At 63.4% G+C, this 111,127-nt stretch carries 104 protein-coding genes and 6 pseudogenes (1 of these 110 cut by a window edge); 51 read left to right on the forward strand and 59 right to left on the reverse strand.

Going from position 1 to position 111,127, the window contains the following annotated elements:
- Positions 1-543, forward strand: partial view of an NADPH-dependent 7-cyano-7-deazaguanine reductase QueF gene (gene queF / locus D6Z43_RS03435; protein WP_120650451.1) — the 3' portion only. The gene continues 291 nt to the left of window position 1, outside the view; only the last 543 of its 834 coding nucleotides appear in the window; its start codon lies off the left edge, out of view; its stop codon occupies positions 541-543.
- A gap of 43 nt (positions 544-586) precedes the next feature.
- On the opposite strand, the gene D6Z43_RS03440 is transcribed toward queF, so the two are convergent.
- From D6Z43_RS03440 to D6Z43_RS03450, 3 genes are all read right to left on the reverse strand, one after another.
- Positions 587-850: a DUF4404 family protein gene (locus D6Z43_RS03440; protein ID WP_120650454.1), complete on the reverse strand. Its 264-nt coding sequence runs from the start codon at positions 848-850 to the stop codon at positions 587-589.
- A gap of 132 nt (positions 851-982) precedes the next feature.
- Positions 983-1,723, reverse strand: a complete 741-nt coding sequence (locus D6Z43_RS03445; protein WP_120650456.1) for an HAD family phosphatase — start codon at positions 1,721-1,723, stop codon at positions 983-985.
- Positions 1,724-1,778: 55 nt separating this feature from the next.
- Positions 1,779-2,183 (reverse strand): acyl-CoA thioesterase, encoded by a 405-nt coding sequence (locus D6Z43_RS03450; protein ID WP_371924321.1) that lies wholly within the window; start codon positions 2,181-2,183, stop codon positions 1,779-1,781.
- Between the two features lie 125 nt (positions 2,184-2,308).
- Between D6Z43_RS03450 and D6Z43_RS03455 the strand changes: the two genes are divergently transcribed.
- Positions 2,309-3,010 (forward strand): VacJ family lipoprotein, encoded by a 702-nt coding sequence (locus D6Z43_RS03455; protein ID WP_120650460.1) that lies wholly within the window; start codon positions 2,309-2,311, stop codon positions 3,008-3,010.
- A gap of 70 nt (positions 3,011-3,080) precedes the next feature.
- On the opposite strand, the gene D6Z43_RS03460 is transcribed toward D6Z43_RS03455, so the two are convergent.
- Positions 3,081-3,380 carry a PilZ domain-containing protein gene (locus D6Z43_RS03460; RefSeq protein WP_120650461.1) on the reverse strand — a complete coding sequence of 100 codons (300 nt, stop codon included), beginning with the start codon at positions 3,378-3,380 and terminating at the stop codon, positions 3,081-3,083.
- 216 nt (positions 3,381-3,596) lie between these two features.
- Here D6Z43_RS03460 and rssB point away from each other — a divergent pair, with 216 nt between their 5' ends.
- Both rssB and rssC read left to right on the forward strand, forming a co-directional pair.
- A complete protein-coding gene (gene rssB / locus D6Z43_RS03465) occupies positions 3,597-4,781 on the forward strand; it encodes a two-component system response regulator RssB (protein WP_120650463.1) in 1,185 nt (394 codons plus the stop codon).
- Positions 4,778-5,260, forward strand: coding sequence for an anti-sigma factor antagonist RssC (gene rssC, locus D6Z43_RS03470; RefSeq protein ID WP_077526154.1), 483 nt, complete (start codon positions 4,778-4,780; stop codon positions 5,258-5,260). Before rssB ends, rssC begins: the two co-directional genes overlap by 4 nt.
- 65 nt (positions 5,261-5,325) lie before the next feature.
- Here rssC and tal read toward each other — a convergent pair whose 3' ends face one another.
- Positions 5,326-6,252: a transaldolase gene (gene tal, locus D6Z43_RS03475; protein ID WP_120650465.1), complete on the reverse strand. Its 927-nt coding sequence runs from the start codon at positions 6,250-6,252 to the stop codon at positions 5,326-5,328.
- A 285-nt stretch (positions 6,253-6,537) separates the two neighbouring features.
- Here tal and D6Z43_RS03480 point away from each other — a divergent pair, with 285 nt between their 5' ends.
- On the forward strand, positions 6,538-6,924 hold the full coding sequence (locus D6Z43_RS03480) for a hypothetical protein (protein WP_120650467.1): 387 nt from the start codon (positions 6,538-6,540) through the stop codon (positions 6,922-6,924).
- Here D6Z43_RS03480 and dusA read toward each other — a convergent pair.
- Entirely contained in the window at positions 6,894-7,910 is a 1,017-nt protein-coding gene (dusA, locus tag D6Z43_RS03485; RefSeq protein ID WP_120650469.1) for a tRNA dihydrouridine(20/20a) synthase DusA, read from the reverse strand. The two genes, D6Z43_RS03480 and dusA, sit on opposite strands and share 31 nt — an antisense overlap.
- 102 nt (positions 7,911-8,012) lie before the next feature.
- On the opposite strand from dusA, the pseudogene D6Z43_RS28525 reads away from it, so the two are divergent.
- The 9 genes and pseudogenes from D6Z43_RS28525 to D6Z43_RS03525 all read left to right on the forward strand — a co-directional run.
- Positions 8,013-8,129 (forward strand): annotated as a pseudogene (locus D6Z43_RS28525) (site-specific integrase); the annotation flags it as partial.
- 265 nt (positions 8,130-8,394) lie between these two features.
- A complete protein-coding gene (locus tag D6Z43_RS03495) occupies positions 8,395-9,774 on the forward strand; it encodes a hypothetical protein (RefSeq protein ID WP_162945796.1) in 1,380 nt (459 codons plus the stop codon).
- 494 nt (positions 9,775-10,268) lie between these two features.
- Positions 10,269-10,484, forward strand: a pseudogene (locus D6Z43_RS03500) (TlpA disulfide reductase family protein); the annotation flags it as partial.
- A 39-nt stretch (positions 10,485-10,523) separates the two neighbouring features.
- On the forward strand, positions 10,524-11,168 hold the full coding sequence (locus D6Z43_RS28230; RefSeq protein ID WP_256660938.1) for a cytochrome c biogenesis CcdA family protein: 645 nt from the start codon (positions 10,524-10,526) through the stop codon (positions 11,166-11,168).
- A complete protein-coding gene (locus D6Z43_RS28530) occupies positions 11,165-11,362 on the forward strand; it encodes a cytochrome c biogenesis protein CcdA (protein ID WP_305955722.1) in 198 nt (65 codons plus the stop codon). The genes D6Z43_RS28230 and D6Z43_RS28530 overlap by 4 nt, the downstream gene beginning before the upstream one ends.
- A 238-nt stretch (positions 11,363-11,600) precedes the next feature.
- The gene (locus tag D6Z43_RS03510) at positions 11,601-12,623 is read left to right on the forward strand and encodes a beta-propeller fold lactonase family protein (protein WP_120650475.1); all 1,023 of its coding nucleotides are present in this window, start codon (positions 11,601-11,603) and stop codon (positions 12,621-12,623) included.
- Between the two features lie 146 nt (positions 12,624-12,769).
- The gene (locus tag D6Z43_RS03515; protein ID WP_120650477.1) at positions 12,770-13,231 is read left to right on the forward strand and encodes a hypothetical protein; all 462 of its coding nucleotides are present in this window, start codon (positions 12,770-12,772) and stop codon (positions 13,229-13,231) included.
- Between the two features lie 25 nt (positions 13,232-13,256).
- Positions 13,257-13,541 carry a DUF2933 domain-containing protein gene (locus tag D6Z43_RS03520; protein WP_120650479.1) on the forward strand — a complete coding sequence of 95 codons (285 nt, stop codon included), beginning with the start codon at positions 13,257-13,259 and terminating at the stop codon, positions 13,539-13,541.
- Positions 13,528-14,187 carry an isoprenylcysteine carboxylmethyltransferase family protein gene (locus D6Z43_RS03525; RefSeq protein WP_120650481.1) on the forward strand — a complete coding sequence of 220 codons (660 nt, stop codon included), beginning with the start codon at positions 13,528-13,530 and terminating at the stop codon, positions 14,185-14,187. Before D6Z43_RS03520 ends, D6Z43_RS03525 begins: the two co-directional genes overlap by 14 nt.
- Positions 14,188-14,318: 131 nt before the next feature.
- Here D6Z43_RS03525 and D6Z43_RS03530 read toward each other — a convergent pair whose 3' ends face one another.
- From D6Z43_RS03530 to D6Z43_RS03555, 6 genes are all read right to left on the reverse strand, one after another.
- Positions 14,319-14,777, reverse strand: a complete 459-nt coding sequence (locus tag D6Z43_RS03530; protein WP_256660939.1) for a DUF411 domain-containing protein — start codon at positions 14,775-14,777, stop codon at positions 14,319-14,321.
- On the reverse strand, positions 14,767-15,555 hold the full coding sequence (locus D6Z43_RS03535) for a cytochrome c (RefSeq protein ID WP_120650485.1): 789 nt from the start codon (positions 15,553-15,555) through the stop codon (positions 14,767-14,769). The genes D6Z43_RS03530 and D6Z43_RS03535 overlap by 11 nt, the downstream gene beginning before the upstream one ends.
- Before the next feature lie 9 nt (positions 15,556-15,564).
- Entirely contained in the window at positions 15,565-16,569 is a 1,005-nt protein-coding gene (locus D6Z43_RS03540; RefSeq protein ID WP_120650487.1) for a copper resistance protein B, read from the reverse strand.
- Positions 16,559-16,777 carry a hypothetical protein gene (locus tag D6Z43_RS03545; protein WP_120650489.1) on the reverse strand — a complete coding sequence of 73 codons (219 nt, stop codon included), beginning with the start codon at positions 16,775-16,777 and terminating at the stop codon, positions 16,559-16,561. The genes D6Z43_RS03540 and D6Z43_RS03545 overlap by 11 nt, the downstream gene beginning before the upstream one ends.
- Before the next feature lie 10 nt (positions 16,778-16,787).
- Positions 16,788-18,764 carry a copper resistance system multicopper oxidase gene (locus D6Z43_RS03550; RefSeq protein WP_120650490.1) on the reverse strand — a complete coding sequence of 659 codons (1,977 nt, stop codon included), beginning with the start codon at positions 18,762-18,764 and terminating at the stop codon, positions 16,788-16,790.
- A gap of 198 nt (positions 18,765-18,962) precedes the next feature.
- A complete protein-coding gene (locus D6Z43_RS03555) occupies positions 18,963-19,163 on the reverse strand; it encodes a co-regulatory protein PtrA N-terminal domain-containing protein (RefSeq protein ID WP_120650492.1) in 201 nt (66 codons plus the stop codon).
- A 292-nt stretch (positions 19,164-19,455) separates the two neighbouring features.
- Here D6Z43_RS03555 and D6Z43_RS03560 point away from each other — a divergent pair, with 292 nt between their 5' ends.
- From D6Z43_RS03560 to D6Z43_RS03570, 3 genes are read left to right on the forward strand one after another with little or no spacing between them, the layout of a single operon-like run.
- Positions 19,456-19,716: a DUF2282 domain-containing protein gene (locus D6Z43_RS03560; RefSeq protein WP_120650494.1), complete on the forward strand. Its 261-nt coding sequence runs from the start codon at positions 19,456-19,458 to the stop codon at positions 19,714-19,716.
- A 46-nt stretch (positions 19,717-19,762) separates the two neighbouring features.
- Positions 19,763-20,602: a DUF692 domain-containing protein gene (locus D6Z43_RS03565; protein ID WP_120650496.1), complete on the forward strand. Its 840-nt coding sequence runs from the start codon at positions 19,763-19,765 to the stop codon at positions 20,600-20,602.
- Complete coding sequence (locus D6Z43_RS03570) at positions 20,593-21,411, forward strand: DUF2063 domain-containing protein (protein ID WP_120650498.1); 819 nt, start codon at positions 20,593-20,595, stop codon at positions 21,409-21,411. Before D6Z43_RS03565 ends, D6Z43_RS03570 begins: the two co-directional genes overlap by 10 nt.
- A 40-nt stretch (positions 21,412-21,451) precedes the next feature.
- Here the strand turns inward: D6Z43_RS03570 and D6Z43_RS03575 are convergent, their stop codons facing one another.
- The 4 genes and pseudogenes from D6Z43_RS03575 to D6Z43_RS03590 form a co-directional block, all read right to left on the reverse strand.
- Positions 21,452-21,652: a heavy-metal-associated domain-containing protein gene (locus D6Z43_RS03575; RefSeq protein WP_120650500.1), complete on the reverse strand. Its 201-nt coding sequence runs from the start codon at positions 21,650-21,652 to the stop codon at positions 21,452-21,454.
- A gap of 89 nt (positions 21,653-21,741) precedes the next feature.
- Complete coding sequence (dsbG, locus tag D6Z43_RS03580; RefSeq protein ID WP_120650502.1) at positions 21,742-22,512, reverse strand: thiol:disulfide interchange protein DsbG; 771 nt, start codon at positions 22,510-22,512, stop codon at positions 21,742-21,744.
- A 38-nt stretch (positions 22,513-22,550) separates the two neighbouring features.
- On the reverse strand, positions 22,551-24,920 hold the full coding sequence (locus tag D6Z43_RS03585) for a heavy metal translocating P-type ATPase (protein ID WP_120650504.1): 2,370 nt from the start codon (positions 24,918-24,920) through the stop codon (positions 22,551-22,553).
- Positions 24,921-24,923: 3 nt separating this feature from the next.
- A pseudogene (locus D6Z43_RS03590) lies at positions 24,924-25,178 on the reverse strand (DUF2933 domain-containing protein).
- 269 nt (positions 25,179-25,447) lie between these two features.
- Between D6Z43_RS03590 and D6Z43_RS03595 the strand changes: the two are divergent.
- The 4 genes and pseudogenes from D6Z43_RS03595 to D6Z43_RS03610 all read left to right on the forward strand — a co-directional run bounded on the left by D6Z43_RS03595 (position 25,448) and on the right by D6Z43_RS03610 (position 29,249).
- Positions 25,448-26,131 (forward strand): heavy metal response regulator transcription factor, encoded by a 684-nt coding sequence (locus tag D6Z43_RS03595; protein WP_120650506.1) that lies wholly within the window; start codon positions 25,448-25,450, stop codon positions 26,129-26,131.
- Positions 26,128-27,286: pseudogene (locus D6Z43_RS03600) on the forward strand (heavy metal sensor histidine kinase); the annotation flags it as partial. The gene D6Z43_RS03595 and the pseudogene D6Z43_RS03600, both read left to right, overlap by 4 nt.
- A gap of 514 nt (positions 27,287-27,800) precedes the next feature.
- Entirely contained in the window at positions 27,801-28,541 is a 741-nt protein-coding gene (locus tag D6Z43_RS03605) for a tetratricopeptide repeat protein (protein WP_120650508.1), read from the forward strand.
- A gap of 99 nt (positions 28,542-28,640) precedes the next feature.
- Positions 28,641-29,249, forward strand: coding sequence for a flavin reductase family protein (locus tag D6Z43_RS03610; RefSeq protein ID WP_120650510.1), 609 nt, complete (start codon positions 28,641-28,643; stop codon positions 29,247-29,249).
- A gap of 15 nt (positions 29,250-29,264) precedes the next feature.
- On the opposite strand, the gene D6Z43_RS03615 is transcribed toward D6Z43_RS03610, so the two are convergent.
- Entirely contained in the window at positions 29,265-29,564 is a 300-nt protein-coding gene (locus tag D6Z43_RS03615; protein WP_153920716.1) for a hypothetical protein, read from the reverse strand.
- Positions 29,565-29,720: 156 nt separating this feature from the next.
- Entirely contained in the window at positions 29,721-32,408 is a 2,688-nt protein-coding gene (locus D6Z43_RS03620; protein ID WP_120650514.1) for a cation-transporting P-type ATPase, read from the reverse strand.
- A 1,140-nt stretch (positions 32,409-33,548) separates the two neighbouring features.
- On the opposite strand from D6Z43_RS03620, the pseudogene D6Z43_RS28640 reads away from it, so the two are divergent.
- The 7 genes and pseudogenes from D6Z43_RS28640 to D6Z43_RS03650 all read left to right on the forward strand — a co-directional run.
- Positions 33,549-33,779: pseudogene (locus D6Z43_RS28640) on the forward strand (HAMP domain-containing protein); the annotation flags it as partial.
- A 141-nt stretch (positions 33,780-33,920) separates the two neighbouring features.
- A complete protein-coding gene (locus D6Z43_RS28645; protein WP_371924400.1) occupies positions 33,921-34,634 on the forward strand; it encodes a methyl-accepting chemotaxis protein in 714 nt (237 codons plus the stop codon).
- A 90-nt stretch (positions 34,635-34,724) separates the two neighbouring features.
- Entirely contained in the window at positions 34,725-35,345 is a 621-nt protein-coding gene (locus D6Z43_RS03630) for a glutathione S-transferase family protein (protein ID WP_120650518.1), read from the forward strand.
- A 114-nt stretch (positions 35,346-35,459) separates the two neighbouring features.
- Entirely contained in the window at positions 35,460-36,392 is a 933-nt protein-coding gene (locus D6Z43_RS03635) for an ABC transporter ATP-binding protein (RefSeq protein ID WP_120650520.1), read from the forward strand.
- Positions 36,389-37,168, forward strand: a complete 780-nt coding sequence (locus D6Z43_RS03640; protein ID WP_120650522.1) for an ABC transporter permease — start codon at positions 36,389-36,391, stop codon at positions 37,166-37,168. The genes D6Z43_RS03635 and D6Z43_RS03640 overlap by 4 nt, the downstream gene beginning before the upstream one ends.
- Positions 37,169-37,280: 112 nt before the next feature.
- Positions 37,281-38,297 carry an efflux RND transporter periplasmic adaptor subunit gene (locus D6Z43_RS03645; protein ID WP_120650524.1) on the forward strand — a complete coding sequence of 339 codons (1,017 nt, stop codon included), beginning with the start codon at positions 37,281-37,283 and terminating at the stop codon, positions 38,295-38,297.
- Positions 38,294-41,353: an efflux RND transporter permease subunit gene (locus D6Z43_RS03650; RefSeq protein WP_120650526.1), complete on the forward strand. Its 3,060-nt coding sequence runs from the start codon at positions 38,294-38,296 to the stop codon at positions 41,351-41,353. The genes D6Z43_RS03645 and D6Z43_RS03650 overlap by 4 nt, the downstream gene beginning before the upstream one ends.
- A gap of 123 nt (positions 41,354-41,476) precedes the next feature.
- Here the strand turns inward: D6Z43_RS03650 and D6Z43_RS03655 are convergent, their stop codons facing one another.
- The 5 genes from D6Z43_RS03655 to D6Z43_RS03675 all read right to left on the reverse strand — a co-directional run bounded on the left by D6Z43_RS03655 (position 41,477) and on the right by D6Z43_RS03675 (position 44,927).
- Positions 41,477-42,034 carry a putative glycolipid-binding domain-containing protein gene (locus D6Z43_RS03655; RefSeq protein ID WP_120650528.1) on the reverse strand — a complete coding sequence of 186 codons (558 nt, stop codon included), beginning with the start codon at positions 42,032-42,034 and terminating at the stop codon, positions 41,477-41,479.
- A gap of 4 nt (positions 42,035-42,038) precedes the next feature.
- The gene (locus D6Z43_RS03660; RefSeq protein WP_120650530.1) at positions 42,039-42,350 is read right to left on the reverse strand and encodes a DUF2834 domain-containing protein; all 312 of its coding nucleotides are present in this window, start codon (positions 42,348-42,350) and stop codon (positions 42,039-42,041) included.
- Between the two features lie 27 nt (positions 42,351-42,377).
- Positions 42,378-42,725: an MmcQ/YjbR family DNA-binding protein gene (locus D6Z43_RS03665; protein WP_120650532.1), complete on the reverse strand. Its 348-nt coding sequence runs from the start codon at positions 42,723-42,725 to the stop codon at positions 42,378-42,380.
- 14 nt (positions 42,726-42,739) lie between these two features.
- Positions 42,740-43,921: an MFS transporter gene (locus tag D6Z43_RS03670; protein WP_120650533.1), complete on the reverse strand. Its 1,182-nt coding sequence runs from the start codon at positions 43,919-43,921 to the stop codon at positions 42,740-42,742.
- Positions 43,922-44,018: 97 nt separating this feature from the next.
- On the reverse strand, positions 44,019-44,927 hold the full coding sequence (locus D6Z43_RS03675; protein ID WP_120650535.1) for a LysR substrate-binding domain-containing protein: 909 nt from the start codon (positions 44,925-44,927) through the stop codon (positions 44,019-44,021).
- Between the two features lie 208 nt (positions 44,928-45,135).
- Here D6Z43_RS03675 and D6Z43_RS03680 point away from each other — a divergent pair, with 208 nt between their 5' ends.
- Positions 45,136-45,642: a DUF1993 family protein gene (locus D6Z43_RS03680; RefSeq protein ID WP_120650537.1), complete on the forward strand. Its 507-nt coding sequence runs from the start codon at positions 45,136-45,138 to the stop codon at positions 45,640-45,642.
- Positions 45,643-45,840: 198 nt separating this feature from the next.
- Positions 45,841-46,449 (forward strand): FMN-dependent NADH-azoreductase, encoded by a 609-nt coding sequence (locus tag D6Z43_RS03685; protein ID WP_120650539.1) that lies wholly within the window; start codon positions 45,841-45,843, stop codon positions 46,447-46,449.
- A 192-nt stretch (positions 46,450-46,641) separates the two neighbouring features.
- Here D6Z43_RS03685 and D6Z43_RS03690 read toward each other — a convergent pair whose 3' ends face one another.
- Entirely contained in the window at positions 46,642-48,231 is a 1,590-nt protein-coding gene (locus D6Z43_RS03690) for an ABC-F family ATPase (RefSeq protein ID WP_120650541.1), read from the reverse strand.
- A 319-nt stretch (positions 48,232-48,550) separates the two neighbouring features.
- Here D6Z43_RS03690 and D6Z43_RS03695 point away from each other — a divergent pair, with 319 nt between their 5' ends.
- Entirely contained in the window at positions 48,551-48,736 is a 186-nt protein-coding gene (locus D6Z43_RS03695) for a hypothetical protein (RefSeq protein WP_120650543.1), read from the forward strand.
- Between the two features lie 86 nt (positions 48,737-48,822).
- Positions 48,823-49,122, forward strand: a complete 300-nt coding sequence (locus D6Z43_RS03700) for a hypothetical protein (protein ID WP_120650545.1) — start codon at positions 48,823-48,825, stop codon at positions 49,120-49,122.
- 77 nt (positions 49,123-49,199) lie between these two features.
- On the opposite strand, the gene D6Z43_RS03705 is transcribed toward D6Z43_RS03700, so the two are convergent.
- The gene (locus D6Z43_RS03705; RefSeq protein WP_028627186.1) at positions 49,200-49,478 is read right to left on the reverse strand and encodes a peptidylprolyl isomerase; all 279 of its coding nucleotides are present in this window, start codon (positions 49,476-49,478) and stop codon (positions 49,200-49,202) included.
- A 118-nt stretch (positions 49,479-49,596) separates the two neighbouring features.
- Between D6Z43_RS03705 and D6Z43_RS03710 the strand changes: the two genes are divergently transcribed.
- Together D6Z43_RS03710 and D6Z43_RS03715 are read left to right on the forward strand one after the other, a co-directional pair.
- Positions 49,597-50,802, forward strand: a complete 1,206-nt coding sequence (locus D6Z43_RS03710) for a PilT/PilU family type 4a pilus ATPase (RefSeq protein WP_174235570.1) — start codon at positions 49,597-49,599, stop codon at positions 50,800-50,802.
- Positions 50,803-51,100: 298 nt separating this feature from the next.
- Positions 51,101-51,697 (forward strand): DJ-1/PfpI family protein, encoded by a 597-nt coding sequence (locus D6Z43_RS03715; protein ID WP_120650547.1) that lies wholly within the window; start codon positions 51,101-51,103, stop codon positions 51,695-51,697.
- 123 nt (positions 51,698-51,820) lie between these two features.
- Here D6Z43_RS03715 and D6Z43_RS03720 read toward each other — a convergent pair whose 3' ends face one another.
- Both D6Z43_RS03720 and D6Z43_RS03725 read right to left on the reverse strand, forming a co-directional pair.
- Positions 51,821-53,776 carry an acetoacetate--CoA ligase gene (locus D6Z43_RS03720; protein ID WP_120650549.1) on the reverse strand — a complete coding sequence of 652 codons (1,956 nt, stop codon included), beginning with the start codon at positions 53,774-53,776 and terminating at the stop codon, positions 51,821-51,823.
- A 59-nt stretch (positions 53,777-53,835) separates the two neighbouring features.
- Positions 53,836-54,744, reverse strand: coding sequence for a LysR family transcriptional regulator (locus tag D6Z43_RS03725; RefSeq protein ID WP_120650550.1), 909 nt, complete (start codon positions 54,742-54,744; stop codon positions 53,836-53,838).
- Between the two features lie 125 nt (positions 54,745-54,869).
- On the opposite strand from D6Z43_RS03725, the gene D6Z43_RS03730 reads away from it, so the two are divergent.
- The 4 genes from D6Z43_RS03730 to D6Z43_RS03745 all read left to right on the forward strand — a co-directional run bounded on the left by D6Z43_RS03730 (position 54,870) and on the right by D6Z43_RS03745 (position 59,450).
- Complete coding sequence (locus tag D6Z43_RS03730; protein ID WP_120655174.1) at positions 54,870-55,568, forward strand: CoA transferase subunit A; 699 nt, start codon at positions 54,870-54,872, stop codon at positions 55,566-55,568.
- A gap of 36 nt (positions 55,569-55,604) precedes the next feature.
- The gene (locus D6Z43_RS03735; RefSeq protein WP_120650552.1) at positions 55,605-56,261 is read left to right on the forward strand and encodes a CoA transferase subunit B; all 657 of its coding nucleotides are present in this window, start codon (positions 55,605-55,607) and stop codon (positions 56,259-56,261) included.
- Between the two features lie 144 nt (positions 56,262-56,405).
- The gene (locus tag D6Z43_RS03740; protein WP_120650554.1) at positions 56,406-57,584 is read left to right on the forward strand and encodes an acetyl-CoA C-acetyltransferase; all 1,179 of its coding nucleotides are present in this window, start codon (positions 56,406-56,408) and stop codon (positions 57,582-57,584) included.
- Positions 57,585-58,031: 447 nt separating this feature from the next.
- Positions 58,032-59,450: a short-chain fatty acid transporter gene (locus tag D6Z43_RS03745; protein WP_120650556.1), complete on the forward strand. Its 1,419-nt coding sequence runs from the start codon at positions 58,032-58,034 to the stop codon at positions 59,448-59,450.
- Between the two features lie 205 nt (positions 59,451-59,655).
- On the opposite strand, the gene D6Z43_RS03750 is transcribed toward D6Z43_RS03745, so the two are convergent.
- The 6 genes from D6Z43_RS03750 to D6Z43_RS03775 form a co-directional block, all read right to left on the reverse strand.
- On the reverse strand, positions 59,656-60,561 hold the full coding sequence (locus tag D6Z43_RS03750; protein WP_120650557.1) for a hydroxymethylglutaryl-CoA lyase: 906 nt from the start codon (positions 60,559-60,561) through the stop codon (positions 59,656-59,658).
- A 136-nt stretch (positions 60,562-60,697) separates the two neighbouring features.
- The gene (locus tag D6Z43_RS03755) at positions 60,698-62,641 is read right to left on the reverse strand and encodes an acetyl/propionyl/methylcrotonyl-CoA carboxylase subunit alpha (protein ID WP_120650559.1); all 1,944 of its coding nucleotides are present in this window, start codon (positions 62,639-62,641) and stop codon (positions 60,698-60,700) included.
- A gap of 2 nt (positions 62,642-62,643) precedes the next feature.
- Complete coding sequence (locus D6Z43_RS03760) at positions 62,644-63,438, reverse strand: gamma-carboxygeranoyl-CoA hydratase (protein ID WP_120650561.1); 795 nt, start codon at positions 63,436-63,438, stop codon at positions 62,644-62,646.
- Between the two features lie 101 nt (positions 63,439-63,539).
- On the reverse strand, positions 63,540-65,147 hold the full coding sequence (locus D6Z43_RS03765) for a carboxyl transferase domain-containing protein (RefSeq protein WP_120650563.1): 1,608 nt from the start codon (positions 65,145-65,147) through the stop codon (positions 63,540-63,542).
- 109 nt (positions 65,148-65,256) lie between these two features.
- Positions 65,257-66,420, reverse strand: a complete 1,164-nt coding sequence (locus D6Z43_RS03770) for an isovaleryl-CoA dehydrogenase (protein ID WP_120650565.1) — start codon at positions 66,418-66,420, stop codon at positions 65,257-65,259.
- Between the two features lie 42 nt (positions 66,421-66,462).
- The gene (locus tag D6Z43_RS03775) at positions 66,463-66,861 is read right to left on the reverse strand and encodes a MerR family DNA-binding transcriptional regulator (RefSeq protein WP_028630063.1); all 399 of its coding nucleotides are present in this window, start codon (positions 66,859-66,861) and stop codon (positions 66,463-66,465) included.
- 217 nt (positions 66,862-67,078) lie between these two features.
- Here D6Z43_RS03775 and D6Z43_RS03780 point away from each other — a divergent pair, with 217 nt between their 5' ends.
- The 5 genes from D6Z43_RS03780 (at position 67,079) to D6Z43_RS03800 (ending at position 74,628) form a co-directional block, all read left to right on the forward strand.
- Positions 67,079-68,986: a sigma-54-dependent Fis family transcriptional regulator gene (locus D6Z43_RS03780; RefSeq protein WP_120650567.1), complete on the forward strand. Its 1,908-nt coding sequence runs from the start codon at positions 67,079-67,081 to the stop codon at positions 68,984-68,986.
- A 127-nt stretch (positions 68,987-69,113) separates the two neighbouring features.
- Positions 69,114-70,847, forward strand: coding sequence for an ABC transporter ATP-binding protein (locus tag D6Z43_RS03785; protein WP_120650569.1), 1,734 nt, complete (start codon positions 69,114-69,116; stop codon positions 70,845-70,847).
- Positions 70,837-71,511, forward strand: a complete 675-nt coding sequence (locus D6Z43_RS03790; RefSeq protein ID WP_120650571.1) for a peptidase S8 and S53 subtilisin kexin sedolisin — start codon at positions 70,837-70,839, stop codon at positions 71,509-71,511. The genes D6Z43_RS03785 and D6Z43_RS03790 overlap by 11 nt, the downstream gene beginning before the upstream one ends.
- Positions 71,504-72,793 (forward strand): NAD(P)/FAD-dependent oxidoreductase, encoded by a 1,290-nt coding sequence (locus D6Z43_RS03795; RefSeq protein WP_120650573.1) that lies wholly within the window; start codon positions 71,504-71,506, stop codon positions 72,791-72,793. Before D6Z43_RS03790 ends, D6Z43_RS03795 begins: the two co-directional genes overlap by 8 nt.
- A 206-nt stretch (positions 72,794-72,999) precedes the next feature.
- Positions 73,000-74,628 carry a BCCT family transporter gene (locus D6Z43_RS03800; RefSeq protein ID WP_218569234.1) on the forward strand — a complete coding sequence of 543 codons (1,629 nt, stop codon included), beginning with the start codon at positions 73,000-73,002 and terminating at the stop codon, positions 74,626-74,628.
- Between the two features lie 205 nt (positions 74,629-74,833).
- On the opposite strand, the gene D6Z43_RS03805 is transcribed toward D6Z43_RS03800, so the two are convergent.
- The gene (locus D6Z43_RS03805) at positions 74,834-75,760 is read right to left on the reverse strand and encodes a LysR family transcriptional regulator (RefSeq protein ID WP_120650577.1); all 927 of its coding nucleotides are present in this window, start codon (positions 75,758-75,760) and stop codon (positions 74,834-74,836) included.
- Positions 75,761-75,938: 178 nt separating this feature from the next.
- On the opposite strand from D6Z43_RS03805, the gene D6Z43_RS03810 reads away from it, so the two are divergent.
- From D6Z43_RS03810 to D6Z43_RS03825, 4 genes are all read left to right on the forward strand, one after another.
- Positions 75,939-77,279, forward strand: coding sequence for a dicarboxylate/amino acid:cation symporter (locus D6Z43_RS03810; RefSeq protein WP_120650579.1), 1,341 nt, complete (start codon positions 75,939-75,941; stop codon positions 77,277-77,279).
- 63 nt (positions 77,280-77,342) lie between these two features.
- Complete coding sequence (gene ttdA / locus D6Z43_RS03815) at positions 77,343-78,242, forward strand: L(+)-tartrate dehydratase subunit alpha (protein ID WP_120650580.1); 900 nt, start codon at positions 77,343-77,345, stop codon at positions 78,240-78,242.
- A complete protein-coding gene (gene ttdB, locus D6Z43_RS03820; protein ID WP_120650582.1) occupies positions 78,239-78,847 on the forward strand; it encodes a L(+)-tartrate dehydratase subunit beta in 609 nt (202 codons plus the stop codon). The genes ttdA and ttdB overlap by 4 nt, the downstream gene beginning before the upstream one ends.
- A gap of 263 nt (positions 78,848-79,110) precedes the next feature.
- Entirely contained in the window at positions 79,111-79,977 is an 867-nt protein-coding gene (locus D6Z43_RS03825) for an oxaloacetate decarboxylase (RefSeq protein WP_120650584.1), read from the forward strand.
- A 169-nt stretch (positions 79,978-80,146) separates the two neighbouring features.
- Here the strand turns inward: D6Z43_RS03825 and D6Z43_RS03830 are convergent, their stop codons facing one another.
- Both D6Z43_RS03830 and D6Z43_RS03835 read right to left on the reverse strand, forming a co-directional pair.
- Entirely contained in the window at positions 80,147-80,482 is a 336-nt protein-coding gene (locus tag D6Z43_RS03830; RefSeq protein WP_120650586.1) for a hypothetical protein, read from the reverse strand.
- Positions 80,483-80,533: 51 nt separating this feature from the next.
- Positions 80,534-80,779, reverse strand: coding sequence for a hypothetical protein (locus D6Z43_RS03835; protein WP_120650587.1), 246 nt, complete (start codon positions 80,777-80,779; stop codon positions 80,534-80,536).
- 202 nt (positions 80,780-80,981) lie between these two features.
- Between D6Z43_RS03835 and D6Z43_RS03840 the strand changes: the two genes are divergently transcribed.
- Both D6Z43_RS03840 and D6Z43_RS03845 read left to right on the forward strand, forming a co-directional pair.
- On the forward strand, positions 80,982-81,248 hold the full coding sequence (locus D6Z43_RS03840; RefSeq protein WP_120650589.1) for a hypothetical protein: 267 nt from the start codon (positions 80,982-80,984) through the stop codon (positions 81,246-81,248).
- A 69-nt stretch (positions 81,249-81,317) separates the two neighbouring features.
- On the forward strand, positions 81,318-81,710 hold the full coding sequence (locus D6Z43_RS03845; protein WP_120650591.1) for a GFA family protein: 393 nt from the start codon (positions 81,318-81,320) through the stop codon (positions 81,708-81,710).
- A 28-nt stretch (positions 81,711-81,738) separates the two neighbouring features.
- Here the strand turns inward: D6Z43_RS03845 and D6Z43_RS03850 are convergent, their stop codons facing one another.
- From D6Z43_RS03850 to D6Z43_RS03890, 9 genes are all read right to left on the reverse strand, one after another.
- The gene (locus D6Z43_RS03850) at positions 81,739-82,230 is read right to left on the reverse strand and encodes a GNAT family N-acetyltransferase (protein ID WP_120655175.1); all 492 of its coding nucleotides are present in this window, start codon (positions 82,228-82,230) and stop codon (positions 81,739-81,741) included.
- A 94-nt stretch (positions 82,231-82,324) separates the two neighbouring features.
- Positions 82,325-84,766: a pyrroloquinoline quinone biosynthesis protein PqqF gene (pqqF, locus tag D6Z43_RS03855; RefSeq protein WP_162945797.1), complete on the reverse strand. Its 2,442-nt coding sequence runs from the start codon at positions 84,764-84,766 to the stop codon at positions 82,325-82,327.
- 4 nt (positions 84,767-84,770) lie between these two features.
- Complete coding sequence (gene pqqE / locus D6Z43_RS03860; RefSeq protein ID WP_120650595.1) at positions 84,771-85,922, reverse strand: pyrroloquinoline quinone biosynthesis protein PqqE; 1,152 nt, start codon at positions 85,920-85,922, stop codon at positions 84,771-84,773.
- Positions 85,894-86,172 carry a pyrroloquinoline quinone biosynthesis peptide chaperone PqqD gene (pqqD, locus tag D6Z43_RS03865; protein WP_120650597.1) on the reverse strand — a complete coding sequence of 93 codons (279 nt, stop codon included), beginning with the start codon at positions 86,170-86,172 and terminating at the stop codon, positions 85,894-85,896. Before pqqD ends, pqqE begins: the two co-directional genes overlap by 29 nt.
- A complete protein-coding gene (pqqC, locus tag D6Z43_RS03870) occupies positions 86,169-86,921 on the reverse strand; it encodes a pyrroloquinoline-quinone synthase PqqC (RefSeq protein WP_120650599.1) in 753 nt (250 codons plus the stop codon). Before pqqC ends, pqqD begins: the two co-directional genes overlap by 4 nt.
- Positions 86,922-86,932: 11 nt before the next feature.
- Positions 86,933-87,847, reverse strand: a complete 915-nt coding sequence (gene pqqB / locus D6Z43_RS03875) for a pyrroloquinoline quinone biosynthesis protein PqqB (RefSeq protein ID WP_120650601.1) — start codon at positions 87,845-87,847, stop codon at positions 86,933-86,935.
- Positions 87,848-87,952: 105 nt separating this feature from the next.
- Positions 87,953-88,024, reverse strand: coding sequence for a pyrroloquinoline quinone precursor peptide PqqA (pqqA, locus tag D6Z43_RS03880; protein WP_120655176.1), 72 nt, complete (start codon positions 88,022-88,024; stop codon positions 87,953-87,955).
- A gap of 104 nt (positions 88,025-88,128) precedes the next feature.
- Positions 88,129-90,240 carry a PQQ-dependent dehydrogenase, methanol/ethanol family gene (locus tag D6Z43_RS03885; protein ID WP_256660941.1) on the reverse strand — a complete coding sequence of 704 codons (2,112 nt, stop codon included), beginning with the start codon at positions 90,238-90,240 and terminating at the stop codon, positions 88,129-88,131.
- Positions 90,241-90,324: 84 nt separating this feature from the next.
- On the reverse strand, positions 90,325-91,257 hold the full coding sequence (locus D6Z43_RS03890) for a transporter (RefSeq protein ID WP_120650603.1): 933 nt from the start codon (positions 91,255-91,257) through the stop codon (positions 90,325-90,327).
- Positions 91,258-91,527: 270 nt separating this feature from the next.
- Between D6Z43_RS03890 and D6Z43_RS03895 the strand changes: the two genes are divergently transcribed.
- The gene (locus tag D6Z43_RS03895; RefSeq protein ID WP_256660942.1) at positions 91,528-93,468 is read left to right on the forward strand and encodes a sigma-54-dependent Fis family transcriptional regulator; all 1,941 of its coding nucleotides are present in this window, start codon (positions 91,528-91,530) and stop codon (positions 93,466-93,468) included.
- A 57-nt stretch (positions 93,469-93,525) separates the two neighbouring features.
- On the opposite strand, the gene D6Z43_RS03900 is transcribed toward D6Z43_RS03895, so the two are convergent.
- The 13 genes and pseudogenes from D6Z43_RS03900 to D6Z43_RS03955 form a co-directional block, all read right to left on the reverse strand.
- Entirely contained in the window at positions 93,526-93,798 is a 273-nt protein-coding gene (locus tag D6Z43_RS03900) for a DUF4242 domain-containing protein (protein WP_120650606.1), read from the reverse strand.
- Between the two features lie 163 nt (positions 93,799-93,961).
- On the reverse strand, positions 93,962-95,452 hold the full coding sequence (locus tag D6Z43_RS03905) for an aldehyde dehydrogenase (protein ID WP_120650608.1): 1,491 nt from the start codon (positions 95,450-95,452) through the stop codon (positions 93,962-93,964).
- A gap of 228 nt (positions 95,453-95,680) precedes the next feature.
- Positions 95,681-96,415, reverse strand: a complete 735-nt coding sequence (locus D6Z43_RS28650; RefSeq protein WP_371924401.1) for a methyl-accepting chemotaxis protein — start codon at positions 96,413-96,415, stop codon at positions 95,681-95,683.
- Between the two features lie 123 nt (positions 96,416-96,538).
- Positions 96,539-97,312: pseudogene (locus tag D6Z43_RS28655) on the reverse strand (cache domain-containing protein); the annotation flags it as partial.
- 246 nt (positions 97,313-97,558) lie between these two features.
- Positions 97,559-98,710 carry an acyl-CoA dehydrogenase family protein gene (locus D6Z43_RS03915; RefSeq protein ID WP_120650613.1) on the reverse strand — a complete coding sequence of 384 codons (1,152 nt, stop codon included), beginning with the start codon at positions 98,708-98,710 and terminating at the stop codon, positions 97,559-97,561.
- 29 nt (positions 98,711-98,739) lie between these two features.
- A complete protein-coding gene (locus tag D6Z43_RS03920) occupies positions 98,740-99,825 on the reverse strand; it encodes an enoyl-CoA hydratase/isomerase family protein (protein ID WP_120650615.1) in 1,086 nt (361 codons plus the stop codon).
- Positions 99,826-99,827: 2 nt separating this feature from the next.
- The gene (gene mmsB / locus D6Z43_RS03925; RefSeq protein WP_120650617.1) at positions 99,828-100,718 is read right to left on the reverse strand and encodes a 3-hydroxyisobutyrate dehydrogenase; all 891 of its coding nucleotides are present in this window, start codon (positions 100,716-100,718) and stop codon (positions 99,828-99,830) included.
- Between the two features lie 35 nt (positions 100,719-100,753).
- The gene (locus D6Z43_RS03930; protein WP_120650619.1) at positions 100,754-101,527 is read right to left on the reverse strand and encodes an enoyl-CoA hydratase; all 774 of its coding nucleotides are present in this window, start codon (positions 101,525-101,527) and stop codon (positions 100,754-100,756) included.
- A gap of 45 nt (positions 101,528-101,572) precedes the next feature.
- A complete protein-coding gene (locus D6Z43_RS03935) occupies positions 101,573-103,081 on the reverse strand; it encodes a CoA-acylating methylmalonate-semialdehyde dehydrogenase (protein ID WP_120650621.1) in 1,509 nt (502 codons plus the stop codon).
- Positions 103,082-103,182: 101 nt separating this feature from the next.
- Positions 103,183-104,886 carry an AMP-binding protein gene (locus tag D6Z43_RS03940; RefSeq protein WP_120650623.1) on the reverse strand — a complete coding sequence of 568 codons (1,704 nt, stop codon included), beginning with the start codon at positions 104,884-104,886 and terminating at the stop codon, positions 103,183-103,185.
- Positions 104,887-105,365: 479 nt separating this feature from the next.
- Complete coding sequence (locus D6Z43_RS03945) at positions 105,366-106,628, reverse strand: OprD family porin (RefSeq protein ID WP_120650625.1); 1,263 nt, start codon at positions 106,626-106,628, stop codon at positions 105,366-105,368.
- 137 nt (positions 106,629-106,765) lie between these two features.
- Entirely contained in the window at positions 106,766-108,415 is a 1,650-nt protein-coding gene (locus D6Z43_RS03950) for a cation acetate symporter (RefSeq protein ID WP_120650627.1), read from the reverse strand.
- Entirely contained in the window at positions 108,412-108,741 is a 330-nt protein-coding gene (locus tag D6Z43_RS03955; protein WP_120649768.1) for a DUF485 domain-containing protein, read from the reverse strand. The genes D6Z43_RS03950 and D6Z43_RS03955 overlap by 4 nt, the downstream gene beginning before the upstream one ends.
- 324 nt (positions 108,742-109,065) lie before the next feature.
- Between D6Z43_RS03955 and D6Z43_RS03965 the strand changes: the two genes are divergently transcribed.
- The gene (locus tag D6Z43_RS03965) at positions 109,066-110,019 is read left to right on the forward strand and encodes a LysR family transcriptional regulator (protein WP_120655178.1); all 954 of its coding nucleotides are present in this window, start codon (positions 109,066-109,068) and stop codon (positions 110,017-110,019) included.
- A 121-nt stretch (positions 110,020-110,140) separates the two neighbouring features.
- Here the strand turns inward: D6Z43_RS03965 and D6Z43_RS03970 are convergent, their stop codons facing one another.
- The gene (locus D6Z43_RS03970) at positions 110,141-110,566 is read right to left on the reverse strand and encodes an N-acetyltransferase (RefSeq protein WP_120650631.1); all 426 of its coding nucleotides are present in this window, start codon (positions 110,564-110,566) and stop codon (positions 110,141-110,143) included.
- Positions 110,567-111,127: the final 561 nt, after the last annotated feature.

A 111,127-nucleotide genomic window follows, 5' to 3' on the forward strand; every position in this document is an offset into this window, starting at 1 on the left:
TCCGTCTTTGCCAATGCCTCCGAGCTTGAGCAGGTGCTGGCGCGGGACCTGAGCGCGGCAGCGGGTGCTCCGGTCGCCGTACGGGTGCGCAGCCTGGCCGAGGTCGAAGCCGAAGGTGTCGCGGCTTCGCCCGGCGTCTGCATCGACGAGCTGGATATCGCCATCGACCGTTACGAACACCCGCAGCCCGAACTGCTTCGTGCCGAAGGCGGCCGGCAGGTGGACGAGGCGATTCACAGTCATCTGCTGAAGTCCAATTGTCCGGTCACCGGCCAGCCGGACTGGGGCACGGTGGTGGTGGAATATCGTGGGTCCAGGCGCCTGGATCACGCGAGCTTCCTCGCCTACCTGGTGAGCTTCCGCCAGCATGCTGACTTCCATGAGCAGTGCGTTGAGCGCATCTTCCTTGACCTCAAGCGGCTGTTGGAGCCGGAAGTGCTGACCGTCCATGCGCGTTATGTGCGTCGCGGCGGACTGGATATCAATCCCTACCGCAGCACCCATCCGGTGCAGACTGACAATCGTCGTCTGGTTCGGCAGTGACAAAAACCCCGACTCGAAGTCGGGGTTTTGTTTTGTGGTGAGGCTAGATACCCATGTTCGCGAGGCTTTGCATGATGTTGCGCAAGGTCCCGGCAAGGGTAGGGTGACGGGTCTCGAAGCGCTCGACGGCCAGGTTGACCCCGTCCACCAGATTGGCGTCCGGCGCCATGGCGGCATCGTGCGCCAGACGCAGTTCGATTTCCTGCATCAACTCGATCAGCGATGCGCGCTCCTCCGCATCCAGCGGCGGTTCCTCGGCCAACTGGTCGCGCAGTTGTTGCAGTTGCTGCTGCAGGCGTTCAGGCATGTCTTTCTCCCTTTGCGAATGTCTCAGGAGTGGACCTTCTGAGGAATTCAAAGGTCCCTCATGCCTTAGAGATTAATCCAGGCAAGACGGACCTGCCTGATTCGGATCAAGCCTGAAACAAATGTTTGGGGGTCAGGGTTTTTCGCCCTTCTCGCGCCGGTAGGCGAGGTCTGCCAGGCAGGGCGCCAGCTCGCCAAGGTGGTCGATCACTGAATGGGCGCCCAGGCGATACAACTCCAGGGTGGCAGTGGCACGCAGGCGGTCGCGCTCTGTGCCATCCAGGGCTCGCCAGTCCGCCGGTGCCAGCCCGCATAGGGGGCCGCTGGCGGCGAGGCCAATGGTCCAGATTCCGGCGTTCAATCCCGATTCCAGCAGGCGCGGATTGGCGCTCACCAGCACACAGCCGTCGAGGTGCGGTACACCAAGGCCAGACAGCGCTTGCCAGCAGTTGTCTGGCGCTGGCCAGGGGCGTGTTCCATTGGATTCGCTGCCCTTCATCCAGGCGGGGAGGGGCGCAGCCAGACGCCAACACACCTGCGCGGGCAACTCGTCGAGCCAGGCACAGGGCACTCCGTAGCCATCGACGAGCGCCGCCAGCTCGTCCAGGCCAGGGACGGCTTCAGCGTGCTCGCTGGCGGCGTCCAGCAGCTGTTGCAGGAAGGCCTGGTGCAGCGCTTCGCTGGCAGGAGCTCCCAGCGCATGGTCGAGGGCGGCACGTGGAGGTAGGGCGGCGGCTTCGGCCAGACGCGGGGCCGGACAGTCTGGCAGCAGTCGGCCCAGGGCAAGGGGCAGGGTGCGGGCACCGAAGTCCACGAGACAGCCAGAGAGGCCGAAGAGGAAGGCGGTGAAGGCGGGCGATTGGCTTTGAGGCATCTGCGTCATCCTGACGAGGTCTGGCGCAGGCTAGCGGCTCGGGATGACAGCAACGTTACTGCCGCTTGCCGGCCCCCATGGCCAGGCGCAGGTCATCTGGCACCGGTACCGATCTGTCGGTTGCGTGATCGATCCAGACCAACTTGCAGTGCCCTTCGCCATAGAGCGTCGCCGGGGCTTCCAGAGTGCTCAGGCGGTGTTCCAGCACCAGGCTGCTTTTGCCCACGGCCCCAGCGTAGAGCTCTATGACAACAGTGGCGGGATGCACCACCGGCTTGAGGTAGGTATGCAGGGTCTGCAGAACGACGGGGCCTTGGGACACATTGTTCATGGCGATGCCCAGACTTTCGAACCAGGCGACCCGGGCTTCTTCCAGGTACTGGATGTAAAGGGTGTTGTTGACGTGTCCGTAGCTGTCCATGTCACCCCAGCGGACGGGAATGTGAGCAACATGAAGCAAGGTTTTTTCCGGCATGCTGGCTGTTCGCTATGCTGTCCAAATGGGGCGATGGCCTTATACTGCGCGCCTTTCTCATGGGTGGCGGCGGCGGGCCGCCACACTACTTTTCTCAAGGAGAGTCTGCAATGCAATTGATCGGCGCTCGGTGGCTCGATCGTCTGGGCCGTGCTCTAGCCTGTGTCACCCTGGCAGTGCTGCCCATCGCTGCGAATGCCGCGGAAGAGGACCCTTGGGAGGGTTTCAATCGCGTGATGTTCCGCTTCAATGACACCCTTGATACCTACGCCCTGAAACCCGTTGCCAAGGGCTATCAGACCGTGACCCCGCAGTTCCTTGAAGATGGGATCCACAACGTCTTCAACAACGTCGGTGACGTCGGCAATCTGGCCAACGACCTGTTCCAGGCCAAGTTCCACAATGCTGGTGTCGACACCAGCCGCCTGGTGTTCAACACCACCTTCGGCCTGTTGGGCTTCTTCGACGTGGCCACTACGATGGGCCTGCAGCGCAACGATGAAGACTTCGGCCAGACGCTCGGCTACTGGGGCGTGAGCAGCGGGCCGTACCTGGTCATCCCGTTCCTCGGCCCAAGCACCGTGCGCGATGCCGGCGGCAAGGTGCCGGATTCGTTCCTCGAACCCTATCCCTACATCGACCATGTGCCGACCCGCAACGTCACCCGTGCCGTGGACGTGGTGGATACCCGCGCCAGCCTGTTGTCAGCCGAGAAGCTGATTACCGGCGACAAGTACATCTTCATTCGCAATGCCTACCTGCAGAACCGCGAGTTCAAGGTCAAGGACGGCGAGGTCGAAGACGATTTCTGAGCCCCAGCCGGAATCAGCGGCATGAAAAAGGCGACCCCGAGGTCGCCTTTTTCGTTTCCAGCTATTGCACCTAGCGGAGAGCCAGAATGGCCAGGCCGAAGAAGCGACTGCCATCCGTGCCTTCGCCGATGCGAACCACTTCGGCATCGGCTTCCAGCCCCTTGAGCGAACTGTGCTCGGAAGGAATGAGCACCCGAACGCAATCTCCCACGCTGAGTTTGGCGCTCGCTTCGAGCTGCATGCCGCTGCTGGAAAGGTCCAGGCAAAGGGCAGGGTACTGCTGGCCGGCGTGCTCCAGGACGGCTTTGGTCTGCACCTGCATCCTTATAAAATCGCGCTTCTCGCTGTAGTTGCGGTCGTCCAGGCTCACGCGCTGATCCTCTTGTCGTCATGGAGTGGGGCCGAACCCCTTATAACTTCCAGCGATTTTGGGTGTAAAGGCAGAGTCCAACTCGCGGCGCAAGCTTGAATCGCCCTGCGGATGGGAGTACCGTCTGCGCCGTAAAGCGAACCCCCGTACTCGTGCTCGGGCCTTAGGTCGGGTGCTACAACAACCCATCCCTGGCGCCGTTTGCCTGGATACTCCATGCACAATCCCAGTGCCAAGCTGCTGATTATTGATGACGACGAGGTAGTGCGCGCGAGCCTCGCGGCCTATCTGGAAGACAGTGGATTCAGCGTTCGGCAGGCCAGTAACGGCCTGCAAGGGCTGCAGGTTTTCGAGCAGGAGCGCCCGGATCTGGTGATCTGCGACCTGCGCATGCCTCAGGTCGATGGCCTGGAGCTGATCCGTCGCATTTCCGAACTGGAAGCAGAAACCCCGGTTATCGTGGTCTCCGGTGCCGGCGTCATGAGCGACGCGGTCGAAGCCCTGCGTCTGGGGGCTGCGGATTACCTGATCAAGCCCCTGGAAGACCTGGCCGTTCTCGAGCACTCGGTGCGCCGCGCTCTCGATCGTGCGGCCCTGCGTCTGGAGAACCGCCGCTACCGCGAGAAGCTGGAGTCGGCCAACCGCGAATTGCAAGCCAGCTTGCACTTGCTGCAGGAAGACCAGAACGCCGGGCGCCAGGTGCAGATGAACATGCTGCCGGTGACGCCCTGGGAAGTGGACGGCCTGCGTTTTGCCCACCAGATCATTCCGTCGCTGTACCTTTCCGGGGACTTCGTCGACTACTTTCGAGTAGATGAGCGTCGGGTTGCCTTCTATCTGGCGGACGTTTCCGGCCATGGCGCTTCCTCGGCGTTCGTAACCGTACTGCTCAAGTTCATGACGACGCGCCTGCTCTACGAGTCCCGGCGCAATGGCATGCTGCCCGAATTTAAGCCTTCCGAGGTGTTGGGGCACATCAACCGTGGCCTGATCAACACCAAGCTGGGCAAGCACGTGACCATGCTGGGTGGCGTGATCGACGAAGAGAATGGCCAACTGACCTATAGCATTGGCGGGCACCTGCCGCTGCCGGTGCTCTACAGCGAGGGCAAGGCCACTTACCTGGCGGGCAAAGGTTTGCCGGTGGGGCTGTTTGAAGAGGCGAGCTATGATGACCGTGTCATCGACCTGCCGTCGTCTTTCAGCTTGACCTTGCTCTCCGATGGGATCCTGGACCTTTTGCCTGGGGATACCCTCAAAGATAAAGAAGCCGCGCTACCAGATATGGTCTGTGAGGCAGGTGGCAGTCTGGATGGCTTGCGACAAGTATTTGGGCTGGCCAGCCTGGGCGAGATGCCGGATGATATCGCCTTGCTGGTGTTGAGCAGGAACCTTGCATGAGTACCGGTAAAATCCAGTTTGCCGAGCAGGAAGGGACATTCGTCCTGAAGTTCGTCGGAGAAATACGACTGACCCTGTGTTCGGCCCTGGATGCGACCATTGAAAAGATCTTCTCGGCGCTGAATTTCTCGGCGATCGTGATCGACCTGACCGAAACCCAGAGTATCGACAGCACTACGCTTGGCCTGTTGGCCAAACTGTCGATTCTTTCGCGGCAGAAGGTTGGACTGTTGCCCACGGTAGTGACCACCCATCCCGACATCACACGGCTGCTGCAGTCGATGGGATTCGATCAGGTGTTCAATATCGTTGGGACGCCAGTGCCTTGCCCTGAGTGTCTTGAGGATCTGCCTCCGCAGGATCAAACCGAGGATGTGGTCCGCACCAAGGTGCTGGAGGCCCACCGCATTCTCATGGGGCTCAACGAATCCAATCGTGAAGCCTTCCACGACCTGGTCAGTGCCCTCGAACGCAGCTGATCCGTCGCGTATTCTTCCTTAAATGAGAACGCGCGCAGCCCACAAAGGCTGCGCGCGTTCTCGTTTCAGCGACGCGAGGCGAGGAGGGCTTCCAGTTTCTCCTGGTCGCGCGCGAACAGGCGGATGCCTTCGGCCAGCTTCTCGGTGCCCATGGCATCTTCGTTCAGCTGCCAACGGAAAGCTGTTTCGTCCAACACAACGCGGGCTTCTGCTACGTTGCCTGGCGCCAGGTTGCGTCCGAGCGCGCCCTGGTCGTCTGCCAGCTTCTGCAGCAGCTCGGGGCTGATGGTCAGGCGGTCGCACCCGGCGAGGGCTTCGATCTGCCCGAGGTTGCGGAAGCTCGCCCCCATTACCACGGTCCCGTAGCCATTGGCCTTGTAGTAGCGGTAGATGCGCGAGACGGACTGCACGCCCGGGTCTTCGTCACCAACGTAGTCGCGGCCCTCGGCTTTCTTGTACCAGTCGTAGATACGGCCGACGAAGGGGGAAATCAGGAACACCCCAGCATCGGCACAAGCCGCCGCCTGGGCGAAGGTGAACAGCAGGGTCAGGTTGGTCTGGATACCCATACGTTCCAGTTGTTCGGCGGCGCGAATGCCTTCCCAGGTGGAAGCGATCTTGATCAGCACGCGTTCGCGGCCAATGCCGGCTTCTTCGTACAGACCGATGAGACGCTCGGCTCGGCGCAGGGTGGCATCGGTGTCAAAGGAGAGGCGGGCATCCACCTCAGTGGAGATGCGGCCTGGAATTACCTTGAGTATTTCCTGGCCGACAGCTACGCCAAAGCAGTCGCAAGCCAGGCCCAGGTCAGCGCCGGCTACGGCAACCGCCTTGTCGAGTAGCTCGGCATAGCGTGGCATTGCGGCGGCTTTCAGCAGCAGGGAAGGGTTTGTGGTTGCGTCGACGGGCTTCAGGCGGGCGATTGCATCCAGGTCGCCGGTGTCGGCAACGACGGTGGTGTACTGCTTGAGTTGGTCCAGCTTGGAGGTCATGGCGAAACCTTGTCGTGGCGGATGGACTGACCTTACCCGAGCCGCAGGGGCTGCTCAACGGGGGCGTAAGGGCTTTTTTACAGGCCATTGGCCTGCCCATATCAAGAGACTCGGGAAAGGGGGGCTCAGGTTCCCGAGAGAAAAAGATTTCGCATTTTCATTGCGGTTTTTCCGCACTCGTCCGTCTACATCTGTGAGACCCCGAAAATTTCGAGAAACAGGCAGCAGGGAGATTCGGCCAGAGGCTCTGCAGTACGCAGGTCCTTGATCAATAAGGAGATATTAATGCGAGTACACGCCTTGCTCCGGGCCAAGCCTATCGTCCCGCAGCACATCAGCCTGAAGGTCGAAAGGAGCCCACCGAGCCTTGAACAACGTCAATTGCGGCAGATGCTGCAGCAGGAGGGGCTGAAGACCAGCATGCCGCGCCTCAAGGTGCTGGAGATCCTCTGCCAGGTCTTCCTGGAAGGCGATGACATCCCCAGTCGCTTTCTCCACGAACGCCTGGTTGACGCGGGCGAACCGCTGTCCCTGGTCAGCGTGCGCCTGGTGCTGGGAAGGATCGTGGACAGTGGCCTGGTGGCTGCCCGAGGCGGCAGCCGATATTGCCTGGCGCCGGCCTGGGAAGCCTCGATCTTGGCTCAGCGGCCGCGCAGCAGCCCGGCGGCCTGATCCAGTAGTGCCAGCGGGTCGGCGGTCTTGTGCACGTCGACTGACAACAACTGGCGGAAGCGCCGGGCTCCAGGGAACCCCTGGCCCAGACCGAGAACATGGCGGGTGATGTGGTGCATCACGCCGCCGTCCTGGATGTGGCGCTCGATATAAGGACGCATGGCCTCGAGGGCTTCGACTCGACTGATTTGCGGACCTGCGGCGCCGAACAGCGCGGCATCCACCTCGGCCAGCAGATAGGGGTTGTGGTAGGCCTCGCGGCCCAGCATCACGCCATCAAAGGTCTCAAGGTGGCCACGGCACTCATCCAGCGTCTTGATACCGCCGTTGAGGATGATTTCCAAATCCGGGAAATCTCGTTTCAGCTGTGCTGCCACGTCATAGCGCAGAGGTGGAATCTCCCGGTTTTCCTTGGGCGAGAGGCCTTCCAGGATGGCGATACGGGCATGCACGGTGAAACTACGGCAACCGGCGTCGCGCACCTTGCCGACGAAGTCGCAAAGCTCTTCGTAGCTGTCGCGGCCGTTGATGCCGATCCGGTGCTTTACCGTCACCGGGATCTCCACCGCATCCAGCATCGCCTTCACACAATCGGCCACCAGGGCAGGATGGCCCATCAGGCAGGCGCCGATCATGTTGTTCTGCACGCGGTCGCTGGGGCAGCCGACGTTCAGGTTCACTTCGTCATAGCCCGCGTCCTGGGCCATCTTCCCGCAGGCAGCCAACTCCGCTGGCACACTGCCACCCAGCTGCAGCGCCAGCGGGTGCTCCGTTTCGTCGTGACGCAGGAAGCGCTCATGGTCGCCATTAAGCAGGGCGCCAGTGGTCACCATCTCGGTGTAGAGCAGGGCATGCCGGGAGAGCTGGCGCAGGAAGAAACGACAGTGCCTATCTGTCCAGTCCATCATCGGCGCAACGGAGAAGCGGCGGGACAGGGCAGGGCGCGTGGATGCTAGCGCAGAGGCCGGTTTAGAAAGGCTGGTCATATGTCTCGTTTCCAGCCGTGAAGGCCCATTTCCGGCCTTTACTCAGATGTCGGCGCTACATTGTAGGACTGCGGGAGAGTCATGTAGCACCGAGAGAGAGGCATGGGGACTATCACGGCGAGGCCGCGGAAAAGCGGCGGTATTGGTTACACGGCGTAGATCAGGATCAAGCGCGAAGGGGCGGTAGTTTATCAGGAAAGCCAAACCTTCGACCGCAAGCATCGATAACACCCCGGATTCTCCGGCCAAAAGGCCGGATGGTTGCCCACCCAGGGGTGGAAACTATTGGACGCTGTTTACCCCGAATTTCTGGAATGTTCTGCACGCTGTCTTACACTTGAAGGTTGGCAACCTGGAAACCTTCGTGCTGCTCGTACTGCGCTGTCGTGGCGTGCAGCTGGTGGCCGACCACACGCTTCGAGCGGTTCAGCTATATCCCATCAGCGCCGTCCAGGTCATTTTCGCTCCTAACAGGAGAAACGCCATGACGCATACCTGCGTTCGTCCCTCGCCAGTACGACGGAATGGAATCGCGGTCGGGAAGGTGCTGTTTGCAAGCTTGGTTTTGGTCCTGCTGGCACTTGCAGAAAGGCCGGCGCACGGGCAGGTCTTGCTCACCGAGACGACATGGGGGGGGACTGGAGCCGAAGTCGCAACCGCTGTCGCCACGGCCGCCGATGGCAGCGCGTACCTCGTCGGCTCGACGGATAGCTTTGCCTTCGACCAGTTCGGCCAGCCCGCGACGCGAATGTTCATCGTCAAGCTCTCGAATGGAGCAGTTATCTGGCAGCGGATCTGGAACGGCCCGACCATCGTCGGGGTGACGGATGCGTCTGTGGCGGTCGCTGCCGACGGATCAGTTTACGTGGCCGGCATCACCGCAGACGGTGGCGGAGACGCCGTGCTAATGAAATTCGATCCGAACGGCAACCTGCTCTGGGTGCGGGCCTGGGGCGGTAACCAGTCCGATAGCGCCGGCGCGGTGGCGACGCACAGCGACGGCTCCGTCTACGTCGCGGGCCGGACAACCAGCTTCGGCCCGAGTTCCGCCGGGGTGTTCGTCCTGAAGTTCGATCCGACGGGCACTCTTGTCTGGCAACGGCTCTGGGACAATGCCGCCGGCTTCGAGGCGATGACTGTCTCGCCAGACGGCAGCATCTACGCGGCCAGTTCGAAACTGCGGGGAAACGATCTCTCCCAGTTCGATGTGATGGTGCTGAAGCTGACGTCAGCGGGCGCCCTGGTCTGGGCGCGGACGTACGGAGCAGGCGAGGTCGTGGATGCGCGCGGTGGAATGGCCGCCGCCGCGGATGGGTCCATTTACACGGCTGGCGCCATCCAGGCGGCGAAGGGCGGCGGCATCATCGGCATCAACGCGCTGGTCCTGAAGATCGGGTCCGATGGTAGCTTGTTGTTCGGCAAGGAATGCTGCACCAAGGGCGGCGACACCGGTGAAGGCATCGCGGTGGCGCCCGACGGCTCGATTCTTCTCGCCGGCACGACGACGGTGTTGGGCGTTGGATTCCAGGATGCATTCGTCGCGCGTCTGGAATCGACGGGCAAGAAGGTGACGGCCGCGGCAACCTGGGGTGGCACCGGCTTCGAGAGCGGCGGCGGGGTTGCGGCTGCGGCCGACAACACGGTGCGGCTTGCGGCGACGACGAGCCAGGGCCCGCCGTATTCGCTGCTGGACGCATCGCTGAAATTGTCCGCGCCGAAATTCACCGTCGCGACCCCTACGGGAGCGCTCGTGGATCCGGCAGGCACGGTTTCGATTCCGCCACACGGGGCGTCCGTACCGGCCGGCAGCACGACCTACAGCGGAAACTTCGAGTCGGCACTCATATCGCTCACGCTGCCGTAACCGGTCAGCGTCGCCAGAACGGTGAGGGCGGATGTAGCGCCTCCCGGTAAATCGCTCGGCCCAATGCCAACGAGACGCCCGGCACCGCCTTGATGGCCAATTCGATGCGCGTGGTCGACTTGTCGATGCTGACGGGGCCGGAGCCGGCCACGCCCACAGCCACCCTTCAGGGCCGGCGGAGCCGAGCCGGCCTGATTTAGATGCCCACGGCGGCCTTCTGAGGACCCTCTAGACGGCGCCGGACAACGGCGGTGACCAGTTAGCTGGTTCACAGCGATTACCGCTAAAGGTGTGAGATGGCCTGCCCAATTCAAAGCACCAGTCCCTGGGGCAGGGGGTATTTTGACCGTAGGGGTGTCGCTGGTCCCTCTGGTTGCTGCAGTGCCTGCTCCTGATGTCAGCCGGACAACCCGTTACCTTGGCCCAACAGTCATCCGAACCACGCACACAAGCCGGCATGCTCATCTGGCCCGAGCCCCGGGGCAGAGGACGTCCGCGTCGTTGATGGTGAGGGGAAGCCTCGCAGCCTGGCCGATTTCCGAGGGAAGGTGCTCCTGCTCAACCTCTGGGCCACTTGGTCCGCACCCTGCTATCAGGAAATGCCGACCCTGGATTGCCTACAGGCGAATCTCGGGGGCAACGATTCTCAAGTCGTAGCGCTCTCGCTCGAGCACGACGGCGTACCGGCCATACGGGACTTCTATCGGTAGATCAGTATTCAGCACCTCGAGATCTTCGTCGATGAGCGGATGCAATCCATTCAAATCCTCGGCGCCTTCGGTTTGCCGGTCACTCTGATGCTGGACCGCGAGGTGCGGGAAATCGGCCGCAAAGCAGGTAAGGCCGAGCGGGACAGCCCGGAGGTCATTGAGTATGTCCGGGCGTACCGGCCTCCACCCCGAGCGTCCGTGATGAGCCTTAGCGATATTGGCATTCTGAGCGCGCTTGCTGCGGGCATGATCTCGTTCCTATCGCCCTGCGTACTGCCCTTGGTATCCGATTACATGTGCTTCATTGTCGGCCGCTCGGTGTACAAACTGCAGGTCCTGGAAACCCGCCGGGAACGGTTGGTGGTGATCGGCATGAGCCTGTGCTTCGTGCTGGGCTTTTCCACCATCTTCATTGCGCTGGGCACCGGCACCACCGCCATGAGCCGGCTGCTGATCGCCTATCGACAGGAGACCAACCTGATTTGGCGGCGTCATCGTGATCGCTTTCGGCCTGTTCATTGCCGGCCTGATCACCCCCCCCGCTGGCTAAACAGAGACGTGCGCTTCGTCCATCAACTGCAGTCCCGTGGCGGTCCGCTAGCGGCCTACGTCTTGGGCATGGCGTCCGCCTTTGGCTGGACACCCTGCATTTTGGTCCGATCCTGGGCAGCATCCTGGCGCTGAGCGCCTCCACCGACCGAACCGGCACCAGTGGTGTTGAACTGCTGTCGATCTACTCGCTCGGCCTGGGACTTCCATTCCTGCTGACGGCCTGGTTCACCAATCTGTTTCTGGCCCACCTCAAACGCCTGCGGCGTTGGAGTGGGGCCATTCACATCGGCGCCGGCGTCATCCTGATCCTCATGGGGGCGCCATGATCATCGGGCAATTGACCGACTTCGCCTGGTGGTTGCTGGAGGTGTTCCCCATCCTCGGCAGGATCGGCTAGCGAGCATTACTCCCCAAGAAGTAGACCGCCTTCGATCACTCAATACCGAGTCAGCTAGTGAGCATTGACGGTGATCAAGAAACTACTTCGCGATTGGCGCTTAGCTTGAGAAGAGGCATAGGCCAGTCTGGCTCACGTACGCCGCCCCTCGCTGGAGCTGATTCACCATGATGAACGCTAAGCGGTTTACCTCTCTTGCGTTGGGTATATCCCTGGTTGCCCATCTGGGGCTGGCCATGGCAAACCCGACTGGCAGCGTCTACACGGCCAACGAACGGGCTACCTCCATCAGTCAGGTGGATCTTGCAACAGGCGAGGTGAAAACGGTTGCCTTGCCAATCGCACCGCACAACGTACAGGTATCGCCCGACGGCAGTTTGCTTCTCGTGGTTGGGATGTCCGGACATGCCGGGCATTCGAGTGGTGAAAACGCCGGTGGGCAATTGCTGGTATTTAGCACCACCGCACTGGATAAACCCCAGTTCAGTCTGCCGGCAGGCGAGCATCCAGCTCATGTGGTTACCGACCCAACTGGTCAGCGGGCTTTTGTGACCGATTCTGCCGCCAACCAGGTACAGGTCTTCGACCTCAAACAGCGAATCGAGCAGCCCGGCATTCCGACTGGGCGCTATCCCCATGGACTGCGTTTGAGCCCGGATGGCCGAACGCTCTACGTGGCTAACATGAAGAGCGACAGCGTATCGCTGATCGACGTGGCAACGCGCAAGGAGACTGCGCAAATTCCAGTCGGTAAAGGCCCGGTCCAGGTCGGTTTTTCCCCCGATGGCCGCCTCGCGTTCGTGTCGCTTAGTGCCGCGAACCAGCTTGGCCTAATCGATACAGCCGGACGCAAGGTGATCGGCAAGGTCGATGTAGGTCGCACGCCGATCCAGATGGTGGCCACCGTTGACGGCCGCCAGATCTATGTGGCGAATCAGGGCAGTGGTCAGAATCCGGACGATCGAGTCTCCATCGTCGATCCCCAAACGCGCAGCAGCATCGGCACCGTGACCACCGGCAAGGGCGCCCATGGTGTGGCCATCAGCACCGATGGCGCTTATGTGTTTGTCAGCAATATTGAAGCAGGCACCGTATCCGTCATCGATACGAACAGCCGCAAGGTCGTTGGCACACACAAGGTCGGCGCCGGGCCAAACGGAATCAGCTACAAGCCGTCGAGTGCCCAATAGCCCATCGATGCGCAGCGGGTAATGGGACCTGAGCACGAGACGGGGAATGAGCATTCACGCCGGCGTGGACAATTGAATGCGTCGCCAGGCGAGGCCTGGCGCCAAGACCAAGCCATCAGGCTTTGAGCATTGTTAAGGAGATGATGATGTCCAACGTTCGTAATGTACTGATCGGATTCTTTCTGGCGGCAGCGTCTGTGGGAGCCATGGCGCAAGACACCGATGAACACTCGGCACATCACCCGGCCGATGCTCCAGGAGCAGCGACCACCGAGAAGATGCCTGCTCAGCAAATGGACAAGGAACAGATGGCGGCGATGGACCAGCACATGAAGGCCATGCAAGCCATGCATGAAAAGATGGCTGCAGCAAAAACGCCAGAAGAGCGTCAGGCGCTGATGGCCGAGCATATGAAACTGATGAAGGGTGGCATGGCCATGATGAAGTCCATGGATGGTGGAATGCCGGGGATGGGGGGAATGCAAGGCGGCAAGGGCATGGGCGGGGACATGGCCGCCCGTCAGGAGATGATGGAAAAGCGCATGGACATGATGGAGTCGATGATGCAGATGATGATGGACCGCATGCCCCCTGCACCGTCGAAATAGTTCATCACCATTCCGAGGAGTCGCTATGAACCCTCATTTCGATGAACACGGCTCACCACCCAGCTTCTGGCGTTCACGGTACGCAATCGGCCTGGTGGTGATCGGCGGGGTCGCCGTCTACTTCCTGCTAACCGAGCACTTTGCCCATATCGTCGGGGCCCTGCCGTATCTGTTGTTGCTCGCCTGCCCGCTGATGCATGTCTTCATGCATCGAGGGCACCGGGGGGCCATCACCAGGGCCAGGGCAAGCCAGCCCCCTTCAGAAAGACCGATACCCGCAAACCGGGAGATCCATCATGAACCATGGTGAAACCGCGTATGGCCTCTGGTCGCTGGTTTTTATCAACTCAGCGATCTTCATCATGTTTGCATTCAGTTTCTTCAAACCAGCGACCGCCAGAGACTGGAGGAGCTTCGGCGCATTCTCAGCGTTCATCGTTGCCTTGTTTGTGGAAATGTATGGCTTCCCACTGACGATCTATCTGCTGTCAGGCTGGTTGCAATCCAGATTCCCCAACCTCGATCTGCTTTCCCACGACGCGGGTCATCTGTGGTCGACGTTGCTCGGTGGCCAGGGCAACCCACATTTCAGTGCATTGCACATTGCCAGTTACCTGTTCCTGGGCTTTGGCTTCTATCTGCTTTCAGCCGCGTGGAACGTGTTGTATCACGCGCAACGCCGGCATTCTCTGGCAACGGCAGGGCCCTATGCCTGGATCAGGCATCCGCAGTACGTGGCCTTTGTGCTGATTCTCCTGGGCTTTCTGCTTCAGTGGCCGACACTCCTGACGCTGGCGATGTTCCCAGTGTTGCTGGTGATGTACGGGCGCTTGGCGGTTTCCGAAGAGCGGGACATGCGCAAGGAGTTCGGCGCGGCTTATGACGCCTATTCCCTTACTACGCCCAGGTTCATTCCGCGCCTGCGCGAAAGGTTCGGTGCGGGTCAGAGAGGCTGAAATCACGACATGACAGGTGCGCTGCGCTTCAACCGTTAAGGCCGGTTGCAGCCTTGAGACCGCACGCAATCTGGAGAAAGGAACCCCGGCCAACCTGATGGCCGGCCGGGTGCGTGGATCGAACCGAGGGGTCAGTTACCGGGATATTCGGCAATGACTTGGTCGGTACCGGCTTGAGTCAGGCCTATGACCTGATAGGCATCTTGTTTCCCACCTACCTCCATTCCGGGCGAACCGGCCGGCATACCGGGCACAGCAATCCCCCGCAGATCGGAGCGCTTGCTGAGTTCAACTATTTGAGCGGCCGGGACATGACCTTCGATGAATTTGCCGTCAATCACAGCGGTATGGCAGGACGCCAAGCGAGGGGCGACACCCAGGCGCTGCTTGACCGAGGTCATATCCGCCTCTACATGGTCTATGACCTTGAAGCCATTGGCTTCCAAATGCTCGACCCATTTCTTGCAGCAACCGCAACTAGCGCTGCGGTGGACATCAACCGTCAGCGCTTCTGCTGCCTGGGCAGCGGAAACCAGGAACAGCGAGGCGAGCGCGACAAGTCGCAATGCTCGATGAGACTTAGCTTTCATGCACATGCTCTTTGCCATCGGCGTGAATGTGTTTTTTCGGAGCCGGTGCGGTGTCATCCTGAGCTTGCTCGGCCTCGTGATGGGAGGCCTTGCCTTCCTCGCCGGCATGGTGATCTTCACCGCCCTGTCCGACGCCATGGTGATCATCGCCTGCCTGGCCAGCATGGTGATCTTCACCCGTGCTGTCGTGATGGCTGCCACTGGAAACATTGTCACCGTGCTGGCCTTCGTGGTTATGCATCTTGGATTCGCCGCCACCGTGTTGGTGGCCACCGCTGCTGGCGACCAGAGCTCGATACTGCTCAGCGTCCAGCGATGGCAGCTGCTGCAGGAAGGCAACCATGCCCCAGATGTACTGGTCACCCATGCTCTTGCCCCAGGCCGGCATGCCGGTGGCCTTGATACCGTGCTTGATGATCCAGAAGGCGTTGGCCGGATTGCCATCCACACCAACCTTGGTCAGATTCGGTGGCGCTGGATAGAGACTCTGGCTTAGCTCGGTCTGAGCCACGCCGGGAGCGAGGTGACAGCCGATGCACATGGAGTTGTAGTTGCCGGCACCGGCGCGAATCAGCGCTTCATCCTTCAGGTTCGGCACTTCGAGATCCCGCGCACGCACAGCAATCGACCGTTCCCGTACCATCGTCAGAAATGCGTGAACCGGTGCCCAGTGCGGGTCGTCAGCGCCTACGTTAACGACGCCCACATAAGCAACTCCCATGATCCCGGCTGCAGCAACGGTGCTCGCAATGGCTAAAGTTTTAATTGTTCTTTTCATGTCAGGTTCTCAAAACCACATCCGGATACCGGCAACAAAGCGTGCCTCGTCGTTGTCCTCACCTTCCTCGCGGGCGAAGTCGGCGGTGTTGCCGTAGTTGCGGTTCCATGTCACGCCTATGTAGGGCGCGATCTCGCGGACGATCTCGTAGCGTAGGCGCAGGCCCACCTCGGTGTTGCCCAACCCCGATCCGATGCCGCGCTCGTGGTCGTTGCGGCCGTAGAAGTTGACTTCCGCCGTGGGCTGCAGGATCAGCCGGTTGGTCAGCAGGATGTCGTAGTCGCCTTCCAGCCTCAGGGCGCTCTGGCCGTTCTCGCCGAGGAAGGCCGTGGCCTCGGTCTCCAGGCCGTACAAGGGCATGCCCTGCACGCCGAAGGCCGCCCAGGTCTGCGGCGAGCCCGGCTTGAAGTCCTGGCGCACACCGGCCACCAGCTCCCACCAGGGGCTGACAGCTCGACCGTAGAGCGCCTGGATTTCGGCTTCCTCGGTCTTGCCGTTGGCGCGTTCGCCTTCCGAGCGGAACCAGAAACGGTTGATGTCGCGGCCTATCCAGCCCGAGGCATCCCAACTCAGCACGCTGGCGTCGTCGGCGTCCTGGTACTCCAGCTTATCCATCAGGAATAGGCTGTTGATGCTGCCAGTGTGCATGTGGTGGGGCGGCAGCTGCGGGAAGGCGGCGGCGCGATCGGCCTCGGTCGGCACCGGGATGGGCGTGCGGCTGCCGTAGCCGGACGGCTGGGCCTGGTTTTTTCCGCTTTGCCCCATCTGGCCATGGTTCATCTGGCTGTGATCCATGGAACCGTGGTCCATCTGGCCATGGTTCATCTGACTGTGGTCCATGGAGCCGTGGTCCATCTGGCCATGGTTCATCTGGCGTTGATCCATGGAACCGCGGTCCATCTGGCTATGGTCCATGGCGCCATGATCCATGGTTTCCGCAGCCTTTGCGTTACCGGCTGCGGCAAGGGCCACGGCCAGGGCGATCAAGGCAGGGCGTTTGAGGCTACTGGTCATCGTTACGATCCGTCTTGGGCTTGGCGTCTTTGTCCCGGTGCATGGCGCCGTGGTCCATGTTCTGCATCTGGCCATGGTTCGTCGGCTGACCAGAGGTGGCCTGCGTCTTCTGGTGCTCGTCATGGGCGTTCTGGCCGGCCCAGGCGGCGGGTGCCAGTAGGGCGGAGGCCAGGGCGGCGGCGGTGAGGGGCTGCGCAAATTTGCTCATCGGTCTCTCCTTATTCGGTGACACGGACTTCACGGAACATGCCCATGTCCATGTGGAAGAGCAGGTGGCAGTGATAGGCCCAGCGGCCCAGGGCGTCAGCCGTGACGCGGTAGCTGCGGCAGGTGCCGGGTGGCATGTCGATGGTGTGCTTGCGCACCATGAAGTTGCCGGCTTCGTCCTCCAGGTCGCTCCACATGCCGTGGAGATGGATGGGGTGGGTCATCATGGTGTCGTTGACCAGGGTGATGCGCAGGCGCTCGCCGTACTTGAGCAGCAGCGGCTCGGCATCGGCGAAGGGGATACCGTCGAAGGACCAAGAGAAGCGCTCCATGTGTCCCGTGAGGTGCAGTTCGATGGTGCGGCTCGGCTCGCGGCCGTCCGGGTCGGGGAAGGTGCTGCGCAGGTCGGCGTAGGTCAGTACCCGGCGGCCGTTGTCACGCAGGCCGATGCCGGGGTCCGCCAGCTTGGGCGCCGGGGTCATGGTCTGCATGTCCACCAGAGGGTTGTCGGTTTCCGATGCCGGGTGGGTCTGCATCTGGCCGCCCATGCCGGCCATCTTGGAGTGGTCCATACCCGCCATCTGCGAGTGGTCCATGCCGGCCATCTTGGAATGGTCCATGCCCGCCATCTGCGAGTGGTCCATGCCGGCCATCTTGGAATGGTCCATGCCCGCCACCTGCGAGTGGTCCATGCCGGCCATCTTGGAATGGTCCATGCCCGCCATCTGCGAGTGGTCCATGCCGGTCATCTTGGAATGGTCCATGCCCGCCACCTGCGAGTGGTCCAAGCCGGCCATCTTGGAATGGTCCATACCCGCCATCTGCGAGTGGTCCATGCCGGCCATGTCGCCATGCCCCATGGAGCCGTGATCCATGCCCATGTCGGCCATGCTGATCAGTGGGCGCGGGTCAGGCTCAGGGACCGGCGCGCTCAGGCCTTCGCGCAGGGCTAGGGTGCCGCGGGCGTAACCGGAGCGGTCCATGGACTGGGCAAAAATCGTGTAGGCCTCGTCGCCCGCGGGCTCCACCAGCACGTCGTAGGTTTCGGCGACGGCGATGCGGAATTCATCCACGCTCACCGGTTCGACCGGCTGGCCGTCGGCCGCGATAACGGTCAGTTTCAGGCCGGGAATGCGTACGTCGAAGTAGGTCATCGCCGAGCCGTTGATGAAGCGCAGGCGGATCTTCTCGCCCGGCTGGAACAGCCCGGTCCAGTTGCCGTCCGGCGCCTGGCCGTTGAGCAGGTAGGTGTAGGTGGCGCCGCTGACGTCTGCGAGGTCGGTGGGGCTCATCTTCATTTCCGCCCACATCTTCCGGTCGGCCATGGCGGCGGACCAGCCCTGCTCGCCGACGTCGTTGATGAAGTCCCCGACGGTGCGCTTGTGCTGGTTGTAGTAGTCCGACTGCTTCTTCAGCTTGGCCATCACGCGGGCCGGGTCCTCGTCGGTCCAGTCGCTCAGCATCACCACGTAGTCGCGCTGGTACTCGAAAGGCTCCGGTTCCTTCGGTTCGATCACGATGGGGCCGTACACGCCCACCTGCTCCTGGAGGCCGGAGTGGCTGTGGTACCAGTAAGTGCCGTGCTGCTTCACCTGGAAGCGGTATTCGTACATGCCGTCCGGCGCAATGCCGGCAAAGCTGAAGCCCGGCACGCCGTCCATGTTGGCGGGCAGGATCATGCCGTGCCAGTGGATGGAGGTATCTTCGGCCAGGCGATTGCGCACCCGCAGGGTCACGGTGTCGCCTTCACGCCAACGTAGAATTGGCCCCGGAATGGTGCCATTGATCGCCATGGCCTTCCGCGCGGAACCTGTAATGTTCACCGGGGTTTCCCCAATGAACAGGTCGAATTCGGTACCGCTCAGCGCGGTGGGCTGACCTGGACTGGTCACCGCCCAAACAGGGGTGCGCCAAAGGCCCAGTCCGCCCAGGATGCCGCCAGCGGCCAGGCCCTTGACGAAGGTTCGCCTTGAGGTTTTGCAATGCATGCCGTGTATGTCCAATGAGTCAATGGAGCCAGCGCTGAACGACCAACGCGGAGAGGCTGCCGCACCGGGTGATTCCTCCACCCCAGTAGGCTTGCTCGCGGTCGCTATCCATTAGGCGCGCGGCCGCGAGCATAAAAGCTGCCATATTCCAACCATTCAGATGATTACATTTCTGTAAGGTTGGCCAACGCACCAGACTCAGCAGTTGGCATGTTCGGCGGATTTTTCCTTTTCAGCGACCGAGGGCTCGGCCTTCTGCTGCTCCTGGCGGTAGGCATCCATCGACGCCTGGGCGAGTTTGTCGGCACGGGCCATGGTCCGATCGCCACCGCCGGCGGCCATGGCGAAGGACGAGGCAGTCAGAGCGGCAACAACGATCAGGGCTTTCATCGATTTCATAAGGGATTCCTCGACTAGGGACGTGGTAGCCCGGCATGTGCGGGCTGAGTGTCAGACTCGATGCCACACTAGCCACCCCGTGCTGTCAGAAACCTGAGTTGAACATTACAGTTTTGTAAGGTTGGCATTTCGTCCTTGTGGAGCCTTCGCCTCGGTCGGTAGTGTCCCCGACATGCCGGGCAAGACTGGCCGTCGCCACTGCGGACCGACGTGCCAGGCTCAGCGGTTGCCGCGTGCCTGACAGCAACGAATACCCGGCAGGACTCCGACCACCACCATGAGAGAAAGCCTTATGTCGACCAAAACCACTGCCGCTACTGGCGCTGCACTGGCCCTTGCTGCGGCCAGCCTGTTCGCGGCCCTGCCTGCTCAAGCCGCTCAAGATGCCAAAACCGCTGACGTGAAGTGTTTTGGCGTCAACGCCTGCAAAGGCCAGAACGATTGCATGACCGCCAAGAACTCCTGCCAGGGGCAAGGCGCCTGCAAAGGCCAGGGCTTCAAGTTGATGCCCAAGGCTAAATGCGATGAGGCTGGTGGCCGGACCAGCGAGTGATGTCTTGCCGTGGGGAGTGCTCGTCACTCCCCCTTGGGAGCCCCGCATGAACGAGCACAGCACTCTCGGATTTGGCTTGGGGCTCCGCAGTGAGTATTACCACCAGATACTGGAGCAAGCCCCTGACATCGACTGGTTCGAGATCATCTCGGAAAACTACTTGGTCGAGGGTGGTAAGGCCCTCTACTTCCTGGACGCCATCAAGGAGCGCTACCCGTTGGTTATGCACGGCGTATCGCTGTCGATCGGTGGGCCACACGCCCTTGACCACAACTACCTTCTCCAGTTGAAACAGCTCGCCGAGCGGGTCCAGCCTCAGTGGATTTCCGATCATTTGTGCTGGAGTCGTGGCAGTGCGCACCACCTGCACGATCTGCTGCCGCTACCGTTTACCCAGGAAAGCCTGGAGCACGTGGCCGCCCGGGTTCGTCTGGTACAAGACGTCATTGAACGGCCGCTGGTGTTGGAGAATGTTTCCGCCTACGTGCAGTGGGCCGAATCGACCATGAGCGAAGCGACTTTCCTCCGTGAGCTAAGCGAGCTGACTGGTTGTGAGTTGCTCCTGGACGTCAACAATGTCTACGTTAGCGCGCGTAATCAGGGCTTTGATGCCTGGCAGTTCATCCAGGAACTGCCTCAGGAACGCATCCGCCAGATCCATCTGGCTGGCCACAGCGACTATGGCCATTACCTGATCGACACCCACGACCAGCCGATTGCCGATCCGGTGTGGGACCTCTACGCGCGCACGATCCAGCACTTGGGGTCACGGGCGACGCTGGTCGAACGCGACGACCTCTTCCCCCCGTTACCTGAACTGTTGGCCGAGCTGGCGAAAGCCCGGGCGCTCATGGCCCGCCAGTTGGAGGCGGCAGCATGCGCCTGATTGCTTTGCAACAGGCCTTCGAACGTTACCTGCAGGGGAGTGACTGCACCGCGCCCGCTGAGCTGCTGCAGCACTTAAGGGGAAGCGAGGCGCTCTCGGCCGAGGATGGCCTGCAGGTCTATCACCATGCTTACCGCGCCCGGCTGCTGTCCGTGCTGCGCGAAGACTTTCCGGCCACCCACTACTGGCTCGGCATCGAAGCTTTCGAACAGTTGGCCCAGGCCTACCTTGCGGCGTGGCCGCCCCGGCACTTCAGCCTGCGCTGGCTGGGAGAGAAACTTCCCGAGTTCATCAGCAAATTCCTCGACGAGCCTCAGGCCTCCCAGTTACGGGAACTGTCGGAGTTGGAATGGGCGTTCACGCTGGCCTTCGATGCAGCAGACGAAGTGTCCCTGTCGCTCCAGGATATTGCCTCGTTCGGTCCGCAAGACTGGACCGGCCTAAGCGTTCAGCTCCACCCGAGCGTGCGCTGGCTCACTTTCAACTTCAATGCCATCGACATCTGGAAGGCCGCCAAAGCTGACACCTCCGCTCCCCCAAGCTTGCCGCTTGAACATCCCATAACCTGTCTGGTCTGGCGCGACGCACTGATTTGCCAGTACCGGACACTCGATCCGCTGGAGGCTGCGGCACTGCAACTCATGGTACGGGAGCAACTGACCTTCGCGGACCTCTGCCTTTCATTACTGGAAAGCAAAGGCGACGCAGCTCCCGCCCAGGCAGCCAGTTGGCTAAAACAGTGGGTAGTGGATGGAATCGTCGTGCGGGTCAGTCAACAACAGGCTGTATCTGAAGAATCCGCGCCATGAACCATGGCGCGGCAGCTGGCAATCTGAGTGGCAGCGAGACTTAGCGGCTGATTCTGGTTGAGTAACCGAGCGCCTGAACCAGTTCGCCGACGCGTTCGGCTTCGATGCTGCTGTCGACACTCACCGTACCGGCAGCGCGATCAATAATCACCTTCGCGTCTCCATCAGCAGCCTGGATGGCCTTGGTGATCTTGCTGACACAACTGCCACATCCCATACCGGATACTTCCAAAACGAACATAGCGGGCCTCTCATGCTGGAGCGGCTTCTCTCGCCGCATTTACAGCTTCAACCTTGACACGATGGAAAGGTCAAGGCCGGCCAAGCAATTTATCTTCGCCCGAAAATATCCCCCAATCCCTCGGGCGGTGGCAGGCCCTGCTGCATCTTCAGGTGTCCCTCGCCATCCCGGTAGAAGATGGCGGGCGTCGCCGCTGTACCGAGTTCGCCCATCAAGGCCAGATTGGCGTCGAGCTGCTCCTGGATGTCGGCGGGAATCTCGGGCAACGGCTTGAGTGTGCTCGCTTTGCCCGCCACTTCATGCTTATGGAGTGCCGCTTCTGGCTGATGGGCGATTAGCAGAGCCGCAGCTTTGCCTGCGCTGTCCGCACTGAGCATGCCGACCATGATATGGCGTAACTGCACCTTGCCAGAGTCGACCCAAGGCCGAGCCTGCTGCCAGAACAGGTTGCAGTAGGGGCAGTTGGGGTCATCGAAGAGATAGACGACGCGTGGGGCATCGTCTCGGCCATCGGAGATCCAGGTGCTTTTCTCCATGCGCGCCCACATCTCCTTGGCCATTGGCTCATACACCAGCTTGTCCATCGGGGCGCGAGTCAGATCTTCTCCCAGGGCATCGAACAGGGTGCCGACGAGGACATGTTGGCCATCCTCGGTGAGATAGAGCGCCATACCCTGGCCGTTGTAGCGGGCGGCATATCCCTTCAGACCTCCGGGCGCTGCGAACTGGCCCACGATGGTTACACCACGCGCCTCCAAGGCCTTGATCGGGATGGGCAGTTCCTCGGCGGAGGACATTCCCGGTAAGGCCAACAGCCCCCAGACAGTCAGCCATATGGATAAGGAGTTGAAACGCATCATGGCGGGGCCTCCTCACGTTGGTTGCGACGGTGCCCATTTCAGTCCGTGGTCACGCGTTTCAGGCGCAGTGCATTGAAGACCACGGAAGCCGAACTCACGCTCATGGCCAACGCTGCAATCATCGGCGACAACAGATGGCCGGTCAGGGGGTAGAACAGGCCGGCTGCCAGCGGTATGCCCATGGCGTTGTAGAGGAAGGCGAAGCCCAGGTTCTGGCGCATGTTCTTCACCGTGGCTACGGATAGTGTCCGGGCCCGCAGGATACCCATCAGGTCGCCCTTGACCAGGGTCACCTGGGCGCTGTTCATGGCGACGTCGGTGCCGGTTCCCATGGCGATCCCGACATCCGCCCGGGCCAGCGCCGGGGCATCGTTGATCCCATCTCCGGCCATGGCAACCCGGTGCTTATCGCCCTGCAGACGGGCCACCAGTTGCTCTTTGTCCTGAGGTTTCACTTCACCGTGGACTTCTTCGATGCCGAGTTGTTTCGCGACCGCACGTGCCGTAGTCAGGCCGTCGCCGGTGGCCATGATGACCTTCACATCTTCCGCCTGCAGCCGGGTTACCGCTTCCTTGGAGGTGGGTTTGACCGGATCGGACACCGCCAGCAGACCGGCGAGCACGCCGTCGACGGCCAGGTACATGATGCTCATGCCCTCCAGGCGCAGCAGCTCAGCCCGGTCTCGCAGCAGACTGATGTCGAGGCCAGCCTCTTCCATCAAGGTCGTGTTGCCGAGCTGCAGCCATTTTCCGTCCACCTGGCCACGTACACCGATCCCTGAGCCCGACTCAAACGCCTCGGGCTTGGACAAGCCGTGTCCCGCCGCCCGTGCGTGATCGACGATTGCATGGGCCAGCGGGTGTTCGCTGCCCTGATCCAGGCTGGCGGCGAGGTGAAGGACTTCGGACGGCGTGAACTGCTCGGTACCGACCACGCTATGAAATACCGGCCGGCCTTCGGTGAGGGTGCCTGTCTTGTCGACGATCAACGTGTCGATCTTGCAGAGGTTCTCGATCGCGCTGGCGTCCCGGAAGAGCACGCCACTGCCGGCAGCCTTGCCGGTGGCGACCATGATCGACATGGGGGTGGCCAGGCCGAGTGCGCAAGGGCAGGCAATGATCAAGACCGCTACCGCATTGATCAGGCCGAAGACCCAGCCGGGCTCCGGTCCGAACAGCCCCCAGCCGAAGAACGTGAGCAGGGCGACCAGGATCACTCCCGTCACGAAATAGCCAGCCACTGTGTCCGCCATCCGCTGCATCGGGGCTTTCGAGCGCTGTGCTCGCGCGACCATCTGCACGATTTGCGAGAGCACCGTCTCGGCGCCGACCTTCTGCGCCGCCATCACCAAGCTGCCGTGGGTATTCAGCGTGGCACCGATGAGTGCATCACCGGCTTTCTTCATCACCGGCACGGGCTCGCCCGTCAGCATGGATTCATCGACGGCACTTTCGCCCTCCAGGACTATCCCGTCGACCGGCACCTTCTCACCGGGGCGAACGCGCAGGTGGTCGCCCGTGTGCACGTGGGTGAGCGGAATATCTTCCTCCTGACCATCGGCCCCCATGCGGCGGGCGGTCTTGGGGGCAAGGCCCAGGAGCGACTTGATGGCGGCGGAGGTTTGTGAGCGCGCCTTGAGTTCGAGCATTTGCCCGAGCAAGGTCAGCGAAATGATGACTGCCGCCGCCTCGAAATAGACGCCGATGCGGCCATCCTGCATGAAGGTCGGTGGGAATACTTGCGGGAACACTGTGGCAGCAACGCTGTAGAGGTAGGCCGCAGCCGTACCTAAGCCGATCAGCGTCCACATGTTCGGGCTGCGGTTACGAATCGATGCGACCCCACGCACGAAGAACGGCCAGCCAGCCCATAGGGTCACGGGTGTGGCCAGAATCAACTCCACCCAGTTTTGTGTGGCGCCATGCAGCAATTGCAGTTGGTGGGCAGTCATAGCCAACACGGTCACGATGACCGTCAGAGGCAAAGTCCACCAGAAGCGGCGGGAGAAATCCTTGAGTTCCGGGTTCTCGTCCTCCTCAAGCTCCGGTATTACCGGCTCTAAGGCCATGCCACAGATGGGACAGCTACCCAACCCACGCTGACGGATTTGGGGATGCATCGGACAGGTGTATTCGGCGTCCGCCGCGTCGCTTGGCTGCGGGGCGGCCGAGTGGTGATGACCTGCGTGTTCTTGGTCCTGCGGGGGGCTAAGGTAGCGTACAGGCGCTGCGCGGAATTTCGTCAGGCACTTTTCGCTGCAGAAACGGTATGTCTGTCCCTCGTATAGCTCGGAGTAGCGGCTGTGCGGTGGCACCGTCATACCGCACACCGGATCGTGCTGACTTCCATCCGGTTGCCCATGGGGGGGTGAGTGGTCATGGTCGTGCTGGCACGATGCGGTGTGCATGGACTAGTTCCCTCTGTTGTCCGGCTTGGTCGAGTCTTCGCGGCCCTGGTGAGAATGCCCGCCATGGTTGTGCCCGAAGAGATGCATCAGCGGGCAGAGCAACAGGATCTAGTAAGGCAGTGCCTGCGACAGGTGGCCGTAGTGCTCACGAGCCACATAAAACAGGCCAATCACGACCAGCATGATTAGTGCGATTCCGCCCTTAGTCCGCCAGAAAGGCGTTGCCGGTTCGGTACCATGGCGATGGAGTTCGGTCATGATTCAACTCCCAAGCTGAAGTGGAAATGTCGTCCGCTGCCGCTTAGCTCAGCCTAGACGCCCCCCGTGTTCACCTGTTGACGCCAATCAATGCTGCTCACTGCACGTTCATCGAAGCCGAGCGAGCAGATGTTCATCGCTCATCCTTACACCCTAGAGAGCGCTCCCTGACAGGTGCCTGAGCCCAGAATTACATTTTTGTAAGCTTCTGCTTGGGGGAGCTGTTTGCCTGCAAACTCTGGGCACCTGACATTGTGGAAAGACCGCGGATGAAACTTCTGGTCGCTGAAGACGAACCGAAAACTGGCACGTATCTGCAACAGGGGCTGAGCGAGGCCGGGTTCAACGTGGACCGGGTGATGGCGGGCACCGATGCCCTGCAGCATGCCCTCAGCGAGTCCTATGACCTGTTGATCCTCGACGTGATGATGCCGGGGCTGGACGGTTGGGAGGTGTTGCGGCTGGTTCGCGCCGCCGGGAAAGACATGCCAGTACTGTTCCTGACCGCTCGGGATGGGGTCGAGGACCGGGTGAAGGGGCTTGAGCTGGGCGCGGATGACTATCTGATCAAACCCTTCGCTTTCGCCGAGCTTCTGGCGCGGGTGCGAACCCTGCTGCGGCGCGGTGCCACCACGCCCACCCAGGCCATCCTCAGGATTGCCGATCTGGAAATGGACTTCCTGAAGCGTCGGGCGGTTCGTGGTGGGAAGCGTATCGAACTCACGGCCAAGGAGTTCTCGCTGCTCGAACTGTTGATGCGCCGGCGCGGCGAGGTACTGCCCAAATCGCTGATCGCCTCCCAGGTCTGGGATATGAACTTCGACAGTGATACCAATGTGATTGAGGTGGCCGTCCGCCGTCTGAGAGCCAAAATCGATGATGACTTTGCGATCAAGCTGATCCATACCGCACGCGGCATGGGCTACATGCTTGATGGACCGGAGCCAGAATGAAACACCTCTCCCTGACGGCGCGGATGAGCCTGATGTTCATGCTCGCCGTCACTGCCGTGTTGACGGTAGCCGGTCTTAGTTTCAACCATCTGAGCCAACGCCACTTCAAGTCGCTCGATTACCAAGTCCTGGTGGAGAAGCTTGAGTCAACACAAAGCATTCTCCAGGGACTGCCCAGTGTCACGAACATGGCCGGACTGAAGCCGCAGTTGAATGCGCTGCTGGGCGCGCACCGGGACCTGGCGGCGATCATTCTGGACAGCGAAGGCCGGGTCTTGTTTGCTGAGCCGGCACATGTTGAATGTGCCCCAGGGACTTCGCGTCAGATTAGCCCCCACCATGTGGGAGTGGCAGGATCAAGCAGACATGTACCGTGGCCTGACGGCAGAGATCAACATCCCTGGCCTGGCGGCCCCATTGACGTTGTTGTTGGTGCTGGACGTCACCCATCACATGGCGTTCTTCGAAACCCTGCAACGCTGGTTCACCATCGGGCTGGTCATCAGCGCCCTGGTCAGTGCCGCCCTCAGCTGGGTGGTCGCTCGCAGTGGTCTGCGTCCGTTGTGGCAGGTGACGCTAATGGCGGCTTCGATGTCGGCCAAGTCCCTCAAAGAGCGCATTCCCATGGAGCCGGTGCCTATGGAGTTGCAGCAGTTGATGGCGTCGTTCAACGCAATGCTGGCCCGGCTCGATGAGGCTTTCGTGCGGCTGTCCAACTTCTCCGCTGACATTGCGCACGAGCTGCGAACGCCGGTCAGCAACCTGATGACTCAGACGGAAGTCGTGCTTTCGAGGAGGCGCGATATCGGGGCGTATGAGGAAACCTTGTACTCGAACCTCGACGACCTCAAACGGATGTCGCGCATCATCGATGACATGCTATTCCTGGCCAAGGCAGACAAGGGACTGATCGTTCCCCAGCATGAGCCCGTCCAGTTAGAGAAGATTGTCGAGAAGCTTTTCGACTACTACCAACTGGTGGCGGAGGACCGTGGTCTGTCGCTCAAAGCCTCAGGGGAAGGCAGTGTACTCGGCGATGTCCTGATGCTGGATCGCGCCATCTCGAACTTGATCTCCAATGCCCTGCGCTATACCTCCCAGGGCAACACCATGGTCTGTCCACTCAGCCCGGGACAGACCATATTGAGGAGGCACTACGCAAACTCTAACTCCTCCGTACTGTCCGGGTGAGTGGATCAATCAGCGCAGAAAAATGGTGGGAAATGTTTAAAACAGTGCTACGGGAGGGCGGTGAAACGTTCTAGGCCGCTGTTCATCAGGCCTGCAGTGCTCAGTCGCTGCAGCCCATCATCGGCGCCACGGAGAAGCGGCGGGACAGGGCAGGGCGCGTGGTTACTGGTTAGGCGGTTTGAAGGACGGTCATTCGGGAGCTTCTGATTTGCTGCGTCTACCTGGTATCCCCGATGCTTCTGGAGCCTTTGTACCCATCGAGTGGGCGGGACTTCGGGGGCGGGAATGCAGGAAAAGGATGTTTGGCTGAGCGGCGCAGAGTCGGATCTTGCGTGATGGTCGGCAAGTTTATCAGGAAAGGCGTGCCTTCGGCCGTCCGCGGGGCTCGACGGTGTTGTAAAGAGGGAACTTCAGGGCACTGGCCAGGTCGGATTTCGCCGTAACTTTCCGCCCATGAGCCCAGGTGAGAACACCCTCGATGCAAGCCAAGCCCTTCTTGTCGATCCTGATGCTCTCCCTTTTTGCGGCATCGGCGCTTCCGGCCTATTCGGCAGAACGTCGGCTAGCTCAGCCGAGCAATGGTGCGTCGGCCGCCCTGTTGGAGGCGGCGTCGCTGCAATTGGAGTTCGGTGAGCTGGAGCAGGCTGATGACACCTTGGAACGCGCCTTGCGCATCGAGCCGAACAATCCCACGACCTTGCACTACCTGGGGCAGGTGCGCTTCCAGCAGGGGCAGTACGCGCAGGCTGTCGCACTGGCTATGCGCTCCAATGCGCGTGGTCGCAATGATTCCGAGCTGCGTGAGCGCAATTTCCAGTTGATCGAGTCGGCCCAGAGAGCCATGGGGCCGGGTGTGTCGACTGGATCCGATGTGGAAGTGGAGCGGGATGAAGAGGCCGAGGTTCGCGTGGGCCTCGACCAGGAGGTGTCGGCCCAGCAAGCGGCTGGTATCGCCGCAGGAGGAATGGCGGTTCCAGCGGAGGACGAGTTCTTGGCCGATTCGCAGGTGGGCGACTGGCAAAGTCGCGGCGACGGTGGCCTCCAGGCCGCATCGTACGGTGACGAGGACGAGATGCGTATTCCCCGCGGACACATGCCGCCGCCTGGTCAATGCCGGATCTGGTTCCCGGGCCGCCCTGCGGGCCAACAACCGGCTCCCGGCAAATGCAAGAAGTTGCAGGGAAGGATTCCCCGAGGGGCTTATCTGGTGCGTGGTTGAGTCCGGAACTTGAGACCGTCGCCAGCGTTCAAGGCGTCTATGTCGCAGCTCCCGACGGCAGGGCATAATCGGCGTTTTATCCCTGCTGGAGTCTCTTTCATGCAGCTCGATTTCACCCAGCTGGCACCGCTGGACGCCTACCGCTGGCTGGCGTCCACCATCACACCGCGTCCCATCGCGTGGGTTTCCACACTGTCGAAGGATGGCGTGAGCAACCTGGCGCCGTTCAGTTTCTTCCAGGTCATCAGCGATGATCCGGCGACTGTGCTGGTGAACATCAATACGCGCGGCGACGGGCAGCTCAAGGACACCCTGCGCAACGTGCAGGACACCGGCGAGCTGGTGATCCAGCTGGTTTCCTTCGAGCAGGCGGAAGCGATGAATGCCAGTGCGGCCATGCTGCCCCACGGTGTGAGCGAGTTCGAAACGTGCGGCATCGCCATCGAGCCTGCCGTGCGCGTGCGGGCGCCGCGAGTGCTCGGTGCGCCGGTTGCCTTCGAGTGTCGGGTGGCCGATATCCAGCCCTATCCGCGTGGCAATCCCAACTGCCACCTGGTTTTCGCCGAGGTGCTGTTGGCACATATCGATGACGCGGTGCTGACCGACGCTGGCCGGGTGGATCCGCAGCGTCTGGATCTGGTGGGGCGTCTGGGGGGCAGTGCCTATACCCGCACCCGCGACACCTTCAACATGGTGCGGCCGACCTGAACCGCACATTCATCGCTACCAGTAGAGCGTGACCAGCGTGCGCCCCTGATCGGCGTCATCCTGCTGGTCGACGTTCGCGCGGTCGGTCGCGACAGGTTCGCTGGTCAGCCGGTAGCGGCTATCGACGCCGCAGTTCTGGGGACGGACCTGATAACGCCCGCTCGCCGGGTCAAAGCTGCTGCTGACCTGGCAGGAATTGGCGATGGTGAGGCTGATTCCGAGTTCTCCGCTGGCCTGGCCGGCCTGGCTTGTGGCAGTGAGCGCGATGCTGGAAACCAGTAGTGCGAGGCCGAAGAGGGCCTTGTTCCGGGACATGATTGCGTATGCTCGACGAACAGGCTGGCGGCTGATCGGCTCCATTGTTCGATCGGCATCAGGTCAGCGTGGTTTGCCCTCCATGAATGAACACGGCGCCGCGAATCGATGTTCCGCAGCGCCGCCGTAAGTGATCCATACCTTGGGGTCTTGACGCTATTTTATCCGTCCGCCCCGTCTGCTGGCGCTATAGTGGCGCGCCCGCTTGTCGGCCTCCACGAACCCGCAAGTCGCCACGGCCGTCCCGAGGCACCAGCTCCAACCCACTACGCCCATGCTGCTGGTGCCGAACAGCGCCTGCAGCGCCGGTACGTAGGTGAATGCCAGTTGCAGCAACACCATCAGGCCGACCATGCCCCAGACCATGGGGTTGTCCCTGAAGCTGAAACTTGCTGGGCCGTTCAGCCTTCGGCTGCTGAACAGATAGCCGATCTCGCCAAATACCAGGGCGTTCACCGCAAGGGTGCGACTGGCCTCCATACTCCAGCCCAGTTGCTGGGTGTAGATGAACAGACCCAGGCTGGCCACGGTCAGCAGTACCGATACCAGCAGGATCAACCAGAGCAACTCGCCGGACAGCAGTGGTGCCTTCGGATCCCTAGGTGGGCGCGCCATCAGGTCATCCTCGGCTGGTTCGAAGGCCAGTGCCAACGCCAGAGTGACGGCGGTGATCATGTTCACCCAGAGGATCTGAAGCGGGGTGATGGGCAGGGTCAGGCCGAGCAGGATGGCGGTCAGCAGGACGATCGCCTGGGCACCATTGGTGGGCAGTATGAAGAGAATGGATTTCTTCAGGTTGTCGTAGACGGTGCGGCCTTCCTCCACCGCGTGGGCGATGGTTGCGAAGTTGTCATCCGCCAGTACCATCTGGGCAGCTTCCTTGGCGGCCTCGGTGCCTTTGATGCCCATGGCGATGCCGATATCGGCGCGTTTGAGGGCAGGGGAGTCGTTGACTCCGTCGCCGGTCATGGCCACCCGCTCGCCGATCGCCTGCAAGCGCTCCACCAGGCGTAGCTTGTGGCTCGGGCTGGTGCGGGCGAACACGCTGGTTTCCTTCAGGCGGGCGTCGAGTTCGGCGTCGGTCAGGTCATCCAGGTCGGCACCAGTCAGCGGGTTTCCTGCCGGCAGGCCAAGCCGCTCGGCGATGGCGGCGGCCGTGGCTGCATGGTCGCCGGTGATCATCTTTACGTGGATGCCTGCGCTGTGGCATTCCTCGATGGCAAGGATGGCTTCCTCTCGCGGGGGGTCCATCATGCCCACCAGCCCCAGCAGCACGAAGCCCTTGTCCAGGTCGGCATGGTCCAGCTCGTGCTGGCCGCTGCCAGCATTGCGACGGGCCAGACCAATCATGCGCAGGCCAGAGGCTGCGCCTTCGCCCAGCACGTCGTCCCAGATGCGTGGATCCAGCGTCTCGGCGGCTCCGTCGCGCCATTGCCGATCGCAGACTTCCAGCAAGCGCTCGGGCGCACCCACCAGATAGATCACGCCTTGGCCGCTGTCGTCGCGGTGGAGGCTGGCCAGGTAGCGACGTTCGGAGCTGAAGGGAATGGCGTCCACTCGGGGGCGGCGCGATGCCTCTTCGTCCATATCGAGCTGCAGCTTCCCAGCCAGAGTGAGTAGTGCGGCCTCGGTGGGGTCGCCGGTGATGCACCACTGGCTGTCCACCTCGCACAGGCTGGCGCTATTGGCCAGCAGACCGGCGCGAGCCAGTTCGTGCAGGTCATGGGCCAGGTCGACAATCGGGCTGACGTCTCCTTCGGGCGCATAGCCCACGCCTGATACTTCGTAACGGCGGGCGGCGGTATAGATGCGCTGCACCGTCATTTCGTTGCGAGTCAGGGTGCCGGTCTTGTCGGAGCACACCACGGTTACCGCCCCCAGGCTTTCCACGGCCGGCAGGCGACGGATGATCGAGTTGCGACGGGCCATGCGCTGCACGCCCAGGGCCAGGATGATCGTCAGCACCGCCGGCAGGCCCTCGGGGATGGCGGCCACGGCCAGGCCGACGGCGGCCATCAGCATGTCGTTGGCGCTGTAGCCGCGCAGCAATATGCCGAAGACGAAGGTGGCAGCCGCCAGCACGAGGATGATCAGCGTGAGCTGGCGAGCGAAGCGCGCCATGTCCGCCAGCAGCGGTGTCTGCAGCTGCTCCACCGAGCCCAGCAAGTGGCTGATGCGGCCCAGCTCGGTCTCGCCAGCGGTGGCGACCACCAGACCGACGCCGCTGCCGGCGCTGACCAGGGTGCCGGAGTAGGCCATGCTGTGGCGGTCTCCCAGGCTGGCGTCCGGGGTCACCGGGCGGCTGGTCTTGTCGGTGGGAACGGATTCGCCGGTGAGTGCCGCTTCCTCGATGCGCAAGTCGCGGGTTTCCAGCAGGCGCAGGTCAGCCGGCACGCGGTCGCCGGCCTCCAGCAGTACCAGGTCACCCGGCACCAGCTCTTCGGCAGGCACCTGGCGTACCTCTCCGTCGCGCTTGACCCGGCTGTCCAGGGTCAACAGCTTCTGGATCGCACGCATGGCCGATTCGGCCTTGCCTTCCTGGATGAAACCGACCACGGCATTGATCAGCACCACACCGAAGATAACCGCGCTGTCCAGCCACTCGCCCAGGGCCAGGGTGACCAGGGTGGAAGCCAGCAGTACATAGATGAGCAGGTTGTGGAATTGCAGCAGGAATCGCTTCAGGGGGCCGGCACCTGCCCGTTCGGGTAGTCGGTTGGGGCCGTAGCTGGCCAGGCGGCGTTCCGCTTCTTCCGTGTCCAGCCCGGTTGGCCTGCTGTCTAGCTGCTGCAGGCTGGCCTCGGCGGTCTCGGCGTGCCAATGGGTAGCTGATGGAGCGGTCATGGAGTCCTCCTTGGCGAATCCTGAGTCAAGCCTAGTTCCCCTGTGGTCGTCCTTTATTGGCCTGGGTCAGTTCCTGGTTTTCTGTAGGAAGGATAGAAAGCTATCCAGAAACGACCTCTAGTTAGTCAAAAACAGCACGGTATTCGGGAAGGCAGGATTGTGGCTTGTCGCCACCATGCGCCAGCTCCTATGGTCGCCGTTTCGGGGAAGCGGATAGCAGATCGCGTCCATGCGGTTGTCGCCTTGTGGGGAGGTAGGAGCATGTGGACTGTCTTGCAACGCAGGCTGGCGAGCCTGAGTACTGCCAACAAGCTGATGCTGGGGTTCGGCGTCGTTCTGGCGCTGACCCTGGTGGTGGCGGCCACCGGCTTCACTGCCTTGCGCGCGGTCGACGGCAGGGCGCACCTGCTGGAGGAAATGCGCGCCATCAGCAGCGATGTGCTGGTGATCCGGCGCACGGAAAAGGACTACGCGCTTACTTCCGACGCCAAGCATGCCGAGACGCTGCGTCAGCAGGCCGAGGCCATAGTCGCTCGGAGCGAGGCACTGGCCGCACAACTGTCGGGCCCAGGGCGCGACGCCTTGGGTGAAGTCACCCAGGCCATGGCCGAGTACCGCCAGGCATTCGATCGTTATGTGGAACTCACCGACAACCAGCGCCTGGCCCTGGACGCGGCGAACTGGCTGGTGGTCAGCGCATCCAACAGCCTCGACGTGCTGCAGAGTGGCCTTAACGAGGATGGTGTCGATCTGCTGAAGAGTTCCCAGGGCGCCCAGGGGGGAGATCTGGTTACCCAGGGCGGGCAGATCGGTCGCGTTTACCAGTTGCTCCTGCAGGCGCTCAACCAGGCCCGCCTACGTCTGGAACAGAGTCGGGGAACAGAAGAGGCGGGCGCACCACAGATCCAGGAAGCCCTGGATGCGCAAAAGCTCGCCGCCGAACTGCGCGACGCTATGCAGGACCCCGGTTACGCCGCTGTACTCACCGAGGTCATCGGCAACGTCGACTCTTTCAACGAACGACTCAAGGACTACACCGCCACGTTGCAGCAGCAGCGCGGGGAGTACGCCCGTCTCGCCGCCCAGGCGGAGCGGGTGGTGCAGGCGGTGGACCGCGCCTACGAACTGCAGAAGGCCGACATGCGTGCCCAGCAGGAATCCAGCTCGCTGCTGATCCTGCTGGCGGCGGCCCTCGCCCTGGTGATCGGCCTGGCTGCCACGGCGCTGATCAGTCTGTTGATCGTTCGGCCACTGCGCCGGGTCATAGGGCTGGCCCGGCAGATAGCCGAGGGCGATCTCAGCGCCAGCATCGAAGTGCAGCGTCGCGACGAGATCGGCCAGTTGATGGAGGCCATGCAGGGTATGTCTGGCAATCTGCGTGACATGGTTGGCCGCCTGCAGGGCGGGGTGGCACAGATTTCCGCTTCGGCCCAGGCGCTTTCCAGCGTCACCGAGCAGACGCGCGTGGGCGTAAACGGCCAGCGTGAGGAAACCGACCAGGTGGCCACGGCGATGAGCCAGATGGCTGCAACCGTGCAGGAGGTGGCGCGCAACGCCGAGGCTGCAGCCAGCTCCACCGAGGCGGCGGACAACCGTGTCAGCAGTGGTAGCCAGGTGGTGCGCCAGACTCTCGAGCGGATCAACCAGTTGGCCCATGCCATGGAGGAAACCACGTCCAGCATCCAGCGCCTCAGCCAGGACACGCAGAGCATCGGCACCGTGCTGGATGTGATCAAGAGTGTCGCCGAGCAGACCAACCTGCTGGCCCTGAACGCCGCCATCGAAGCGGCGCGTGCAGGCGAGCAGGGCCGTGGTTTTGCCGTGGTGGCCGATGAAGTGCGGGCGCTGGCGCGGCGTACCCAGCAGTCCACCGCCGAGATCGAGCGGCTGATCGCGACCCTGCGCGACGGTGTGCGCAGCTCGGTGGAGCACATGCAGCAGAGCGAAAACCTGGTGGACCTGACGGTGCAGGATGCCAATCTGACCGAAGAAGCCCTGGCCGGAATCGCCGATGCGGTGACCCTGATCCACCAGATGAACCAGCAGATCGCTGCAGCGGCCGAACAGCAGAGCGCGGTGGCCGAGGAGATCAATCGCAGCGTAACCAGTATTCGAGATATCGCTGATCAGTCGGCCGTGGCCATGGATGAAACGGCAACCTCCAGCGTCCGGCTTGCCCGGCTGGGGCAGGAGTTGCAAGGGATGGCAGGCCACTTCCGGCTTTGAGTCCCGAACAAGTCTGGAGGATTCGGCATTCCGTCACCCGGAATCGCGCCCTAGAATGGTGCCCCTGTCCAACCGGCCTGGAGTGTCGCAATGCTGAAGATCTGGGGGCGAATCAATTCCACCAACGTGCGCAAGGCGCTCTGGTGTGCCGAGGAAGTCGGCGTCGCCTATGAACAGCTGGATGCCGGTGGCGCCTTCGGCCTGGTCAATGAGCCGGTGTACCGCAAGCGCAACCCCAACGGCCTGGTGCCGATGATCGAGGATGGCGACCTGGTGCTCTGGGAGTCCAACGCCATCGTCCGCTACCTGGCCGCGCGCTACGCCTCCGGCAGCCTCTACCCGGAGTCGCCGGTGGCGCGCGCCGAGGGGGACAAATGGATGGACTGGGCCACATCCAGCTTCGCCACACCGTTCCGCGATCTGTTCTGGGGCACCCTGCGCACTCCGCCGGCCGAACGCAATCACGCAGTGATCGAAGCTGCGCTGACCCGCTGCGGCCAGTTGCTGGCCATTCCCGACCGCGCCCTGGCCGAGCGTCCCTACCTATCGGGTGAAACTTTTGCGATGGGTGACATTCCCCTGGGCTGCTTCGCCTATGCCTGGTTCGAGATGCCGATCCTGCGCCCGGAACTGCCCCACCTCGAAGCCTGGTACGAGCGCCTGAAAGCCCGGCCGGCCTATCGAAAGGCGGTGATGACGGCACTTACGTGATCCGACTCGCCGATCCGGCTCCTTGAACCTAGGCTGATGTGCAGCGCGTTACGGTTGAATTTGCTGGCAATCAGCCTTATCTAGCTCCTTCCTTCTGAAGCAGACGAATCCATCATGAGTTCCGCCCTGTCCATCCGGCAGTTGACCAAGACCTACGGCAATGGCTTCCAGGCCCTCAAGGGCATCGACCTGGACGTGACCGAAGGTGATTTCTTCGCCTTGCTCGGCCCAAACGGCGCGGGCAAGTCCACCACTATTGGCATCCTGTCCACCCTGGTGAACAAGACCAGCGGGAGCGTCAGCGTCTTCGGCAATGACCTGGACAAATCGCCCTACGCGCTCAAACGCTGCCTCGGCGTGGTGCCCCAGGAGTTCAACTTCAACCAGTTCGAGAAGGTGTTCGACATCGTCGTCACCCAGGCGGGCTATTACGGCATTCCGGCGAACATCGCCAAGGAGCGCGCCGAGCAGTACCTGACCCAGCTCGGCCTGTGGGAGAAGCGCAACTCGGCCTCCCGCGAATTGTCCGGCGGCATGAAGCGACGCCTGATGATCGCCCGCGCGTTGGTCCACCAGCCGCGCCTGCTGATCCTCGACGAACCTACCGCAGGCGTGGATATTGAGCTGCGCCGCTCCATGTGGAGCTTCCTCACCGAGCTCAACGAGCAGGGCATCACCATCATCCTCACCACGCACTATCTGGAAGAGGCCGAGCAGCTCTGCCGCAACATCGGCATCATCGACCACGGTCGTATCGTCGAGAACACCAGCATGAAGGAGCTCCTGAAGAAGTTGCACAAGGAGACCTTCCTGCTGGACCTCAAGGAGCCCCTGGAAGTGGTGCCGCAGCTCAATGGCTATCCCGCTGAGCTGGTGGATGACCACACGCTGGAGGTTCAGGTGGAGAAGACCCAGGGTCTGACCGAGCTGTTCCGTCAACTGGCCGCCCTGAACATCGATGTGCTGAGCATGCGCAACAAATCCAATCGCCTCGAGGAGCTGTTCGTGTCCCTGGTGGAGAAAAACCTGGCGAAGGTGGCCGTATGAGTTCGGAACTGCGCGCCAACCTGGTCGCCCTGGAAACCATCGTCTACCGCGAAGTCCGCCGCTTCACGCGCATCTGGCCGCAGACGCTGCTGCCCCCGGCCATCACCATGGCCCTGTACTTCGTCATCTTCGGCAACCTGATCGGCAAGCAGATCGGCGCCATGGGCGGCTTCAGCTACATGGACTACATCGTCCCCGGCCTGATCATGATGTCGGTCATCACCAACTCCTACAGCAACGTGGTGTCGAGCTTCTTCGGCAGCAAGTTCCAGCGTTCGGTGGAGGAACTGCTGGTATCGCCGGTTTCGCCGCACACCATACTGCTCGGCTACACCATCGGTGGCGTGTTGCGCGGGCTGGCGGTGGGGCTGATCGTCACCTTCTTGTCGCTGTTCTTCACCAAACTCTCGGTGCACCACATCGGCGTGACCGCGCTGGTAGTGCTGTTGACCGCCACAATCTTCTCCCTGGGCGGATTCATCAACGCCGTCTACGCACGTAACTTCGACGACATCTCGATCGTCCCGACTTTCGTGCTGACCCCGTTGACTTACCTCGGCGGCGTGTTCTATTCGATCAACCTGCTGCCGCCGTTCTGGCAGGCGGTTTCCCTGGGCAACCCGATCCTGCACATGGTCAATGCCTTCCGTTACGGCATCCTCGGTGTGTCCGACATCAATATCGGTGTCGCCATCGTGCTGATGCTGATCACAATGGCCATTCTCTACGTCGCCTGTATCCGCCTACTGGTGAGCGGGCGCGGCATGCGTCAATAACGCGAAACAATGCGACATAGAGTGGCATTATCTTCCCGATGCCACTGATCGAAGTCTGCCGATACAGTCGGCAGACTTCCTTCCCCCATGCATTCTGCTCCAGAGGCTCCAGATGATGGTCCGTCGCAGTGTTTGGCTGTTGTTCGGGGTGCTTGCCTCGTTGTCCGCCGTGGCCCAGGAGGCGCCGCTGGTGGAAGTGGCCGAGCCACAACGGGCACTGGTGCGCGACGAGTTGGTGACCTTCGGTTCGCTGCGCTCCGACGAGTCGGTGATGATCCGTCCGGAAATCGAGGGAAGGGTTGCCAGCCTGCATTTTCGTGAGGGTGAGGCGGTCAAGGGCGGCGAACTGCTGATCAGCCTGGACGACGCCATCGCCCGCGCCGAGCTGGCCCAGGCCCAGGCCAACCTCGACCTGGCGGAAAAGAGCTACGAGCGGGCCAAGATGCTGTTCGCCCGTGGCGCCAGCAACGCCCAGGCCCAGGACGAATCCCAATCCCAGCAACAGGCTGCCCGCGCCAGCCTGGCCCTGGCCCAGGCACGCCTGGAAAAGACCCAGATCCGCGCGCCCTACGACGGCACGCTCGGCCTGCGGCAGGTCAGTGTCGGCGACTACCTCAGCGCCGGCCAGGACATGGTCAACCTGGAGGTGCTGGACCCGCTGAAGGTGGATTTCCGCGTGCCGCAGAAGGCGGTCAGCCAGGTGAGCATCGGCCAACTGGTGGAGCTCAGCCTGGATGCGTACCCAGGCGAGCGCTTCCGTGGCGAGATCATCGCCCTCAACCCGCGCCTGGATGAGGTGGGACGCAGCCAGGCGATCCGCGCCCAGGTCGGCAACCGGGACCATCGCCTGAAACCCGGCCAGTTCGTGAAGGTTTCGGTGATCCTCGCAGAGCGTCCGCAGGCGTTGCTGATTCCCGAAGAGGCGGTGATGCCCGTGGGGCAACAACTGTTCGTCAACCTGGTGGTGGACGGCAAGGTTGAGCGGCGACAGATCAAGATCGGCCAGCGCCTGCGCGGCAAGGCCGAGGTACGCGAAGGCCTGCAGGGTAACGAGCAGGTCATTACCGCGGGCTGGCAGAAGGTCAGCCCCGGACTGGAGGTCCGCACCGTAGCGCGAGGTGGGGCATGACACTCTCCGATGTGTGTATCCGCAGGCCAGTATTCGCCACTGTCCTGTCGCTGATCCTGGTCTTGCTCGGGCTGCTGGCCTACCAGCGGCTGGCGGTGCGGGAATATCCCAACATCGACGTGCCCATCGTCACGGTCAACGTCATCTACCCGGGTGCCAGCCCGGAGATCATGGAATCCCAGGTGGCGCAGCCCATCGAGGACGTGCTTTCCGGCATCGAAGGCCTGGATTTCGTGGCCTCCATCAGCCGCTCGGAAAACACCCAGATCACCGCCCAGTTCCGCCTCGGCACCAACGCCGACGAGGCCGCCAATGACGTGCGCGACCGCCTGGGCCGCGTGCGTGGCCTGCTCCCGGACGAGATCAACGAGCCCATCGTGCAGAAGGTCGAGGCCGACGCTCAGCCGGTGATCTGGATAGCCTTCTACAGCGAACAGCATTCGGCGATGGAGATCACCGACGTGCTGGAGCGGGTGATCCGTGACCGCGTGCAGACCATCCCCGGCGTCTCCGAGGTGCAGGTTCGCGGCGCCCGACGCTTCGCCATGCGTATCTGGCTGGACCCTGAAAAGCTCGCGGCCCATGACCTCACAGTGCAGGACGTGGAAGACGCCCTGCGCCGGCAGAATGTGGAAATCCCGGCTGGACGCATCGAGTCGGTGCAGCGCGAGTTCAGCGTGCTGTCGGAAACCGACCTGCGTACGCCAGAGGAATTCAACGACCTGATCCTCAACGACCAGCGCGGTTATCTGTTGCGCCTGGCCGATGTCGGCCACGCCGAGATCGGCGCAGCGGACGAGCGCAGCATCGTGCGCTTCAACGGCCGCTCGGCGGTCTCCCTGGGGCTGGTCAAGCAGGCTACGGCCAACCCGCTGGAAATCTCCGATGGCCTCAATGCCGCGCTGCCGGAATTGAGGGCGTTGTTGCCCGACGGCATGAAAATGACCATCGCCAATGACAACTCGCTGTTCATCCGCGAGTCCATCGCCAACGTCTACACCACCATCTGGGAAGCGGTGGTGCTGGTGATCCTGATCATCTTCCTGTTCCTGCGATCCCTGCGCGCCACCCTGATTCCGCTGGTGACTATCCCGGTGTCGCTGATCGGCGCCTTCAGCCTCATGGTATTGCTGGGCTTCTCCATCAACACCCTGACGCTGCTGGCCATGGTGCTTGCCATCGGCCTGGTGGTGGACGACGCGATCGTGGTGCTGGAGAACATCCACCGGCACATAGAGGAGGGCATGTCGCCGGTTCAGGCAGCCTACAAGGGCAGCCGCGAAATCGCCTTCGCGGTGATCGCCATGACCCTGACCCTGGCCGCCGTGTATGCGCCCATCGGCTTCATGCAGGGCACCTCGGGCAAGCTCTTCACCGAATTTTCCTGGACGCTCGCAGGGGCTGTGCTGGTTTCCGGCTTCGTCGCGCTGACCTTGTCGCCCATGATGTGCGCGCAACTGCTCAAGCCCCACGCCGAGCAGAAACATGGACGCCTCTACAACCTGGTGGAGTCTTTCCTCCATTCGCTGACCTATAGCTATCGCCACCTGCTGGAGCGGGTCCTGCGCGCCTGGATGCTCATCATCCTGCTGCTGGTGGGCATCCTGGTGTTCTGCCTGATCCTGTTCAGCGGCCTGCGCAGCGAACTGGCGCCCACCGAGGACACCGGCACCATAGTCGGCTCGATCAATGGTCCCGACGGCGCCACCATCGAGTACACCAGCCGCTACGCGAAACTGCTGGAGGAGGCCTACCAGTCGATTCCCGAAGCCAACCGCTACATGGTGGTGGTTGGCTTCCCGACCGTGGCCCAGGGCTTGTCCTTCCTGAAGTTGGAAGACTGGGATTCCCGTGGCCGCAGCCAGTTCGAGATTCGCGACGAGCTCCTGCCGAAGCTGCGTGACATTCCCGGCGTGCGGGCCTTCCCCATCAACCGTCCGCCGCTGGGACAGAGTGCGCGCAACCAGCCAGTGAACTTCGTAATCCGTTCCTCGCTGGAGTACAGCGACTTGCAGAAATACGTCGACGAGCTGATGGAACGGGTGCGTGACTATCCGGGCCTGGAGAGCCTGGATAGCGACCTCAAGCTCAACTCGCCGCAGCTCAAGGTCACGGTCAACCGCGAGCAGGCCGTGGCGGTGGGCACGGACACCGCCGCCATTGGCCGCAGCCTGGAAAGCCTGTTCGGCAGCCGCCAGGTAACCCGCTTCAAGCAGAACGGCGAGCAGTACGACGTGCTGGTGCAGCTGGCCAACGTCGACCGCAGCAATCCGGACGACCTCTATCGCGTCTACGTGCGTGGCCGCAACGACAGCATGGTGCAGCTGGCCAACCTGATCGACGTGCGGGAAACCGTGGCACCCCGCGAGCTCAACCACTTCAACCAGCTTCGCGCGGTGACCGTGACGGCCAACGTCGGCTCGGGCTACACCCTGGGTGAGGCCCTGGATTACCTGGAGGAGGCTGCGCGCGCGGTGTTCCCGCCGGACACCCAGTTCGACTACACCGGCACCTCACGGGACTTCAAGGATTCCAGCACCGGCGTGGCGTTGATCTTCGCCCTGGCCCTGGTGTTCATCTACCTGGTGCTGGCGGCGCAGTTCGAGAGCTTCATCGACCCGCTGATCATCCTCTTCAGCGTGCCGCTCTCCATGGCCGGTGCCTTGCTGGCGCTGACCCTCTTTGGCGGCACGCTGAACATCTACTCGCAAGTGGGGATGGTGACCCTCATCGGCCTGATTACCAAGCACGGCATTCTCATCGTCGAGTTCGCCAACCAGTTGCTGCGCCAAGGCGTCGACCTGCATGAAGCGGTGATGGAAGCCTCGGTGAAACGTCTGCGGCCGATCCTGATGACCACCGGCGCCATGGTCCTGGGCTCGGTACCGCTCGCCATCGCCTCGGGCGCTGGTGCGGAAAGCCGGCAACAGATCGGCATGGTGATAGTCGGTGGCCTGCTGGTGGGCACCTTCTTCACCCTGTTCGTGGTGCCGACGCTCTACCAGCAGGTGCGGCGCTGGAAGCCGATCCACAAACTGGAGGCGGCGACGGCTTGATCCTGCAAAGGGGCGTTTGCCTGTAGGGGCGAATTCATTCGCCAAGGGCAGTGCAGCTGCCCTCTCGGGTTTTAGCGTCCGAACCTGCGGTCCGGTTGGCGAATGAATTCGCCCCCACGGGTCTCACAGCCGCTGGAAGAACATCGGATAGCGATTTACCAGGCCATCCTCGTCCAGGGTCAGCACGGCCTCGAAGCCATTGCCGTCGAGGTTCTGGTAGAGATAGCGGTTCTGGTCGAGGCGGGTATAGGCCTGGCGCATGCGCCGTACCGACAACTGCGGCGCTTCGATGAACACCACTTCGATTTCCCGGCGTTCACCAGGGTTGAGGAACAGCCGCCAGATGCTCGGACTGTTGGTGAAGGGCGTGGGCCAGAGGTCCAGGTCGAGGCTGCCCGACAGTTCCGGCAGCTTCTGGCCGTTGCCATCGAACCAGTGCAGCCCGTCGCGGCGTAGCGCCAGGCTGCGGGTGCCGCGCCCATCTCGCACCGTGGCATTGAAGACGCGGGGCTCCCAGCCTTTGTCGTATTCCAGGGTGTAGTTCAGGCGATAGCAGGCACCGTCATCGTCGAAAGCCAGCATGCTGCTGTCCACCCGACGCCCCTCCAGGCGGAAGTCTTCCAGGCCCTGGGTGGGGGCGCGGGTGTTCCACAGGTGGGTCCAGAGGGCGGTGGTTCTCATCGGCTCATGACTCCTGGCGCTGGGGGGTGCGCAAAACCAGATAGAGCAGTGGCCCGATGGAGGCGAACACTGCAGTCAACAGGTAGAAGGGTAGCAAGTACGCCAGGCTGCGGCCCTGGCGGCGGTTGTCCTGGTACATCCAGAGGCCGATCAGGGCGCAGGCGAGGTAGAGGTCGATCACCACCTGGGCGGTATCGGGGCGGCCCATCAACTGCGCGCCGAATTCGAGCAGGGGTTGTTCGCTGATGGCCATGACCCAGAGGGTGTAGCCACCGAAGAGGATCAGGGCGAGCATCGCGAAGAGGCGAATGGGCATGCGACTTTCCTTGTCATTGAGGGGGAGTCAGTCCAGCAGCAGCCCTACTTGCCGGATCTTCGGCAGGCGCGCGACCACCAGTTGATGGGAGCGGGTGATCAGCTCGCGCAGTTCCCCGTCACTCATGGGGTAAGGACGCTGCATGGCAATCCAGTGGGCCCGCGCCAGATAGGGCGCAGGGATGATTCCTGGGCGGTCGACGTAGCCGAGGAAGAGGTCCTTGTCGACTTTGAAGGTGAGGCCGTCGCCCAGGAAATCGAGGATGGCGAACATCTTGTTTCCGGCCACCGAGAACACTCGGTTGCTACCCCATTTGAGGTCTTCTCGGGCACCGGGAAGTTGCAGGCAGAAGGCGGCGACTTGATCGGGGGTCATGGGTTCCTGCTCCTTCAAGTTCGGGCTTCGCTGCGCAACAGCCAGAAGCTCATCAGCATACCGGTCAACGCCAGCAGGGCCGCCACCAGGAAAATCACGGCGAAGCCTGCGCCACCTGCGATGGCGCCCATCAGAGGGCCGGCGATGCCCAGGGCCAGATCGAAGAATACCGCGTAGGCACCCAGCGCCGAACTGCGGCTGGCGGCCGGAATTCGCGTGACCGCTTCGACGCCCAGGGCAGGGTAGACGAGCGACAGGCCGAACCCTGTCAGTGCCGCGCCGGCGAGGGCCAGCCAGGGTGTCGGCGCAGCCCAGAGCAGGAACAGGCCGAGGCTTTCCACGGCCAGGCAGACGATGGCGACCCGGTAGCCGCCCAAGTGCTTGATGCTGTTGACGAACAGCAGCCGTGCGCCGATGAAGGCACAGCCGAATGCAGTGAGGCACCAGGCCGCGCCATCCCATCCCACGCTCGCGTAATAAAGGGTGATGAAGGTGGCCAGGGTACCGAAGCCGATAGAGCCCAGGGCCAGCGCCGTGCCATTGGGGGCAATGCGCAGGAACACGTTGCGGAACGGCAGCCGTTCGCCATGGACGATGGGCGAAGGGCGTTTGGGCCAGGCCAGCAGCAGGGCAATGGCGCAGAGCACTGCCATCAGCCCACCGATGCTCCAAAGGCCCAACCGGTCCACCAGGACTACGCCCAGCGGGGCGCCAATGGCAACAGCACCGTAGGAGGCGATGCCATTGAAGGAAATCACCCGTGCCATGTTCTCCGCACCTACCAGGCCCACGCCCCAACTGATGGAGCCCGTACCCACCAGTCCCTGGCCGATGCCCAGCATTATGCGACCGCCGAGCAGTAGCGCCAGGCTCAACAGGGGGAACTGTGCCAGTGAGGTCGAGAGCAGTGTCAGTGCGCCCGACAGACCGCAGCAGGCCATGCCATACATGACTGCGCGCTTGGCACCCAGCCGGTCGGCCAGGCTGCCGGACATGGGGCGGGAGAGGAGGGTGGCGAGGTACTGCACGCTGATGACGATCCCGGCCATGACCGAGCCGTAGCCCATATCGTTGTGCACATAGCCAGGCAACACGGCGATTGGCAGGCCGACGCAGAAGAAACTGATGAAGGTGAAGAAAACGACGGTGATGATCTGCAGGGTGGAGGAGGACGCGGACGGCCGTAGCGTGCTCATGGCAGAACCTGGAATCGGCAAGGAGAAGGACGCCGCCCATCATCCCTGAGTCCCGGTGGCAAAGAAAGCTGGCTAATGGTTGTCTTGCTCACCAGATTCAGATCACCGTTCCCTGGTGACGAGAGAAGGCCTCCTCCAGATGATCGATCCAGGCCCTGACCGCCGGCAGCAAGCCGCGTCTGTGGGTGTAGACCGCCTGCAGGTGGCCGCCCGGCAGGTGCCAGTCCGGCAACAGGCGCACCAGGCTGCCGTCGCGCAATTCGGCTTCGCAGTTCATCTGCGGCAGCATGCTGAAGCCCAGACCGGCCAGCACTGCGTGCTTGCGAACATCGAAATCCTCGATACCCAGCCGCGCCTCCAGCACCACCTCGCGACGATTGCCCTGGGCGTCCCGCAGATAGTGGTGAATGCGCCGGTCGGCTTCCAGGCCGCCCAGGGCCGGCAGAAGCTGGAGGTCGTCGGGTACGAGGATGTTCCGGCCTTCAACCAGGCTGGGAGCGGCCACCAGAAATGCCTGCGCCGGACGCAGCACGCGAGCGATCAGGGTCGGGTCCTCGTCGCCTTCCTCGCGGACTCGCAGAGCGACGTCCACGCCTTCCTCACGCAGGTCCACGCGGCGGTTGGTGAGGACCATGTCCAGTTGTACCAGGGGGTACTGGCGCAGGAAGTCGGTGATCATCTGCTTCAGCATCGAATGCGCCAGTTCAATCGGGCAGGAGACGCGCAGACGGCCCCTGGGTTCGACGGTTAGGCTGGCGACTACTTCCTCGGCCTGCTCCGCCTCCAGCAGCATCGCCTGGCAATGGCGCAGGAAGCGCTCGCCGACATCGGTCAGAGCCATCTTGCGGGTGGTGCGCTGCAAAAGGCGGGCGTCCAGGCGGGCTTCCAGCTCCGCGATACGCCGGGAGAGGCGTGATTTCGGCACCCCGAGCAAGCGCGCGGCAGCGGAAAAGCCGCCATGCTCCACCACCTTGGCGAAATAGAAGAGGTCGTTAAGGTCCTGCATGGGTGGATTGTTCCGTGTGGGGTACAAACTATGGCACCGGAGCCAGGATTTCAGCCATCGTTTTCGCTGGCAGCACGATCATTTCGACGGCCTATAGACCGGACTGCCGGGGTTCGACCCGGTCACGGCGTCTGCATGCTCGTTGCCGGGCAGCCGGCCAGGCGCTATACCTGAGCCTCCCAATCCACCCGAAAACGGAGCGATCACTATGTCCTTGTCCATGTACGAGGCGTCCATCCCGGTCCTGGCGCGCATGCTCGGCAACTTGTCCAACATCCTCAAGAAGGCCGAAGCCAACGCCCAGGCACGCGGCATCGAGCCCAAGGTGTTCATCGAATCGCGCCTGGCGCCGGACATGTATGCCCTGGCCCGCCAGGTGCAGATCGCCAGCGACATGGCCAAGGGCTGCGCCGCGCGCCTGGCCGGTGTCGAAGTGCCGAGCTGGGCCGACACTGAAACTACTTTCGAGGAACTGCAGTCGCGCATTGCCAAGACCCAGGAGTTCATCAAGGGTATCGACGCCGCCAAACTCGAAGGCAGCGAAGATCGCACCGTGGTCCTGAAGATGCGCACTGGCGACATCAGCTTCAGCGGCCGTGACTACTTGCTCGGCTTTGCGCTGCCGAACTTCTATTTCCACATCACGACCACTTACGCCATCCTCCGCCACAACGGCGTTGACGTGGGCAAGTTGGATTATCTGGGCGGCGTCTGAGTCGTTTTGACCTTGTAGGTTGGTGCCGGGTGCAGCGAGACCCATCGGCCGCTGCCCGACCCAGCCTACGACTCTATTCGTCTCATGGATGGGACGCTTAATCACAAAATTGCTGACTAATCAGTGTTTATCGACATGGATAGGATTACCCCCATTCCGATCGGCCGTCGCCGGTCGCGCAACTGAGGGTAACCATCCATGAAACTCCTGCACCTCGATTCCAGCATCCTCGGCGACGCCTCCGCCTCCCGCCAACTGAGCCGCGACGTGGTCGCTGCCTGGGAAGCCGCCGAGCCGGACGCCCAGGTCACGTACCGCGACCTGGCCAGCGATGCCATCAGCCACCTGTCCGCCCTGAGCCTGGTCGCCGGCGGTACCCCAGCCGAACTGCGTGACGCCGCGCAGAAGCACGAAGCCGAGCTGGGTGAAGCCACCCTGAACGAATTCCTCGCGGCCGACGCCATCGTCATCGGCGCGCCGATGTACAACTTCACCATCCCAACCCAGCTGAAAGCCTGGATCGACCGCATCGCCGTCGCCGGCAAGACTTTCCACTACACCGAGAACGGCCCGGAAGGCCTGGCAGGCGGCAAGAAGGTGGTGATCGTTTCCACCGCTGGCGGCATCCACGCCGGCCAGGCCTCTGGCCAGGCCCACGAGGATTACCTGAAGCTGGTGCTGAATTTCCTCGGCGTGACCGACATCGAGATCGTCCGCGCCGAAGGCCTGGCCTACGGCGAAGAGCCTCGTGCCAACGCTTTCAGCGCCGCCCAGCAGCAAATCGGCGAGCTGTTCGCCACCGCCTGATGCGTTGTCCGTAAACACAAAGCCCCGCATTTGCGGGGCTTTGTCGTTTGCAGCGAGTGAGCGATTCCTGGTAGGGGCGAATTCATTCGCCAAGGGCAGCGAAGCTGCCCCCTGGGGCATTGAAGGCCGAACCTGCGTTCCGGTTGGCGAATGAATTCGCCCCTACAGTTCCAGCCTTCACCCCGTCAGGAATCAGACAATCACACCCTGGCTACGCAGGTAGTCATCGTAGGTGCCGCTGAAGTCGGTCACGCCGTTCTCGTTCAGCTCGATGATGCGGGTGGCCAGGGAGCCGACGAACTCGCGGTCGTGGCTGACGAAGATAAGGGTGCCCGGATAGTTCTCGAGCGCCAGGTTCAACGCCTCGATGGATTCCATGTCCAGGTGGTTGGTGGGTTCGTCCATCACCAGCACGTTGGGCTTCTTCAGGATCAGCTTGCCGAACAGCATGCGGCCCTGCTCGCCACCGGAGATGACTTTCACCGACTTGAGGATTTCGTCGTTGGAGAACAGCATGCGGCCGAGGGTGCCGCGCACCAGCTGCTCGCCACCCTGGGTCCACTGACCCATCCAGTCGAACAGGGTGATGTCGTCTTCGAAGTCATGGGCATGATCCTGGGCGTAGTAGCCGAGGTCCGCGCTTTCGGTCCATTTCACGCTGCCGGAGTCCGGGGTCATCTCACCGACCAGGGTGCGCAGCAGGGTGGTCTTGCCGATGCCGTTGGGGCCGATGATGGCGACGCGCTCACCAGCCTCGATCGGCAGGTCCAGGCCCTTGAACAGTTGCTTGCCCTCGAAGCCCTTGGCCAGCTTTTCTACCGTTACCGCCTGGCGGTGCAGCTTCTTGTGCTGGTCGAAGCGGATGAACGGGCTGACACGGCTGGAGGGTTTGACCTCGGCCAGTTGGATCTTGTCGATCTGTTTGGCGCGCGAGGTGGCCTGCTTGGCTTTCGAGGCGTTGGCGGAGAAACGGCTGACGAAGGTCTGCAGCTCGGCGATCTGCGCCTTCTTCTTGGCGTTGTCGGCCAGGAGTTGCTCGCGCGACTGGGTCGCGGCGGTCATGTATTCGTCGTAGTTGCCTGGGAACAGGCGCAGCTCGCCGTAGTCCAGGTCCGCCATGTGGGTGCACACGCTGTTCAGGAAGTGGCGGTCGTGGGAAATGATGATCATGGTGCTGTTACGCGCCGTGAGGATGTTTTCCAGCCAGCGGATGGTGTTGATGTCCAGGTGGTTGGTCGGCTCGTCCAGCAGCAGTACATCCGGGTCCGAGAACAGCGCCTGGGCCAGCAGTACGCGGAGCTTCCAGCCGGGGGCGACCTCGCTCATCGGGCCGAAGTGCTGGCTGAGCGGGATGCCCAGGCCGAGCAGGAGCTCGCCGGCGCGGGATTCGGCGGTGTAGCCGTCCATCTCGGCGAACTCGGTCTCCAGCTCGGCTACGGCCATGCCGTCTTCTTCGCTCATTTCCGGCAGCGAATAGATGCGGTCACGCTCGGCCTTGACCCTCCACAGCTCCGCATGGCCCATGATCACGGTGTCGATCACGCTGAATTCTTCGTACGCGAATTGATCCTGGCGCAGCTTGCCGAGGCGTACGTTGGGCTCAAGCATCACCTGGCCGCCAGACGGCTCCAGATCACTGCCGAGGATTTTCATGAAGGTCGACTTGCCGCAGCCGTTGGCGCCGATCAGGCCGTAGCGGTTGCCGTTGCCGAACTTGACGGAAACGTTCTCGAACAGCGGCTTGGGGCCGAACTGCATGGTGATATTTGCGGTGGAGATCACGGTGGAATCCTGAGCTTAGGGCGCACGTAGCGCAAAAAAGGCGCGATTGTAGCGTTTCCGCTGCCATCACGGGGATCGATTGTCGATCCAGCTCGACCAACGGGGTCGTTAGCCTGACGCCGATACGTCGGGCTTCGCTGGCCAGCGCCAATCTGCGGCTGTCGTAAAACAGTCATCCGCTGCCGCTAGCCTGGAGCGGCTTCCACGGCACTTCTCGATGCGTCAGTGCATCGACCCACCGTCAATGGTGCAGCCCAGCACGAACAGCTGGGCTTTTTCTCCCGCCTCGCGGCCGTGGTTTGGATCAACCGGAGCATCCATGGAAATCTCGATCCAGCAGGTCATTCGGGGCGACAGGCTCGAGTGGCTGGTGGAGGCCCTTGGCATGAAAGTGCCGTTCCGCGACCGGGCTTCGGCGCTGGCGTTCGCGGTCCGCTTGCAGGAGCGGGTGGAGGCACCGCATTGGTTGCCGAACCCGGAAAAGAGTGAGGGCATGGAAGGGTGATACGGGTGTGCTGTCGTTTTCAGCTATTGCTTGCAAGGCGTTCGTTGCGGCAAGAATGTGCCTTCAGGACCAGCAGGAGATGGCATGTGAAAAAGACTCTGTTGTTTGGCGCTCTGGCCTTGCAAACCGTCGCCCTGGCGGCAGTGGCGGGGGAGTGGCCGCAAGGTGGCGGCGAGAAGTTCACCCAGGAGTGCGTTGTCAGCGCGGCCCGTCAGGTCCCGCAGGACAAGGCGGTAGCCTACTGCAAGTGCTCCAACAGCATGATGCAGGAGGCATTCACCACCCAGCAGCTGGTGGGGGTGACCGAAGGGCGCAAACCTACCAATGAAGAGCTGACGGTCCTGACCGATATCTCGCGTTCCTGTGCCAGCGAAACCCTTAAATGAGCCAGTAACCAGAGCGTCATATCCAATCCCTAGGATGGGCACTGCGCCACGGACGGTGCCCATCTCCCCGCATTCCCTCACTCCCTGAAGAAAACCTGCACCAGGTGATAGCCGAACTGGCTCTTCACCGGGCCGTGGATGACGCGCACGGGTTTCTTGAAGATCACCTGATCGATCACTCGCACCATCTGGCCGGGGCGTACCTCGCCCAGGTCGCCGCCGCGCTTGGCGGAAGGGCAGATGGAGTGCTTCTTGGCCAGGGTGGCGAAGTCTTCGCCTTTATCCAGGCGTTTCTTCAGCTGTTCGGCTTCCGCCTCGGTCTTGACCAGAATATGGCGGGCAAGGGCCTTGGCCATGGGAATTCCTCTTGGACTGTGGAACGGTTCATTGTGCCAGCACGGGCGGTCGCCATACAGTTGCTGTCCTGTGATCCGCGACGCGGATGCCTTCACACCTGATTGGACGAGCACCCCCATGGACCTCTCCGCGATGCTGAAAATCCTGGCCAGCCAGGATGGTTCCGACCTCTACCTGTCCACGGGCGCGCCGCCCTGTGCCAAGTTCAACGGCCTGTTGCGGCCGCTCAGCAATGAGCCCCTGAAGGCCGGTGACGTGGCCAGGATCGCCGAATCGATCATGGACCCCGAGCAACGGGCCGAGTTCGACCGCGAACTGGAGATGAACCTGGCCATCTCGCTGCCGAACATCGGCCGCTTCCGGATCAATATCTTCCGCCAGCGCAACGAGGTATCCATCGTCGCGCGGAACATCAAGCTGGATATCCCGCGCTTCGAAGACCTCAAGCTGCCCGAAGTGCTGCTCAAGATGGTGATGGAGAAGCGCGGCCTGGTGCTCTTCGTCGGTGGCACTGGCTCCGGTAAGTCCACCTCCCTGGCGGCGCTGATCGACTACCGCAACCGCAACACCGGCGGCCACATCATCACCATCGAAGACCCGGTGGAATACGTGCACCGGCACAAGAAATCCATCATCAACCAGCGCGAGGTGGGGGTGGACACCCGCAGCTTCCACGCCGCGCTGAAGAACACACTGCGCCAGGCGCCGGACGTGATTCTGATCGGCGAGATCCGTGACCGCGAGACCATGGAGCATGCGCTGGCCTTCGCCGATACCGGTCACCTTGCGATCTCCACGCTGCATGCCAACAACGCCAACCAGGCGCTGGACCGCATCATCAACTTCTTCCCCGAAGAACGTCGCCCGCAGTTGCTCAACGACCTGGGCAACAACCTCAAGGCTTTCGTTTCCCAGCGCCTGGTGCGCACACAGGACGGCAAGCGCCGCGCGGCGGTGGAAGTGTTACTGGGTACCTCCACCATCAGCGACCTCATCAAGCGCGGCGAATTCCACTCCATCAAGGAGATCATGGAGAAGTCCCGTGGCCTGGGCATGCAGACCTTCGACCAGGCGCTGTTCGACCTGGTAGTGGAGGGCGCCATTCCCGAAGACGAAGCGATCAAGAACGCCGATTCGGCGAACAACCTGCGCCTGAAGCTCAAGCTCTATCGCGATGGTCCTGCTGCAGCCCCAGCACCGACAGCCCCCGCCCCGACGCCAGTTGCTGCTCCGAGCGCCACCCAGGATGCCGCCAGCTGGGGGCTGGAGCTGAAGCTGGAAGACCTGGAGGAGGATGGGCCGGAGGAGCCAGCGCCTCGTTAGAAGGTTCGGCCATGGACACCCTGGGGCAGCTTAAGTGTTGCAAGTAGCTGCATTGTCCGTAGGAGCTGGCTTGCCAACGAATGGCCCCTTTTCGCTAGCAAGCTAGCTCCTACAAGGCTCCTGGCAACAGCTAACGCAGACATGGCGATTGAAATCGCCCCCACAGGCAGAATCACGACCGATTCCAGCCCAATAGCGCCCAGCCTGTACGGCCAAATTTAATTGCGTCTGTACATAGCGACTGCGCCCCGACGCGCATAGATTCGCCCCACGCACCAAACCAATCCGGGAGGCCGTGATGCGTATCGCCGTTCTGACGTTCGAAGGTTTCAACGAACTGGACTCCTTTGTTGCCGCTGGCCTGCTCAACCGCATGCGCGGGGAGGGCTGGAAGGCGGAAATTACGTCCCCCAGCGAGTGGGTCACTTCGATGAACGGCGTGCGGGTTCAGGCCCAGCAGCCGCTGGAGTTCGCCAACAGTGCCGATGTGGTGCTGTTCGGTAGCGGCATCCTGACGCGCGACATCGCCAAGGACCGCAGCATCCTCGACCGCCTGCAGCTGGACCCGCAGCGTCAACTGATCGGCTCGCAATGCTCCGGAGCCCTGCTGATGGCCAGGCTCGGTCTGCTGGGCAGCCTGCCGGCCTGCACCGACCTCACCACCAAGCCCTGGGTGATCGACGCCGGCGTCCAGGTGCTCGACCAGCCGTTCTTCGCCAGTGGCAACCTGGCCACCGCCGGCGGCTGCCTGTCCGCGCCCTATCTGGCGGCCTGGGTGATCGCCAAGCTGGCGGGCGAGGATGCCTGCGCCACGGCGCTGCACTATGTGGCGCCGGTGGGCGAGAAGGAGGCGTACATGGAGCGGGCCCTGGGTGTGATTCGGCCCTACCTGTAGGCGCGATGAATGCTTCTGTAGGGCCGATTTCAATCGCCAAGGGCGGAGCAACTGCTCCCAGGGCCAGAGGCTGGACCTTCGGCCCGGGTGGCGAATGAATTCGCCCCTACGGGTGTTCGGCCTTCAGATTCGGAGCTCCGGCAGGTCACGGTACAACTCCAGCGCCTGCGGATTGGCCAGGGCATCGGTGTTCTTCACCGGTCGGCCATGCACCACGTTGCGTACCGCCAGTTCCACGATCTTGCCGCTCAGGGTGCGGGGGATGTCGGCCACGGCGATGATCTTTGCCGGCACATGGCGCGGGCTGGTGTTGGCGCGGATCACCTGGCGGATGCGTTCGCGCAGGGCATCGTCCAGCGGCACGCCGTCACGCAGGCGCACGAAGAGCACCACGCGCACGTCATTTTCCCAGTCCTGTCCAATGGCGATGGACTCCAGCACGTCCTCTATTTTCTCCACCTGGCGATAGATCTCCGCGGTGCCGATGCGCACGCCGCCAGGGTTGAGCACCGCGTCGGAGCGCCCGTGGATCACCAGGCCACCGCGCGGGGTTTCCTCGGCATAGTCGCCATGCGCCCAGACGCCGGGGAAGGTGTCGAAGTAGGCGGCCTTGAACTTCGCGCCGTCCACGTCGTTCCAGAAACCCACCGGCATCGACGGGAAGTGCCGCGCACAGACCAGTTCGCCTTTCTCGCCGAACACACGCCTGCCATCTTCGTTCCACACCTGCACGTCCATCCCCAGGCCCTTGCATTGCAGTTCGCCGCGCCATACCGGCAGTACCGGATTGCCCAGGGCGAAGCAGGACACGATGTCCGTTCCGCCAGAAATGGAGGACAGGCAGAGCTCGCCCTTGATGTCGCGGTAGACGTACTCGAAGCTCTCGTGGGACAGCGGCGATCCGGTGGAGAGCAACGCCTTGAGCCGTTCCAGGCGGTGGCTCTGGCGCGGCTTGACACCGGCTTTCTCCAGCGCGGCCAGGTACTTGGCGCTGGCGCCGAAGATGCTGATGCCCTCGGCATCGATCAGGTCCATCAGGCGTTCCGGCGCGGGGTGGAACGGCGAGCCGTCATAGAGCACCAGAGTGGCGCCCAGGGCGAGGCCCGACACCAGCCAGTTCCACATCATCCAACCGCAGGTGGTGAAGTAGAACAGGGTGTCCGATGTCGTCAGATCGCAATGCAGGCCGTGCTCCTTGACGTGCTGCAGCAGGGTGCCGCCGACACCGTGGACGATGCACTTGGGTACCCCGGTAGTGCCGCTGGAATAGAGGATGTACAGCGGCTGGTCGAAGGGGACGGGGGTGAACGCGGGCTCGCCACCGGGCTGGTAGAAGTCGTTCCACAGGGCGACTCGTGCGCGTGTGGTGAAGTCCGTCGGGCGGGTCTCGGCTCGGGAATAGGGCACCACCACCAACTGCTCCAGCCAGGGCATGCGCTCGAGGACTTCATTCAGCTTGTCGGTCAGGTCCAGGTTCTTGCCCGCATAGCGGTACCCGGCGGCGGCGATCAGCACCTTCGGCTCGATCTGGCCGAAGCGGTCGATCACACCATGGGTGCCGAAGTCCGGCGAACAAGAGGACCAGGTAGCACCCAGGCTGGTGGCGGCGAGCATGCCCACCACGGCCTGCCAGGTATTGGGCATGAAGACTGCGACCCTGTCACCGACTCCCACGCCCATGGCCTTCAGGCTCTGCTGCAGGCCCGCGACGTGTGCGACCAGTTCGTTGTAGGTCAGTTGCACGCGGCTGCCGTCCTCGCCAATGGCCACCAGGGCAGGGTGGTTGTCGCGGCGTCGCAGCAGGTGCTCGGCGAAGTTCAGAGTCGCGCCGGGGAACCAGCGGGCACTGGGCATGGCTGGGCCTTCCTCCAGCACCGTGTCGGGTGGCGTGGAGAATCGGATGTCGAAGAACTCCATCAGTGCCTGCCAGAAGGCTTCGCGGCGGTCCAGGCTCCACGCGTGCAGGGCAGGGTAGTCGGGCAGGTCCAGGCCGTGGCGCTGGCACACCTTGCGGCGGAAGGCGTCCATGCGCGTAGCGGCGATCCGCACCGGGCTTGGGGTCCACAGTGGCTGATCCATCTGCGCATCCTCATCGAGTGATCAGGGTCGACCGGTTGCTATTCAGCATAGGCCCTGGCTCAGGGGCGGGTCAGGTCGAGGCGGCTCCAGTCGGGCGCGTGCAGCAGCACGTCGCTGAGTGCCTGGGCTGCGGTGGAGAGCTTGTGCTCGGCCAAGCGCAGCAGCCCTACCCGGCGCTCGACCTGCGGACTGTGCAGGGCAATGCAACGGGCGCCCAGTTCTTCCATCTGCCGAATGCACAGGCTGGGCACGGCGCTCACGCCCAGACCTTGGGCGACCATCCGGCCCACTGTCACCAACTGATGGCTCTCGAAGGCCACCGGCAGACGTCCGTACTGCGGGGCGAGCACCTCCTCCAGCATCAGCCGCACCGCTGACGGGCGCTGCAGGGTGATGAAGTTGCCTTGCAGCAGTTCCGCCCAGCCGATGTCGGCGCGCTGGGCCAGCTCGCAGTCTCCCGGCACCACGGCGACGAAGCGGTCGGTGTAGAAGGGCGTGAAGTCGAGGCCGTCGAGGGAATCCGGTTCGAAGGCGATGCCCATTTCCACCCGACGGTTGCGCACCATTTCCAGTACTTGCTCGTTGATCACGTCGTGGACCGCCACGTTGACCTTGGGATGCTGGTCGCGGAAGGCCTTCAGTGCGGCCGGCAGCAGGTTGCCGGCGAACGAAGGCATCGCGGCGATAGAGACCTTGCCCAGTTGCAGGGTGAAGTGCTGACGCAGCAGTTCCTCGGCGTTGTCCCAATCCGCCAACAGGCGCCGGGCGATGGGCAGCAGGGTTTCGCCTTCGGGGGTCAGGGCCACGCTACGGGTGGTACGCACCAGTAACTGGCCGCCTAGGGAATCCTCCAGGTTCTTGATCGCCAGGCTAAGGGCCGGCTGCGACAGGTGTAGCCGCTCGCAGGCCTGAGCGAAGCTCAGGCTCTGCGCCACGGCAAGGAAGGCACGCAGCTGTTTGATGGTCATTGATTTGGTTTGCTTATTAATCGTTAGGAAAAACAAACTTAACAAATCAGTCTTGTCAGGAGAAGCTCTGGCCCACTCACCGGCGGCACTCCGTCGCGACCAATAAAGACAAGAGGCACATGAGCATGAGTGGACTCGACAAGCGCGTTTACAGCTACGAGGAAGCCCTGGACGGGCTGACCGACAACATGACCGTCCTGGCCGGTGGTTTCGGCATCTGTGGCATTCCCGAGAACCTGATCGCCGAGATCCGCCGTCGTGGCGTCAAGGGCCTCACCGTGGTTTCCAACAACTGCGGTATCGATGGATTCGGCCTGGGCGTACTGCTCGAAGACCGCCAGATTCGCAAGATGATCGCCTCCTACGTGGGCGAGAACGCCCTGTTCGAAAAGCAGCTGCTCAGCGGCGAACTGGAAGTCGAACTGACTCCCCAAGGCACCCTCGCCGAGAAGATGCGCGCAGGTGGTGCCGGCATCCCGGCCTTCTTCACCGCCACCGGCTACGGCACCCCGGTTGCCGAAGGCAAGGAAGTGCGTGAGTTCAACGGTCGCAAGTTCATCCTCGAGCCGTCGATTACCGGCGACTTCGCCATCGTCAAAGGCTGGAAGGCCGATCACTTCGGTAACGTGATCTATCGCCACACCGCGCAGAACTTCAACCCGCTGGCGGCCACCGCCGGCCGTATCACCGTGGTCGAGGTGGAAGAAATCGTCGAGCCGGGCGAACTGGATCCGGCACACATCCACACTCCCGGCATCTATGTCGATCGCATCATCCAGGGCAGCTTCGAGAAGCGCATCGAAAAGCGCACCGTTCGCTCCTGATCCTGACCACGACAAAAAGAATTCGAGGAAACCGACATGGCACTGACCCGCGAACAGATGGCCCAGCGCGTGGCCCGCGAACTGAAAGACGGCTACTACGTGAACCTGGGGATCGGCATCCCGACCCTGGTCGCCAACTACGTGCCCGAAGGCATGGAAGTGATGCTGCAGTCCGAGAACGGCCTGCTGGGCATGGGCGCGTTCCCTACCGACGCTGAAGTCGACGCCGACATGATCAACGCCGGCAAGCAGACCGTAACCGCGGTGAAGGGTGCTTCTATCTTCTCCTCCGCCGAGTCCTTCGCGATGATCCGTGGCGGTCACGTGGACCTCACCGTGCTCGGTGCGTTCGAAGTGGACGTGCAGGGCAACATCGCCTCCTGGATGATCCCGGGCAAGCTGGTCAAGGGTATGGGCGGCGCCATGGACCTGGTGGCCGGTGCCGACAACATCATCGTCACCATGACCCATGCGTCCAAGGAGGGTGAGTCCAAGCTGCTGGAGAGCTGCTCGCTGCCGCTGACCGGCGCCGGCTGCATCCGCAAGGTGCTGACCGACCTGGCTTACCTGGAGATCGAGAATGGCGCTTTCATCCTGCGTGAAACCGCACCGGGTGTGAGCATCGCCGAGATCGCCGAGAAAACCGCCGGCCGCCTGATCGTCCCGGACGACGTGGTCGAAATGACGTTCTGATTGCTCTGCCGCTCTGGAGGAGGCCACCACGCATGGCGCTCCTCCGGCGCGGTTTTTTTAATGTATTTGCAGGAGCGAGCTTGCTCGCGAAGATCGCTTCGATTCGCGAGCAAGCTCGCTCCTGCGTATCAAATGGAGTCCTCCATGCAAGACGTCGTAATCGTTGCCGCCACCCGTACCGCCATTGGCAGCTTCCAGGGTGCCCTGGCCAACATTCCCGCCCATGAACTGGGTGCTGCCGTAATCCGTCAGCTGCTGGCCCAGACCGGTTTGAAAGGCGAGCAGGTCGATGAAGTGATCCTCGGCCAGGTACTCACCGCCGGTGCCGGCCAGAACCCGGCGCGCCAGGCCGCCATCCTCGCCGGCCTGCCCGTCGAAGTACCGGCCATGAGCCTGAACAAGCTCTGCGGCTCTGGCCTCAAGGCCCTGCACCTGGGCATCCAGGCGATTCGCTGCGGTGATGCCGAAGTGATCATCGCCGGCGGCCAGGAAAGCATGAGTCTGGCGCCCTACATCCTTCCGGCAGCCCGCACCGGCATGCGCATGGGCCACGCCAAGGCCCTGGACAGCATGATCCATGACGGCCTGACCGACGCCTTCAACGGCTATCACATGGGCGTTACCGCCGAAAACCTGGTGGAGAAGTACGGCCTGACCCGCGAGCAGCAGGACGCTTTCGCCGCCGCTTCCCAGCAGAAGGCCGCCGCCGCCATCGAGGCCGGGCGTTTCAAGGATGAGATCACCCCCATCCTGATTCCGCAGAAGAAGGGCGACCCCGTCGCCTTCGACACCGACGAAGGCCCGCGTGCCGGCACCACCGCCGAGTCCCTGGCCAAGCTGAAGCCAGCCTTCAAGAAGGACGGCAGCGTCACTGCCGGCAATGCCTCCACCCTCAACGATGGCGCTGCCGCTGTGGTGCTGATGAGCGCCAACAAGGCCGAGTCCCTGGGGCTGCCGGTGCTGGCGCGGATCAAGGCCTACGCTAACTCCGGCGTCGACCCGGCCATCATGGGCATCGGCCCGGTGACCGCTACCCGTCGTTGCCTGGACAAGGCCGGCTGGAACCTCGCTGACCTGGACCTGATCGAAGCCAACGAAGCCTTCGCCGCGCAGTCGCTGTCGGTCGGCAAGGAGCTGGGTTGGGACATGGCCAAGGTCAACGTCAACGGCGGCGCCATCGCCCTGGGTCACCCCATCGGCGCTTCCGGCTGCCGCGTACTGGTGAGCCTGCTGCACGAAATGATCAAGCGCGACGCGAAGAAGGGTCTTGCCACCCTCTGCATCGGTGGTGGCATGGGCGTGTCCCTGGCCATCGAGCGCTAAGCCGCAACACATTCGACCCGCGCTGCGGGTCATGTAGGGTGGAAATCGCTTTTGATTTCCACCCTAGGCGCTACGTCCGGACTCCGATGGTGGATCGATGAAGCGTGATCCACCCTCCGGCAGCTTCACCCTCGTAGGTTGGCGCTGAGTTAGGCGGGCCCAATCGTTGGGCCTCGCAGGCTCGGACCAACCTACGGCTGCTTCACCTATAACTAGAAAGTTCCAACGGACCGGGCCCACCTGGTCCTCGCAAGGCCATCACGCACGAGCCCAAGGCCGAACGGTCACGGGCACCAGACCTCGCCATGCCCCAATAGGGCGTGGCGTCGTCGTTTCAGACAGAAAGAGGGCAAAGACCCTCGGATTCGACCAAGACCACTGTCCCGGCGCCCGGCTGCAATTGCGGCTGGGCGATTGCCGATAAAAACAACACTCCCGAGGTACCCGATGGCCACACAACTTCAAGAAAGCCGCTCAGCACGCTTTGCCATGCGTTGCTCCGCCTGGGCGGAACGCTGGTTCCCCGACTCCTGGGTCTTCGCCGCAGTTGCCGTACTGCTGGTTACCGTCGCTGCCTTGGGCATGGGTGCCCCGGCCAGCCAGGCCGCCAAGGCCTTCGGCGACGGATTCTGGAGCCTGATTCCCTTCACCATGCAAATGGCCTTCGTGGTCATTGGTGGCTACGTGGTCGCCAGCTCCGGCCCGGCCTCGCGCCTGATCGACCTGTTGGCACGCGTGCCGAAGAACGGCCGTTCTGCCGTGTGCTGGGTGGCGCTGATCTCCATGGTCGCGTCACTGTTGAACTGGGGCCTCTCCCTGGTGTTCGGAGGCCTGCTGGTACGCGCGCTGGCCCGCCGTGAAGAGCTCAAGATGGACTACCGAGCCGCCGGTGCCGCCGCCTACCTGGGCCTGGGCGCCGTGTGGGCACTGGGGCTTTCGTCCTCGGCCGCGCAGCTGCAGGCCAACCCGGCCAGCTTACCGCCGTCGATCCTCGCCATCACTGGCGTGATCCCCTTCACCGAAACCATCTTCCTCTGGCAGTCGGGCGTGATGCTGCTGGCGCTGGTCGTCGTGTCGCTGATCATTGCCTACATGACCGCACCCAGTGCCGCCAGCGCCCGTGACGCCAAGGCCTGCGGCATTGACCCAAGCTTCACCGCACCGCCGCAGGTCAAGCCGACCCGTCCGGGCGAATGGCTGGAACACAGCCCATTGCTGATCATCCTGCTGGTGGCTCTGGCGGGAGGCTGGCTGGCCCAGGAGTTCGCCAGCAAGCCGGCGATCACCGCCATCTCCGGCCTGAACACCTACAACCTGTTGTTCATCATGGCTGGCGCTTTGCTGCACTGGCGCCCGCGCAGCTTCCTGGATGCCGTGGCCCGCGCTGTGCCCACCACCACCGGCGTGCTGATCCAGTTCCCGCTGTACGGCTCCATCGCCGCCATCATGACTACCGTGAACGGCAGTGACGGTCAGACCCTGGCACACCACATCTCCACCTTCTTCGTGCAGATCGCCAACCACGACACCTATGCGCTGCTGATGGGGGTGTATTCGGCCGTACTGGGCTTCTTCATCCCATCCGGTGGCGGCAAGTGGATCATCGAGGCGCCCTATGTGATGCAGGTGGCCAATGAGCTGCAATACCACCTGGGCTGGTCGGTGCAGATCTACAACGCCGCCGAGGCGCTGCCGAACCTGATCAACCCGTTCTACATGCTGCCTCTGCTGGGCGTTCTGGGCCTGAAGGCGCGCGATCTGATCGGCTTCTCCTTCGTCCAGTTGCTGGTGCACATCCCGCTGGTGATGGTGCTGCTGTGGGCGCTGGGTACAACGCTGACGTATGTGCCGCCGGTCATGCCCTGAGGGTAAGGAGGGAAGGCATCCCTCACCCGATCACAGCGCGCAATCCTGAACGGTCGCACGGACAGCCCCCTCTCCCTAAGGGAGAGGGTTGGGGTGAGGGGGCATGCCTTTCACCCAACAAGACCTTCAGATTGAAACCGTAGCCGGAGCGCTACGCACTCCTTGGCGAATGAATTCACCCCTGTAGTGGAGGGGCGAACCGCTATCAGCCCCTCTTCGCCAGAATGGCCCGCGCCACCCGCGAGCCATTTTCCTTGCCGAGCACTGCGCAGATGCGTTGGCCGGCGTCCACCAGCCTGCCCATGTCGATGCCGGTCTCGATGCCCATGCCATTGAGCAGGTAGAGCACGTCCTCGGTGGCGACGTTGCCGGTAGCGCCCTTGGCATAGGGGCAACCGCCCAGCCCCGCGACCGAGCTGTCGAACACGGCGATGCCTTCCAACAGGCTGGCATGAATGTTCGCCACGGCCTGGCCGAAGGTGTCGTGGAAGTGACCGGCGAGCCTGTCGCGCGGCACGCGGGTACCCACCACGTTGATCAGGTGGCGGGTTGCGCCGGCGGTGCCGGTGCCGATGGTGTCGCCCAGGGAAACTTCGTAGCAGCCCATGGCGTAGAGCTCGGCGGCGACGGCGGCCACCTGCTCGGCGGGCACCTCACCGTCATAGGGACAGCCCAGCACGCAGGACACGTAGCCACGCACGCTGATGCCATTGGCCTTGGCCGCTTCCATCACCGGCAGGAAACGTTCCAGGCTCTCGGCGATCGAGCAGTTGATGTTCTTCTGCGAGAAGGACTCGGATGCGGCGGCGAACACCGCCACTTCCTTCACTCCAGCTTCCACCGCGGCTTCGAAGCCTTTCAGGTTCGGCGCCAGAGCCGCGTAGGTCACGCCGGCCTTGCGCTGAATCTGCGCGAAGACTTCGGCGGAACCTGCCATCTGCGGCACCCACTTGGGCGATACGAAACTGCCGACTTCGACATAGCCGAGGCCGGCGGCGGTGAGATCGTCCACCAGGCGCACCTTATCGGCGACGCTGATGGGGTGTTTCTCGTTCTGCAGGCCATCGCGCGGGCCGACTTCGACCAGGCGAACCTTGCTGGGAATAGTCATTGCGTCATCTCTCGAGTCAGGGTGTCCGGCTTTGCAAGCCCGGCACCAACCTACGACCTAAATGCATTGGTGCGCACGGCGCACCCTACATCCGGGATCTCCCAGGTAGGGTGCGCCGTGCGCGCCGGACAAGGCGTCAGGCCTCCTCCAGCTCCACCAGCGCGGTGCCTTCGTTGACCAGCTCGCCCTCGGTGCAATACAGCGCCTTGACCACGCCGTCGTGGGGCGCGCGGATGCTGTGTTCCATCTTCATGGCTTCGAGCACCACCAGGGCGGTACCGGCCTCGACTTTCTGGCCGGCCTCCACCAGGACGCGCACGATACTGCCGTTCATGGGCGCCGTCAGCCCGCCGTGATGGGCGTGGCTGGCTTCCACTTCCTCGATGGGGTCGACGCGGGTGACGCTGCGCAGTTCGCCGTTCCATTCCAGGTAGAGGTTTTCACCGCGACGGATCGCCAGGTGCTGGCGGCGCAGGCCGTCCTGCTCCAGGGTGATCTGTTCGCCCTTGAGCTGGATCGGGCTGGCGGCGGTGCCGCGCAGGCGCACCACCTGGCGCTCGTCGCCGCAGGCCAGGTGCAGGTCGGTTTCGCTCGGCAGGCCAGCGCGCCAGCCGCTGTTGCGGCTCCAGGGAGAGTGCGGGTCGTCGCCGCGCACGCGCTCGGCTTCGCCCTGGCGGAAGGCTTCGCCAGCCACCTGCCAGAAGGCCGGGGGCAGGGCGGTCGGGGCGGGAAGCAGCTGCTCCTGGTGACGGGCGATGAAGCCGGTGTCCAGTTCCGCCTCGGCGAAGGCCGGATGGGCCAGTACGCGACGCAGGAAGGCCAGGTTGGTCTTGAAGCCGCCCACGGCGGTTTCGTCGAGCATCGCCAGCAGGCGTTGACGGGCTTCTTCGCGGTTCTCGCCCCAGGCGATCAGCTTGGCCAGCATCGGGTCGTAGAAGGGCGATACCTCGTCGCCTTCGGCCACACCGCTGTCCACACGACGGCCTGGGCCGGCGTTGGCTTCGCGGTAGAGGGCGAGGCGGCCGCTGGCGGGCAGGAAGTCCTGGTCCGGGTCTTCGGCATAGAGGCGCACTTCGATGGCGTGCCCGATCAGTGGCACCTGTTCCTGGGTGATGGGCAGCGCTTCACCACGAGCAACGCGAATCTGCCAGGCCACCAGGTCCAGGCCGGTGATGGCTTCGGTAACCGGGTGCTCCACTTGCAGGCGGGTGTTCATCTCCATGAAGAAGAAGTCGCCGCGTTCATCCAGCAGGAATTCCACGGTGCCCGCACCCACGTAACCGATGGCCTGGGCGGCGCGCACGGCGGACTCACCCATGGCCTTGCGGATTTCCGGCGAGAGGCCGGGCGCGGGCGCTTCTTCCACGACTTTCTGGTGACGGCGCTGGATGGAGCAATCGCGCTCGTTCAGGTACAGGCAGTTGCCATGGCTGTCGGCGAACACCTGGATTTCCACGTGGCGCGGCTTGAGGACGTACTTCTCCACCAACATGCGCGAGTCGCCAAAGGCGGACTGGGCTTCACGCTGGGCGGAGGCCAGCGCTTCGGCCAGTTCGCTTTCACGCTCGACCACCTTCATGCCCTTACCGCCGCCACCCGCGGCGGCTTTCAGCAGCACCGGGTAGCCGATGCGTTCGGCGGCGGTGCGGAAGGTTTCCAGGTCCTGGGCTTCGCCGTGGTAGCCGGGCACCAGCGGTACGCCGGCGGCTTCCATCAGCGCTTTGGCGGCGGACTTGCTGCCCATGGCGTCGATGGCGGTGGCCGGCGGGCCAAGGAAGATCAGCCCGGCATCAGCGATGGCGCGGGCGAAACCGGCGTTCTCCGAGAGGAAACCGTAGCCGGGGTGGATGGCCTGTGCGCCGCTGGCCTTGGCGGCGGCGATCAGCTTGTCCACCAGCAGGTAGCTTTCCGCTGGCTTGGCGCCACCCAGGTCGACGGCGATATCGGCTTCGCGCACATGGCGGGCGTTGCGGTCGATGGCGCTGTGCACGGCGACGGTTCGGATACCCAGCGCCTTGGCAGTGCGCATGACGCGGCAGGCAATCTCACCGCGGTTGGCGATCAGCAGGGTGGTGATCATTGTTATTGCTCCTGCCAGGACGGTTTGCGTTTTTCCAGGAAGGCGCGCAGGCCCTCCTGACCTTCGGGGCTTACACGGATGCGGGCGATGGCGCTTTCGGTGTAGCGGCGCAGGTTGGGGCTGAGAACGCCACTACCGACTTCGCGCAGCAGATCCTTGGTGGCGCTCATGGCCTGCGGGCTGTTCTGCAGCAGATTGGCGGTCCAGGCCTCCAGCGCCTGATCCAGCTCCTCGGCCGGATAGCACTCGGCGAGCAGGCCGAGTTCGCGGGCACGTTCGCCGCTGAAGCGCTCGGCGGTCAGGGCATAGCGGCGCGCAGCGCGTTCACCGATGGCCTGGACCACGAAGGGGCTGATCACTGCCGGCGCAAGGCCGATACGCACTTCCGACAGGGAGAACTGCGCGTCCACCGCACCGATGGCCATATCGCAGCAACTGATCAGGCCCAGAGCGCCCCCAAAGGCGGCGCCTTGCACCACGGCCAGGGTGGGCACCTTGAGGTGGTAGAGGTTGTACATCAGCTCGGCCAGTTCGCGGGAATCGTCGAGGTTGGCGTTGTAGTCGAGCTGGGCGGATTCCTGCATCCAGGCCAGGTCCGCACCGGCGGAGAAATGCCGGCCACGGCCGCGCAGGATCAGGAAGCGCACCTTGCCCTGGTCCTTGATGGCGTCCAGGGCGAGGATCAGTTCGCGGATCATCCCGGCGTTGAAGGCGTTGTTCTTCTCCGGGCGGTTGAGCCAGAGGGTGGCGACGCCGTTGTCGGCGAAGTCCAGTTGCAGGGTGGTGAAGTCGGTCATCGTGCTCTCCTGTAGGAGCGAGCTTGCTCGCGATCAGCGGTGGTACCGGGGTTCGCCAGCAAGCTGGCTCCTACGACGGCTCCACCGCTCGCAAGCAGGAGTTACATGCGGAACACGCCGAAGGTGGTCCGCTCGATCGGGGCGTTGAGGCTGGCGGAGAGGGCCAGGCCGAGCACGTCGCGGGTCTGCGCCGGATCGATCACACCGTCGTCCCACAGCCGCGCGCTGGAGTAGTACGAATGCGCCTGGCGCTCGTACTGCTCGAGGATCGGCTGCTTGATGCGCGCTTCGTCCTCGGCGCTCAGGCTGTGGCCGGCACGTTCGCTCTGTTCGCGCTTGACCTGGGTGAGCACACCGGCGGCCTGCTCGGCGCCCATCACGCCGATGCGCGCGTTGGGCCACATCCACAGGAAGCGCGGGTCATAGGCGCGGCCGCACATGCCGTAGTTACCGGCGCCGAAGCTGCCGCCGATGATCACGGTGAACTTCGGCACCTTGGCGCAGGCCACTGCCGTCACCAGCTTGGCACCGTGCTTGGCGATGCCGCCTTCTTCGTACTTCTTGCCCACCATGAAGCCGGTGATGTTCTGCAGGAACAGCAGCGGGATGCCACGCTGGCAGGCCAGCTCGATGAAGTGCGCGCCTTTCTGCGCGGCCTCGGCGAAGAGAATGCCGTTGTTGGCGAGGATGGCGATGGGGTAGCCGTGCAGGTGAGCGAAGCCGCAGACCAGGGTGGTGCCGAACAGCGCCTTGAACTCATCGAACTCGGAATCGTCCACGAGGCGGGCGATGACTTCTCGTACGTCGAAGGGTTGCTTGGCGTCAGCCGGGATCACGCCGTACAGCTCGTCACTGGCGTAACGCGGGGCGAGCGGGGCGCGCAGGTTCACTTCGCCGGCCTTGCGCCAGTTGAGGTTGGCGATGCTGCGACGGGCGAGCGCCAGGGCGTGCTCGTCGCTCTCGGCGTAGTGGTCGGCCACGCCGGACACTTTGCAGTGCACGTCGGCGCCGCCCAGTTCCTCGGCGGTCACCACTTCACCGGTGGCGGCCTTCACCAGCGGCGGACCAGCCAGGAAGATGGTGGCCTGGTTGCGCACCATGATGGTTTCGTCGGACATCGCCGGCACGTAGGCGCCGCCGGCGGTGCAGGAGCCCATGACCACGGCGATCTGCGGGATGCCCATGGCACTCATGTTGGCCTGGTTGAAGAAGATGCGGCCAAAGTGCTCGCGGTCGGGGAACACGTCTTCCTGGCGCGGCAGGTTGGCGCCGCCGGAGTCCACCAGGTAGATGCAGGGCAGGCGGTTCTGCTGGGCAATGGTCTGGGCGCGCAGGTGCTTCTTCACCGTCAGCGGGTAGTAGGAGCCGCCTTTCACCGTGGCGTCGTTGGCCACGATCATGCACTCCACGCCTTCCACTCGGCCAATGCCGGCCACCACGCCAGCGGCGGGTACGTCTTCGCCATAGACCTCGTGGGCGGCGAGCTGGCCGATTTCGAGGAAGGGCGAGCCGGCGTCCAGCAGGCGGTTGATGCGTTCGCGGGGCAGCAGCTTGCCACGCGAGGTGTGACGTTCCTGGGCCTTGGCGCCGCCGCCTTCATGGATGCGGCCGAGCAAGGTGTGCAGGGCGCCGACCTGTTCGAGCATCGCCGCGCTGTTGCGGGCGAAGTCCGGGGAACGGGTGTTGATCTGGGTGTGCAGGATGGCCATCTGGCGCGCTCCGTCGAGTGTCTGTGCCGGCGCTTTCCTGTAGGAGCCAGCTTGCTGGCGAAGCCTTGTTCGCAAGCAAGCTGGCTCCTACAGGGGCTCGGTGTGGCGATCAGCGGGTTTCGTTGTACAGCTCGCGGCCGATCAGCATGCGGCGGATTTCGCTGGTGCCGGCGCCGATCTCGTAGAGCTTGGCGTCACGCAGCAGGCGGCCCGCCGGGTACTCGTTGGTGTAGCCGTTGCCGCCCAGCAGCTGGATGGTGTCCAGGGCCATCTTGGTGGCCATTTCGGCGGTATAGAGAATCACTGCAGCTGCGTCCTTGCGCGATTCCTCGCCGCGGTCGCAGGCCTTGGCCACGGTGTACAGGTAGGACTTGGAGGCATTCATGCCGGCGTACATGTCGGCCAGCTTGCCCTGCACCAGTTGGAATTCGCCGATGGACTGCTTGAACTGCTGGCGCTCGTGCACATAGGGCAGCACTACGTCCATGCAGGCGGTCATGATCCCGGTCGGGCCGCCGGAGAGCACGGTACGCTCGTAGTCCAGGCCGCTCATCAATACGGCCACGCCACGGCCTTCCGCACCGAGGACGTTTTCTTCCGGCACCTCAACGTCTTCGAACACCAGCTCGCAGGTGTTGGAACCGCGCATCCCCAGCTTGTCCAGCTTCTGGTGGCGGGAGAAGCCCTTGAAGTCGCGCTCGACGATGAAGGCAGTCATGCCACGCGAGCCAGCGTTGACGTCGGTCTTGGCGTAGATCACGTAGGTGTTGGCGTCCGGGCCGTTGGTGATCCACATCTTGTTGCCGTTGAGTACGTAGCGGTCGCCTTTCTTATCGGCGCGCAGCTTCATCGACACTACGTCCGAGCCGGCGTTGGGTTCGCTCATGGCCAGCGCGCCGACGTGTTCGCCGGAGCACAGCTTGGGCAGATACTTGAGTTTCTGCTCGTGAGTGCCGTTCTTGCGGATCTGGTTGAGGCACAGGTTGGAGTGGGCACCGTAGGACAGGCCGACCGAGGCGGACGCGCGGCTGATCTCTTCCATGGCTACAACGTGAGCCAGGTAGCCCATGTTGGTGCCGCCGTACTCCTCTTCCACGGTCATGCCCAGCAGGCCCATGTCGCCGAACTTGCGCCACATGTCCATGGGGAACTCGTTATCGCGGTCGATCTGAGCGGCACGCGGGGCCAACTCGGCTTGAGCGAACTGATAGACGGAGTCGCGCAGCATGTCGATGGTCTCGCCGAGACCGAAGTTGAGAGTGGGATAGCTCATCGTTACACCTGTGCTTGTCATTGTCGGTGAGTGGGGGAGGGGTCAGGCGTTGACGCCCTGTTTGCGTTCGGTTTCAGCCATGGCCGCCAGGCAGCGTTCCTCGGCCGTATCCAGTTCCAGCTGCATCTGCTGGATATCCAGCAGTTGCTGTTCAAGTTGCGCGCGGCGCGCGGCGATCTTGTCCATGAAGGTTTGCAGCTGCTTGCGGTTGCCGCTGCTGGGGTCGTAGAGGTCGATCAGCTCCTTGCATTCGGCAAGGGAGAAACCGATGCGCTTGCCGCGCAGGATGAGCTTCAGCGCCACCAGGTCCTTCGGGCTGTAGATGCGTTCCTGGCCTCGGCGCTCGGGGCTGAGCATGCCTTGCTCCTCATAGAAGCGGATGGCGCGGGTGGTGACGTCCAGTTCGCGGGCCAGGTCGGAGATGCTGTAAGTGGTGGGCATTGTCAGGGCTCGTGGTGTTTACCTTTACGTTAACGTAAACCTGTGCCAACCTGACTGTCAACTGCGCACCGCAATGGCAGACGACCGCCGGAATGGCTTGATACTTGCTCCTTGCAGGGGAGTGGCGCCGCTCTTTACGGACGCGGGCCGGGGGTGTAGACATTCAAGGCGTGCGACTGACCGCCGGACCATGCCGGGGCGCACGCTGGAGCGAGAGATGGCGCAAGACATTCGAATAAAAACCGCTGCCGATCCACTGCACGAGTCGCGGCAGGCTCGACTGAAACTGGCCAGCGAGGGTGAACTGCCCCAAGGCGTGCTGCGTGACGAAATCGACGCCTCCTGGCGGCGCAGCCTGGGCCATGGCCTCAATTGTCTGGAAGGCGATCAGGTGGGCCTGGAACAGGGCCACGACCTGCAATTGCTGCTGGACAGCAACCGCCTGCTGATCGACGCCGCCACCCCGGAGCTGGAATACCTGGTCAGCCAACAGGGCAAGGGTGGGCTGATCATCCTCGGCGACGCCCAGGCCAACGTCCTGGCCATCGAGGGCCAGACCGAATTCCTCAAGACTTTCGGCCTGCGTGACCTCAAGCCCGGCAGCTGCTGGAGCGAATCCTTGCGCGGCACCAACGCCATCGGCACCGCGGTGGTCGAAGGGCGCCCGACGCTGATCAACTGCGGCGAGCATTACCTCGATCGACTCAGCCCGTTTTCCTGTACCTCGGTACCCCTGCGCGATCCCCAGGGGCGTGTGGTGGGTGTGCTCGACCTGACCCGTGAAGGTGTCATGGCGCAGCCCCAGGACAACCTCTCCACCCTGATGCTGGCGGCGGGCAACATCGAGAGCCGGATGTTCGGCCTCTGCTACCCCGACCATCTGGTGCTGGCCTTCCACAACCGTCCGCAGTACCTCGGCAGCGCCTGGCACGGCCTGCTGGCGCTGAGCCTCGACGGCGAAGTGCTGGCTGCCAACGAACGTGCCTGCGACCTCTTGCAGGTACGCCGTGAATCCCTGGTGGGGCGTCGTTCCAGTGACCTCATCGGCGAGCGCTCGCCGCAGTTCATCGCGCGGCTGCTGCAGGGGGGCGTGAGCAGCGTGCAGACCGCCAAGGGCGAGTTCTTCTTCCGTGCCTTGCAGGTGCCTCGCCACACCAACCTGAGTGGTCCTGCACCCACAGCCAAGGCGCCGTCCGCGCAGAAGGCCCAGATACTCGAAGAACTGGCTGGCCGCGACAGCCGCTTCGCCCGTGCCCTGCGTATGGCCCGCCAGGGGCTGGCCAACGAGCTGCCAGTGCTGCTACTGGGTGAAACCGGCACCGGCAAGGAAGTGGTCGCCCGCGCGCTGCACCAGTCTGGCCCGCGCGCCGACAAACCCTTCGTGGCGGTGAACTGCGCCGCCATCCCCGAGGGGCTGATCGAATCCGAGCTCTTTGGCTACCGTGAAGGCGCCTTCACCGGTTCGCGCCGTGGCGGCATGGTCGGCCGGCTGATGCAGGCCCATGGCGGCACCCTGTTCCTCGATGAGATCGGCGACATGCCGCTGAGCCTGCAGGCGCGCCTTCTGCGTGTGCTGCAAGAGCGCAAGGTGGCGCCGCTCGGTGCCGGCGAAGAGCAGGACATCGACGTCGCGGTGATCTGCGCGACCCACCGCGACCTCAAGCGTCTGGTGCAGGAAAAACACTTCCGCGAAGACCTCTACTACCGCATCAACGGCGTCAGCCTGCGCCTGCCGGCCCTGCGCGAGCGCGACGACCTGGCCGGGATGATCAGCGGCGTGCTGCACAAGTTCGGCGCCACCAACGTCAGCCTCGACAAGGACCTCACCGAGCTGCTCGCCGGTTACGACTGGCCAGGCAATATTCGCCAGCTGGAAATGGTCCTGCGCTCGGCCCTGGCCATGCGCGAGGAGGGCGAGAAGGTCCTCGGCCTCGACCACCTCACCGACAGCCTGCTGGACGAACTGACCGCCAGTTGCCGCCAGCCCGGCAGCATCCGCGAGAACGAGCTGGAGCTGATCCGTGGCGCGCTGGACCGCCACCAGGGCAATGTCTCGGCCGCCGCCGATTCTCTCGGCATCAGCCGCGCGACCCTGTATCGCAAGTTGAAGCAGCTGCGCGGATGACATTTCCTGTAGGAGCGAATTCATTCGCGAAGGACCGCGCAGCGGTCCATGGCATCAGCCGCGAACCTGTCACCCGAATCGCGAATGAATTCGCTCCCACTACAGCCAACCGACATTCCGGCATTCCATGACCCGCCTCTTCCTCAAACTGGTGGAAACCAGCGACCCTGACCTGTTGCGCCGTGCCCTGGCCTGGCTCTATGGCTTCGTGCGCCCGCAATTGCGCGCCATCCTGGTGTTGCTGGGCCTGTCCCTGGCCGCATCCCTGCTGGTGCTGGCCCAGCCCTGGCTGACCAAGACCCTGATCGACGACGGCTTGTTGGCCAAGGACTTCGGCATGCTGGTGCAGGTGGCCGTGGCGATGATCGCCGTCGGCATCCTCGGCACGGTGCTGTCCGGCATCAACCGCTATCTGCACACGCGGCTTTCCGGACGCATCCTTTTTGCCCTGCGAGATGACCTTTATCGCCACCTCCAGCAGCTTTCGCCCGCCTTCTATGGGCGCAAGCGCATCGGCGACATCCTTTCCCGACTGGATGGCGATGTAGCGGAGATCCAGCGTTTCGCCGTGGATTCACTGTTCTCCGCCGTCTCCAGCGTCATTGGCCTGATCGGCGCAGTGGCGCTCATGTTGCTGCTGTCCTGGCAGCTGTCGTTGCTGCTGGCGCTGTTGATCCCCATCGAAGTGCTCTGGCTGCGCTGGATGCGGCGCAAGGTGGAACGGGAAGTGCGCAGCCTGCGCGAGCGCTCGGCAGACGTGTCCTCCTTCCTGGTGGAAACCCTGCCGGCGATGAAGTTCATCCAGGCCGCGGGCCAGCAAAAGCGCGAATCCGGTCGTCTGGAAGGTCTGGGCCAGGGCTATATGAGCCAGTTGCTGCGGGTGCAGGTCACTGAGTTCTTCACTCACGCCGTGCCCGGCACGCTCACCTCGCTGTCCCGCGCCTGCGCATTCCTTATAGGCGGCTACTGGGTGATCCAGGGCACCTGGCAACTGGGCGCGCTGATCGCCTTTTCCACCTATCTCGGCATGGCCGTCGGGCCGGTGCAGAGCTTGCTGGGGCTGTATGTCGCCCTGCAGCGCATGACCGTCAGCCTTGGTCGGGTGATGGAACTGCAACAGGAACCTGTGCCGGTACGCCAGCCCGAAGCACCGAAACCCATGCCGGAGGGTAGGGGGGAGCTGCGCCTGGAGGGCGTGCACTTCGCCCATGAACAGCGTGCAGGTAACGTGCTGAACGGCTTGGACGCGGTGATCCCCGCGGGGCTCAAGGTGGCCGTGAGCGGCGCTTCCGGCGTCGGCAAGTCGACCCTCATCGACCTGCTGCAACGCTTCTACGACCCGGACCAGGGGCGCGTCCTGCTGGATGGCGCCGACTTGCGCGAGCTTGACCTCTTCGCCCTGCGCCGGCGCATTGCCGTGGTCAGCCAGGACATCGTCCTGTTTCGTGGCACGCTGGCCGAGAACCTTTCCTACAGTGCCCCGGACGCCAGCCGCGAAGCCCTGGAACAGGTGGCGCGGCTGGCTCGCCTCGATAGCCTGATCGAGTCCCTGCCATTGGGCCTGGACAGTCCGCTGGGCGAGCGCGGCCAGCAGCTCTCCGGCGGCCAGAAACAGCGCATCGCCATCGCCCGCGCGTTGCTGCAGGACCCGCTGATCCTGGTGCTGGACGAAGCGACCTCGGCGGTGGACGAAGCCACCGAGCGTGAGGTGATCGCCGCCATCGACCAGCTCTTTGCCGGACGCACGCGCATCCTCATCAGCCACCGGCCTTCCACCCTGGCTCAGGCCGATATCGCCTTTCGTATGGAGCACGGCCAACTGCACGGCCTGGAACCCGAGCAGGTGACTCATGGCCATTGAACTCGCCATCGGCATCATCGACAGCGGCTTTGCGCTGGAACAGGGCGGGCTCGTCGCTCAGTCGCGCCGTTTCTGGCTGGAAGGCGGGGAATTGAAGGAAGGCGACACCCAGCCCGACGCCCTTGGCCACGGCAGCGTGGTGCTGGACACCCTGACGAGCCAGTGCGGCCCGGTCCGCCTCTGTGTCGCCCAGGTCTTCGCTGAGCGCTGGCAGACCAGCCCCTTGCAGATTGCCGCCGCCTTGCATTGGCTGATCGACCAGGACGTCGCGCTGGTGAACATGAGCCTTGGTCTGCGCAACGACCGCCCGGTGCTGCGCGAAGCCTGTGTGCTCGCCCATGCCGCCGGCATCCTGCTCTGCGCCTCAAGCCCCGCCCAGGGCGATCCGGTGTACCCGGCCGCTTATCCGGGCGTGATCCGCGTGACCGGTGACGCCCGCTGCGCGCCGGGGCAATGGTCCTGGCTGAACAGCCCCCAGGCCGACTTCGGTGCTCATGTGGCGGCGGCCAACGGCTTGGCCGGCTCCAGTGTCGGCTGCGCGGCACTGAGCGGAGTCATCGCCGGCTACCTGCAAGCCCGTCCTGGCGCCAGTCGTGAGTCGCTACTGGAGTGGCTGCGCGAAGGCGCCACCTACGAAGGGCCGGAGCGTCGTGGTCATGTCTGAAATCGTCGTGCTCGGCGCGGGCCCTGCCGGCGCAGCGGTCGCATTGGGGTTGAAGCGACTCGGCTATGGCGTGCGTGTGATCAGTGAATGGCGGCGCTTTGCAGCAGTTGAAGGCGTCTCCCAGCGCGTGCTGGACGGCCTGCGTCAGGCTGGCCTGCAACAGGCACTCGCCTGTGCTGCGGCCCCTTCGCCCCGTCGGGTGCTGTGGAATGGCGACGGCCAATCCATCAACCAGGAGTCCCTGCTGGATCGCCCTCGCTTCGATGCGGCCATCCGCGAAGACCTGCGCGAGGCCGGTATCGAAGTACTGGAAGCTCGCGTGTTGAAAGTGGAAAGCACCGATGACGGTCACCTGATCCAGATCGAAGCGGGCGAACCACTGCGCGCCGACTTCCTCGTTGAAGCCCGTGGTCGCCAGGCGCCCCTGGCCGGGGGGCGCCTGCGCGGGCCGGAAACCCTGAGCCTGCTGAACCAGTGGCAGGAATCACCCGGCCGTCCGGGTTCGGCGGTGGAAAGCCTGCGCGATGGCTGGGCCTGGATGGCGCGCCTGGAGGATGGGCGCTGCTACTGGCAGATCACCCTGGACGCCCGTGACCTGCCGCCCAAGGACCAACTCCCCGATTACTGCGCTCAGCGTCGTGCCGAATCGACACTGGTGCGCGAGCTGTTTGGCGAAAGTGCGTTGCACCCCGCCAGCCTGCACGCCCGCAGCAGCACCGCCATTCTCTTTCATGAAGCCAGCGGCGCGAACTGGCTGAGGGTTGGGGACGCCGCCATGGCAGTGGACCCGCTCTCCGGCAACGGCATCTTCCAGTCTCTGTCTTCCGCCCTGCAGGCACCGGCGGTGATCAATACCATGCTGCAACGCCCGGAGCGCACCGACCTTGCCCGTCGGTTCCACCAGCGCCGGGTGGAACACCTCTTCCTGCGTTTCGCCCGCACCGGTCGGGACTTCTACGCCCTGGAACAGCGCTGGCCCGACCAGCCCTTCTGGCGCGACCGCCGCATCTGGCCGGATGCCGAACCCATGCATGCGGCAGCCGATTTCAGTCGGGTGAGGGTAGCGCGCGCCCCGGTGATCCACGACGACCAGATCGACGAAGCCGAAGTAGTGGTCACCGCCGACCAGCCCCTGGGCATCTGGCACCTGCAAGGTGTCGAACTCGCGCCCATCATCAATGCCCTCCGGCGAGGGGACTTGGATCGCGCACTGGCCACCTTGCCCGAATCCCAACGGCGGATGGTGCAAGGCTGGTTGCTGGCGCAGGGCTATCGGCCCTGAAGTCCCGGCAGTAGAGACTGTACGGTGGATGGCGCTCTTTCCGTCAACCAGATCCCCAGCCAGCCTGCAAACGCCATTATTTTGCTGTCACGGTCCTACGCAAAAAGACCTATCAGGCAATAGCGCTGTCGCATTTGGATCGGCGGGCATCGTCCTCGCGCAAGTCGCCTTTCACCTGTCGCGCGACCATCGCGGGGCAGTGATCATTGCCCGCCACGGCAGGTTCAAAACCTTACAAGAAGAAAGGCATTCAAAGCTTGAGGAGGCCCATGCACAAGACACCTGGATCACCCGTCGACAAGGTCGTTTTCTGGGGGGCTGCGGCGATTTCAGCCTCGTTGGTCACCTGGGGGGCACTCGCGCCCACGGCCATGGCGACGGCGTCGCAGGCGCTGCTGAACACCATCATCGACTGGTTCGGCTGGAGCTTCGTCCTCTCCACGGCGTTCTTCCTGGGTTTCGCGCTGTTCCTGGCTTTCAGCCGCTTCGGCCGAATCAGACTGGGCAAGGACGACGAACAGCCCGAGTTCAGCACGTCGTCGTGGATCGCGATGATGTTCAGCGTCGGCATGGGGATCGGCCTCATGTTCTGGGGCGTGGCCGAGCCGATCACACACTTTTCGACGCTGCCCAACGACCTGGCGCAGCCGCACTCCAGGGAAGCGGCCAAGGTCGCAATGGGTTACGCCTACTTCCATTGGGCGTTCCATCCCTGGGCGATCTACGCCATCGTCGGCCTGGTGATGGCTTACTTCTCGTTCCGCAATGGACTGCCGAACCTGATCTCCAGCGCCTTTACGCCATTGATCGGCGAGGCAGGTGTGCGCGGGCCATTGGGCAAGTCGATCGACGTGCTGGCGGTTCTGGCCACTCTTTTCGGCACTGCCACCTCGCTCGGCCTGGGCGCGCAGCAGATCAACAGCGGCCTGAACTACCTCTGGCACACCGGCGAATCGAACAGCATTGCATTGGCGATCATTGCGGTGATGACGGTGCTCTTCATCCTTTCCGCAGTGTCCGGCGTGGGCAAGGGGGTGCAGTTCCTGAGCAACGTCAACATGGTGGTCGCAGTGTTGTTGTTGCTGTTCCTGGCGGCGGTTGGCCCCAGCGTATTCATCATGAACACCCTGGTCGCATCGATAGGCGAATACCTCCGCGAACTGGTGCCGATGTCGTTCCGTACCGCGGCTTTCAGCGATGGCAAGTGGCTCGCTGGCTGGACCATCTTCTACTGGGCCTGGTGGATCTCCTGGGCTCCCTTCGTCGGTACCTTCATCGCGCGAATTTCGCGAGGCCGCACCATTCGCGAGTTCGTCATCGGCGTCATCTTCATTCCCAGCGGCGTCACCATGGTCTGGTTCGCGATCATGGGCGGCGCGGCCCTCTACTCGGAGCTGGCAGGCGCGGGTGGCATTGCCGCAGCGGTGAATGACCAGGGACCGGCAGTGGCGCTCTTCACGTTGCTGTCCCAGTATCCCGCTGCCACGCTGACTTCGTTTGCGGCCATTGTGCTGGTCGGCGTGTTCTTCATCTCGGGAGCCGACGCGGGTTCCATTGTCATGGGCATGCTGTGTGCCCGCGGCAGCCTGCAGCCGCCAGGCTGGCTGGTGGTGCTATGGGGCACGCTGGCCAGTGCGGCGGCCTCGGTGCTGCTGGTGATGGGCGGCCTGGTAGCGTTGCAGACCGCCGCCATCATCTTCGCCGCGCCATTCCTGGCGGTGATGGTGGGCTTGTGCGTGTCGCTGTGGAAGGCACTGCTGAGCGAGCGGCAGGTCGGCGTGGCGCATGACCCGCTTGCCGCGCTCCGCGACCGAGCACCTGCCGCTTTGGATTGAAGATGAAGCCCCAAGCGCCGCGCAAGTTTCACCCCCACGCGCGCGGCCAACCCCCCTCTCCCTCGGGGAGAGGGCTGGGGTGAGGGAATTTGATCTCAGCCCGGACTGGACAGGTCTCCCCTGTAGGGGTGAAATCATTCGCCAAGGGCAAGGCAGTTGCCCCTCGGCAACAACCCTCTGACCTCCATCGCCAGCCACCGGATACTCACTGCCACGCCGCAAGGCTATCGCCGGGCCCGTCCGCGTTGCGCCGGAAGAAGTCGCGCAGGTGCTCGACGAAGAAGGACACCTTTGCCGACAGGTTGAGGCGTTCGAGATAGACCGCGTAGATGTCTGCAGGCGGTGTTTCATAGTCCCCCAACACTTCCACCAGGCGGCCGGCGCGCAGGTGACTGGCGAGGTTCCACTCGGCGCGCATGAGAATGCCGTGACCATCCAGCGCCCAGTTCAGCGCCACCTCGCCATCGTTGGTGCTGAGGCCGCCGCGTACCTTTATCGACTCCGTCTGCTTGCCCAGGCTCAGGCGCCAGATGCCGAAGGCCGCATCGTTCTGACGTAGCACGATGCAGTTGTGCTGCACCAGGTCCTTGGGTGTTTCGGGACGACCGAAGGCCTCGAGGTAGGCCGGTGCAGCACACAACCTGCGGCGGTTCGCGGCGATCTTGCGGGCGATCAGCCGGGAGTCGGGCAACTCACCGAAGCGGATGGCGACGTCGATGGCATCGTCCGGCAGGTTGATTGGCCGGTCGGTCAGGTGCAGCTGTACCTCGACTTCCGGATAGCGCCTGACGAACGAAGAGATCGCCGGGCCGACATGGGTGCGGCCGAAGCCCAGCGGCGCATTGACGCGCAGCAGCCCCTTGGGCTCGGCCCGGCTGCTCGACACCTGACTCTCCATTTCCTCGATCTCGCCAAGGATCCGTTGCGCGTTGATCAGATAGAGCTCGCCCTCGGCGGTGAGGCTGATGCTGCGCGTGGTGCGATTGAGCAGGCGCACGCCAAGGCGCTGCTCGAGTTGCGCAAGCCGCTTGGAAACCGCCGGCGGCGTCAGATTGAGCTCCCGCGCAGTGGCTGCAAGGCTGCCCGCCCTGACCAGTTGGGTGAAGAAGGCCAGCTCCGATACCTGATTCATAATTAACCTGAAGGAAACAATGAAATAACTTTCATTGTATTACGCGACTTCAGGAAAACCATTAACTTTGCTTTCGTGAATTACCCACATGAAATCTGGGTCATTTGCCAGCCACAGCCTGATGCGGCCGCCCGGGCGCCAACTACATCCGACTCACAACAATAATTCGGAGAAAACCATGGCCAAGCGATACCTAGGAAAGCTCTATGTCCAGGTTCTGATCGGCGTGACCATCGGCATCTTGCTCGGTGCGATCTGGCCCCAGTTCGGTGCCGATCTGAAGCCTATCGGCGATGCCTTCATCAAGCTGATCAAGATGGTCTTCGCGCCAATCATCTTCGCCACGGTGGTGCTCGGCATCGCCAAGATGGAGAACATGAAGGAGCTCGGCCGGGTCGGCATGCGCTCGCTGATCTACTTCGAAGTCCTCTCGACCTTCGCCCTGGTGCTGGGCCTGGTGGTAGTCAACTTCGTGCAGCCCGGCCAGGGCATGAACGTCGACCCGGCCACCCTCGACATCAAGAGCATCTCTACCTACACAGCCACCGCGGCGAGTAGCTCCGGCAGCTTCACCGACTTCCTGCTGCACATCATTCCCGCCAGCGTCACCGACGCATTCGCCAAGAACGAAATCCTGCAGATCCTGCTGTTCTCGACCCTGTTCGGCATCGCCCTGGCTCACCTGGGACCGCGCGGCAAGCCAGTGGTAGATGTACTGGAAGCCTTCTCCCACGGCATGTTCTACATCGTCGGCATGGTCATGCGCGTTGCACCGCTGGCTGCCTGCGGCGCGATGGCCTTCACCGTCGGCAAGTACGGTCTTGGCTCGATCGTTTCGCTCGGCAAGCTGATGGCGACCATGTACCTGACCTGCTTCCTGTTCGTGGTCTTCGTCCTCGGCTTCATCGCCCGCTTGTCCGGCTTCAGCCTCTGGAAGTTCCTCAAGTACCTCAAGGAAGAACTGTTCACCGTGCTGGGCACCAGTTCCTCGGAATCGGTCGTGCCACAACTGATGAACAAGTTGGAGAGCGTCGGCGTCTCCAAGCCGGTGGTGGGGCTGGTGATTCCCTCCGGGCTGACCTTCAACCCCGACGGCCAGTGCATCTACTACACCATGGCGGCCATCTTCATTGCCCAGGCCACCAACACACCGTTGACCCTGACCGACCAGTTGATCGTGCTCGGCGTGCTGCTGCTCACCTCGAAAGGCTCGGCGGGCGTCACTGGCTCCGGCTTCATCACCCTGGCCGCCACCCTGGCCTCGATGGACAACATCCCGGTCGCCGGCATGGTGCTGCTGCTCGGTGTCGACCGCTTCATGTCCGAGGCGCGCGCCATCACCAACACCATCGGCAATGCGGTTGGAACCATGGCCATCGCCAAGTGGGTCGGTGCCCTCGACAAATCCCGAATGGATCAGGTGCTGAGCGGCAGCGAACTGCCGGAACAGAGCCAGGCGCAGCAATCATCGCTGCCGAGCCACGCCGTAAAGCCGGCCACGACCGCCAGCGGCGCCTGACTCAGCGGACCCGCCAACAGAACACCCAAAGACCCGCCTTGTGATGCAGTGAGGAATAAGAAGATGGATAACGAATCAGCCGTTCAATCGCTTACCGACGTGATGGCAAAGTTCACCGCCTATATCGGCAAGCGCCTGCCGAAGGACGTCAAGGAAAAGACCGCAAAATTGCGCGCCGCGGAGACCAATTCCCTGGCCATCGAGATCTACGATTCGATGGCCGAGAACCAGGACTACGCGGACAAGCTCGACCGCCCGAGCTGCCAGGATACTGGTGTCATCCAGTACTTCATTGCCGCCGGCGCCCGGTTCCCGCTGTTGGGTGAACTCGAAAACATCCTGCAGAACGCGACCCTGGAAGCCACCAAGAAGGGACCGCTGCGGCACAACGCCGTGGAGACCTTCGACGAGAAGAACACCGGCACCAACACCGGTTCGAAGATCCCGTGGCTGGACTGGGAAATCATCCCCGACGCCGACTATGCGCTGATCGACGTCTACATGGCCGGCGGCGGCTGCACCTTGCCGGGTTCGGCCAAGGTGCTGATGCCCGGACAGGGCTACGAAGGGGTGACCGAGTTCGTCTTCGACGTGATCACCTCGCGCGGCGTGAACGCCTGCCCGCCGCTACTGGTCGGCGTCGGCGTGTCCACTTCGGTGGAAACCGCGGCGCGCCTGTCCAAGCGGGCCATCCTGCGTCCGGTGGACTCCTCCCACCCGAACGCGAACGCCGCGATGATGGAAAGGCTCCTCGAGGAGGGCCTCAACGAGATCGGCATTGGTCCGCAGGGGTTGACCGGCAACAGCAGCGTAATGGGCGTCAACATCGAATCCTCGGCGCGTCACCCGTCGACCATTGGCGTGGCCGTCTCCACCGGTTGCTGGGCGCACCGTCGCGGCAAGATCCGCATCAATGCCGACCTGTCCTACGACATCCTCTCCCACGAAGGAGTAGTACTGTGAAAAAAGTCCTCTCGACCCCGATCAAGGATGAAGACCTCGCGGCCCTCAACGTCGGCGACGTGGTCTACCTGACCGGCCAGCTGGTGACCTGCCGCGACGTGGCGCACCGCCGACTGATCGAGCTCAAGCGCGAACTGCCGGTCGACCTGCGCGGCGGGGCGATCTTCCACGCCGGTCCCATCGTCCGCAAGAAGGACGACGGCAGTTTCGAAATGGTGTCCATCGGACCGACCACCAGCATGCGCATGGAGAAGTTCGAACGTCAGTTCATCGAGGAAACCGGCGTCAAGCTGATCATCGGCAAGGGCGGCATGGGCCCGGAAACCACCGCCGGCTGCCTGGAGAACAAGGCTGTGCATGCGGTATTCCCCGGCGGTTGCGCGGTTCTTGCCGCGACCAAGGTGGAGGAAATCGAACGCGCGGAGTGGCAGGACCTGGGCATGCCGGAAACCCTCTGGGTGAACCGGGTCCGCGAGTTCGGCCCGCTGATCATCTCCATCGATACCAAGGGCAACAACCTGTTCGAGCAGAACAAAGCGCGCTTCAACGAACGCAAGGGCGCTGTCATCGAGAAGATCAACAGCCAGGTGCGCTTCATCAAGTGACCTGGCCAGCGATCACGGCAGGGAAGCCGTGATCGCCCCCTTGCGGTGCAAGACGTGCTCCTTGCTCCCGTCTCCCGGACATGCCTCCCGGACATGCCTCCCGGCGGGTTTCCGCCATCTTCTGTCCGGGTAGTGGCGTTCTTTCCCCACTCCATCGCCGGGAATTCCCACCAGGTTCCCGAAATAGACGCACCACGAGCGTCGGGTACAGGTCTTGCAATCATGAACGGCAAAGACCAGACAACGACTCAAGGGATAAGACCATGCAGAAAGCCTGTCACCATGAGCTGCGCAACGCCTTCCGTGCCCTGCTTGCCAGTCCAGCCTGTTACCACACCGCATCGGTGTTCGATCCCTTGTCGGCACGCATCGCCGCGGACCTCGGTTTCGAGGTCGGCATCCTTGGCGGTTCGGTCGCATCCCTGCAGGTGCTCGCCGCACCGGACATCGCCCTGATCACCCTCAGCGAGTTCGCCGAGCAGGCCACTCGCATCGGCAGGGTGGCCCGCCTGCCAGTTATCGCCGACGCCGACCACGGCTATGGCAACGCGCTCAACGCGATGCGTACGGTGATTGAACTGGAGCGCGCCGGCGTCGCCGCGCTGACCCTCGAAGACACCCTGTTGCCGGCACAATTCGGCCGCAAGTCCTATGACCTGATCAGCGTCGAAGAGGGAATCGGCAAGCTGCGCGCAGCCCAGGAAGTCCGCGACGACCGCGCGCTGGCGATCATCGCCCGCACTCACGCCGGCGTGCAGCCGTTGGCCGACGTCATCCACCGCACCCGCGCTTACCAGGGCGCCGGCGCCGATGGCATTTGCCTGGTCGGTGTGAAGGACTTCGCTCATCTCGAGGCCATCGCCGAAGACCTGCGTGTGCCGCTGATGCTGGTCACCTACGGCAACCCGGAACTGCGCGACGACAGCCGACTGGCCGAGCTGGGTGTGCGCATCGTGGTGGACGGTCACGGTGCCTACTTCGCAGCGGTCAAAGCCACCTACGACAGCCTGCGCGAGCAGCGTGGCATCCCAATCGGCAACGGCCTCAATGCCTCGGAATTGGTAACCCGGTACACCTGCCCCGACGACTACATCGCCTGGGCGCGGGAGTTCATGAACGTCAAGGAATGATGCTGCAGCCTGACTGGCGATTGACATCGCCTCCACAGGCAATCTCGGCTCAGATCCGCAGGATGGGTTGAGGTACGAAACCCATGCGGACCATGGTTGATGGTTTCTCACGTCCAACCCCGCCGCGCAGGGCCACGGATGCAGCGGCTGCATTCACGGCGATACCTCCTCATGCGTGTCCTCGTAACGAATTCAGAACCGCGTACAGCTTCTCCCGCACGGCTTCTGTGAACTGACTCGGTGGCCTAACGGCATTGGCTGGCAATGACTCTTCGCAAAAAATCGCAAATTCCTCCGCGATCTGTTCGCACAAGTTGCGCAGCTTTTCGGGCGTATCCCAGAGCGTTGGGTCTACGGCCGGCAGCACTATCATCTTGTGGCTGGCGAGGCTCTCGAACTGGAGGTTGATCGCCCCATCCTCCTGCCGTGTCACGATGCAGTGAAATCCCGGCATCAATTCTTCGAAAAGCACTTCAATGCCCCGATTTTCGCTGGTGATGTTCATCGTGGGTTCTCCTCGACCCGGAAGGTGATCAGCGATCGCCGAGAGGGCAGGTCAGCAGTCGGGTGAACTGAACACCGGGCACCCATATTCATCGATGTGCAGCAGCTTGCTGAGCGCATCCTGGGCAGCCAGTGCCCCATCGGACCTGCGCTTGAAGTGAGTGCGGTAATAGACCTGGTGGAGTTGGGGTTCGATATCGGGGTGATGCAGCTTGATGGCGATGAATGCCGGGACGTGATCACCGTTGAGGCGGGTTTCGGTCCAGGCAGCATGCCCGGGGAAGTCTCGTCGGTTCATGGCGGCCTCCTGCTGGGGTGCAACTCAGACATTGCGGATGTCAAATATGAACCAGCAACCAGAATCCGGGATGAGGTATCGATGAATGGCGTGCCCTGGTACTCAGGCAGACGAACGGTCCGAAATTTACGGGAACGGCTGTCCATTACTACGTTGTCTAAGTATCCGTTTTGTCAGGCCGCTGGATAACACCGGAGGCACCATGAAGCGCCTGCTTCAACAACGACTTCAAGATCAAGTGGATTCAGTCCTTCCCGGCTTCGAGGTCCTGTGCGAGTTCGGCCTGGGCCAGGTCATCGAGATCCGCCTGCGGCGAATCAAGTCGCACGAGTCGATACGCATAACGGGCGTACAGCTGGCCGACCTCCGTGGACCGGGCGCGCTTGATAGGACGGTCGAGCAGCTCCTGTTCGAGATTCAGGCAATTGTCGGCAATCTGCCTGCCCAGGACCCTGTAAGGACGGGGTAACGTGAAGCCCGGCGAGCAGGCCCTCATCGGCTCGTGACGACCTCCGCCTGATTTCAGAGGAGACGCAGCATGGACCGATTCACCGGCGGCTGCCTCTGCGGCAACGTCCGAATCGTGGCGTCGGGGCGCCCGTACCGGGTTGGCCTTTGTCACTGCCTCGACTGCCGCAAGCATCACGGGGCTCTTTTCAACGCCTGCGCGGTGTTTCCTCAGGATGCCGTGACGATCGAGGGCGAAACTCAAGACTACGCTGGTCGATTTTTCTGTCCCCGCTGCGGCTCGTCCGTTTTCGCCCGTACCGCAGACGAAATCGAAGTGAACCTCGGCGCCCTGGATGCTCCAGGCCAACTGATGCCGACCTACGAAAGCTGGGTTGTGCGTCGCGAGTCCTGGTTGCCGCCGTTCCCGCTCGCAAGGCGCTACGAGCATGATCGTGATTCGACGGGGCGCCTTGAGGGGTAGGCAGGAACGTTGCGTTCGAGCAGACGAGTCAGCCGATGGCCTTGGCCATTTCAGTGGTGGCGGCCCAGCCCAGCTCTTCATAGACCGGCTTGCCTGCATCGGTCGCGTGCAGCACGGCGAAGCTCAATCCGCGCTGGGCGAACTCCGCTTCCGCCAACTTCATCAGGGACGAAGCCAGGCCGCGGCGCCGATAGGCAGGTTCGACGAACACATTCAGCACATAGCCGCGCTGGTCCAGGTTCGGATGGGCCGGGTGGGGTGGCCAGTCGATACTCATGAGGCCTATCGCCGCCACGGGCTGTCCACCGTCCATCAATGCAAAACCATAGTAACGGCCATCGACCAGGCGCTGATGTAACCAGGGGCGGAAGTGCTCGGTCATCACCCGCAACTCCGGAGGAACTCCGCCTGCCTCGAGGAACATGGTTTCGCGATGCCGGCAGATCATCGGAAGGTCATCCGGCTCCAGCCGACGCACCTTAAAACCTGAAAAGTCGATGTCATCGAGCATCTCTTTCATCGCCTGGAACCGTTCGGAGTGGTCGATGCTAAGGCGGTGACAAGGTGCGTGATAGGTGCAGATCCAAACGAAATTCGCCATACAGAAATTCGATTCAGCCGCGCGAAGGGACGCCCTCAACCGGCTTGCTGCTTGCCATGCAGATCCACTCGTTCCTGGCTTGCCGCAGATCCTCCAGCCCGTGCAGCAGATCGGTTGTGCTCAACAGCGACATGGCATCGCGCAGATGTTGCAGGCCGAGCGCCTGGCCGCTTTTGCAGGCTTGCCATTGCTGTTCGGCGGCCTGGCGAGGATCGTCGAATTGCGTACCGAGTTGGGCAATGCCATTTCGCAGCGTCAGTGGCTTCAGCTTTGACAAGAACCCTGGAAAGTCTGCGAGAAATTGCTCGATGAATCGGCGCAACTCCTCTGGTGGGGTAGAAGGCGACTGGAGCCCGAAGAGGATGCCGGGCCGTCCACCGACGCGCCGATAGCCTGACAGGACGCCATAGCCCAGTTGCAGCTCGGTGCGCATGCGCTGAAAGAAGGCGGGCTCGATCAGCTGCGCAAGTGCACGCCAGATGGCCTCGGTGAGCGTGTCCTCACCGGGTTGGGCACAGAACAGCAGGAGTGCGTGTTGCGGGTCGGCCGTTTCGAATCGAGTCCAGGGCAGTTCGGCGGGGTTTCGTCCATTCGAAGGCAGGGGACCGAATGCCCGGCCGGGTAGCGCACGGGTCTGAGCGACTACCTGAGCCTGGGTCCGGGCATCCAGCCCGAATGCGAGGCCATCCCAGTTGGCCGATCGCCAGAAGTCATCCCAGGCGGACTCCAGCGCTTCAGCGGAAAATGGCTCGCAATCCGCCTCTGCGCCCTGATCCAGGCGGTAGAACATTTGCTGGATGAGGATGCCGCTGGATTGCCTCGCGCGGGACGATACGGACGGCGGCGTCGGCATGACCTCGAGTTGTTCGAGTGCCGCCTGCAGTGCTGATGGAATCACGCGAGCGATTCCAATGAATGCAATCTCCCAATCCGTTTGCAGATGGGTCAGGCGGATTTCCAGACCGGCTTGCCGCGCTTCATCAATCATAGCGGCCAGCTTCGTGCGCAACATGGCAAACAAACGGTGCTGCGTGGGTCTGGCCGAGGCTGCGCGCCAACGCAGGAAGAGGGCGCCCTGGCCACTGGGGCTGGGTGGTTCGGGGGCAAGCTGCAGACCCCCAGGGTGAGGTGGTTGGTCGGGTGCAACGTCAGGCCATCGCTCCTCGCCCAGGAAGCGGTTTGTGGGCGGGAGTTGCCAATGTTGGGGCGCGGGCGAGCTGGCCGCGCGTGGATGGCCGCCGCGCAGATGCACCAGCTGCGCAGGCTGCAGTTGGGCCAGCACGGCGGGGAGGGCGGCAAGCATTTTTCGGCCTGATCCGGGCCATTGCCGGTCGTTGCACAACCAGTGTCGGGCCAGTGCCAATGGCCGCATGGTTTCCAGCTGGCGCAGTTGCACGCGAGCGTACTCGTCATGCAAGGCGTCCTTGTCCTGCACGCCGGCAAAGAACTCCAGCCAGCTGAACAGCAGGGCGATGGCATCCGGCTGATCGGCAGATGGCGGGCAGGCCAGTTGCAGGTCGAGTTGAAGGATGGCCTGCCGTTCTCCGACCTTGGACAGCTTGATGTTCAGCCGCTCTGCGATCCCTGCGTCGCGGAGATGGCCGAACCAGCTGCCAGGCCCCTCGTGGGCCAGCCAGAAGGCGATGAAGTCGAGGGTCAGTTCGGCGTCTCGCGGCAGGCTGTCGAGGACGAAGGCCAGGCTCAGCTCGGAATCGGAGGGCGCGGGCGCAAGGCCGTTCCGAAGGGGGAAGAGGGCGGGCGGAGACGCTCGTCTCAGCAGCGGGGCGCTGCCGAGCTGTGCTGCATGGCGCTGCGCCAGCCAGTGCAGTTCATGGAGCGGCTGCGGGCCCGCCAGCACCAGGGTCTTCTGGCCGGTTCGATAGAACTGGCGGTGGTGTTCGTGCAGTGCTGCCTGGAAGGCCGGCTGGCGAATCGGCAGGCTGTAGCGATTGCCGGCATGGAAGCGGGCGCAAGGATGGTTCCGCGGCAGACTGGCCGCCAGTGGCAGGGCGCTACGCCCGTCGGCGTGTGTCCAGGCGAGGAACTCGGCATGCAGCACCTCGCGCTCCCTTTCCTGGCTCTGCAGCGCTAACGATGGCGCGGCGATCATGTCGCATAGGCGCGCCAAGCCGCCGTCGAAGGCGCTGCGCGGCAGCTCGAAGAAAAAGTCGGTATGACGTTCGCGGGTGGTCGCGTTGACGTCGCCGCCCTGGGCCAGGACGAATGGAATCAGGCCCTGTCCCAAGGGGAAGCTGGCACTGCCGAGGAAGACCAGGTGTTCGAGGAAGTGCGCCAGGCCGGGAAAGGCCTGGGGAGCATCATGGCTGCCCGCATGTATCCGCAGGGCCGCAGCGGCCCTGCCTAGGCCAGGCTGGTGGAGCAGGACCAGTTCCAGGCCATTGTCCAGGCGGGTGCGCAAGGGGCTGGGTCCGGGGGCGGCGAGTCGGCTGTTCATGATCTCAGCGGCTCGTCGCGATGAGCCGGGCATTCTTCTCGTTGCGATAGGTCAGTTGTTCCGGCGGCTTGGCGGCATGCTCCGCTTCTTCCCGGGCCGCCAGTATCTGGCCGTGGTGTGCCGACTTGGCGCAGACCGGGTCGGCGTTGCTGGCGTCGCCGGTGAGCAGGAAGGCCTGGCAGCGGCAACCGCCGAAGTCCTTTTCCTTCTCGTCGCAGGAGCGGCACGGCTCGGGCATCCAGTCGTAGCCACGGAAACGGTTGAAACCGAAGGACTCGTACCAGATATGCCGCAGCGAGTGCTCGCGCACATTCGGGAACTGCACCGGCAACTGGCGGGCGCTGTGGCACGGCAGCGCGGTGCCATCCGGGGTGATGTCGAGGAACAGGCTGCCCCAGCCGTTCATGCAGGCCTTGGGGCGTTCCTCGTAGTAGTCCGGGGTGACGAAGATCAGCTTGCACGGGTGCTTCTCGGCGGCGAGCTTGTCCCGGTACTCATTGGTGATGCGCTCGGCCCGTTCCAGCTGGGCGCGGGTCGGCAGCAACCCGGCGCGGTTCAGCTCGGCCCAGCCGTAGAACTGGCAGGTGGCGAGTTCGACGAAGTCCGCCTCCAGCTCCAGGCACAGTTCGATGATCCGTTCGATGCTGTCGATGTTGTGCCGGTGGATGACGAAGTTCAGCACCATCGGGTAGCCCTGGGCCTTCACCGCGCGGGCCATGGCCAGCTTCTGGGCGAAGGCCTTGCGCGAGCCGGCCAGCAGGTTGTTCACCTCCTCGTCGGCGGCCTGGAAGCTGACCTGGATATGGTCCAGCCCGGCGTCCTTGAAGGCGGCAATGCGCGCCTCAGTGAGGCCGATGCCGGAGGTGATCAGGTTGGTGTAGTAGCCCAGCTCCCGCGCGGCGTGGATCAACTCTTCCAGGTCCTGGCGCACCAGCGGCTCGCCACCGGAGAAGCCGAGTTGCGCCGCGCCCAGCTCACGGCCCTGGCGGAACACCTCGATCCACTGGGCGGTCGTCAGTTCCTCGCCCTGTTTCGCGAAGTCCAGGGGGTTCGAGCAGTACGGGCACTGCAGCGGGCAGCGATACGTCAGCTCGGCCAGCAGCCAGAGCGGCAGGCCGATATTGTGCTCAGCGGAGCTGGATCCAGAACTTTTCACTGGCGACCTCCATGAACTGCACGACGTCATCCGCCAGGTCCGGCGCATCCGGATACTGTGCGCTCAGGTTGCGAATGATCGAGTCGACATCGCGTTGACCGTCGATCTGCGTGGCAATGGCACCGGCACTTTCGTTGAGGCGGATCATCCCTTCCGGGTAAAGCAGCACATGGCAGTTCTGCGCCGGCTCCCACTGCAAACGATAGCCACGGCGAAACTGCGGGATCTGATGGATATCGAACTCGCTCACAGGGCAATCCCCCGGTGCCAGACCCGCTCACGGGTCACCGTGTGGTAAGGCGGACGGTCCAGTTCGTAGGCCATGCTCATCGCATCGAGCATGCTCCAGAGCACGTCCAGCTTGAATTGCAGGATCTCCAGCATGCGTTGCTGGGCTTCCCAGGTGCGGTAATGCTCGAGGGTGATGCGCAGGCCGTGCTCGACATCGCGACGCGCCTCCTTCAGGCGCTTTCTGAAGTAGTCGTAGCCAGTCGGGTCGATCCAGGGATAGTGCTGCGGCCAGCTGTCCAGCCGCGACTGGTGGATCTGCGGCGCGAACAGCTCGGTCAGCGAACTGCTGGCCGCTTCCTGCCAATTGGCGCGACGGGCGAAGTTGACGTAGGCGTCCACCGCGAAACGCACCCCCGGCAACACCAGCTCCTGGGACAGCACCTGCCCGCGGTCGAGGCCCACCGCCTCGGCCAGGCGCAGCCAGGCCTCGATGCCACCTTCCTCGCCGGGCGCGCCATCGTGGTCCTGGATGCGCTGGATCCATTCGCGGCGGGTATCGCGGTCCGGGCAGTTGGCCATGATGGCGGCGTCCTTCAGCGGGATGCACACCTGGTAGTAGAAGCGGTTGGCCACCCAGCCCTGGATCTGCGCGCGGCTCGCACGGCCTTCGTACATCGCCCGGTGGTACGGGTGGTGGATGTGGTAACAGGCACCCTTGGCGCGCAGGGCCTGCTCGAACTCGGCGGGGCTCATGGCTGGCTGGTTCATCTCGGGCTCCCTTACAACTCGATGCTCATGCCGTCCCAGGCCACTTCGATGCCGTGGCGGCCCAGTTCAGCGCGCTCGCGGGAATCGACGTCGAGGATCGGGTTGGTGTTGTTGATGTGAATGAGCACCTTGCGCGGGCCCGAAATTCCGTCGAGCACTTCGATCATGCCGCCCGGGCCGCTCTGTGGCAGGTGGCCCATCTCGCTGCCGAGCTTGTCGCCGACCTCGCAATGGCGCATTTCGTCGTCACGCCACAGCGTGCCGTCCACCAGCAGGCAGTCGGCGCGGCGCATCCAGCCGAGCAGTGTCTCATCCACCTGGCCCAGGCCCGGGGCGTAGAACAGGCTGCCGCCGCTCGCCAGGTCCTCAATGAACAGGCCGATGTTGTCGCCGGGGTGCGGGTTGCCGCGATGCGGCGAGTACGGCGGCGCACTGCTGCGCAGGGGGATGGCGGTGAACTTCAGGCCAGTACAGGCGGGAATCTCGAACACCGGACTGGCCAGGTCGATGGGGTGCCACGCCAGCCCGCCGTTCCAGTGCTGGAGCATGGTGAAGAGCGGGAAGCCGGTGCTGAGGTCCTGGTGGACCATCTCAGTGCACCAGACCTGGTGCGGACAGCCCTCGCGCAAGCTGAGCAGGCCAGTGACGTGATCGATCTGGCTGTCCATCAGGATGATCGCGGCAATGCCCGTGTCGCGCACACGGCGCGCCGGCTGCAGCGGCGGGAAGGCCTCCAGCTGGGCACGGATATCAGGCGAGGCGTTGCACAGCACCCAGTCGACGCCATTGGCGCTGAGGGCGATGGAGGACTGGCTGCGCGGCTGCGCCCGGACCTTGCCGCTGCGCACGCCACGGCAGTTGTGGCAATTGCAGTTCCACTGGGGGAAACCACCACCGGCGGCCGAGCCGAGAATCTGGATATGCATGGCGAATACGACCTGCCTTGGAATCCTGCAGGAAAAAGGACCCCGGTAAACCGGGGTCAAGCAAGGACGCTGTGCCGGTGGAGGCCAGCTCAGCGCCGTGGAGCATCAGCGGTTGGCGAAGTACAGGGTCACTTCAAAGCCAATGCGCATGTCGGTGTAGCTGGGTTTGGTCCACATGGGTCGAATCCTCTCTTTTGTTATTGCGTGGGGTGAATCGACGAAATCTTCGTCTGTGCTGGCCAGGCAAGGCGGTGCGGTCGCGGCCGCCTTGCCTGGTCCGATCACGGTTTTTCTTTCGCAGCGGTCGACTGCTGCTCCTTCGTGTAGTCCGCGTACTCGCGACTCATGACGTAGGCCTTGATTTTTTCGACCTCGTCCGCCGTCAAAGTGTCCCCGAAGGATGGCATGCCCAGAGGACGCAGCACGCCTTCCCGGACGATCTGCTGGAACAGGCTGCGGCGCGACTCGTCGGATTTGCGCAGGTCAGGCACCAGCCCGCCGCTCATCGCCCCGACGCCATGGCACACGGAGCAGTAGCTGCCGTACAACTGCTGGCCAGCTTTAAGGTCGGCTTCACTGGCGTGGACCGGTTGCGGGATGCGGGTGAGGGCGGCGACTTGTTTCTCCGGAAGCGGCGGCAGGCTGGCCTTGCCGTCCAGCTTGAACACCAGCAGGCGGCTGACGTTGCCGACGCCCGGCGCTTTCGCCGCATCGCCGCCAATCAGCGGGGCGACACCGCCCCAGCCGGCCATGATCGCCACGTACTGTTCGCCCTTGTAGCTGTAGGTCATGGGCGCGGCGACGATGCCGGTCTGGGCGGCGAAGGACCAGAGCTGCTTGCCCTTGTCGGCCGAGTAGGCCACCAGGTTGCCGGCGGCCGTGCCCTGGAACACCAGGTTACCCGCGGTGCTCAGGGTGCCGCCGTTCCAGTAGTGCGGGTAGGGCACGCGCCAGGCTTCCTTCTGCTTCACCGGGTCCCAGGCCAGCAGCGCACCGGACACCGCCTCGCGCGGAATCTCGGTGGCGTCGGAGAAACCGGCACCGGTGTTGAAACCCTTGCGGCGAACGAAGTCCTTGCCTTCGTTGCGGTAGACGCCTGGGATTTCCTGGTAGGGGATGTACACCAGTCCGGTCTGCGGGTTGTAGGACATCGAGTGCCAGCTGTGGGCGCCGAACGGGCTCGGCCACATCACCACGGGCTCTTTCTCGTAGCGCGCACCCGGTACCTCCACCGGACGGCCGGTCGCCAGGTCGACGCGCTCGGCCCAGGTCACCTTGCCGAACTTCTCGGCGGACAGGAGCTTGCCGGTTTCGCGATCGAGCACGTAGAAGAAACCGTTCTTCGGCGCCTGCATGATCACCTTGCGGGGCTTGCCGTCGAGCTCCAGGGTCGCCAGGGTGAGTTGCTGGGTCGCGGTGAAGTCCCAGGTCTCGCCCGGGGTGGTCTGGTAGTGCCAGGCCAGTTTGCCGGTGTCCGGGTCCACGGCGAGGATCGACGACAGGTAGAGGTTGTCGCCACCGCCAGGGCTGCGCAGTTCTCGGTTCCACGGCGAGCCGTTGCCGGTGCCGATGTAGAGCAGCTCCAGGTCGGGGTCGTAGGCCATGCCGTCCCAGACGGTGCCACCACCGCCGCCTTTCCAGTACTCGTCGCCTTTCCAGGTCTTGGCTGCTTCGGCCAGCTCCGGATGCTCGTAGGGCTTGGCCGGGTCGCCGGGCACGGTGTAGAAGCGCCAGGCCATCTTGCCGGTCTCGGCGTCGTAGGCGGAGAAGTAGCCGCGCACGCCATACTCCGCGCCGCTGGTGCCGATGATCACCTTGCCCTTCACCACGCGCGGCGCGCCGGTGATGGTGTAGGGCTTGCTGTTGTCGGTGGTCTGCTGGCTCCAGACTTCCCGGCCGGTCTTGGCGTCCAAGGCGATCAGGCGGCCATCGAGAGTGCCGATGTAGATCTTGCCATTCCACAGCGCGACGCCGCGGTTGACGGCATCGCAGCAAGCGTCGCGGGCCTTGCCGCGTTCGATCTGCGGATCGAAGGTCCAGAGGACCTTGCCAGTGGCCACGTCGACGGCGATGGCGCGGCTCCAGGAAAGCGAGGCGTAGAGCACGCCGTCGGAGAACAGCGGGGTCGCTTCCAGTCCACGGTGGTTATCGAGGTCGATGTACCAGGAGAGGCCGAGCTTGCCGACGTTGTCGGCAGTGATCTGCTTCAGGGGGCTGAAGCGCTGTTCGTCATAGGTACGACCGTGGCTGAGCCATTCGCTGCCATCTTTCTCGCTGGCGAGAATGGCGGCCTGGTCGACGGGAGCCGCGTAGGCGGCTGGCCCCAGCAGGGCGACGAGCAGGGCGGCGGCGAGGCGGGTACGGTTTCTGTGCATGGGCTGCGTGTTGGACATTTACGCAGGACTCCTTGATGTGCTTGTTATGGGCGGAGTGCTTTCGCTCATCCGATATGAATCAGGCGGTCGGCTGGCGAAAGGTCAGAACACCTGCAGCAGTCGCAGGTTGATGCGGTTGTCTTCCTCGAACCCGTTCTCGACGGACAGGTCCTGCCCGTAGGTCGCCAGCACCTGGGTGGTGGGCGTGATGAAGTAGGAGGCGCCGATGTTGTATTTGCTGGTATCGGGTTCGTCGTTCAGATCGATGCCGTCGACTTCGTTTTCCCCGCCCCAGGTCCTGGATATGCCTGCACGGATATCGAAGCGCTCAGTGAAGTTGTAGCGCAGGAAAGCCTGGCCCTGATAAAGCTCCGACTGCTTGCGTGTCACGCTGTCCGGACCGTAGTCGTCGTTGTCGCCGAAGAAGGTCACGTCGCCCACCAGATCAAGGGTTAGCTTGTCGGTGAGGCCGGTGATGTAGCCGGCCTGGAGGGTGAACTTCCAGCGGTTCTCGCCGAGGTTTATCGGCTGGTCGTTGTCGTAGCTGCCGGTCGGCGCAAAGATGAACGGCGTGATACCGAAGTAGCGACGCTTGGCCGGGTCGTTCACCAGCCAGATGGTGGACGCGAGGATCAGGTCGCCGGTGCCGCTATCGCTCCCCAGGCCCTTGAGATCGTCCTTGGCACGCAGATTGCCAAAGGGCAGGAGAAACTGCGGATCGATGATGTAGTCGCCGAGCTTCATGAAGTGCACACCCCGGAGGATGCCCACGTCCGAATCCAGGCCTGCGTCGATGGGAGCCTTGTGGCCGTTGGCGTACAGCGCGTTGCGTTCGGCGTGTTGGTAATACAGCAGGCCGAGGTTGGTGCCTTCGGGCAAGGCCGTGTAGTCGCCTGCATCCACATCCAAAGCGTGGGCGGCAGGGGTGAATCCGGCTGCGAGACCGAGGCTGGTGGTCAGGGCCAGGGCCCTGGAAACAGCGGTCTTGTGCGTGCTGCTGGAACAGGCGAGACGAGCTTTACCGCTCTTCGTCATGACATCACCTTTTATTGTTTTTGTTTATCATTGATTGCTGTTCTCTGGCCTTTACTTGAAAGAACAACCAGAAACGCATCAGCTGTTCAGCAGGACCTGTGCCATATTGTTTTAAGTTCTAATTAGTGCTTGAAAATCAATGGCTTGTATAAAAATGCAATTGGCGGTTGGAAGTTCCAGGAAGGTTGCACCGTCTCGCTGTCTCACTCTGAGCCAGTTGCAGGGCGGCAATGCTGTACCGGTCTGATACAACCGTTTCGAGGATGAGCCATGAGCAAGCCCGATGACCCCATTCCCGCCACTGAAGGCAGGACGGTTCTCATGTCGCCTGAGGGCCGCAGGCCGGCCTTCGGATCGCAGTTGATCGCACGCTCGTGGGAGCGCTCCCAGCATTACGGAATTTCGCCTCGCGACCGGGTGCTCTTCGATGCTCCGGTCGTGGTCCGTCCAAAGGACATCCAGGAACACGGAGGGACGCTTCTCGGCGCCGCGAAGCCCGAGATGGAGCAGTTGCACGGAGCGCTTGCGCCGAAGGACTGGGTACTTGCCTGCATCGACATGGAGGGCGTGGTGCTCAACTCGATCGGCAAGTGCAACAGCGCCAGCCAGGAGCTCAACCAGGTTTTCCGGCCCGGCGCGCAGTTCCTCGAAACGCTGGTGGGCACCACCGGGCCGAGTTGCGCCCTGGAAGAGCGGGAAACCGTCGTCGTGGCTGGCGCCGACCATTACCTGGAGGAGGCCCATGCCTTCACTTGCATGGCCACCCCGATCTTCGGCCTCGATGGCGGAATAGTCGGCGTGCTGGATGCCAGCCGCAAAGGGCCGGCGACTTCCCTCTATTGCCTGGAGTCCCTGGTCATCGCGGCCCGCGCCATCGAACGGCGGATGTTCATGGAGTTGGGGAATGTCCTGCTGGTGCATTTGCACTACCGGCTGGACATTCTCGGCACCCCCATGGAGGGGCTGCTGGCGTTCGATCCGGTCGGAAAGCTGAAAGGGGCCAATCGCATCGCCACGCAGATATTCTCGTCGCCGGGGTTGAAGCGGGGCATGGATTTCAACGAGCTGTTCGACATGCCTTTCGCCCATGCCGTCTGCTATCGCCGCTACGACCTCAGCGTGCCATTCCGCATGCAGACCCAGTGGGGCTGCCAGCTGCACGCCTGCCTCACCACCTCACCGGAGAAGAAGGCCAGTCAGTTGCAGGAGCCGCCGCGCACCTTCACCACCGCCGAGCGCCGCCCCCTCGCCGTGCAGGGGCCGTGCCTCGAAGACCCGGCGGTCAGTTCTGCGCTGGAGCGTGCCCGCAAGGCCTTCGCACGGGATATCCCGGTGCTGATCAACGGCGAGACCGGCACCGGCAAGGAGGTGTTCGCACGCCTGCTGCACGAGGGCAGTGCCCGCGCCAGTGGTCCCTTCGTGGCGATCAACTGTTCGTCGATTCCGGCGAGCCTGATCGAATCGGAGCTGTTCGGTCATGTTGAGGGTGCCTTCACCGGCAGCCGCAAGGGCGGGGCGGCCGGCAAGATCGAGCAGGCGCACCAGGGCACCCTGTTCCTCGACGAGATCGGCGACATGCCGCTGGAACTGCAGGGGCGCCTGTTGCGCGTGCTGCAGGAGCGGAGCCTGAGCCGTCTCGGCAGCACTGCCGTTATCAAAGTGGATTGCGCGCTGATCTGTGCCACCCACCGAGATCTGGCACAGCTGTCGCAGGAGCAGGGTTTCCGTGAGGACCTCTACTACCGGATTAACGGTTTGCGGGTCACCTTGCCGGCCCTGCGCGAACGTACCGATCTGGCGCTACTGATCCAGCGCTTGCTGCAGAGCGAGACGGCATCCCATGCGCCGCTGGCGTTGGAGGAATCCGCATTGCAGGCCCTGCTGAGCTACAGCTGGCCGGGGAATATCCGGCAGCTCCATCAGACGCTCCGGCTCGCTGCCGCGCTGGCCGAAGACGAGGGTTGGATCGGGCTTCGACACTTGCCCGACGAAGTGCTGCCGGCCATCGCGAAGGCGTCGGCAAGCCGGGCAGAACCGGCGCCGGCCGCCGCACCTCAATCACTGGCGGGGGATACCTTGCTGGCATCCGAGCAGCGCGCGATCCGTGCCGCCATCGATGCCTGCCAGGGCAATCTCTCGGCTGCCGCCCGTAGCCTGGGGATTGGACGGGCAACCTTGTACCGCAAGCTGAAGGCGATGGGAGAGGAGTGAGGTTCAGGGCAAGACCGCACGCGGCAACGGGTGCAGCCTTGCCGTCTGGTCGGCGCGTCAGCGGGCAGTGGTCGGGTCGATGATTCCGCGAACTTCGGAGACACGATTGGCCGGGAAGCCACCTTGCTCGGCATGTTCGCGGACCAGTTCTTCGTTATCCGCGCGGTACACGCAATAGACCTTGTCGTCCGTCACGTAGCTGTGCAGCCACTGAATCTGTGGCCCCATGGCGCTGAGCACGGCGCATGACTTCTGCGAGATGGCCTGAAGCTCCTTGATCGTGAGCTTTCCCGCATCGGGGATGTCGCGTTCGATGACGTAGTTCGGCATGGTTTTTTCCTTCTTGTTGTGGGTTGTCTGGTGACGCTTGTGTCGTAGGGTGGATGGCGCTTTTTTCACCCACACAACGGTGTCGGACCGGGTGCCGAATGGTCGCTTGGCACCCTTGTTGGAGCGAATTCATTCGCGATTGAAATCGCTCCCACAGGAGCCCTCAGAGCTTGATCAGCACCGACTTCAGCTCGGTGTAGTGCTCGATGGCTGCCGCGCCCATTTCGCGGCCGACGCCGGAGAGCTTGTAGCCGCCGAAGGGCAGGGCCGGGTCGAGGGCGCTGTGGCAGTTGACCCAGACCGAGCCGGACTTGATGCGCGGAATCATCCGGTGCACCGCCGAGAGGTCGTTGGACCAGATGCTGGCGCCGAGGCCGTAGGGGTTGTCGTTGGCCATGCGCACCACTTCGTCGATGTCGTCGAAGGGCATGGCCACCAGCACCGGGCCGAAGATTTCTTCCTGCACCAGGCGGTGCTGCTGGTCGACGTCGACGATCACGGTCGGCTTGACGAAGTAGCCGGGGCCGAAGCCTTCGCCGCCGCAGGCGATGGTGGCGCCCAGTTCGCGGCCGAGGTTGATGTAGCCGGTGACGCGGTCCTGCTGCTTGGCGGAGACCAGCGGGCCCATCTGCACGCTGGGATCGAGGCCGTTGCCGAGCTTCATGCCGTTGGCGATGCCAGCGATGTCGGCGATCACGTTGTCGAAGTGCTTGCGGTGCACATACAGGCGCGAGCCGGCGCAGCAGACCTGGCCCTGGTTGAAGAAGATCGCGCTGGCGGCTCCGGCGGCGGCTTCGGCGAGGTTGGCGTCGGGCATGACGATGGTCGGCGACTTGCCGCCGAGTTCCAGGGTCACGCGGGTCATGTTGTCCATGGCCGCCTTGCCGATCTGCTTACCGACTTCGGTGGAGCCGGTGAAGGTCAGCTTGTCCACGCCCGGATGGCGGGTGAGGGCGACGCCGGCATTCAGGCCGGTGCCGGTGATGACGTTGAACACCCCGGCCGGGTAGCCGGCTTCCAGCACCAGTTCGGCCAGCTTGAGGGCGGTCAGCGGGGTTTCATCGGCGGGCTTGAGGATCACGGTGCAGCCGGTGGCGAGCGCCGGGCCGAGCTTCCAGCAGGCCAGCAGCAGGGGGAAGTTCCAGGCGACGATGGCGCCGACCACGCCCACCGCTTCGCGGCGGATGTAGCCGTGGAACTGGTCGCCCGGCATCAGCGGCAGGGACGGGTCGACCGTGGTGCCTTCGATCTTGGTGGCCCAGCCGGCCATGTAGCGGAGGAAGTCGATGGCCAGTTGCACGTCCATGACCTGGGCCACGGCGGCGCTCTTGCCGTTGTTCAGGCACTCCAGTTCGGCGAGTTCCTGGGCGTCGCGCTCCATCAGGTCGGCCAGGCGCCACAGCAGGTTCTGCCGCTCGCGCGGACGCATGCGGCTCCAGGCGGAATCATCGAAGGCCTGGCGCGCGGCCTGCACGGCGCGGTCCACATCCTCGGCGGTGGCGGAGGGCACTTCACCGAGGATTTCGCCGGTCGCAGGATTACGGAAACTCATGGTGTTGCCGCTGGCGGCGTCCTGCCATTGGGCACCGATCAGCATCCGATGGGGGCGGTCCAGGAAGGAGCGGGTTTGCGGAAGAATTGGGGGAGTCTGCATGGGCGGGGCCTCTTGTTGTTGGTGTCTGGCCCAGCGGGAGCAAGGCCTGTGCCAGCGCCCCTGCAGGCCAGGCAGGACGCCGGGCGCGGAGGTAGAGACGTCCTCTGCGCAACGCATCGATTCGGCAGGGTTGTGCCGGACTGGGGCAGGTGTCTCTGAATGAGACAGCCCGGCTGTCTCGCTTCAGCCGGGCCGGTTCGGAGCGAAGCCGTAGATGCCAGCGTGGGGCTACACCCGGAACTGTTTCAGGGTCTGGTTCAACTGGTTGGCCAGCGTTCCGAGCTGATGGCTCGCCGCATTGGACTGGCTGGCGGCGAGGGCACTTTCCTCCGCCAGGGAGGCCGCCTGCGTCACGTTCAGGTTGATGTCCTCGACCACCTGGGACTGCTCCAGGGTGGCGCTGGCAATCGAGGCGTTCAGGCCTGTCAGGTTACGCAGCGACTGGGCAATCTGCTCCAGGCTCCGGCCTGCCAGGCGAGCCTGTTCGACGGTCAGCGCCGACGCCTGGCTGCTTTCGTCGATGACCTGCACGGCGGCTTCGGAGTTGGCTTGCAGGCGCTCGATCATCGTCTGGATTTCGGCAGTTGATTTCTGCGTGCGTTGCGCCAGCAGCCGCACCTCGTCGGCGACCACGGCGAAGCCGCGCCCCTGTTCACCGGCGCGCGCGGCTTCGATGGCGGCGTTAAGGGCCAGCAGGTTGGTCTGTTCGGCGATGGCGCGGATGACTTCCAACACGGTGCCGATCTGCGCGCTTTCATGGGCCAGGGACTGGATGACGTCGACCGCCTTGCCGATGGTGCCCGAGAGCTGGTCGATTTGTTGCAGGCTGCTGCCGATATTGTCCTGGGCACGCAGCGCTTGTTCTTCGGCGTCGAGCATTTCGCTGGAGGCTTGTTCGGCGTTACGCGCCACCTCCTGCACGGCATAGGAAAGCTCCTGGACCGCGGTGGCGACCAATTCCATCTGTTGCGATTGTTGCTGGCTCTGGCGCTGGGTGTCGTCGGCGATGACCCCCAGGGATTGTGAGGCACGGTCGAGCGAGTCGGCGGTTTCCAGCGAATGGCCGATGACGCCGCGCAGCTTGCGGGTGAAGGCGTTGAAATGTGTGCCCAGGGCGGTCAACTCGTCACTCCAGTGTTCATCGAGACTACGGGTGAGGTCAGCCTCGCCGCTGGCGATGTTGGCCATGGCATTGACCGCCTGGTCCAGCGGTGAAGCGATGCTGCGGGCGATCAGCATGATCAGGACGGAGAGCAGCAGGCCCGTCAGCAACAGGATGCCGAGGGTGTTGAGGGCGTGCGCGCGGAACTCGACCTGCACGTCGTCGACGTAGATGCCCGAGCCGACTATCCAGCCCCAGGGCTGGAACAGTTCGACGTAGGAGACCTTCGGCACCGGCTCGTCGGAGCCGGGACGCGGCCAACTGTAATGGACCAGACCGGCGCCATCGCGCTTGGCGACAGCCACCATGTCGTCGAACAGCCGTTTGCCGTCCGGGTCCCGCGTGCCGGTCATGACCTTGCCTTCGACCTTGGCGCTGGGGTGCATGACCATGCGCGTGTCCAGGCCCTCTAGCCAGAAATAGTCTTCACCGTTGTAGCGCAGGCTGCGCATCAGTTCGATGGCCTGCCGCTGGGCTTCTTCGCGGCTGAGCTTGCCGGTGCTTTCCAGCCCCTGGTAGTAGCGCAGGATGCTGCCGGCGGTCTCGACGACATGGCGGGTCTTCAGGGCCTTGGCGGCGTGCAGGTCGGAGAGGTTCTGGCTGAGCATCAGCCCGGCCAAGGCGAGCAGTACCAGCAGGGAGGTCGAAAGGATCAGCCACAGGCGGTGACTAATAGCGATATGGCGCAGGTTGGGCATGGCAGTTGGCTTCTTGTTGTGGGTCTCCGGCGGCCGGAGCAAGGCCTGTGCCAGTCATGGACCTTGTCGAACTGGCGTGTGCGGGCCATCAGGCTGGGGTCGTTCCCAGGCAGGGCTGCCGGCTCCGATTGAGACACCGGGTTGTCTCATGCCACCGCAAGACAGCGTGTGGAGGAAGGGTGAAATCGAGCCCGAAAAAAACCGGGCGCTCCACGGGAGCGGAGACGCCCGGAAAACGTGGGTGACTCAGAGTTGATAGCTGGCCAGTTCGCGGGCAATCACGAGGCGCTGCACTTCGCTGGACCCTTCGTAGATCTGCGTGATTCGCGCATCCCGGTAGTACTTCTCCACCGGGTAGTCCTCCAGGTAGCCATAGCCGCCATGGACCTGGATGGCGCTGGAGCACACCTGCTCGGCGATTTCCGAGGCGAACAGCTTGGCCTGCGAGGCTTCCGACAGGCAGGGGAGGCCGGCGCTCTTCAGGCGAGCGGCATGCAGGATCATCAGGTGAGCGGCATTGATGCGGGTCTGCATGTCCGCCAGCAGGTTGCCGATGCTCTGGTGCTCAATGATCGGCTTGCCGAACTGCACCCGCTCGCGTGCATAGCCCAGCGCCGCTTCGAAGGCCGCCCGGGCAATGCCGAGGGCCTGGGCAGCGATGCCGATGCGGCCACCTTCGAGGTTCGACAGGGCGATAGCGAGGCCTTTGCCGCGTTGGCCCAACAGGTTGGCTTCCGGCACCACGCAGTTGCTCAGGGTCACGGCGCAGGTGTCCGAGGCCTTGATGCCCATCTTGTGTTCGCTGCGGTCGACGTCGAAACCGGGCGTGTCCGTGGGTACCAGGAAGGCGGAGAGGCCTTTCTTGCCCAGCTCCGGGTCGGTCACTGCGAAGACAATGGCGAGCTTGGCCCGTTTGCCGTTGCTGACGAACTGCTTGGCGCCGTTGAGCACCCAGTGGCCATCCACCAGCTCGGCACGGGTGCGCAGGTTGTGCGCCTCGGAGCCCGCCTGGGGTTCGGTCAGGCAGAAGCAGCCTATCGCCGCGCCACTGGCCAGGGCCGGCAGCCACTGGTCCTTCTGCGCCTCGCTACCGTAGTTGAGGATCGGGCCGCAGCCGACCGAGTTGTGGATGCTCATCAGCGCACCGAGGGCGGCGTCGCCGGCGGAGATTTCCTCTACCGCCAGGGCGTAGGCGACATAGTCGATGTAGGTGCCGCCCCACTGCTCTGGCACCACCATGCCGAGCAGGCCCAGTTCGCCCATCTGGCGTACCAGTTCGTCGTCGATCCAGCCGGCCTTTTCCCAGGCCTGGGCGCGGGGTGCCACTTCAGCGCGGGCAAAATCTCGCGCCATGTCGCGGATCATGCGCTGTTCTTCGGTGAGTTCGAGGTCATGCATCGTGCTTGTTCTCCCGCAGGATGGCACCGTCAGGCGGTGCGAAGAGGTTTGCTGGCTGCGCTCGGGAAGCCGCTGAAGAAGGACAGCACCCGTTCTTGCGTCAGCTCCGCCAGGGTCGGCGGGTTCCAGCGTGGCGTCTTGTCCTTGTCGATGATCAGGGCGCGGATACCCTCGATCAGGTCGCCCTTGTCGAACCACTGGTCGTCCAGGTGCAGCTCCAGGGCGAAGCAATCACCCAGCGACAGATGACGGCCCCGGCGCAGCAGTTCCAGGGTCACGGCCATCGCCAGGGGAGAGCGGCTGTCCAGCACGCGCACGGTTTCCTCGGCCCAGTCGGAGTATTCAGCGCAATCCTCGGCCAGCAGCGATTGGCGGATGGCAGTGATATCCGGCAGTGAGAAATGCCGGTCGATAGCCGGTCGCAGCGCTTTCAGCTCCGAGCCGGGAATGCGCTCGGCGGCCAGGCAACCGAGTAACTGCGCGAGGTTCTCCCTCGGCGCATAGCTCCATTTCAGGGTGTCCAGTGCCTGGTCCAGCTCCGCGATGCGTTCGCTGGGCAGGCAGTAGTCGGCGAAGCCGGCATACAACGCATCGGCCGCGCGCACCTGGCAGCCGGTGACGCCCAGGTAGATACCCAGCTCGCCCGGCAGGCGAGGCAGGAAGTAACTGCCGCCGACGTCCGGGAAGAAGCCGATGCCGACCTCCGGCATGCCCATGCGGGTGCGCTCGGTGATGACGCGCAATGAGGCGGCCTGCGCCAGTCCCATGCCGCCGCCGAGGACGAAACCGTCCAGCAGCGCCAGGACCGGCTTGGCGTAGTTGTGCAGGTACTCGTCGAGCGCATACTCCTCTTCGAGGAACACCTTGTGCTGGTTGTCACCGGCTGCATGGCTCTCGTACAGCATGCGGATGTCGCCACCCGCGCAGAAGGCCTTCTCACCGGCGCCGCGAATGACCACGGCGACGATGTCCGGGTCCAGCTCCCAGGCCCACAGGTGACGATGTAGCTGGCGCACCATGGGCAGGGTCAGGGCATTGAGCCCGGCCGGGCGGTTCAGCGTGAGGTGGCCGACGCGGTTGCGCACGCTGGCCAGGATGGGCGCCTCGTCACTCATGCTCAGGCTTCCCGACGGAACAGGTTGATGATCGCGGAGAAGTCGAGCCCGCCGTACCCTTGCAGGCTGAAGGTCTGATACAGCTGCTGGGCGGCGGCGCCGAGCACGACCGGTTGTTTCGCGTGGCGCGCGGCCTCGGTGGCCAGTCCCAGGTCCTTGAGCATCAGGTCGGTGCCGAAGCCGCCGCTGTAACCGCGCGAGGCGGGGGCATTTTCCAGTACGCCGGGGAACGGGTTGTTGATCTCCGAGCTCCAGCAGCGGCCGCTGGAGGTGTTGATGATGCCCGCCAGCACTTTTGCATCCATGCCGAGGGCGACGCCCAGAGCCATGGCTTCGGCGACGCCGACCATGGAGATGCCGAGCAGCATGTTGTTGGCGATCTTGGCGACTTGGCCGTTGCCGGTGTCCCCACAGTGGACGATGTTCTTGCCCATGGCGGCGAGCAGCGGGTGGGCCTGGTCGAAGGCGCTGGCCGTGCCGCCGACCATGAAGGTCAGGGTGCCGGCCGCTGCACCGCCGGTGCCGCCGGAGACCGGCGCATCGAGCATGGGATTGCCCTGGGCGGCGGCCGCCTTGGCGACGTCGCGGGCACTCAGTGGGTCGATGGTGGAGCTGTCGATCAGCAGTACACCCGGGCCGATGTTGGCCAGCAGCCCATCGACGCCCAAGTAGACGGCCTTCACGTGAGCGGCGGTGGGCAGCATGGTGATGATCGCGGCAACACCGTCACGGGCGAGCTCCGCCGGGCTGTTGGTCGTACGCGCACCGAGCTCCACGAGCGCGGCAGTCGCCAGCGGCGAGGGGTCGAACACGGTGAGCGTGTGGCCGGCCTTGAGCAGGTTGCGGGCCATGGGGCCGCCCATGTTGCCGAGACCAAGAAATCCGATATGCATGCTGGTGTCCTCTTGAAATTGGGCCGGGAGGGCGGTCAACGGTGGGTGAAGTTCGGTGCGCGCTTTTCCACGAAGGCATTCATGCCTTCCTTCTGGTCGGCGCTGGCGAACAGCGAATGGAACAGCCGCCTTTCGAAGCGCACGCCTTCATTGAGTCCCAGCTCGAAGGCGCGGTTGACGCACTCCTTGGTCATCATGGCGGCGGGCAGCGATTTACTGGCTATTCCACGGGCCGCGGCCAGGGTCTCGTCCAGCAGGGCTTCGGCTGGCAGGACGCGGGCTACCAGGCCGGCGCGTTCAGCTTCCTCAGCGGTCAGCTGGCGGCCGGTGAGGCACAGTTCCATCGCCTTGGACTTACCCAGGGCATGGGTCAGGCGCTGGGTGCCACCGATGCCCGGGATCACGCCCAGGGTCAGCTCCGGAAGGCCGAAGCGGGCGTTCTCGGCGGCGTAGATGAAGTCGCACATCAGCGCCAGCTCGCAGCCGCCGCCCAGGGCGTAGCCGGCGACCGCCGCGATCAGCGGCTTGCGCCGTGCGCCGATGCGGTCGGCGGCGGCGAAGAAGTCATCCAGGTAGATCTGCGGGAAGCCGAAGGCGGACATCTCCTTGATGTCGGCACCGGCGGCGAAGGCTTTGGCCGACCCGGTGATCACCAGGCAGCCGACCTCCGGATCGGCCTCCAGGCCGTCAAGGGCCTGGTTCAGCTCGGCGACCAGCTGCGAGTTGAGGGCGTTGAGCGCCTTGGGGCGGTTCAGCGTGATCAGGCCGACGCGGTCCTGCACGGAGACCAGGATGGTTTCGTATTCCATGGCATTACTCCAGGCGGGCCGGCGCGAGGCGCCGGCCCGGAGGGATCATTTCAGGGTGATGGTGGTGTTCACCGCGCCGCCGACATCGTCTTCATCGAACCAGCGTTGGGTGATGGTCTTGGTCTGGGTGTAGAACAGCACCACCTGCTTGCCGTAGGGGCCGAGGTCACCCAGCTTGGAGGCGCGGGAGCCGCTGAAGGAGAACAGCGGGACCGGCACCGGGATCGGTACGTTGATGCCGACCTGGCCGACGTCGATCTCTTCCTGGAAGTGCCGCGCGGCAGCACCGGAGCGGGTGAATAGAGCGGTGCCGTTGCCGTTGGGGTTGGCGTTGATGAAGGCGATGGCCTCATCCAGGCTGGCGGCGTTCACCACGCAGAGCACCGGCCCGAAGATTTCTTCGCGGTAGATGGTCATTTCCGTGGTCACGCCGGAGAAGATGGTCGGGCCGACGAAGTTGCCGTCCTCATAGCCAGGTACGCTCGGGTTGCGGCCATCGAGCACCAGCTTGGCGCCTTCCTCGATACCCGTGGCGATCAGGCCACTGATGCGGTCCAGTGCGGAGCAGGAGACCACTGGGCCGATGTCGGTGCCCGGCTCGACACCGGCACTCACCTTGAGGGTCTTGGCCTTTTCCACCAGGTCCGGCAGCCAGGCTTGCGCCTCGCCCACCAGGATCACCACCGGCAGGGCCATGCAGCGCTGGCCGGCGGCGCCGAAGGACGCGCCCAGCAGGTTATTCAGGGTCTGCTGCTTGTTGGCGTCGGGCAGGACGATGGCGTGGTTCTTCGCGCCCATCATGCATTGCGCACGCTTGCCGTTCAGCGAGGCGCGGTTGTAGACGTGGGTGCCGACCTTGGTGGAGCCGACGAAGGACACAGCCTTGATGTCCGGGTGGTCGCAGATCAGGTTCACCGCATCGACGCCGCCGTGGATCACGTTCAGCACGCCTTTCGGGATGCCGGCTTCCAGCGCCAGTTCGACCAGGCGCATGGTCACCAGCGGGTCCTGCTCGGAGGGCTTGAGGACGAAGGTGTTGCCGCAGGCGATGGCCATGGGGAACATCCACAGCGGAATCATCGCCGGGAAGTTGAACGGGGTGATGCCGGCGCACACGCCGATCGGCTGCAGCAGGGTGTAGGTGTCCACGCCGTTGGCGACGTTGTTGGCCAGTTCGCCCATCTGCAGGGTGCCGATGTTGGCGGCGTGTTCTACCACTTCAAGGCCACGAAAGACGTCGCCCTCAGCGTCCGGCAGGGTCTTGCCCTGTTCGGCGGTGAGCAGGGCGGCCAGCTCCTTGATGTTCTCGCGGATCAGCTGCTGGTACTTGAGGAAGATGCGGGCGCGTGCGCCGATCGGGGTCTTGCGCCAGGTCTTGAAGGCGTCCTGGGCGGCGGCAACAGCGGCGTTCATCTCGTCCTGGGTGGCGAAGGGTACGCGGGCCAGGACTTCCTGGGTCGCCGGGTTGACCACGTCGCGCCACTGCTGGGACTTGGATTCGACGAATTCACCGTTGATGAGCAGCTTGACGCTGGGAACGCTGGAAGAGGTCATGTATGGGTCCTGCCTGCTTTCGTTGGGTCGAGTGAGGCCCCTCGGGCAAGTCGTCCGAGCGGTCGGGGTATTAGTGGGAGGGCCGGCGAACCGGCCCGGAATCAGCCCTTGAGCTGCGGGAAGTCTTCTTCGAAGTACTCGCCGGCGCCCCGTGCATCGCCCTGGCGGCGTTGCACTTCCATTTGCCGCAGTTCCACGCGGCGGATCTTCCCGGAAATGGTCTTGGGCAGTTCGCTGACGAACTCGATGCGGCGCACACGCTTGTAGGGCGCCAGGTGCTCGCGGGCGAAGGCGAGGATGCTCAAGGCCAGTTCGGCGCTGCCGGGCTCGTCGTGGGCGAGGATCAGGAAGGCCTTGGGCACCGCCAGGCGCACCGGGTCGGGGCTGGGCACGATGGCCACTTCCATGACGGCGGGATGCTCGATCAGCGCGCTTTCCAGTTCGAAGGGGCTGATGCGGTAGTCGGAGGCCTTGAACACGTCATCGGCACGGCCGACGAAGGTGATGTAGCCGTCTTCGCAGATCTGCGCGGTGTCGCCGGTGCGGTAGTAACCGTCGCGCATCACTTCGGCGGTCTTCTCCGGGTTGTCTTCGTAGCAGAGCATCAGGCCCAGCGGACGGACTTCCAGCGGCAGGGCCACTTCGCCTTCGTTGGCGGGCTGGCCGTCAGGGTCGAGCATGGTCACCTGGTAGCCGGGTAGCGGTCGGCCCATGGAGCCTGGCTTGAGCTTCTGGCCAGGGGTATTGCCGACCAGGGCGGTGGTTTCCGACTGGCCGAAGCCATCGCGCAGGTCGAGGCCCCAGGCGTGCTGGACCTGCTCGATGATTTCCGGGTTGAGCGGCTCGCCAGCGCCCACCAGTTCACGCAGGCGCAGGCGGCTGCGGTAGCTGGCCAGGTCTTCCTGGATCAGCATGCGCCACACGGTGGGCGGTGCGCACAGGCTGGTGACGCCGTAGCGCTCCAGCACGCCGAGCAAGGCCGGGGCGCTGAAGCGCGCGACGTTGTGGATGAAGATGCACGCACCGGCGTTCCAGGGGGCGAAGAAGCAGCTCCAGGCATGCTTGGCCCAGCCCGGGGAAGAGATGTTCAGGTGCAGGTCGCCAGGTTGCAGGCCGATCCAGTACATGGTCGACAGGTGACCGACCGGGTAGCTCTGGTGGCTGTGCAGCACCATCTTCGGTTTTGAGGTGGTGCCGGACGTGAAGTACAGCAGCATCGGGTCGGTGGCGAGCGTCACGCCCTCGGCCTGGAACTCGGCCGGGTATTGCTCCGCCGCGCTGTGCGGCGTCCAGTCCGATGCATCACCGCCGACGCTTATGCGGGTGAGGCCTTCGGCCAGGCCATTGAATTTTTCCAGGTGCGCGCCGCCGGCTACTACATGGTTGATCCGGCCGCGCTCGATGCGATCGCGCAGGTCCTCGGAGGTGAGCAGGGCGGTGGCGGGGATCACTACGGCGCCAAGCTTGAAGGCGGCCAGCATGGTCTCCCACAGGGCGATGTCGTTGCCGAGCATCATCAGGATGCGTTGGCCGCGCTTCACGCCCAGGGCTCGCAGGTGGTTGGCGACACGGTTGGAGCGCTCGGACAGCTCCTGGAAGCTATAGCGGCGCTCGCTTCCATTCTCTTCGACTATCCAGAGTGCCGGCGCCTGGTTGTCCTTGGCCATGCCATCGAAATAGTCCAGGGCCCAGTTGAACTCCTTGAGCTGTGGCCAGCGGAAGCCGCGCACGGCGGTGTTGTAGTCGGTGCGGTGGGCCAGCAGGAAGTCACGGGCGGCAAGGAAGGGAAGGCTGTTGTTGTTCATGGTGCGTGCCCTTGATTGTTTTTGTCGGGTCTTTCGGCCGGTGGCCGGGTTGGTGGGTTGAGTATAGGTGGGCGCAAATCAAATAAGAACGAGCAGAAAAACCGGTGCGATGTGCAAAAAAATCATAATTTCATTGAGTGTCTCAAGGGCGGCTGTTCGGCCTTTCGCGAATGAACTCTCTCGCACTGGGTGGATACCGCTTATTGCATCCACCTTGGGGCGCCGGGTTGGAACTTGGGCGATATGCGCAGCACGGCTTTTGTGTAGGAGCGAGCTCTGCTCGCGAACGGTCCTGCTCCGAAGGTTCGCGAGCAGAGCTCGCTCCTACAAATGCTGCGGTACCGACCTTTCGAGGGAGGGTTGGCGTTCGTCGCGTTGGGCTTCGCAGCGCTCAGCGCCAGCCTACGGAAGCCCCTCTCCTTGAAGGGAGAGGGGTGGCGCGTGCGGGCCATCGGCCGCTGCGACCTTGGGTGAGGCCATTACCAGAGTGGCAGTGTGTAGCTGAGGATCAGGCGGTTCTCGTCGAGGTCATTGCCGAAGTTGGTCGAACGTACCGTGGCGTTGCGCCACTTCAGCCCGAGGTTCTTCAGTGGGCCGCTCTGCACCACGTAGGCGATATCGGTGTCGCGCTCCCATTCCTTGCCGTCTTCGCGGCCAGCGCCCAGCTCGATGCCGTCGCCGGAGAGGTAGCGGGTCATGAAGGTCAGCCCCGGAATCCCGACAGCCGCGAAGTTGTAGTCGTAGCGGGCCTGCCAGGAGCGTTCCTCGCGGTTGGCGAAGTCGCTGATCTGTACGAAGTTCACCAGGTAGGCGTCGCTGCCATTGACGTAGGCGAAGCCGGTGTCGCCGCTCATACGCTGGTAGCCCAGGCCTACGGCGTGGCCGCCGAAGCCGTAGGTGAACATTGCGCCGAAGGCCTTGTTGTCGACATTGCTGCCGCCCTCGTCGGTGGAGCGGGCAAAGCGCAGGTCGCTCTTCAGGCTCTGGCCGTCACCCAGGGGCAGCAGGTGGTTCAGGCTCAGGTAGTGCTGGCGGTAGAAGTCGTCCAGGCGGCCGAAGCCATAACCAGTGGTGAGGGCGTCGTTCCACTTGTAGCTGAGGTTGGCGAAGTCGAAGGCATCGCTGGTGGTCTGGCGCGCGCGGATGTTCTTCACGCCCACCGTGGTGATGCTCATGTCCTCGTAGTCCGAGGAGTCGCGCTGGTTCACCTGGCGCAGGCGTCCGGCATCGAAGGTCAGGCCGTCGATCTCCAGGGAGTTGAGTTGACCGCCTTCGAACGTCTGCGGCAGCAAGCGCGAATCGTTGGCCAGCAGCACCGGCAGCTTGGGCATCAGGGTGCCGAGCTTGAGGGTGCTCTTCGAGGCGCGCAGCTTGGCGGTCAGGCCCAGCTCACCGTATTCATCCTGGGCGCGCTTGGGCGCTTCGCGGTCACGCTTGAGCAGTCCGGAACCGGCACGGTCGGGGCTGGAGTCGAGTTTCACGCCGAGCAGGCCGATGGCGTCGACGCCGACACCGATCTGTCCCTCGGTGAAGCCGGACTCATAGCGCAGGAGGAAGCCCTGGGCCCATTCCTCGGCCTTGGCCTGGGTCGCGTTGTCTTGGCGGAAGTCGCGGTTGAAGTAGAAGTTGCGCAGCTCCAGGCTGGCTTTCGAATCCTTGATGAAGTCCGCCAGGGCGGGTGTGGAGCAACACAGCGCGCCGCCGACGAGCAGTAGGTGGGAGGTGAGGGTTTTGCGATCCATGGAGGCCTCTTGTTGTTTTAGTGGACGAGCGAATCCGTACCGGCACAAGGGCCGGTAGCGGGGTAAGTCGGAATTGAAAAAGGGCACGCCCAAAAGGAGCGATGGGCGTGCCCGTTAACCTGGCTGCGGGATATGCGTCAGTGGCTGCTGGCGGCGGCAGCCCCCAGGCCGGTCTGGGCGCGGACGAACTGGTCGTCATAGGCGGCGCGTTCGCGGCTGGCGCGGGCGCTGCGATCGAGAGTGGAGACGACGACGATCACCAGGAACGCCAGCGGCATGGAGAACAGCGCCGGCTGGTCGTAGGGGAACAGGGCCTTCTCATGGCCCAGCACGCCGACCCAGACGGCCGGTGCACAGATCACCAGGGCCAGGGCGCTCACCAGCCCGGTCAGCCCGCCCCAGAGGGCACCACGGGTGGTCAGGCCTTTCCAGTACATGGCCATGATCAGCACCGGGAAGTTGGCCGAAGCGGCGACGCCGAAGGTCAGGCCCACGAGGAAGGCGATGTTCATCTGCTCGAAGAGAATGCCCAGGCCGATTGCGACCAGGCCGATAGCCACGGTGGCGATGCGCGACACCCGCATTTCATCCTTCTCGCTGGCGTGCCCCTTTTTCAGCACAGAGGCATAGAGGTCGTGGGAGATGGCCGAGGCGCCCGCCAGGGCAAGGCCTGCAACCACGGCGAGGATGGTGGCGAAGGCTACGGCGGAGAGGAAACCGAGGAACAGGTTGCCGCCCACTGCCTGGGCCAGGTGCATGGCGACCATGTTGCCGCCGCCCACCAGGGCGCCACCCAGCTTGCCGTCGACGAAGTACTGCGGGTCGGTGCCGACGATCACGATCGCGGTGTAGCCGAGCACGCAGACCACCAGGAAGAAGAAACCGATGAAGCCGGTGGCGAACAGCACCGAGCGGCGGGCTTCCCTGGCATTGGGCACGGTGAAGAAGCGCATCAGGATGTGTGGCAGGCCGGCGATGCCGAACACCAGGCCGAGGGACAGCGAGACGGCACTGATCGGGTCGGCCAGCAAGGTACCGGGCCCCATGATCTTGACGCCGCTGGCGTGTACGGCGACCGCTCGCTCGGCCAGGTTCTCGAAGCTGAAGCCGAACTCGCTCATGGCCATCAGCACCAGTGCGGTGCCACCGGCCAGCAGCAGGACGGCCTTGGTGATCTGCACCCAGGTGGTGGCGATCATGCCGCCGAAGATCACGTAGACCAGCATCAGGACACCGACCACTACCACGGCCAGTTGATAGTCCAGGCCGAACAGCAGCTTGATCAGTTGGCCGGCGCCGACCATCTGCACGACCAGGTAGCAGCAGACCACGGTCAGCGAGCCGAGGGCGGCGAAGCTGCGAATGCGGGTCTGGTCCAGGCGGTAGGAGACGATGTCGGCGAAGGTGTAGCGGCCCAGGTTGCGCAGGCGCTCGGCCATCAGGAAGGTGACGATGGGCCAGCCGACGAAGAAGCCGATGATGTAGACGAAGCCGTCGTAGCCCTTGGCGAACACCAGGCTCGAAAGGCCCAGCAGGGTGGCCGCCGACATGTAGTCGCCGGCAATCGCCAGGCCGTTCTGGAAGCCCGAGATGCCACCGCCAGCGGTGTAGAAGTCGGCGGTGGAGCGGGTGCGCCGGGCGGCCCACCAGGTGATGGCCAGGGTGGCCAGGACAAAGACGAAGAACATGCCGATGGCATGCAGGTTGAGGGGTTGCTTCTGCGCCGTGATGGTGTCGGCGAAGCCGCTCAGCGGCGCGAGGGCAAGGAGGGCGAGGAGGGCTTTCATGCCTGACCCTCCGCGAGGATTTCCGCGCTCAGTGCATCGAAGCGGGTATTGGCGTGACGCACGTACCAGGCGGTCAGCAGCCAGGAAAGAATGATGATGGCGGCACCCAGCGGGATGCCGCGGCTGAGATGGCTGCCCTCGTAGAGGGGAAGGTGCAGCCAGCCGGGGACGAAGGCCACGAGCATGATGAACAGGTAGTAGACCGCCAGCACCAGGGCGCTGAGCGACCAGGCGAGAACGGCGCGCTCCTGGGCCAGGCGCTGGAACTTCGGGTTGGCCATGATGCGAGCGCTGGCCGAGGTGTTGGGGGAGTGGTGAGGTGTCATATCGGGCTCCGCTTTAGTTGTTTTTGTCGTGCCTGTCGCCGCCGCCTTTTTCAGGCGTGCAGCATTCCCGGCGGCGCCTCGGGTAGGCGTCGCCAAGTTCTTCGTCAGTGAGGTGTTCGTCAGTGACCGCGGCTCCCTCCGGGAGCCAGCAAATGGTGGGTAGAGCAAGGCGCGGGAAGGCCGGAAACCAGGCATGCATTCATGCTGTCAGCCCTCCATTCCAGTGACCCTGCAAGGCGAGAAAAGCACTTGGCTACGGGACGATGGATGTGAGTATATGTAAGCATCCATCCATTAAAGAACAGGCAAAATATCCTGATGGACATGCAAAAAAATCCTAGTCCGGAACAGGTCAAATGGGACGACCTACGATTCTTCCTGGAAGTCGCCCGAACCCGCACCGCAACAGGAGCTGCCCGCCGCCTTGGAGTCGACTACACCACCGTGTCGCGGCGCGTACGAGCCCTGGAGCAGGCGCTGGGTGCGTTGCTGTTCGAAAAGTCGCGCGCGGCTGGGTTTGTCCTGACGGTGGAAGGCCAGCGCCTGCTGAGCCATGCCGAGACCCTGGAAAGCACCTTGCAAGCCGCCTGTGAGCAGGTGTCGGGCACGCGCCTGGGGCTTTCCGGCCATGTGCGCATCGGCTGTACGGAGGGCTTCGGCTCCTATTTCGTGACGGCGCAGATGAGTCGTTTCCTCGAGCAGTACCCGCATATCTCGGTGGACATCCTTCCCGTCCCTCACTTCGTCAGCCTGTCGCGCCGCGAAGCGGACATCGCCATCACCCTGGAGCGGCCCGAGCGCGGCCCCTATGTCTGCTCCAAGCTCGCCGACTATCGCTTGCGCCTCTACGGCACGCCTGAGTACCTGGCCAGCCAGCCGCCGATCGAGACCCGCGAGGACCTGGCAAACCATCCCTTCATCACCTACGTCGAGGACCTGGCGTTCAGCCCAAAGCTGCTGTATCTGAATGACCTGCTGCCCGGAGCCATGAGCCAGCTGCGCAGCACGAGTGTCATCGCCCAGTACCAGGCGGCGTTGCAGGGGAGGGCGCTGGCGATCCTGCCGTGCTTCCTGGTGGCGGGGGACCCGAGGCTACAGGCCGTGCTGCCCGATGAAGTAGAAGTGACGCGCCAGTTCTGGATCTACTACAGCGAGGACCTGCGCCGCCTCAAACGCATCACGCTGGTTGCCGAGTACCTGCACCGTTGCGCCGATCGCAATCGTGGTTGGCTGATGGGGGAAGAGGACAGGATGCAGGTTCCGCTATTCGAGGTGTGATCTCGGCGGTGCATGCGTTCAAGCATTTGCCGCCGAGATTTGGCCGAATCGCTCCCGATACGCGGAGGGCGCCAGTCCCACGGTCTGGCGGGGTATCGCAAGTGTTCGTTCAAGCAGCACGTCAGACTAATCGTTTCCGGAAAAAGAAGCGCTTGTGCTCTGGGGGGAATTCATCGAGGTGGCCGAACTCGGTGAATCCGTGTTTTTGGTAGAACTCGGGTGCCTGGAAATCAAAGGTGTCCAGCCAGATACCGACGCAGCCTTTTTCACGTGCAACGTCTTCAGCCATGTTCATCAGGCGTGAGCCTGTGCCTTGACCTCTTGCTTGCTCAGGTATGGCTAGCAGCTCGATGAACAGCCAACGAAAAAAGATCTCGCCATAAAGGCCTCCAATGATTTCGTTGGTGTGCTCATCGCGGACTAGCAGGGCGATTGCTTCTCGCTTTGGGTCACCCGCTTGAGAAAGGTTATGGGCCCGCAAGGGCTTGAGGATAGCTGCGCGCTCATCTTCTCCCGGGTTTACCGTCAGTTCGATACGAGTACTCATTCGCTAGTCCTTTAGATGTTCACTGATATGGAGAGGCGCCACTTGCTCAGTTGGCTTGGTTGATCCGTTCGCGTCCGCTTTCTTGTCGTTGGCTACGACAGCCCGCTGATCAGTGTGCCGGAGTTTCCCTAGGCGATCGATTTGCGATGAGGAGATTAATTCTTCTCCAAGCAGGGGCGCAGGGCTTTTGGGCGATGGCTTCAAGACTTTGGGGTTGAGCGGCGGCAGGTCAATGCGGTGAGCAAGACTCCTCGTTGGGTTTCGCGTCGCTCTAGCGCAACGTCGCCCGCACCAAGCTGCAAAACTCGCAAGGTTCTTCGCTCAGGCACGGGCACAAGCCGTCCAGCACAAAACTCAGTAGGAGTCGTCCATGCCGTCGTCGATCTCGATGCCTTGTTCGCGCGTCTGTTTGATCCGGCCTGCGCGTGTTGCTGAGGCGGGGTCGTCGCAGGACAGCGTCGTGGGTTCCCCTGGCCTTCGTTCGCTATCGCAACCCGCTATGGCCGGCATGCGCCTCTGGTATTGGCGTGGGTTGGCGGGCCTCCCTAGAGTCGCGGAGGG

This window comes from Pseudomonas sp. DY-1 (genome assembly GCF_003626975.1).
In the GTDB taxonomy this organism is placed as follows: Bacteria; Pseudomonadota; Gammaproteobacteria; order Pseudomonadales; family Pseudomonadaceae; genus Metapseudomonas.

What these genes read in the sequence shown, in the direction of transcription:
- D6Z43_RS03440 (WP_120650454.1), bottom strand. Translation starts at nt 850, where the DNA reads ATGCCTGAACGCCTGCAGCAGCAACTGCAACAACTGCGCGACCAGTTG.
- D6Z43_RS03445 (WP_120650456.1), bottom strand. Translation starts at nt 1,723, where the DNA reads ATGCCTCAAAGCCAATCGCCCGCCTTCACCGCCTTCCTCTTCGGCCTC.
- D6Z43_RS03455 (WP_120650460.1), top strand. Translation starts at nt 2,309, where the DNA reads ATGCAATTGATCGGCGCTCGGTGGCTCGATCGTCTGGGCCGTGCTCTA.
- rssB (WP_120650463.1), top strand. Translation starts at nt 3,597, where the DNA reads ATGCACAATCCCAGTGCCAAGCTGCTGATTATTGATGACGACGAGGTA.
- rssC (WP_077526154.1), top strand. Translation starts at nt 4,778, where the DNA reads ATGAGTACCGGTAAAATCCAGTTTGCCGAGCAGGAAGGGACATTCGTC.
- tal (WP_120650465.1), bottom strand. Translation starts at nt 6,252, where the DNA reads ATGACCTCCAAGCTGGACCAACTCAAGCAGTACACCACCGTCGTTGCC.
- D6Z43_RS03480 (WP_120650467.1), top strand. Translation starts at nt 6,538, where the DNA reads ATGCGAGTACACGCCTTGCTCCGGGCCAAGCCTATCGTCCCGCAGCAC.
- dusA (WP_120650469.1), bottom strand. Translation starts at nt 7,910, where the DNA reads ATGACCAGCCTTTCTAAACCGGCCTCTGCGCTAGCATCCACGCGCCCT.
- D6Z43_RS03495 (WP_162945796.1), top strand. Translation starts at nt 8,395, where the DNA reads ATGACGCATACCTGCGTTCGTCCCTCGCCAGTACGACGGAATGGAATC.
- D6Z43_RS28230 (WP_256660938.1), top strand. Translation starts at nt 10,524, where the DNA reads ATGCAATCCATTCAAATCCTCGGCGCCTTCGGTTTGCCGGTCACTCTG.
- D6Z43_RS03510 (WP_120650475.1), top strand. Translation starts at nt 11,601, where the DNA reads ATGATGAACGCTAAGCGGTTTACCTCTCTTGCGTTGGGTATATCCCTG.
- D6Z43_RS03515 (WP_120650477.1), top strand. Translation starts at nt 12,770, where the DNA reads ATGTCCAACGTTCGTAATGTACTGATCGGATTCTTTCTGGCGGCAGCG.
- D6Z43_RS03520 (WP_120650479.1), top strand. Translation starts at nt 13,257, where the DNA reads ATGAACCCTCATTTCGATGAACACGGCTCACCACCCAGCTTCTGGCGT.
- D6Z43_RS03525 (WP_120650481.1), top strand. Translation starts at nt 13,528, where the DNA reads ATGAACCATGGTGAAACCGCGTATGGCCTCTGGTCGCTGGTTTTTATC.
- D6Z43_RS03530 (WP_256660939.1), bottom strand. Translation starts at nt 14,777, where the DNA reads ATGAAAGCTAAGTCTCATCGAGCATTGCGACTTGTCGCGCTCGCCTCG.
- D6Z43_RS03535 (WP_120650485.1), bottom strand. Translation starts at nt 15,555, where the DNA reads ATGAAAAGAACAATTAAAACTTTAGCCATTGCGAGCACCGTTGCTGCA.
- D6Z43_RS03540 (WP_120650487.1), bottom strand. Translation starts at nt 16,569, where the DNA reads ATGACCAGTAGCCTCAAACGCCCTGCCTTGATCGCCCTGGCCGTGGCC.
- D6Z43_RS03545 (WP_120650489.1), bottom strand. Translation starts at nt 16,777, where the DNA reads ATGAGCAAATTTGCGCAGCCCCTCACCGCCGCCGCCCTGGCCTCCGCC.
- D6Z43_RS03550 (WP_120650490.1), bottom strand. Translation starts at nt 18,764, where the DNA reads ATGCATTGCAAAACCTCAAGGCGAACCTTCGTCAAGGGCCTGGCCGCT.
- D6Z43_RS03555 (WP_120650492.1), bottom strand. Translation starts at nt 19,163, where the DNA reads ATGAAATCGATGAAAGCCCTGATCGTTGTTGCCGCTCTGACTGCCTCG.
- D6Z43_RS03560 (WP_120650494.1), top strand. Translation starts at nt 19,456, where the DNA reads ATGTCGACCAAAACCACTGCCGCTACTGGCGCTGCACTGGCCCTTGCT.
- D6Z43_RS03565 (WP_120650496.1), top strand. Translation starts at nt 19,763, where the DNA reads ATGAACGAGCACAGCACTCTCGGATTTGGCTTGGGGCTCCGCAGTGAG.
- D6Z43_RS03570 (WP_120650498.1), top strand. Translation starts at nt 20,593, where the DNA reads ATGCGCCTGATTGCTTTGCAACAGGCCTTCGAACGTTACCTGCAGGGG.
- D6Z43_RS03575 (WP_120650500.1), bottom strand. Translation starts at nt 21,652, where the DNA reads ATGTTCGTTTTGGAAGTATCCGGTATGGGATGTGGCAGTTGTGTCAGC.
- dsbG (WP_120650502.1), bottom strand. Translation starts at nt 22,512, where the DNA reads ATGATGCGTTTCAACTCCTTATCCATATGGCTGACTGTCTGGGGGCTG.
- D6Z43_RS03585 (WP_120650504.1), bottom strand. Translation starts at nt 24,920, where the DNA reads ATGCACACCGCATCGTGCCAGCACGACCATGACCACTCACCCCCCCAT.
- D6Z43_RS03595 (WP_120650506.1), top strand. Translation starts at nt 25,448, where the DNA reads ATGAAACTTCTGGTCGCTGAAGACGAACCGAAAACTGGCACGTATCTG.
- D6Z43_RS03605 (WP_120650508.1), top strand. Translation starts at nt 27,801, where the DNA reads ATGCAAGCCAAGCCCTTCTTGTCGATCCTGATGCTCTCCCTTTTTGCG.
- D6Z43_RS03610 (WP_120650510.1), top strand. Translation starts at nt 28,641, where the DNA reads ATGCAGCTCGATTTCACCCAGCTGGCACCGCTGGACGCCTACCGCTGG.
- D6Z43_RS03615 (WP_153920716.1), bottom strand. Translation starts at nt 29,564, where the DNA reads ATGTCCCGGAACAAGGCCCTCTTCGGCCTCGCACTACTGGTTTCCAGC.
- D6Z43_RS03620 (WP_120650514.1), bottom strand. Translation starts at nt 32,408, where the DNA reads ATGACCGCTCCATCAGCTACCCATTGGCACGCCGAGACCGCCGAGGCC.
- D6Z43_RS28645 (WP_371924400.1), top strand. Translation starts at nt 33,921, where the DNA reads ATGAGCCAGATGGCTGCAACCGTGCAGGAGGTGGCGCGCAACGCCGAG.
- D6Z43_RS03630 (WP_120650518.1), top strand. Translation starts at nt 34,725, where the DNA reads ATGCTGAAGATCTGGGGGCGAATCAATTCCACCAACGTGCGCAAGGCG.
- D6Z43_RS03635 (WP_120650520.1), top strand. Translation starts at nt 35,460, where the DNA reads ATGAGTTCCGCCCTGTCCATCCGGCAGTTGACCAAGACCTACGGCAAT.
- D6Z43_RS03640 (WP_120650522.1), top strand. Translation starts at nt 36,389, where the DNA reads ATGAGTTCGGAACTGCGCGCCAACCTGGTCGCCCTGGAAACCATCGTC.
- D6Z43_RS03645 (WP_120650524.1), top strand. Translation starts at nt 37,281, where the DNA reads ATGATGGTCCGTCGCAGTGTTTGGCTGTTGTTCGGGGTGCTTGCCTCG.
- D6Z43_RS03650 (WP_120650526.1), top strand. Translation starts at nt 38,294, where the DNA reads ATGACACTCTCCGATGTGTGTATCCGCAGGCCAGTATTCGCCACTGTC.
- D6Z43_RS03655 (WP_120650528.1), bottom strand. Translation starts at nt 42,034, where the DNA reads ATGAGAACCACCGCCCTCTGGACCCACCTGTGGAACACCCGCGCCCCC.
- D6Z43_RS03660 (WP_120650530.1), bottom strand. Translation starts at nt 42,350, where the DNA reads ATGCCCATTCGCCTCTTCGCGATGCTCGCCCTGATCCTCTTCGGTGGC.
- D6Z43_RS03665 (WP_120650532.1), bottom strand. Translation starts at nt 42,725, where the DNA reads ATGACCCCCGATCAAGTCGCCGCCTTCTGCCTGCAACTTCCCGGTGCC.
- D6Z43_RS03670 (WP_120650533.1), bottom strand. Translation starts at nt 43,921, where the DNA reads ATGAGCACGCTACGGCCGTCCGCGTCCTCCTCCACCCTGCAGATCATC.
- D6Z43_RS03675 (WP_120650535.1), bottom strand. Translation starts at nt 44,927, where the DNA reads ATGCAGGACCTTAACGACCTCTTCTATTTCGCCAAGGTGGTGGAGCAT.
- D6Z43_RS03680 (WP_120650537.1), top strand. Translation starts at nt 45,136, where the DNA reads ATGTCCTTGTCCATGTACGAGGCGTCCATCCCGGTCCTGGCGCGCATG.
- D6Z43_RS03685 (WP_120650539.1), top strand. Translation starts at nt 45,841, where the DNA reads ATGAAACTCCTGCACCTCGATTCCAGCATCCTCGGCGACGCCTCCGCC.
- D6Z43_RS03695 (WP_120650543.1), top strand. Translation starts at nt 48,551, where the DNA reads ATGGAAATCTCGATCCAGCAGGTCATTCGGGGCGACAGGCTCGAGTGG.
- D6Z43_RS03705 (WP_028627186.1), bottom strand. Translation starts at nt 49,478, where the DNA reads ATGGCCAAGGCCCTTGCCCGCCATATTCTGGTCAAGACCGAGGCGGAA.
- D6Z43_RS03710 (WP_174235570.1), top strand. Translation starts at nt 49,597, where the DNA reads ATGGACCTCTCCGCGATGCTGAAAATCCTGGCCAGCCAGGATGGTTCC.
- D6Z43_RS03715 (WP_120650547.1), top strand. Translation starts at nt 51,101, where the DNA reads ATGCGTATCGCCGTTCTGACGTTCGAAGGTTTCAACGAACTGGACTCC.
- D6Z43_RS03720 (WP_120650549.1), bottom strand. Translation starts at nt 53,776, where the DNA reads ATGGATCAGCCACTGTGGACCCCAAGCCCGGTGCGGATCGCCGCTACG.
- D6Z43_RS03725 (WP_120650550.1), bottom strand. Translation starts at nt 54,744, where the DNA reads ATGACCATCAAACAGCTGCGTGCCTTCCTTGCCGTGGCGCAGAGCCTG.
- D6Z43_RS03730 (WP_120655174.1), top strand. Translation starts at nt 54,870, where the DNA reads ATGAGTGGACTCGACAAGCGCGTTTACAGCTACGAGGAAGCCCTGGAC.
- D6Z43_RS03735 (WP_120650552.1), top strand. Translation starts at nt 55,605, where the DNA reads ATGGCACTGACCCGCGAACAGATGGCCCAGCGCGTGGCCCGCGAACTG.
- D6Z43_RS03740 (WP_120650554.1), top strand. Translation starts at nt 56,406, where the DNA reads ATGCAAGACGTCGTAATCGTTGCCGCCACCCGTACCGCCATTGGCAGC.
- D6Z43_RS03745 (WP_120650556.1), top strand. Translation starts at nt 58,032, where the DNA reads ATGGCCACACAACTTCAAGAAAGCCGCTCAGCACGCTTTGCCATGCGT.
- D6Z43_RS03750 (WP_120650557.1), bottom strand. Translation starts at nt 60,561, where the DNA reads ATGACTATTCCCAGCAAGGTTCGCCTGGTCGAAGTCGGCCCGCGCGAT.
- D6Z43_RS03755 (WP_120650559.1), bottom strand. Translation starts at nt 62,641, where the DNA reads ATGATCACCACCCTGCTGATCGCCAACCGCGGTGAGATTGCCTGCCGC.
- D6Z43_RS03760 (WP_120650561.1), bottom strand. Translation starts at nt 63,438, where the DNA reads ATGACCGACTTCACCACCCTGCAACTGGACTTCGCCGACAACGGCGTC.
- D6Z43_RS03765 (WP_120650563.1), bottom strand. Translation starts at nt 65,147, where the DNA reads ATGGCCATCCTGCACACCCAGATCAACACCCGTTCCCCGGACTTCGCC.
- D6Z43_RS03770 (WP_120650565.1), bottom strand. Translation starts at nt 66,420, where the DNA reads ATGAGCTATCCCACTCTCAACTTCGGTCTCGGCGAGACCATCGACATG.
- D6Z43_RS03775 (WP_028630063.1), bottom strand. Translation starts at nt 66,861, where the DNA reads ATGCCCACCACTTACAGCATCTCCGACCTGGCCCGCGAACTGGACGTC.
- D6Z43_RS03780 (WP_120650567.1), top strand. Translation starts at nt 67,079, where the DNA reads ATGGCGCAAGACATTCGAATAAAAACCGCTGCCGATCCACTGCACGAG.
- D6Z43_RS03785 (WP_120650569.1), top strand. Translation starts at nt 69,114, where the DNA reads ATGACCCGCCTCTTCCTCAAACTGGTGGAAACCAGCGACCCTGACCTG.
- D6Z43_RS03790 (WP_120650571.1), top strand. Translation starts at nt 70,837, where the DNA reads ATGGCCATTGAACTCGCCATCGGCATCATCGACAGCGGCTTTGCGCTG.
- D6Z43_RS03795 (WP_120650573.1), top strand. Translation starts at nt 71,504, where the DNA reads ATGTCTGAAATCGTCGTGCTCGGCGCGGGCCCTGCCGGCGCAGCGGTC.
- D6Z43_RS03805 (WP_120650577.1), bottom strand. Translation starts at nt 75,760, where the DNA reads ATGAATCAGGTATCGGAGCTGGCCTTCTTCACCCAACTGGTCAGGGCG.
- D6Z43_RS03810 (WP_120650579.1), top strand. Translation starts at nt 75,939, where the DNA reads ATGGCCAAGCGATACCTAGGAAAGCTCTATGTCCAGGTTCTGATCGGC.
- ttdA (WP_120650580.1), top strand. Translation starts at nt 77,343, where the DNA reads ATGGATAACGAATCAGCCGTTCAATCGCTTACCGACGTGATGGCAAAG.
- D6Z43_RS03825 (WP_120650584.1), top strand. Translation starts at nt 79,111, where the DNA reads ATGCAGAAAGCCTGTCACCATGAGCTGCGCAACGCCTTCCGTGCCCTG.
- D6Z43_RS03830 (WP_120650586.1), bottom strand. Translation starts at nt 80,482, where the DNA reads ATGAACATCACCAGCGAAAATCGGGGCATTGAAGTGCTTTTCGAAGAA.
- D6Z43_RS03835 (WP_120650587.1), bottom strand. Translation starts at nt 80,779, where the DNA reads ATGAACCGACGAGACTTCCCCGGGCATGCTGCCTGGACCGAAACCCGC.
- D6Z43_RS03840 (WP_120650589.1), top strand. Translation starts at nt 80,982, where the DNA reads ATGAAGCGCCTGCTTCAACAACGACTTCAAGATCAAGTGGATTCAGTC.
- D6Z43_RS03845 (WP_120650591.1), top strand. Translation starts at nt 81,318, where the DNA reads ATGGACCGATTCACCGGCGGCTGCCTCTGCGGCAACGTCCGAATCGTG.
- D6Z43_RS03850 (WP_120655175.1), bottom strand. Translation starts at nt 82,230, where the DNA reads ATGAAAGAGATGCTCGATGACATCGACTTTTCAGGTTTTAAGGTGCGT.
- pqqF (WP_162945797.1), bottom strand. Translation starts at nt 84,766, where the DNA reads ATGAACAGCCGACTCGCCGCCCCCGGACCCAGCCCCTTGCGCACCCGC.
- pqqC (WP_120650599.1), bottom strand. Translation starts at nt 86,921, where the DNA reads ATGAACCAGCCAGCCATGAGCCCCGCCGAGTTCGAGCAGGCCCTGCGC.
- pqqB (WP_120650601.1), bottom strand. Translation starts at nt 87,847, where the DNA reads ATGCATATCCAGATTCTCGGCTCGGCCGCCGGTGGTGGTTTCCCCCAG.
- D6Z43_RS03885 (WP_256660941.1), bottom strand. Translation starts at nt 90,240, where the DNA reads ATGTCCAACACGCAGCCCATGCACAGAAACCGTACCCGCCTCGCCGCC.
- D6Z43_RS03890 (WP_120650603.1), bottom strand. Translation starts at nt 91,257, where the DNA reads ATGACGAAGAGCGGTAAAGCTCGTCTCGCCTGTTCCAGCAGCACGCAC.
- D6Z43_RS03895 (WP_256660942.1), top strand. Translation starts at nt 91,528, where the DNA reads ATGAGCAAGCCCGATGACCCCATTCCCGCCACTGAAGGCAGGACGGTT.
- D6Z43_RS03900 (WP_120650606.1), bottom strand. Translation starts at nt 93,798, where the DNA reads ATGCCGAACTACGTCATCGAACGCGACATCCCCGATGCGGGAAAGCTC.
- D6Z43_RS03905 (WP_120650608.1), bottom strand. Translation starts at nt 95,452, where the DNA reads ATGCAGACTCCCCCAATTCTTCCGCAAACCCGCTCCTTCCTGGACCGC.
- D6Z43_RS28650 (WP_371924401.1), bottom strand. Translation starts at nt 96,415, where the DNA reads ATGGAATTGGTCGCCACCGCGGTCCAGGAGCTTTCCTATGCCGTGCAG.
- D6Z43_RS03915 (WP_120650613.1), bottom strand. Translation starts at nt 98,710, where the DNA reads ATGCATGACCTCGAACTCACCGAAGAACAGCGCATGATCCGCGACATG.
- D6Z43_RS03920 (WP_120650615.1), bottom strand. Translation starts at nt 99,825, where the DNA reads ATGAGTGACGAGGCGCCCATCCTGGCCAGCGTGCGCAACCGCGTCGGC.
- mmsB (WP_120650617.1), bottom strand. Translation starts at nt 100,718, where the DNA reads ATGCATATCGGATTTCTTGGTCTCGGCAACATGGGCGGCCCCATGGCC.
- D6Z43_RS03930 (WP_120650619.1), bottom strand. Translation starts at nt 101,527, where the DNA reads ATGGAATACGAAACCATCCTGGTCTCCGTGCAGGACCGCGTCGGCCTG.
- D6Z43_RS03935 (WP_120650621.1), bottom strand. Translation starts at nt 103,081, where the DNA reads ATGACCTCTTCCAGCGTTCCCAGCGTCAAGCTGCTCATCAACGGTGAA.
- D6Z43_RS03940 (WP_120650623.1), bottom strand. Translation starts at nt 104,886, where the DNA reads ATGAACAACAACAGCCTTCCCTTCCTTGCCGCCCGTGACTTCCTGCTG.
- D6Z43_RS03945 (WP_120650625.1), bottom strand. Translation starts at nt 106,628, where the DNA reads ATGGATCGCAAAACCCTCACCTCCCACCTACTGCTCGTCGGCGGCGCG.
- D6Z43_RS03950 (WP_120650627.1), bottom strand. Translation starts at nt 108,415, where the DNA reads ATGAAAGCCCTCCTCGCCCTCCTTGCCCTCGCGCCGCTGAGCGGCTTC.
- D6Z43_RS03955 (WP_120649768.1), bottom strand. Translation starts at nt 108,741, where the DNA reads ATGACACCTCACCACTCCCCCAACACCTCGGCCAGCGCTCGCATCATG.
- D6Z43_RS03965 (WP_120655178.1), top strand. Translation starts at nt 109,066, where the DNA reads ATGCAAAAAAATCCTAGTCCGGAACAGGTCAAATGGGACGACCTACGA.
- D6Z43_RS03970 (WP_120650631.1), bottom strand. Translation starts at nt 110,566, where the DNA reads ATGAGTACTCGTATCGAACTGACGGTAAACCCGGGAGAAGATGAGCGC.